At 53.7% G+C, this 102,772-nt stretch carries 71 protein-coding genes and 2 tRNA genes (1 of these 73 only partly in view); 39 read left to right on the top strand and 34 right to left on the bottom strand.

Going from position 1 to position 102,772, the window contains the following annotated elements; translation table 11 throughout:
• Positions 1-514: 514 nt before the first annotated feature.
• The 3 genes from SH287x_RS03165 to SH287x_RS03155 form a co-directional block, all read right to left on the bottom strand.
• Positions 515-587, bottom strand: a tRNA-Ala gene (locus SH287x_RS03165).
• Between the two features lie 144 nt (positions 588-731).
• Positions 732-805 (bottom strand) — tRNA-Ile (locus SH287x_RS03160).
• Positions 806-1,188: 383 nt separating this feature from the next.
• Positions 1,189-2,274 (bottom strand): Gfo/Idh/MocA family protein, encoded by a 1,086-nt coding sequence (locus tag SH287x_RS03155; RefSeq protein WP_479516994.1) that lies wholly within the window; start codon positions 2,272-2,274, stop codon positions 1,189-1,191.
• Positions 2,275-2,706: 432 nt separating this feature from the next.
• Here SH287x_RS03155 and SH287x_RS03150 point away from each other — a divergent pair, with 432 nt between their 5' ends.
• The 4 genes from SH287x_RS03150 to xerC all read left to right on the top strand — a co-directional run bounded on the left by SH287x_RS03150 (position 2,707) and on the right by xerC (position 6,559).
• On the top strand, positions 2,707-3,867 hold the full coding sequence (locus tag SH287x_RS03150) for a cache domain-containing protein (RefSeq protein ID WP_479516993.1): 1,161 nt from the start codon (positions 2,707-2,709) through the stop codon (positions 3,865-3,867).
• A 253-nt stretch (positions 3,868-4,120) separates the two neighbouring features.
• Positions 4,121-5,155, top strand: coding sequence for a hypothetical protein (locus SH287x_RS03145; protein WP_479516992.1), 1,035 nt, complete (start codon positions 4,121-4,123; stop codon positions 5,153-5,155).
• A 219-nt stretch (positions 5,156-5,374) separates the two neighbouring features.
• Positions 5,375-5,614, top strand: coding sequence for a hypothetical protein (locus SH287x_RS03140; protein WP_479516991.1), 240 nt, complete (start codon positions 5,375-5,377; stop codon positions 5,612-5,614).
• A 36-nt stretch (positions 5,615-5,650) separates the two neighbouring features.
• On the top strand, positions 5,651-6,559 hold the full coding sequence (gene xerC, locus SH287x_RS03135) for a tyrosine recombinase XerC (protein ID WP_479516990.1): 909 nt from the start codon (positions 5,651-5,653) through the stop codon (positions 6,557-6,559).
• Between the two features lie 217 nt (positions 6,560-6,776).
• Here the strand turns inward: xerC and SH287x_RS03130 are convergent, their stop codons facing one another.
• Positions 6,777-7,976, bottom strand: coding sequence for a Gfo/Idh/MocA family protein (locus tag SH287x_RS03130; protein WP_479516989.1), 1,200 nt, complete (start codon positions 7,974-7,976; stop codon positions 6,777-6,779).
• A gap of 296 nt (positions 7,977-8,272) precedes the next feature.
• On the opposite strand from SH287x_RS03130, the gene SH287x_RS03125 reads away from it, so the two are divergent.
• On the top strand, positions 8,273-8,785 hold the full coding sequence (locus SH287x_RS03125) for a hypothetical protein (protein ID WP_479516988.1): 513 nt from the start codon (positions 8,273-8,275) through the stop codon (positions 8,783-8,785).
• A 128-nt stretch (positions 8,786-8,913) separates the two neighbouring features.
• On the opposite strand, the gene SH287x_RS03120 is transcribed toward SH287x_RS03125, so the two are convergent.
• Positions 8,914-10,137 carry a THUMP-like domain-containing protein gene (locus SH287x_RS03120; protein WP_479516987.1) on the bottom strand — a complete coding sequence of 408 codons (1,224 nt, stop codon included), beginning with the start codon at positions 10,135-10,137 and terminating at the stop codon, positions 8,914-8,916.
• Between the two features lie 283 nt (positions 10,138-10,420).
• Between SH287x_RS03120 and SH287x_RS03115 the strand changes: the two genes are divergently transcribed.
• From SH287x_RS03115 to SH287x_RS03095, 5 genes are all read left to right on the top strand, one after another.
• A complete protein-coding gene (locus tag SH287x_RS03115) occupies positions 10,421-11,407 on the top strand; it encodes an energy-coupling factor ABC transporter permease (RefSeq protein ID WP_479516986.1) in 987 nt (328 codons plus the stop codon).
• A 90-nt stretch (positions 11,408-11,497) separates the two neighbouring features.
• On the top strand, positions 11,498-13,897 hold the full coding sequence (locus SH287x_RS03110; protein ID WP_479516985.1) for a serine/threonine protein kinase: 2,400 nt from the start codon (positions 11,498-11,500) through the stop codon (positions 13,895-13,897).
• Between the two features lie 231 nt (positions 13,898-14,128).
• A protein-coding gene (gene prfB / locus SH287x_RS03105; protein ID WP_479516984.1) for a peptide chain release factor 2 occupies positions 14,129-15,239 on the top strand; the annotation gives its coding sequence in 2 pieces (ribosomal slippage) (positions 14,129-14,197 and positions 14,199-15,239; 1,110 coding nt in all).
• 173 nt (positions 15,240-15,412) lie between these two features.
• A complete protein-coding gene (locus SH287x_RS03100) occupies positions 15,413-15,904 on the top strand; it encodes a universal stress protein (protein ID WP_479516983.1) in 492 nt (163 codons plus the stop codon).
• An 83-nt stretch (positions 15,905-15,987) separates the two neighbouring features.
• The gene (locus SH287x_RS03095) at positions 15,988-17,289 is read left to right on the top strand and encodes a 3-keto-disaccharide hydrolase (protein ID WP_479516982.1); all 1,302 of its coding nucleotides are present in this window, start codon (positions 15,988-15,990) and stop codon (positions 17,287-17,289) included.
• A gap of 216 nt (positions 17,290-17,505) precedes the next feature.
• Here the strand turns inward: SH287x_RS03095 and SH287x_RS03090 are convergent, their stop codons facing one another.
• Both SH287x_RS03090 and lpxD read right to left on the bottom strand, forming a co-directional pair.
• Positions 17,506-18,384, bottom strand: a complete 879-nt coding sequence (locus SH287x_RS03090; RefSeq protein WP_479516981.1) for an LpxI family protein — start codon at positions 18,382-18,384, stop codon at positions 17,506-17,508.
• A gap of 78 nt (positions 18,385-18,462) precedes the next feature.
• Positions 18,463-19,563 (bottom strand): UDP-3-O-(3-hydroxymyristoyl)glucosamine N-acyltransferase, encoded by a 1,101-nt coding sequence (lpxD, locus tag SH287x_RS03085; protein WP_479516980.1) that lies wholly within the window; start codon positions 19,561-19,563, stop codon positions 18,463-18,465.
• Between the two features lie 251 nt (positions 19,564-19,814).
• Here lpxD and SH287x_RS03080 point away from each other — a divergent pair, with 251 nt between their 5' ends.
• From SH287x_RS03080 to SH287x_RS03070, 3 genes are all read left to right on the top strand, one after another.
• A complete protein-coding gene (locus SH287x_RS03080) occupies positions 19,815-23,195 on the top strand; it encodes a PD-(D/E)XK nuclease family protein (protein WP_479516979.1) in 3,381 nt (1,126 codons plus the stop codon).
• Positions 23,192-24,052, top strand: a complete 861-nt coding sequence (locus SH287x_RS03075; protein ID WP_479516978.1) for a hypothetical protein — start codon at positions 23,192-23,194, stop codon at positions 24,050-24,052. The genes SH287x_RS03080 and SH287x_RS03075 overlap by 4 nt, the downstream gene beginning before the upstream one ends.
• 356 nt (positions 24,053-24,408) lie before the next feature.
• Positions 24,409-25,455, top strand: coding sequence for a hypothetical protein (locus SH287x_RS03070; RefSeq protein WP_479516977.1), 1,047 nt, complete (start codon positions 24,409-24,411; stop codon positions 25,453-25,455).
• A gap of 30 nt (positions 25,456-25,485) precedes the next feature.
• Here SH287x_RS03070 and SH287x_RS03065 read toward each other — a convergent pair whose 3' ends face one another.
• Entirely contained in the window at positions 25,486-28,794 is a 3,309-nt protein-coding gene (locus SH287x_RS03065) for a BamA/OMP85 family outer membrane protein (protein WP_479516976.1), read from the bottom strand.
• A gap of 138 nt (positions 28,795-28,932) precedes the next feature.
• Positions 28,933-30,360 carry a 3-deoxy-D-manno-octulosonic acid transferase gene (locus SH287x_RS03060; protein WP_479516975.1) on the bottom strand — a complete coding sequence of 476 codons (1,428 nt, stop codon included), beginning with the start codon at positions 30,358-30,360 and terminating at the stop codon, positions 28,933-28,935.
• A 337-nt stretch (positions 30,361-30,697) separates the two neighbouring features.
• Between SH287x_RS03060 and SH287x_RS03055 the strand changes: the two genes are divergently transcribed.
• A complete protein-coding gene (locus SH287x_RS03055) occupies positions 30,698-31,690 on the top strand; it encodes an endonuclease/exonuclease/phosphatase family protein (RefSeq protein ID WP_479516974.1) in 993 nt (330 codons plus the stop codon).
• A gap of 14 nt (positions 31,691-31,704) precedes the next feature.
• Here the strand turns inward: SH287x_RS03055 and SH287x_RS03050 are convergent, their stop codons facing one another.
• From SH287x_RS03050 to SH287x_RS03040, 3 genes are all read right to left on the bottom strand, one after another.
• A complete protein-coding gene (locus tag SH287x_RS03050) occupies positions 31,705-32,637 on the bottom strand; it encodes an inositol monophosphatase family protein (RefSeq protein WP_479516973.1) in 933 nt (310 codons plus the stop codon).
• Between the two features lie 191 nt (positions 32,638-32,828).
• Positions 32,829-33,269: a hypothetical protein gene (locus SH287x_RS03045; protein ID WP_479516972.1), complete on the bottom strand. Its 441-nt coding sequence runs from the start codon at positions 33,267-33,269 to the stop codon at positions 32,829-32,831.
• Between the two features lie 372 nt (positions 33,270-33,641).
• Positions 33,642-34,700 (bottom strand): DUF1559 domain-containing protein, encoded by a 1,059-nt coding sequence (locus SH287x_RS03040; protein ID WP_479516971.1) that lies wholly within the window; start codon positions 34,698-34,700, stop codon positions 33,642-33,644.
• A 599-nt stretch (positions 34,701-35,299) separates the two neighbouring features.
• Here SH287x_RS03040 and SH287x_RS03035 point away from each other — a divergent pair.
• The 3 genes from SH287x_RS03035 to SH287x_RS03025 all read left to right on the top strand — a co-directional run bounded on the left by SH287x_RS03035 (position 35,300) and on the right by SH287x_RS03025 (position 38,092).
• Positions 35,300-36,082 (top strand): helix-turn-helix transcriptional regulator, encoded by a 783-nt coding sequence (locus SH287x_RS03035; protein ID WP_479516970.1) that lies wholly within the window; start codon positions 35,300-35,302, stop codon positions 36,080-36,082.
• A 105-nt stretch (positions 36,083-36,187) separates the two neighbouring features.
• Positions 36,188-37,300, top strand: a complete 1,113-nt coding sequence (locus SH287x_RS03030) for a hypothetical protein (protein WP_479516969.1) — start codon at positions 36,188-36,190, stop codon at positions 37,298-37,300.
• A 273-nt stretch (positions 37,301-37,573) separates the two neighbouring features.
• Complete coding sequence (locus SH287x_RS03025) at positions 37,574-38,092, top strand: hypothetical protein (protein WP_479516968.1); 519 nt, start codon at positions 37,574-37,576, stop codon at positions 38,090-38,092.
• A gap of 167 nt (positions 38,093-38,259) precedes the next feature.
• Here the strand turns inward: SH287x_RS03025 and SH287x_RS03020 are convergent, their stop codons facing one another.
• The 3 genes from SH287x_RS03020 to SH287x_RS03010 form a co-directional block, all read right to left on the bottom strand.
• Complete coding sequence (locus SH287x_RS03020; protein WP_479516967.1) at positions 38,260-39,189, bottom strand: ATP-grasp domain-containing protein; 930 nt, start codon at positions 39,187-39,189, stop codon at positions 38,260-38,262.
• A gap of 36 nt (positions 39,190-39,225) precedes the next feature.
• On the bottom strand, positions 39,226-40,182 hold the full coding sequence (mch, locus tag SH287x_RS03015) for a methenyltetrahydromethanopterin cyclohydrolase (protein WP_479516966.1): 957 nt from the start codon (positions 40,180-40,182) through the stop codon (positions 39,226-39,228).
• A gap of 291 nt (positions 40,183-40,473) precedes the next feature.
• Positions 40,474-41,226 (bottom strand): Bax inhibitor-1/YccA family protein, encoded by a 753-nt coding sequence (locus SH287x_RS03010; protein ID WP_479516965.1) that lies wholly within the window; start codon positions 41,224-41,226, stop codon positions 40,474-40,476.
• Positions 41,227-41,608: 382 nt separating this feature from the next.
• On the opposite strand from SH287x_RS03010, the gene SH287x_RS03005 reads away from it, so the two are divergent.
• On the top strand, positions 41,609-42,604 hold the full coding sequence (locus SH287x_RS03005) for an RluA family pseudouridine synthase (protein WP_479516964.1): 996 nt from the start codon (positions 41,609-41,611) through the stop codon (positions 42,602-42,604).
• A 9-nt stretch (positions 42,605-42,613) separates the two neighbouring features.
• On the opposite strand, the gene SH287x_RS03000 is transcribed toward SH287x_RS03005, so the two are convergent.
• The 3 genes from SH287x_RS03000 to SH287x_RS02990 all read right to left on the bottom strand — a co-directional run bounded on the left by SH287x_RS03000 (position 42,614) and on the right by SH287x_RS02990 (position 50,473).
• The gene (locus tag SH287x_RS03000; protein WP_479516963.1) at positions 42,614-45,820 is read right to left on the bottom strand and encodes a multidrug efflux RND transporter permease subunit; all 3,207 of its coding nucleotides are present in this window, start codon (positions 45,818-45,820) and stop codon (positions 42,614-42,616) included.
• Positions 45,817-48,957 (bottom strand): multidrug efflux RND transporter permease subunit, encoded by a 3,141-nt coding sequence (locus SH287x_RS02995; RefSeq protein WP_479516962.1) that lies wholly within the window; start codon positions 48,955-48,957, stop codon positions 45,817-45,819. The genes SH287x_RS03000 and SH287x_RS02995 overlap by 4 nt, the downstream gene beginning before the upstream one ends.
• A 172-nt stretch (positions 48,958-49,129) precedes the next feature.
• Positions 49,130-50,473, bottom strand: a complete 1,344-nt coding sequence (locus tag SH287x_RS02990) for an MdtA/MuxA family multidrug efflux RND transporter periplasmic adaptor subunit (protein WP_479516961.1) — start codon at positions 50,471-50,473, stop codon at positions 49,130-49,132.
• Positions 50,474-51,088: 615 nt separating this feature from the next.
• On the opposite strand from SH287x_RS02990, the gene SH287x_RS02985 reads away from it, so the two are divergent.
• On the top strand, positions 51,089-54,052 hold the full coding sequence (locus SH287x_RS02985; protein WP_479516960.1) for a sensor histidine kinase: 2,964 nt from the start codon (positions 51,089-51,091) through the stop codon (positions 54,050-54,052).
• Between the two features lie 279 nt (positions 54,053-54,331).
• Complete coding sequence (locus tag SH287x_RS02980) at positions 54,332-54,973, top strand: response regulator (protein ID WP_479516959.1); 642 nt, start codon at positions 54,332-54,334, stop codon at positions 54,971-54,973.
• A gap of 61 nt (positions 54,974-55,034) precedes the next feature.
• On the opposite strand, the gene SH287x_RS02975 is transcribed toward SH287x_RS02980, so the two are convergent.
• Positions 55,035-57,395, bottom strand: a complete 2,361-nt coding sequence (locus SH287x_RS02975) for a heavy metal translocating P-type ATPase (protein WP_479516958.1) — start codon at positions 57,393-57,395, stop codon at positions 55,035-55,037.
• Between the two features lie 459 nt (positions 57,396-57,854).
• On the opposite strand from SH287x_RS02975, the gene SH287x_RS02970 reads away from it, so the two are divergent.
• The gene (locus SH287x_RS02970) at positions 57,855-59,846 is read left to right on the top strand and encodes a c-type cytochrome domain-containing protein (RefSeq protein WP_479516957.1); all 1,992 of its coding nucleotides are present in this window, start codon (positions 57,855-57,857) and stop codon (positions 59,844-59,846) included.
• Between the two features lie 179 nt (positions 59,847-60,025).
• On the opposite strand, the gene ppk1 is transcribed toward SH287x_RS02970, so the two are convergent.
• The 5 genes from ppk1 to sucC form a co-directional block, all read right to left on the bottom strand.
• Positions 60,026-62,212: a polyphosphate kinase 1 gene (ppk1, locus tag SH287x_RS02965; RefSeq protein ID WP_479516956.1), complete on the bottom strand. Its 2,187-nt coding sequence runs from the start codon at positions 62,210-62,212 to the stop codon at positions 60,026-60,028.
• A gap of 140 nt (positions 62,213-62,352) precedes the next feature.
• Positions 62,353-63,954 (bottom strand): Ppx/GppA phosphatase family protein, encoded by a 1,602-nt coding sequence (locus SH287x_RS02960; RefSeq protein ID WP_479516955.1) that lies wholly within the window; start codon positions 63,952-63,954, stop codon positions 62,353-62,355.
• A gap of 176 nt (positions 63,955-64,130) precedes the next feature.
• Positions 64,131-65,135: an ROK family protein gene (locus tag SH287x_RS02955; RefSeq protein WP_479516954.1), complete on the bottom strand. Its 1,005-nt coding sequence runs from the start codon at positions 65,133-65,135 to the stop codon at positions 64,131-64,133.
• 113 nt (positions 65,136-65,248) lie between these two features.
• Positions 65,249-66,157: a succinate--CoA ligase subunit alpha gene (gene sucD / locus SH287x_RS02950; protein WP_479516953.1), complete on the bottom strand. Its 909-nt coding sequence runs from the start codon at positions 66,155-66,157 to the stop codon at positions 65,249-65,251.
• A 98-nt stretch (positions 66,158-66,255) separates the two neighbouring features.
• Positions 66,256-67,440 (bottom strand): ADP-forming succinate--CoA ligase subunit beta, encoded by a 1,185-nt coding sequence (sucC, locus tag SH287x_RS02945; RefSeq protein ID WP_479516952.1) that lies wholly within the window; start codon positions 67,438-67,440, stop codon positions 66,256-66,258.
• Between the two features lie 273 nt (positions 67,441-67,713).
• On the opposite strand from sucC, the gene SH287x_RS02940 reads away from it, so the two are divergent.
• From SH287x_RS02940 to SH287x_RS02930, 3 genes are all read left to right on the top strand, one after another.
• Positions 67,714-68,739 carry a triphosphoribosyl-dephospho-CoA synthase gene (locus SH287x_RS02940; RefSeq protein WP_479516951.1) on the top strand — a complete coding sequence of 342 codons (1,026 nt, stop codon included), beginning with the start codon at positions 67,714-67,716 and terminating at the stop codon, positions 68,737-68,739.
• Between the two features lie 42 nt (positions 68,740-68,781).
• Positions 68,782-69,267: a 6-pyruvoyl trahydropterin synthase family protein gene (locus SH287x_RS02935; protein WP_479516950.1), complete on the top strand. Its 486-nt coding sequence runs from the start codon at positions 68,782-68,784 to the stop codon at positions 69,265-69,267.
• A 235-nt stretch (positions 69,268-69,502) separates the two neighbouring features.
• Positions 69,503-70,723 (top strand): FAD-dependent oxidoreductase, encoded by a 1,221-nt coding sequence (locus SH287x_RS02930; RefSeq protein WP_479516949.1) that lies wholly within the window; start codon positions 69,503-69,505, stop codon positions 70,721-70,723.
• 1,063 nt (positions 70,724-71,786) lie between these two features.
• On the opposite strand, the gene SH287x_RS02925 is transcribed toward SH287x_RS02930, so the two are convergent.
• Positions 71,787-72,800 (bottom strand): hypothetical protein, encoded by a 1,014-nt coding sequence (locus SH287x_RS02925; RefSeq protein WP_479516948.1) that lies wholly within the window; start codon positions 72,798-72,800, stop codon positions 71,787-71,789.
• A 118-nt stretch (positions 72,801-72,918) separates the two neighbouring features.
• On the bottom strand, positions 72,919-74,442 hold the full coding sequence (locus tag SH287x_RS02920) for a serine/threonine-protein kinase (protein WP_479516947.1): 1,524 nt from the start codon (positions 74,440-74,442) through the stop codon (positions 72,919-72,921).
• Positions 74,443-74,760: 318 nt separating this feature from the next.
• On the opposite strand from SH287x_RS02920, the gene SH287x_RS02915 reads away from it, so the two are divergent.
• From SH287x_RS02915 to SH287x_RS02900, 4 genes are all read left to right on the top strand, one after another.
• A complete protein-coding gene (locus SH287x_RS02915) occupies positions 74,761-75,711 on the top strand; it encodes a 6-phosphogluconolactonase (RefSeq protein WP_479516946.1) in 951 nt (316 codons plus the stop codon).
• A gap of 42 nt (positions 75,712-75,753) precedes the next feature.
• Positions 75,754-77,667, top strand: a complete 1,914-nt coding sequence (locus tag SH287x_RS02910) for a serine hydrolase (RefSeq protein ID WP_479516945.1) — start codon at positions 75,754-75,756, stop codon at positions 77,665-77,667.
• 239 nt (positions 77,668-77,906) lie between these two features.
• Entirely contained in the window at positions 77,907-78,263 is a 357-nt protein-coding gene (locus tag SH287x_RS02905) for a co-chaperone GroES (protein WP_479516944.1), read from the top strand.
• 38 nt (positions 78,264-78,301) lie between these two features.
• Positions 78,302-79,933, top strand: a complete 1,632-nt coding sequence (locus SH287x_RS02900) for a PQQ-binding-like beta-propeller repeat protein (RefSeq protein WP_479516943.1) — start codon at positions 78,302-78,304, stop codon at positions 79,931-79,933.
• A gap of 232 nt (positions 79,934-80,165) precedes the next feature.
• On the opposite strand, the gene SH287x_RS02895 is transcribed toward SH287x_RS02900, so the two are convergent.
• Entirely contained in the window at positions 80,166-82,184 is a 2,019-nt protein-coding gene (locus SH287x_RS02895; RefSeq protein ID WP_479516942.1) for a hypothetical protein, read from the bottom strand.
• Positions 82,185-82,682: 498 nt separating this feature from the next.
• Here SH287x_RS02895 and SH287x_RS02890 point away from each other — a divergent pair, with 498 nt between their 5' ends.
• From SH287x_RS02890 to SH287x_RS02850, 9 genes are all read left to right on the top strand, one after another.
• Positions 82,683-83,453: a flagellar hook-basal body protein gene (locus SH287x_RS02890; protein ID WP_479516941.1), complete on the top strand. Its 771-nt coding sequence runs from the start codon at positions 82,683-82,685 to the stop codon at positions 83,451-83,453.
• 77 nt (positions 83,454-83,530) lie between these two features.
• A complete protein-coding gene (gene flgG / locus SH287x_RS02885; protein ID WP_479516940.1) occupies positions 83,531-84,331 on the top strand; it encodes a flagellar basal-body rod protein FlgG in 801 nt (266 codons plus the stop codon).
• Positions 84,332-84,510: 179 nt separating this feature from the next.
• Positions 84,511-85,794 carry a flagellar basal body P-ring formation chaperone FlgA gene (gene flgA / locus SH287x_RS02880; RefSeq protein ID WP_479516939.1) on the top strand — a complete coding sequence of 428 codons (1,284 nt, stop codon included), beginning with the start codon at positions 84,511-84,513 and terminating at the stop codon, positions 85,792-85,794.
• On the top strand, positions 85,791-86,474 hold the full coding sequence (locus tag SH287x_RS02875) for a flagellar basal body L-ring protein FlgH (RefSeq protein WP_479516938.1): 684 nt from the start codon (positions 85,791-85,793) through the stop codon (positions 86,472-86,474). The genes flgA and SH287x_RS02875 overlap by 4 nt, the downstream gene beginning before the upstream one ends.
• A gap of 86 nt (positions 86,475-86,560) precedes the next feature.
• Complete coding sequence (locus SH287x_RS02870; RefSeq protein ID WP_479516937.1) at positions 86,561-87,631, top strand: flagellar basal body P-ring protein FlgI; 1,071 nt, start codon at positions 86,561-86,563, stop codon at positions 87,629-87,631.
• Between the two features lie 29 nt (positions 87,632-87,660).
• Positions 87,661-88,233, top strand: coding sequence for a rod-binding protein (locus SH287x_RS02865; RefSeq protein ID WP_479516936.1), 573 nt, complete (start codon positions 87,661-87,663; stop codon positions 88,231-88,233).
• Positions 88,234-88,293: 60 nt separating this feature from the next.
• The gene (flgN, locus tag SH287x_RS02860; protein WP_479516935.1) at positions 88,294-88,785 is read left to right on the top strand and encodes a flagellar export chaperone FlgN; all 492 of its coding nucleotides are present in this window, start codon (positions 88,294-88,296) and stop codon (positions 88,783-88,785) included.
• 134 nt (positions 88,786-88,919) lie between these two features.
• Positions 88,920-90,620 carry a flagellar hook-associated protein FlgK gene (gene flgK / locus SH287x_RS02855; RefSeq protein ID WP_479516934.1) on the top strand — a complete coding sequence of 567 codons (1,701 nt, stop codon included), beginning with the start codon at positions 88,920-88,922 and terminating at the stop codon, positions 90,618-90,620.
• An 85-nt stretch (positions 90,621-90,705) separates the two neighbouring features.
• Complete coding sequence (locus tag SH287x_RS02850; RefSeq protein ID WP_479516933.1) at positions 90,706-92,622, top strand: flagellin N-terminal helical domain-containing protein; 1,917 nt, start codon at positions 90,706-90,708, stop codon at positions 92,620-92,622.
• A gap of 54 nt (positions 92,623-92,676) precedes the next feature.
• Here SH287x_RS02850 and SH287x_RS02845 read toward each other — a convergent pair whose 3' ends face one another.
• From SH287x_RS02845 to SH287x_RS02815, 7 genes are all read right to left on the bottom strand, one after another.
• The gene (locus SH287x_RS02845; protein ID WP_479518760.1) at positions 92,677-93,918 is read right to left on the bottom strand and encodes an NAD(P)/FAD-dependent oxidoreductase; all 1,242 of its coding nucleotides are present in this window, start codon (positions 93,916-93,918) and stop codon (positions 92,677-92,679) included.
• 233 nt (positions 93,919-94,151) lie between these two features.
• The gene (locus SH287x_RS02840) at positions 94,152-95,198 is read right to left on the bottom strand and encodes a proline racemase family protein (protein ID WP_479516932.1); all 1,047 of its coding nucleotides are present in this window, start codon (positions 95,196-95,198) and stop codon (positions 94,152-94,154) included.
• A gap of 23 nt (positions 95,199-95,221) precedes the next feature.
• Positions 95,222-96,136, bottom strand: coding sequence for a dihydrodipicolinate synthase family protein (locus tag SH287x_RS02835; RefSeq protein WP_479516931.1), 915 nt, complete (start codon positions 96,134-96,136; stop codon positions 95,222-95,224).
• Positions 96,137-96,299: 163 nt separating this feature from the next.
• Positions 96,300-97,475, bottom strand: a complete 1,176-nt coding sequence (locus SH287x_RS02830) for a mandelate racemase/muconate lactonizing enzyme family protein (RefSeq protein WP_479516930.1) — start codon at positions 97,473-97,475, stop codon at positions 96,300-96,302.
• A 111-nt stretch (positions 97,476-97,586) separates the two neighbouring features.
• Positions 97,587-98,480 carry a carbonic anhydrase gene (locus SH287x_RS02825; protein ID WP_479516929.1) on the bottom strand — a complete coding sequence of 298 codons (894 nt, stop codon included), beginning with the start codon at positions 98,478-98,480 and terminating at the stop codon, positions 97,587-97,589.
• A gap of 165 nt (positions 98,481-98,645) precedes the next feature.
• Positions 98,646-99,554, bottom strand: coding sequence for a bestrophin family protein (locus tag SH287x_RS02820; protein WP_479516928.1), 909 nt, complete (start codon positions 99,552-99,554; stop codon positions 98,646-98,648).
• Positions 99,555-99,825: 271 nt separating this feature from the next.
• Positions 99,826-100,992: a glycosyltransferase family protein gene (locus SH287x_RS02815; protein ID WP_479516927.1), complete on the bottom strand. Its 1,167-nt coding sequence runs from the start codon at positions 100,990-100,992 to the stop codon at positions 99,826-99,828.
• A gap of 254 nt (positions 100,993-101,246) precedes the next feature.
• On the opposite strand from SH287x_RS02815, the gene SH287x_RS02810 reads away from it, so the two are divergent.
• On the top strand, positions 101,247-102,596 hold the full coding sequence (locus tag SH287x_RS02810; RefSeq protein ID WP_479516926.1) for an SGNH/GDSL hydrolase family protein: 1,350 nt from the start codon (positions 101,247-101,249) through the stop codon (positions 102,594-102,596).
• Positions 102,597-102,649: 53 nt separating this feature from the next.
• A protein-coding gene (locus SH287x_RS02805; protein WP_479516925.1) for an RluA family pseudouridine synthase crosses the window boundary here: on the top strand, positions 102,650-102,772 show its 5' portion. The gene runs 606 nt beyond the window's last position; 123 of the gene's 729 nt are visible here — the first part of the coding sequence; the start codon lies at positions 102,650-102,652; its stop codon lies beyond the right edge, outside the window.

Below are 102,772 nucleotides of genomic sequence, written 5' to 3'. Positions count from 1 at the left end.
ACGTTAAGGTCAACATCGATCTCTTCGCAGAAATCAACGCCGATTAACGCAGATTTTTGAGATGTCGATTCACTACCGCCAAATTATCAAAGAACAAAGCCAGCAAATAGACCTCCTGAGAGATCTCACTGCTGGCCAACCCTGCTTTGGATTTCAATCAAAGCGGCATGATTAACAAGCCGCACTGATTGGAAGCCACTCAAGGCTGTGCACAACGCAAATTCAATTAACTTAAACAGACTCAGCAACACCGGTTTTCGCGTCAGTGTCACTTTCGCTGGCTGACGGACGCATTGTTGCGGCTTCCGTTTTAACTTTCAACCAACTTGGCAAGTTTTTGGTTTCGTTTTTTTAACCAATTCTTGTTCTGTTGCTTGCTGGTGAAAATCAAGCCCTGGGGACTTAATTTTTTGACTGCCAGAGACCTGAATTACTTCCGGCCCACTTGGCAGTCAACTTCACCTTAAGGCAGCACCAGCAGAAACACCTTGTGCTTGCTGACCCCACCCTCTATTGGAGACGACCGGGATCGAACCGGCAACCCCCGGCTTGCAAAGCCGGTGCTCTCCCAATTGAGCTACATCCCCTCGCTGCCGAGCCATCGCCTACAACTGAATGGCGACGATGACACCGACATTTTCTTCCGCTGCCTGTAGTAGGAACACCCACTAACAGTCAACGACTTTTCCGAAAAACAAACAAGTGCATTTCTGCACCATTGATTTCTGGATTGGGCGTGCGTGGATTCGAACCACGGACCTCAGCCTTATCAGGGCTGCGCTCTAACCAACTGAGCTACACGCCCGGGTAACTCTTTTCCTGATTGCATTCTCAGGTGGCCGCCGTTTCGTTTCCTCGTGGCGACGGACGCATTTTGCTAACTGAACCATCGGCTGTCCAGCCATCGGGCCTATTTTGAATTTTCTTGTTTACTTCACAATCCCACAAACCCATCATTCCGCACGATCCGCCCAGCCATAACCTCATCTAACACAACAGATTCCCCCGAAACAAATATTATCTGTAAAACCAAATGGTTAAATATTTTGCAACGATTTAGCTTTACTCATCCCGAAGTGATTCCCGTCGTAAAGTTAGACCCATTCGCTCCCACCTCCCCACGATTTAGAATCCAAAAAATTCTGAGCAGGATGGCAGGCGGCATGGGAAATTCTACCCTCACACCTGTCAGACCTCACGACGCAACCGCTGGAGCAACCGGCGGTATTTGAGAACATGATTGAGTTCGGGCACTGGAAGAAGCCCTCCGACAGTCCGTCGGATAAACTGGTCAAGCATCAAAACAATGGCCGTTCGCTCAGAAGAAAGTTGCTCGTGATGAGCCGTCAGATCTTCTCGCGACCATATCAATTCCGTGCTGGAAACGACCTGCGAGACCCCATTGGCAAACACGACGCGTGCAGCTGTGCCGGGACGAGAGTCAGACTGATGATCCGAGACGACAATATCACCACGTGACAGTGTGCAACTCACTGAAGCCATAGGCTTTGCAGCTGGTGTCCCCCCCCCGGTTCCGCTTCCTCCCTGACGATAATTCGCCTTCAGGGTTGCGCCAGGCTGATTCCAGATTTGTCGCCATAACTCGGACGATTCGTCCAGATCGACCTTATCTAACCAATCTTCAGCACCAGAAACACTGAGCGATTGTGGCGCCCGGCCGGTCAATACCGCAGCAACATCCATCCATTCAATCAGCTCCCTCTCTACTGAGACAGAGGTGTTATTGTTGGACGACAAATATTCATGTTGGGTTGTTCGATGTAAATCGGGGGCAGGAAACCGTATCTCCAATTGCTGAACGGCCCCTAAATCCGTTGCTGATAACTCTCGTAATCGACGATGAACAGGATCAAATCGCACCCGAAAATCGACCATCAACGTGGTTCCAACATCCTCCGCTAAAGTTGTCAGCCGCTCAATTTCGGAATCGCTTAGCTGCTCCCATTTTGAAATCAGACAAGGCTTTGCGTGAATTGTTAAGACTTCAATAATCGCAGATTTCATCCACCCCAACTGGCAAATTAAAAAGCCATCAATATCAGGGCGTTCCGCGAGAGCCAGCAAAGAATCAGAGGCCATCGCGTGAAACTCAGTCGCCACCGCCTGAGCACGACTCCGCACCTCGTCATAGACAGCCACAATTTTTGCGCGATCAGCGAATTCCGCCAAGGCCGGCTTCATGTGCTGTTCCCAATCGGTACCAGTACCTACGAGAGCGAGCGAAATCGATCCTCGTCGAGGGCGTACGGGCATGGGAAATGAGAGTCTCTGAAAAAAGAAAATTGGCCCAGAAAACAAGTGACAACGACTGCCAGCGGCCTGCCGGAACAGCGATTATGTCGCGGCGACTCATTGAACACCAGCTTTCGATGAGTTTCTAAACTCAGCAGAAAGCAGCGACCCCGGTGGTTCTCGCTCTGACAAACGTTAAACAATAAACAAAAGACCACATTCTGTGGTGCAAGAAAGTGAGATCCCCTCCTCTTTTCCATCGTTTTCAATCGTTAAGGGCAAATCAACTCTCACAAAGCGCTCTCAACGAATGGTGTTTGTCTGAGATTGAGACAGTCCCTCATCCACTGAAAACAATTCCGCCATTATTGCCGATATTTGTGAGAGTTCAGCGTTTCCCCTCAGCAGACCGTGCCTATTGGCACATCACTATTTCAACGTTTGAGAACACTCATGACGTCTTCCACGATGAGTTCGCCGCGACCATCTTCGGCGCCCCATCCAACGGAGGTTTCTCCCCCCATTACGATTAACGCCTCCCCAACCCGGATTGCCCAATTAGCTGAAGAAATTATGCGACACCTGGGAGATGCCTCTCAGGAAATTGCCACACTCAATGATGAAACTCGATTCCTCTCGATTAATGCGAGAATCGAGGCCGCCCGTGCTGGGGGGCAAATCGGAGCGGCTTTCGGCGTGGTTGCACAGGCGATCCAGGATCTCTCAGGAAAAACAACCGCTGTCGCCCGCACACTTTCTGCCCGCACAGGCACAGCCCTTCACGAGTTGGCAAGTATCAGTACCGTGCTTGCAAACCAGATGCAGGGATCAAAACTGGTCAATATTGCCGATCATATCATCGACATCATCGATCGTAATTTGTACGAGAGAACGTGTGACTGTCGCTGGTGGGCCACTGATGAAAGCCTGGTCACGGCTCTGACGACGACTCGAAGCGATACCCTTCGCCAGGCGGCTGACCGATTAGGCGTTATTCTCGACTCATATACCGTTTATACCGATCTCATTCTCTGTGATTTGACCGGCCGAATTGTCGCGCACGGCCGTCCGAGGCGATTTGATTCCGAAGGCATCAATTGTCGGCAGAGTCCCTGGTTCAAAGGAGCGATGGAGACACAAAGCGGAAGCGAGTTTGCTTTTGAATCAGCCCACGCATCGCACATTGTTCAGAACCGACGAGTTCTGGTCTATTCAGCGGCTGTTCGCGAAAATGGAGATACGAATGGAAGGGTCATCGGTGTCCTGGGGGCCTTGTTTGATTGGGAATCTCTGGGACAAAAACTGGTCGACGAGCTTCCTCTCGATAGTCAAGAACTTCTTAAAATTCGATGCCTGCTCATTGACGAGCAGTTCACAATTCTTGCCGACAGCGACCGACGCTCGATTGGTGAGAGATTTTTGTTTCCGATCAATCGCGACCTCTTGCTGGAAACGCGCGGACATCGACAGATCACATTAAACAATCGGAACTATCTGCTGGCGTTCTCATCCTCACGAGGTTTTGAAACCTATGCAACCGGCTGGAAATGTGTGCTGTTACATGACCTGGGAGAAAGACGCCCCAACGCGATGCCCATGGGCCATACGACATGAAACCGGTATCACGCCAGAGCTTTACCCGGTGCTTTCATCTGCGATAACACCCTCTGCTGAATAACTTTACAACGGAATCCCCCCCCCACTTCAGACATTCTCAAGCCGCTAACAACCTGCAATCATTGCCGGTCAGCCCTATTCTGATGCCTTCTCAAACGGGTTTGTTGATGTACCGCTCACCGAGGGACGAGTCAAACTGAAGCAATTGTAGCGATTGTGCCGATGTTCCGAAGGGAATGGAGGCCGACCCGTGAGTGCCGACGCATCAGTTTCGCGATCCCCTGACTTAACTTCTTTATCACCGCCCCGATCATGTCCCTCGGAAATGGGGCTGACCCGGCGGGAGATGATGCTGGCCCTATTCGCATTACCAGCCGCTGGCTGCGTCATGATTGAGGTGGGCGTGACCAATCCCATTGTGGGTTTGACCACAGTAGCCATCGCCCCGTTCTTTAATGTCAGCCAGGAACCCGTGGTTGATGGACGTCAGTTCGCGTTGGCTTATTTTGCTGAGCTTCAAAAAACTCCCGGCTTCCAGGTTGTCCCCGTAGGGATTACAGAGCAGGCGATTCGTCAAAATCGCCTGGAAATGGACAGCCCGGTTGATGTCCTGAAGCTGAGCCAAATCCTGGGCGTTGATGCCATCGTGGTTGGGGCTGTGACAGACTATTCACCCTACTACCCCCCGCGAGTCGGATTACAAGTCTCCTGGTATTCCCCGAAACCCTGGACATTTGAGCCTGGGCCGCCGGTGGATCCTGCGGCACGCAAAGCCGTCCTGGAAACTCAAAAAGCCGAACGCAAAGCGGCCAAACAAGCAGGGAAATCTTCTTTTTCACAATCTGTCTGGCCCTTTGGCAGCGAAGAAAAGTGTGACCCCGCCACACCCACTCCCTCTATGGTCACTCCACCTGCAGCCAGCACTTCACCCACAATTACTTCTCGAGGGCAATCGCCTGGTGAAATCGCAGGGACACTTGAGATACAGAAGTCTCTGGATTCGGGAATTTCCGCAGTCACCAGCTTTACCCCAGTCTTTGATCCCACACAGCCTCTTATGTCGTACACCCGTCTCTTTGATGGAGCCGACAGTCGCCTTGTTGCCCGATTACGGGACTATGTGGAACTCAGTGGTGATCTCCGGGCCGGGGGGTGGGAAGCCTACCTTCAGCGAAGCGATGATTTCATCCGTTTCACTTCGTATCTGATGATCGTCGAAATGTTGCAACTGCATGGCGGTGAAGCTCGTCGACGGCTCGTCATCAAAAAACGTAAATACAAATAGCAGCAATGAGTTGAGTAAAACCAGCCGCTTGTCGTCCCTCGCGATGGGTCTCTTGAATTCTGGCATGTCGGCAAGGCGAAAAAACTGACTGAGATGGCCCGGAATAGCCAATTCAGCACGACTGATTTCGCCGATACGACAGGAAGCACCGACTGCAAATCCCATGGGGGTTTCCAAGATTTCAGTGCTTGATCTTCACCTTCCGCGAAAGCTTCCGGAATGTCGAAATCGTTACATGTTCTGGCCATGGTCAAAGGTGAAGAACGGTTCGTCTTTCTGTACGACCCGCAAAGTATTGATCAACTGGTTGATCAACTCGGGAAGTACGCCAGTGATCCCGAACTCGACTTCACCTGGCATGATGCTGCCATTCTTGCAGAAAAAGCACGCGGGACAGCGGCTTCACTCAAAGGCCCGCATGGTAAACATCGCTGGTCAAAATATGCGGGCGACAAATGATGTCAATTGACGCCCGTTCTTCTGAGGTCGTTTGCCATGCACGCTGTGATTGACCGGTTCCTGCGATACCTGCAGATTGAGCGAAATTCATCGGAATTAACCTTAAAATCTTATGCCGAAGACTTTGGCAGCCTGCAGGAATACATTGCCGATCGCGTGGGTCATGTGACTGACCCTCAGCAACTGGGGATCTCAGAACTTCGTGGCTATGTCGCCTACCTGGGGGAATGTGGTTACGCCAAAACGACAATAGCCCGCCGGTTGGCATCTCTCCGCTCTTTTTTCCGTTATTGCCAACGAGAAAATCTGGTGGAGGGAAACCCGGCGAAAGCGCTGCGTACCCCCCGCGTGGGACGAAAACTCCCGCACTTTCTCACAACCGAACAGATTGTGAAGCTGCTCGAAACACCACCTGCCAATGAACCGGAAGGGCTGCGTGACCGGGCAATTCTCGAAACATTTTACTCAGCAGGTCTTCGCGTCGCCGAACTCGTAGGACTGAATCTTGACGATTGGGATCGCGATGCCCAGATTTTGCATGTCTTTGGTAAAGGCAAGAAAGAACGCATTGCTCCTGTTGGCAAATACGCGACAACGGCATTAAAAAACTGGGTTGCTGTTCGCCACCCCGAATCGGCTGCCCCCCCAGAATTGAAAAACGCTTTATTCCTTAATCGTTTCGGAACACGCCTGACCACACGGAGCGTGGGCCGTATGCTGGAAAAGCACTTAAAGCTCGCCGGGCTGGATCAGATCACGACGCCACACACGCTCCGACATACCTTCGCCACCCACCTTCTGGATGGCGGAGCCGATCTCAGAGCTGTGCAGGAAATGCTCGGCCACAAAAGCCTGACCACCACCCAGATCTATACACACGTCAGTACACAGCGCCTGCAAGAGACCTATAAAGGCTCACACCCTCACGCCCAGCCTTTGGAATGAGGGCCTGGTCGGGTTCATGCCAATGCACCCGTATTCCCGATCTCCCGCAAACTCTATCGATTGGTGCATTTCGTCAGAACTCCAATGCTCCCTCACTGGATTATCCTGATTGGAGAGGTGCGCTCACTCGAAAACTCTTGTGACGCACGTCACCCAGACGTCCCAAGCGACATCTGGGCCACCCCATCGCTCCCCAAGATAAAGCCGTGACACGGCATTACTTGCGAGCCAGCGGATGCTTCAAAGGAAGCCAGGCACCGTTCTCTTTGCTGCTAGCGACGCTTTGCTGGATGAAATACATCCCTTCAATGCCATCGTAAACATTCGGATAAATCGTGTTGCGTGTCTCGAATGCAGCACCACCAGCCTTTTGCACCATGGCATCAAACGCAGCCCGGTAGACGTTGGCAAACGCTTCAAAAAAGGCTTCGGGATGCCCGCTTGGCAACCGGCAGGACGCCTTCGCCAAAGGATGCGTATACGGTGCGTTGGGATCGCGCGTATAGATCTGATGAGCTGAACCGTTACGACGCACCATCAATTCGTTCGGGTTTTCCTGACGCCATTGAATGGCTCCTTTCGTCCCGTCAATTTCAATCGTGACGTCATTTTCACGCCCGTGGGTGATCTGGCTGGCCGTCACCGTCCCCAATGCTCCATTTTCAAACTGAATGACGGCATGGCCATAATCATCCAGTGCCCGGCCTTCCTCAAACGCCCGTAAGTGGCAGGAGATCTTTTCGGGAAGCAAACCCGAAATATAACGCCCCAGGTTGTAAGCATGAGTCCCGATGTCACCAAAGCAGCCAGCAGCACCTGACTTGGTCGGATCGGTTCGCCACGCGGCCTGCTTCTGATCCGAAGCTTCCAACCGGGTTCTCAACCACCCCTGAATATAGTTCGAGCGAATACACTGGATTTCGCCCAGCTCACCGTTCAGCACCATTTCCCGTGCCTGACGCACCAGAGGATAGCCGGTGTAATTGTGCGTCACGGCGAAAACAGCACCAGACTTCTCAACCGCTTTCTCCAATTCTTCCGCCTGTGCAAGATCGAACGTCATCGGTTTATCACAGATGACGTTGAAGCCAGCTTCCAAAGCCGCCTTGGCAACAGGAAAGTGCATGTGATTGGGCGTGGCAATCGTCAGAAAATCGATTCTCTCCGATTCCGGGAGAGCCAATTCACTGGAAATCAGCTCCTGATACGAACCATAGGCCCGATCCAAACTGATATCATACCCCCCTGCCGAGGACTTGGCACGCTGTGGATCTGATGACAACGCCCCAGCCACCAAAGCCGCCCGGTTATCCAGCACAGCGGCGGTCGCATGCACGCGGCCAATGAATGATCCCGAGCCGCCCCCCACCAAGGCCATCCGCAATTTTCGATTCAGGTTGCCGTTCGTCGTATCCATAGCTTCGGTCTTTCACTGCCAGTCGTTACGGAAACAGTTTGACTCAGAGGATTTGGCAATTTCGCCACCAAACATGTGTGATGGAGCATATCTTCCGGCTTCCGTCGTTACCACATGCACGCCCATTCTCATGGAAACCTCATTCAAACGCCCACACCGCTGTTTCCAGAGTTGGACAAAGCGGGATATACTCATTTTGCAGTCGTCTTCCCGCAAGAATGCGGCTGACACTGCCCCTTCGCCACAATTTTATCACCACAACATTTCAACATGGAATCACCTGGAGCATTGACATCATGGCTGTAACGAAAATCGCATCAGCAAACAAACTCCCCTGGCTGGTGACAGGCCTGTGCCTGGGGCTGGCACTCTCTTCATTCTGGCCCGCCGAGCAGGTTCAAGCCCGTGGCACAGATCGTAACGAGCGCTTCGCCATCACAACGGCCACAACCGGTTTTCAAAACCCGGACACCATCTTCGTGCTGGATTTCCTCACTGGCCGGCTTGTGGGCGGCCTGTTGAATCAGCAAACCGCCACGTTCACCAACTTTTACTTCCGAAGCATTGTGGCTGATTTCGGGCTGGATCCCACTGCCAAACCTCAATTCGTCATCATTGCAGGGGATGGCAACCTGGCAAACCGGGGCGGACTCCAGACGTCAACAGGCATCGTCTACATTGGCGAACTGACGACAGGGAAAGTCGTGGCCTACCGTTACCCATTCCGTATCGCGACCAAGCCCATGCCCGCCCTGACATTGGAACCGTTTGCATTCTTCAGCTTCCGCGACGTCGCCCCCACGGAATAACGCCGTAATAAGGCTATTAACAAGCAATAAGCAACAAGCGGCGTTTGACTCCCTCGCGAGACCAAACGCCGCTTGAATTGTTAGAAAAGCTTGCTGAATGAGATCGAACGCGATCAGTCGTTTTCGGGCTATCGGGTTCCGCTTCCCCCACGATAACTCAAGCGACGGCAAAGCAGGTGATGCTGGCGACCGACCAATTTTGCCACCACCAGCACTCCCGCCTCACCTTTTCCCATGGGAAGCTTCTTGCGTAACGTGGTCGCATCCACTCGAAGATGTCGGCACTTGATCTCCAGTTCGCGGTATCCCCGTTCGCGCAGTGCCGCTTTCAGTTCCCGATCGTTGCTCCCGACCACCTGATCGATTTCAAACGTCTGGACAAACGGACTGAAAACCGGCTCATTGCCACTGAGATATTCTTCCGCGTCATCCAGTCGCCACATGCCCAGTTGATCGGCCAGAACGTCGACCAACCCCGCACGGACCACGGCGGGATCAGGGTCAAAAAGAAATTTCCCCGGCGATTCAACGCGGGTCATGACGCTCAAAGGATGCCCCGAAATACTTTCACCCTCGGGCAGAACAGTGGCTCGAAAAAGGGCTTCACCAGCCAGTTCACCAAACCAGATGGTGGCTTCCTTGCACTCACCGTTCAGGCTGATCAGTTCAACTTCAGCCTCAGGAAACTTCCCGCCAAAATTACTGGCAGGCGACAACTTGATGGCTCCCCCCCGGGCACTGGCCATCAACTGTTGAAGAACTTCCAGAGGAGGGGAAATTTCTTCGATCCTCTGAACGCGCCCGCTCATCCCTTTGGAATTCAAATCGGGACGGCGGTCGGGATCGATATGAATCCAGGCTTGTGTGACATCCAGTGATTCGGCACTCGCCGACAAACAGGTTAGCTGATCCTCCACGCCGTAGAGTTCGGCATTCCATTGCAATCGCTGCAGTTGCAAAACATCCAGGTCAACAGCGGTCACCGGCCCGCGCTGTGCCAGAGCCAAAGCATCGCCGCCAACCCCGCTGCAAATGTCGATAACACGTTCACCCACAGGGAAACGCCTGGCTTTATGGCGTGCCACTGTTTCACTGGTGGCTTGCTCCAGTCCTTTCCGATCAAACCACAGAGATTTTGCCAGCGAAAACCGACTCGAAGCGCGATGACGCAGATCCGCGACCAGCAACCCTAACGTCACCAGTTCTGCGGGAAATTCACGCCGGAGCAACTCCTGGCGGCGAAATTCCGGGCCTTCGATCTGAGCCATCCGTTCAAATAAGGCAGGAGTGGCATGCAATGTCCGCCATCGCTCCATTTCGCGGGTCACTGATTCGCTGGCCTCTGACGTCACGACATTCACCTTTGTAAAACGCTCCTGCTAAAACCCTTGATCCCGCACGACATTCAATTAAAAGGGTCACTCTTAAACGATCATAAAGTCCAAGACGTGCTTCCGGCAATTTGAACGCTCTGGTATCCTTGGCGACACCATACTCGGTCAACAGGGAGACATTCTGCCTCGCGGCATAAATGAAGTGAAGAAGGCTCCATTTCTCGCCGCGGGCAGGATAATCTTCGGGATCGTCAAAGTTTTTGCCTGACTTTTCTTCTGATCTCTGCCCAGAAAGTCTTTCATGCACGTGCCAGATGGTGTTTTGTCTCCTTCAATGTGCGCAGTCACCAGCATTCTTGCCACATCGGCCGTTGGCGTCAGTCTCTGGAAGTGGCGAGAAGAGACTCTTCGCGCGCCTGAGAAATCCCCCACCCTTCTGGAAACGACGGCTGTCGGCGGATTGGTCTTTGCCTTGCAAATGTGCAACGTGGCAATTCCTGGACAGCATTTTTCAGGACATATCCTTGGCGGAGCCTTGGCAACGATCCTGCTCGGCCCCTGGGCGGCCTGCTGTGTCATGGCAATCATTCTTGCAGTGCAGGCAACGGTCTTCGCCGATGGCGGACTGACAACATTAGGGGCCAACATTCTCAACATGGGAGTGGTGGCCACTGCGGTCACCGCACTGATAATTCGCGCCACGAAAGGTACTTTCCTCGTTTCCTTGTCATCTGCTCAAGCTCCCGACCGCGCACCATCTCACGCGATCACGTCACTGGCTTTCCAGGGGATCGTCTGGTGGGGTGCCACGACATTAAGCGTCATGGCGGCTGTCGCTGCTCTGGTCGTTCAACTGAGCTGGGGCGCCACCTCCGAGATCGTGTTACCACAAACCGCCACTCTGCTTTTCCAGACACACTTGCCGATTGCGTTTGGTGAAGGATTTGCCACTGCGGGGCTAGCCATGACACTGCTCCTGATCCGTGGCAGGCGTACAGCCCCCCTCATGATGACGGCCTCAGTGCTGCTGATCATGGTTGCGGCTCCATTTGCTTCCGAACTCCCTGATGGTCTCGAAGCGTCAGGGGAAGTCGCCGGCTTTCTGAATTCTGTCTGGTCAATTGACACACTTCTTCCCGATTACACAGTCCCTGGTATGACGGCTCCTCTGGCTTCCACTATCATGGCGGGCATCGCCGGACTGACAGTGACTCTGACTTGTCTGTTGGCCCTGCATCAACTGCTCCGGCTGACACAACCCATCAAAACGGCTGCCGCTTCCCAGTAACCACGTCTCAATTTTGCTCCAGTTTTCATGTGCCGCATCAAGGATGATGTGCGGCGTTCACAACCATCGCCAGGGAAAGGAATCCACTTCGTGCGGGAACCCCCATCGTCACAACTGCTGGAACAGTTGGAGCAGCTGGGAATTCCCTCAGCGGTCGTGATACGTCATGCGCGACGCATCATTAACCGCATACCGGAAGACTTACCGACATTCGACGGCCTCTACATCGATGCGCTGGTTTCTCGAAAAGTCCTCACCCCCTGGCAGGCATCCCGGATCGAAGCCAGGCAGACTTCGTCACTGTTTATTGGCAATTACATTCTCCGGCAACCCTTGGGCCAGCAGCGTTCTCCCCATGTCTTTGAGGCGACCCATCGTCAGACAGGTGCACGAGTCTCACTGCGATTGATTCAGGCCACAGGCTCTGAACTGAGCCGGTTAGAACATGCCTTTCAGCGTCTGGTCGCAGCGGGAACCACGCACGACCTGGCATCTCCCCATATTTCCTATCCGCAGGAACTCTTTCGATTCGGGCATTGGCCCACCGCATCAGCAAACAACACAGAAACCCAGACCGATCCCAGCGGACTGGCAGTTGTCAGCCGATTGATCGAAGGCCGCCCACTGACGCAATTGCTGGTGAGACGGGGACGATTTCCGGCTGCGGTCGTTCAAGCGATTGGTTCGCAGTTGCTCCAGGCGCTCTCAGCCCTTGAGAGAGCCGGATTTTCTGAAGGTTCCCTTCGCGTCGAAAACCTACGGTTATTGCGGTCGGGACACATCGTGCTGGTCGAACCGGGATTTGGTGGCATTGTCACTCCCCTGCTCACTCTGCACGATCCGCCCCATCCGTCCGTCCTGGATCTTGCAGCCCCCGAACGCTTTTCGCATCAGGCTGTTCCTCATCCAACAAGTGATCTCTACGCGACAGGTTGCCTGTTATGGCAATTGCTGGCGGGACGTCCTCCGTTTCCGATGGGGGATCTTTTTGCGCGCGTCGCCGCTCACCGACAGAAACCATTTCCAGAAATTCAGCAACTGGCCCCCGAGACACCAAGGGGTATGGCAGATGCCATTCGCCAGTTCACCCTCCGCACGCCTGAAGAACGCCCTCAGTCGATCAGGCAAGCACAAGACTTATGGGGTCATGGTGAGACCCGGGCGCTCCGGCAGTTTGAAAGCTCTTTCAATGAAGTCGTACCTCACCTGAATCAAGGCCAACAAAGACGCTCGTGGCAACGAACCTTATGGACGTCGGCCGCCGTCCTTGTCAGCCTGGGCATTCTTCTGGCAACAACCCGCGAAAAGTGGCAAAATCAGGTGCTTCTGGCCATTGGGTCGCAGGCCCCCGCCTCTCAGGCAACTGCCTCACAGGCAGCAGTTGACAACGCCACTTTCACCAATCCCAGCCAATCCCATTCACGGCCTCCTGTCGATCTAAATCACATTGACTTGATGACGTCATCAATCACGATACCGACTCCTCCAGAATCACTGAACACTGGCGGCCCGCTTCATCCTCTCCCTGTCCCTTCACCGACAGGAAGCCTGCTGCTGACCGAATCGGTTCGCTATGAAGCCGCGGATATCGCCATTGTCGGCCCCTTAATTATTGAGGCAGCGGCGGGAGTTCACCCGCAAATTGTGGTGCGCGATCAGCCGCTTAAAGTCATTGCAGATTCACTCGTCTTGCGCGGCGTAACTCTTTGCCGCGAAGATCCCCCGGACAATGTTCCCGCGTCGCGGTTACTCTTGAGCCTTCGCGCACGAAACCTGACCGTTTCCGACTGTGGGCTGTTGCTACCGCCTGATGCCAACGATGGAGTACCTCTGGCTGCCATCGCCTGGAAACCTCCTGATCGCCAGGATGCGACGGGCGGCACCGCCCGGTTTGACCGGGTGGTTATGACAGGGGCTGGTTCCCTGCTGTTTGCAGCCATCCCCCCGCGATCGATCGCCATGTCACAAGTTCTGAAGGTCGGTGGAGAGGGCCTGGTTTCTCTCTCGCGATCCACAGATCGAGGCAACTTCCGACTGGAAATGCACCGCTGCACGCTCCGTGAGACCGCCTCCTGGATCGACTGCCATGGCGAACTGGCGACTCGACCGGGAAGTGCATCCCTGGAGATTGAAGCCGTTGACTCTGTCTGGCAGCCAACTGATGAAGGATCGGCCATTGTTCGCTGGAAGACAGGTGAGACGCTCCGATCGGACTGGCAAGAAGCAATTCGCATTTCTGGTGAAGGGACAGTTCTGGCCGGGCACCCCGCGATCAGTGTTCATAATGATCCCGCGCAATCCCTCCCCATCTCCCTGAATAGCGACCATCTGTCAGTCGAAGGGATCGTTTTTGGAGAGGTGACCTTTGCTGGCCCCACGTCTTTCATCCCGAAAGACGCGAAAGTAGTCGACTCGACCGCCCCCCGCTTCTCACCTGACCTGCCAGGGATCGAGCCAGAGAAATTGCCCTCTGCGATTCGCTTGCGCTGACGGTCATAGCGCTCAGGATCATGACTTAATCCTCCCCGACGAGTCACCATTCAGTCATAGAAAATGGGCGATTTTTAATTTTGTGAAACGGGAATGGCACTGGCAAGCAATGTTCCTGACCATGGTCTCGCTTTCGCGATCTGGCCCGGTCGACTAATCTTTGGTTGATAGACGGCCCCGTCATGCGGATGCGGCCTTGAGACTCATAGCCCTGAATCGACTCAATACGCCATGGACAACGAACTGATTTCCCGCTCAAAAGAGTTGACAGCTCGCATCCTTCAGCTCCGAGACTCTCTTTGACTACGCCAAGTGGCAAAGTCGCGTTGCTGAAATCAATCAGGCGATGACAGCGCCCGATTTCTGGGATCATCAGGAGAAAGCGCAAGCTCTGGTCACAGAAATGCGAACCATTAACGGTTCGCTGAAACCACTTCAGGAACTGATTGACGGGACAGAAGAACTCGCGGTCATGCGGGAATTTCTGGCAGAAGACCCCTCGGGCGAAACCGGTAAAGAAATGTCTGAACTGCTCACCCAGCTGGATGAGAAATTCCAGCAGGTCGAGCTGAAGGCCTTGATGAGTCGTCCGGAAGACCCCTGCGCAGCCTACCTTCAGGTACAGGCGGGTGAAGGGGGAACCGATTCGTCCGACTGGGCCTCGATGCTACTGCGAATGTACCAGCGATGGGCCGAAGACCGCGGCTTTGAGACAGAACTGATCGAAATCTCGGAAGCCGAAGAAGCGGGCATCCGGAATGCCACATTGGCCATTCGTGGTGAATACGTTTACGGCCTCCTTCGTGGCGAAACCGGGGTTCACCGTTTAATCCGCATCAGCCCCTTCGATGGAGCCGGGCGCCGACAGACATCGTTTGCAGCGGTGGATGTCATTCCCGAACCCGACGATACCATCGATATCGATATCGACTGGGAAGACCCCAAGGTCATTCGAGAGGATATTTTCCGGGCCAGCGGGGCGGGCGGCCAGCACGTCAACAAAACGTCATCGGCCATTCGCCTGACTCACCTGCCGTCGAACACCGTTGTTCAATGCCAGAACGAACGCAGCCAGCATAAAAATCGTTCATGGTGTCGGAAGATGCTCGTCGCCAAGCTGCTGCAACTGGAAACCGTCAAACGGGAAAACGAGTCTGCTGCCAAACGGGGTCAGAAATCCAAAATCGGCTTCGGCGGAGAAACCATTCGGAATTATGTTTTGAACCCCGAGCAGTTCGTCAAAGATACGCGAACCAACCTCAAAGTCGGCACCCCAATGCCGGTACTTGACGGACGGATTGACGATTTCCTGGAAGCCTATCTTCGCTGGGATATGACATAAACCGAGTCTTGGGATTCCCGTTGACTGGGATTCCCAATGATCAGCCAACATCAGCGACATCGGCAGTTTTGCCTGTGTCGCTTTTTTTTGCGGATTGAGCAACCAGCCCAAGCAGTCAAACGTCCATCAAGGTAGGATGCTGGCACGTCCTGACAATTTATGCGGAGGTTCCCATGATCCAGTTCCAGAAGCTTCTCTTCCCGACAGACTTCAGTGAATTTGCTGTACCGGCTCAAGCCTACGCGGTCAGTCTGGCCAAACAACTCGGTGCCGAACTGCACTTACTCACCGTGGTGCAGGATATTGAGATGATTTCTCCCGATCCCGCGTCGCCGTTCCTGCTCCCCACGGGCCAGCTTCCGGAATTGATTGCCGCTTCTCAGGAACATCTGGACGCCCTCCTGCAAGTTGAAGAAGCTGCGGGCCTCAAGGTCGTTCGCGCCGTTCGCTCAGGTGTTCCGTTCCTGGAAATCCTGCAATACGCAGAGGAGACCGGCATCGACCTGATTGTGCTGGGGACTCATGGACGCACCGGGTTGGCCCATGTTCTGTTGGGGAGCACTGCGGAGCGAATCACTCGCAAGTCCCCCTGCCCGGTGCTGACCGTCCGGCCTCACGCTCTCAAGACAGATCTCGCGACGTCGGCTGAGTCAAAACCTGAATGAAGTGATTGACCACATCAGTTTTTCGCCACGCCATTCGATCAACCGGCGGCTCTAACAATATCCCCTCTATGAAAATTTTCACCATGACGTTCCGCTCTCTGAGTTGCCTGCTATTGGCGATGAGTTTCCCGCTGACCGGTTGCGACGGAGGATCTCCTCCTGCTTCAGTGACTCCTCAAGCGAAAGAGTCCACGGCCAATGATTCTCCCAAAGCCTCGCCAACACCCCCTGCTCTCGCTGCGACTCCCGCACTGGAAGTTCCTTCAACGGATGGCAACAACCAGCTTTCATCAGAAGAAATCGAAGCTGGCTGGATCAAGCTTTTCGATGGCCACACGTTGTTTGGCTGGCAGGCCTCCTCGGCGGCCAAATGGTCTGTCGAAAATGGCGAGATTGTCGTTCTTGATGGCCCCAAGGGACAACTCTGCACCACGACGCGCTTTGCGAACTATGAATTGCGTTGCGATGCCTGGATCGACAAAGACACCAACAGCGGCCTCTTCCTTCGCACGCCACTCGACCCGAAAAACCCGGCTGTCGACTTCTACGAAGTGAATCTCAGTGATAAGCACCCGGAAGGCTATACCAACGGCAGCATCGTCTTTCGAGCCAAACCAGAAGAGACCATCACCACCGCCGGCGCATGGCACAGCTATGACATCACAGTGAATGGCCCTCAAGTGACGGTCAAACTCGACAATCAGGTCATCAGCACCTATACGGACAATACCGCCGCGCCACTTCAGACAGGCTTTATCGGACTGCAACAGAGAGAGGGGCCTGCTCGCTTCAAAAATATCTATCTAAAGCCCCTTGGAATGGAACCTCTCTGGAATGGGAAAGACCTTTCGGGTTGGCGGGTGGTTCCGGGTAGTTCGGGAACCTTTGAAGTGGCTGACAATTTTCTGCATGTTGCTGGCGGCCGGGGCTTTCTGGAGACCGAGACAACCGCAGGAAACTTTATCTTCCAGTTCACGGCCCGCTCACTGGCTGAAAACCTCAACGGCGGTATTTTCTTCCGTGCGATGGAAGGCACAGAAAAAGCCCCGTCCCACGGCTATGAATTCCAGATCCATAACGGCTTCAAAAATGGTGACCGAAACCAGCCGCTCGATCATGGAACAGGAGCCATCTTCCGGCGAGCGCCTGCCCGGCGTGTGGTCGCTGATGACAATGCCTGGCTCACTGGCACACTCATTGCCGACGGCCCGCATATTTCCACTTGGGTGAACGGCATTCAGATGGTCGACTGGGTCGATGAACGGGCACCTAACACCAATCCCCGGGAAGGAAAACGACTGGAACCAGGCCACTTCAGCCTGCAAGGCCACGACCCCGGCACCAAGTTCGACTTCAAAGCAATTTCTCTGGCACCGACACCGTAAAATCGTCGAAGTAACGAGACTCCGATTCCTTTCTTAACAACCGCGCTCTGGCGGCGCAAGACCCATTCGTGAACCAACGACTGACCCGCATACGCCGCCACAACCCCCGCAAGGGGACGCCACAAACCCCGCAAGGGGCAGAGGGGAAGCGGCCACAACGGGGCCGCGAATCTTTAGCACGCATCCCGGCCGATAGGCCCAAACCCCGCAAGGGGGTTAGGCGACAGCGTGGAGTTCCAGTTCATCGGCGTTCAGAGACACAATGGCGATGCCCAGTTTGTCGGCCAGTTCAATGGCTTCAGGCTCGTCAATAATAATGGTCTGGCCTGCTTCGACTGCCAGCACCCGGCCGCCGGCTTCGTGCATCGTTCGGATGGTCTGAATGCCGATGGTTGGCATATCAAAGCGGCGATCCTGTTGAGGCTTGGCGACCTTCACGATGGTGAAGCCTCCTCGTCGGCAAAGATCCGCCGCACGTCGAATGCAGCGGTCTGTCCCTTCAATGGCTTCCACTGCAATCACCGCCATGTCGTTGACGACCACGGACTGCCCGACATCCAATCGCCCCATCTCTTTGGCTAACGTCCAGCCAAATCGAATATCACGCCATTGAACTTCTGTGGGTTTACGTTTGGTGAGAAAGCCGTGTTTCACGAGAAGCTCCGGACAATAATCGAGTGCTGAATCGAAATGAAGTTGATCCCGCTCAAACTCACGAATGACAGCCAGCAGAATCGTGTCGTCTTTCCGGTTGGACGTCGCAAAACGATACCACATGCGTAACGTTCGGAAGTCAGGAAGCAAACGGAAGATTCGCCAGGGTTGGAAGAGAACGGTCTTCTCAATCTTTCCCGCCATCACAATGCGATCGACCCGATGCCGCTTGAATGTGCGGACGGCATAGCCAAAACGCGCCAGTGGGCCTTCATTGTACGAATAGCAATGCTGGGCCAAATCTGGCGAGGCCATACCCGCCACGCCGACACAAACGACTTTGATTCCCTGTCGTTTGGCAGCTTCTGCAAACATGATCGGGAACCGCCCGGCACCTGCCAGCAGACCGACCCGTTGGCCCTGAAATTGTTGAACATCCATGTTCATCGTTTTCTACGGAACGTTCCGTTCAATGAGTGTGGTTAAAGACCAACGCCAGGCTGGACACCACCACGAGGATTAACCGACGGCTTTCAATTCTGTCGAGGTTAACGCCGCCAGCTTGGCTTCTAATTCTGCCAGCTTTTTCGTCATGGCGCGCAAATCTTCACGCATTTCGGGAACCCGCTTCAGCGTGAAGACCAGGCGTTTCTGTTCCGCTTCAGGGCTGGCAGGATAGCCAATCCAGGTTTCGCCATCAGGAACACTGCGATGAACACCCGCCTTGGCACCCACCATACAACCCGTTCCCATGTGAACGTGGTCTTTCACACCCACCTGGCCACCCAGGCGGACATAATCCCCTGTGCTGCACGAACCGGCGAGGCCGACTTGAGCCGCAAACACGTTGTTGCGACCGATCCGGCAGTTATGCCCCACCATGACCATGTTGTCGATCTTGGTGCCAGCGCCAATCACGGTGGCGTCGACGGCACCCCGGTCAATCGTCGCGCCCGCGCCGATTTCCACATCACTTTCAATGATCACGCCACCCAGTTGCGGGACCTTGACAAAGCGGCCCTGCTCGAATCGATAGCCAAAGCCATCGGCTCCCAGCACCGCATTCGCGTGAATGATCACCCGGTCACCCAGAGAGACCTCGTGATAGAGCACCGCGTTGGAATAAATCTGACAATCGCGACCAAGCCGGCAACCCGCCCCCAGGCTGGCCCCGGGATGCACGTCACAATCATCACCCACGATGACATCGTCACCAATATAAGCCCCTGGCCCGATGGCACAGTTTTCGCCGATTTTTGCGGTCTGACTGATAAAGGCCGATGGCGAAATGCCACGCTTCATCCGACTGCGAATCGTGCGGAATAATGGCAGAATCTGAAGAAATGCCGCTTGGGGATCTTCCACCGTCAGTAGAGCCAGACGAGGATAATCACTCCCAATGCGAGCCGTTTGCGAAGGATGAATAACGACCACACTGGCCCGAGTCTCTTTCAACCGGCCGATATGCCGATCTTCGGAGAGAAACGTCACCTCTCCAGCGGCAGCCTGCTCAATCGCAGCCGCTCCGGTAACCGCTTCAGTCAGACGGACAGCGCTGCCATCTGCCGTAACAATTTGTGCCCCGATCAACGTGGCGAGTGACTCGATGGTATGAGCCATGCCGGCATCCTTTCCGGTGGTGATGTCCGGGTTTCCGGACTCAAAGGTAGAATTTACAAAATCCGTTGTAACGGAAAACATTCCAGAGCGACAAGGGCGATTCTTCTGAGAATCTGGCAAACTGAGGCGGTTTTGAGAAACACTGCACTGAATTGTCCGACAATTTCTGTATTAACTCCCATTTTCAAACGGCCTGATGAACATATTCTCTGCCGATCACTCACTTTTATCCCTGGCTCGATGAGGCTCCCATGCTCGAAATTTTTACAGGGACAGGCCAAGCCAGGCACCAAGCCGCCGTGGCACAATATGCCCGGCATCTGAAGACCGCACAGAATGAAGGACAATTAGGAACCGGCTTGTGGTTGTCTCCCTCTTCTCGAACTCACCAGGCGACGTTTCATTCATTACTGAGTGAGATGGGAGGCCAGCTGGCTTTCCCTAATCTTCATACGTTTGAATCCTTTTCCGAAGCCGTTCTTGTGGCGAGTGGTCAACCAGCCACCGCGATCACCCCGTCCATCCAGCGATTGTTACTCGCCCACACGATTGAAACGGTTCGCCAACGCGGGGAATGTCAGTGCTTTGCCCAAGTAATCCATACTCAAGGCTTCCAAAAGATCGTGGGAGACTGGATCTCTGAACTGAAACGAGAAGAAACCTGGCCAGAGGAGTTTCAGGAGGCATGTCAAAAACAGCCTGGGGGTGCGGGCGATAAAGATCGGGCATTGGGCGCGATTTATGAGGAGTATCAGAACCATCTGGCACAGCATCAGTGGTACGATCAGGAAGGGCGATCCTGGCTGGCAAGAGCCAGAATCGCTGAGGGCGCCCGACGCCCGTTTGAAACAATCCGTCTGATCGTGCTGGATGGCTTTACGGATTTCACCTGGATTCAGTATGAACTGATTGAACAATTTGCCCACTGGGGGGCAGACATTGTCGTCTCACTTCCCGATGAAGACGCCGCATTTCAAGGAACCGCTGCGGAACGATCTGAACTCTTCACCATCCCCAGACGTACCCGAAAATTTCTGATCGATCGCCTCTCGCGGATCACATCCACTCGCCTCTCGCCCGTTGATTCGACAACGACAGCCCAAGGAGTGGCCATCGTGCCACCGGGGTTGAGTCATGCCACGCAACAACTCTTCCGGAATCCCCGGCTGGTTGACATTTCCTCGCAAGGTGAGGGAGTCGATGTTGTTGCCGCTGGTGGGCCTCATCGGGAATTAGAAATCGTCAGTCACCAGATCAAAGTCTGGCGGCACGCTGGGATTCCTGCTGATCAGATTGTGGTCATCGTCCGTGCCCTGGCAACCGACGGGCCGCGCTGGCTGGATCACTTTGAACTGGCGGGGATCCCTGCCAGCACACAACAGCCCGTCTCTCTCGCCACGTTGCCCATGATCAAATGGTTTCGGCAACTGGTCGAACTGGAGCTGGAGAACTGGCCACTTGAACGCTTCCGTCAAGTGGTATCATCTTCGTTCTTTCGCCCGACCTTCTTGCCCGCCCCGATCCGCCACATCATCCTGAAGCAACTGGGGCGTTTCAATACCTCCGGGAAATTGGCCCTGGTTCGCCGATTTCACGACTCGGCTTTTGTTATTGAGGGAAATTCCCCAGACAGACAGCAACAACTGGCCCAGAAGGCGGCACAAGGCGTCGAGGCAATTCTCAGGCAAACCGAACGGCTTGCGACACTTCACACATTTACGGACTGGATCAATGTCTGGTCGGGATTGATCCAGGAATGGACACCTTTCGCCAACTCCGACAATAGCGACATGGATCGTGCTGATCGTGCCGACTGGGAACTGCTTCAACGTGTCCTCCGCACCGCCGCGAGGGGAAGAGAAGCATGGGCCGGCCAAAAAGACCTGCTCACCTTGAACGACTGGTGGGCGGAAGTCGAGATGTGCCTGAATGTCGAACGGAGCCTTCCTCCTCCCTATGATCCAGCCACGATCCGACTTGTGGATCCTGCCCAGGCACGTCTACTGGATTCCATCCGTTGCGTGGTCATAGTGGGTGCGACAGAGCAAGCTTATCCCGGTGGCGAAAGGTCGAACTGTCTTTACAGCCGACCCGAGCGACAACACCTCATTAACGCAGGGTTGCCACTGGCGAAAGAAGAAGACCGGACATCAGAGGAAATGCTGCTTTTCTGGCAATTAACCTCACTGGCCAGCGAGCAGCTTCTGGTGACATTTTCTGCCATGAATGCCAAAGGACAGGAACTGTTCGGCAGTCCGTTCGTGATGGCATTGTGCAGCCTCTATTCTCAAGCCTTGCACTTACCCCGCCATGCGGGTTCGCTGGATGTTTTACCTGAATCCGACCGACTTCACACCAGGCGGGATCTCCGCCTGATGGCCATCCAGGACGCAGCCACCGGGCGCGCGGGCTGGTGGAAAACCGGCCTGACCAATCCTGCCGATGCAGCGGTCTTTCGCAATATGGCGCGGGGACTGCCCATGCTTCAAAGCCGCTTTCGTGAGACAGGATTTACTGAGTACGAAGGAATGCTGACCGAACCAGCATTGCAGACTCATTTTCGTCAGGAGTTCGGCAACGATCATCAATTCAGTGTGACCCGGCTGGAAACTTATGCCAACTGCCCTTTTCGCTTCTGGATCGAAGAGGTTCTCGATCTGGCTCCGAGAGAACAGACGCCCTTAGGAACCAACTACCTTCTTCGTGGAACCGCCCTCCACAATGCCCTGGCCACATTGCTGGGAACAGGAAAGCTGGCTTTGGCTGACGAGCAGGAACTGGGACAGATTTTTGCCGCCAGCGTCGCCGAAGAACTGCACCGGCGCGCCTCAGGCTCCCAATTGGGAGAAGCGATGGCGCGGCTCGAAGCCCGCATTGTCGGTGAATGGAGTCAGCAATTTGCCTCGGCCCAGCGAAGCTATCTTGAAACGCTCATTCGTGACTGGGGAGGACTTCCCGACACATCCCTTCCTGAAGTCGCATTTGGCATGGTCTATGACGAAAATGGAGAATTGATCCGCGGCCCTTATCCCCCGCTGGAAATCCAATGGAATGACCATGTCGTTCGCCTGGGGGGAAAGATCGATCGCATCGACGCCCACCAGCTTCCCACGGGAGAACGCTACTTTTCGATCATTGACTATAAATCCGGAGGAGCCAGCCACTATCGTTTTGACGAAGGGGCGGTACAACAGGGATTGAGCCTGCAATTAGCGGTCTATTTACTGGCTGTAAAGCGGTTGCGTATTGCGGGCGATGAAGCCGATGCCTGGCAGGCCGGTTTCTGGGGGCTTCGTAAAGAAGGACTCGTGGCGGGTTTGAAAGCCGGCCGCAAATCAAAGGAGTGGACACAGTTGGATGAAGCCGCTGTGGCCAGCCTGGAAACGGCAGTTCAACAAAGTGTGATTGAACTGGCTGAAGGGATTCGTTCCGGGAACTTTATGGTCGATGGAGCGGCAAAACTTCGGACGCCTCCCTGCACCAGCCAATGTCCCGTCGCCACGGTTTGCCGGGTGAAACAACAAGTGGGCATCGCTCGAATCCTCCGGAAAATCCGCCCACAATTTGATGATTCACAAGCCAGGCCTTCCCACAGAGACACCAAGACTTCTTCGGAAAGCCAACCATCATGACGTTTGACCAGACTTTCTTGCCTGTCGTAGGTCTTTGGGTCAGTCAACCCCCTGCGGGATGTGGCTCACTTTCCGTTGTTGATCCACATGTAGCGTGGACAGATGACGTACAGGGAGAAGTTCCCCCTCTGAGTTTCACCCGAGTTGCGTCTCTGGCTGAGGCAATCCGATGCTGGAAACAGGGAGAGGTCAGTGAAGGATCTGGCGTTATCGAGCTGATTGTTGTTGAACAGGTAACGTCGGATCAGTTTTCGCCCGAAGAGGCCGACAACTTTCTTGCAGAAGTTCAAGGCTGTCAGGTGGTCGTGATCTATGGCCCTTGGTGTGAAGGGGATGGCCGCACACGGACAATCTGGCCGCCCGCGTTGCGTTGTCCCGAGACATGGAAAGAGCGATGGATCAAGCGGACGCTGGCTGCCTTGCGTGGCAGCAGTGACCCGCTTCCCTGGACAGCTTCGCGAGAAGAAATCTTCCGCTGGTTGATCATGGAACCAAGTTCTCGATGGCCCAATAATGGCCCTCCTCATGCCGAGTTTCTGGCAAACGACCCGCACTGGAAAGAGACCTGTTCACTGCAATGGAAGCTCTCGAATCAGCACCAAATTCCTTATGGGAAGGAGCCGGACTCTCCCACCCACTGGATGATCGATGCCGATGAGTGGCTTTGCCAAAATCAGTCCAGCGTCAGCACAGTTTCTGCACCAGGCACGTTGCTTCAATATGCCGAACATCTCGCGAAAAAGCCGTTTCCTTCATCGGTCACTCTGATTGCGATGACCTCCTGGACTGATGAGGCCACGACCCGGCGATTGCAGCAGAACGGTGCCGATCTGGTTTGGCCTAAACTGCTTCCTTAAAACGGTGATCAGTTGGAAGAACGCTTTGCCGAGTGGACAATTCTTCTGTGATCGTGTGATCTTACTTCACCAGTGCATTGTCAAAGTCTAAAATTTGGGTCTCGTCTGTTGTTATGTCCGACAACGGCGGACGCTGCGAGGGCATCAACCCGAAGACAAAGCCGTGACACGGCACCAGACTGGCCTTTTGCAAAATAAATTCACAAACTTGTGCATTGTCAAAGTTGAAAAGCAGGGTTGAATAGGTAGTCAAGTCCGACAACGGGGGACGTTGCGGCGACATCAACCCTAAGACAAAGCCGTGACACGGCACTTGGTGAAAGCCAACAGGGAATCCGAGTCGAAAGATCAGCCTCATGTCGCTCATTGATCATGCAGAACGATTAAAACGACTCTGGACGGATCAATACGTGCAGGTGGTCGCCGACACTCCCTCTCTCGCCCGTTTTCGCGGGATGTGCGGACGTGTCAAAACGGTCAACATGAATGGTCGGCTACTCATCGAGTTCCAGGACACCGTCGATATCACGTGGTACGACATCGACCCCAACTGTGTGGTGCGGACGGAGTATTTCGCTAAACCCACCGCTCCAATTGCATCTTCTGTAGCAGTTCCTGCGACTCCGCCGGCAACGGCCCCTGCACCAGTTGCCAATGTTGAACCAGCTCCTGCGAAAAAACTTTCACCCATCGAAATGATTCGTGCCCAGCAGGCCAAACAGGCTGCGGCAGCGACCGAACCATCTGTCCCTGCACCCGCTCAGACAGAACAAGTCTCTGCTCCCGCAGCAGCAGCCACACCGGCGAAGAAGCTCTCGCCCATCGAAATGATTCGCGCCCAGCAGGCCAAACAGGCTGCGGCAGCAACCGAACCATCTGTCCCAGCACCAGTTCAAGCAGAACAAGTCTCTGCTTCCGCAGCAGAACCCACACCGGCGAAGAAGCTTTCGCCCATCGAGATGATTCGTGCTCAGCAGGCCAAACAGGCAGGGGCAGCTTCCGAACCACCTGCCCCTGCCCCTGCACCAGTTCAAGCAGAACAAGTCTCTGCTCCCGCAGCAGCACCCACACCGGCCAAGAAGCTTTCACCCATCGAAATGATTCGTGCCCAGCAGGCCAAACAGGCAGCGGCAGCGACCGAACCATCAGTCCCTGCACCAGTTCAAGCAGAACAAGTCTCTGCTTCCGCAGCAGAACCCGCACCGGCGAAGAAGCTTTCACCCATCGAAATGATTCGTGCCCAGCAGGCTAAACAGGCTGCGGCAGCGACCGAACCATCAGCCCCTGCACCAGTTCAAGCAGAGCAAGTCACTGCTCCCACGGCAGAACCCGCACCGGTGAAAAAGCTCTCGCCTCTCGAGATGATTCGTGCTCAGCAAGCCAAAAAGCAGGCGGAAAAATAGTGCGAGGCAGGCGGGCATTTCAAACAGCAGTTATCGAGTAAACCCGATATAGAAGCTGAACAATTGCGTCCGATCAAACTCTTCTTTGAGGATCGGAATGGCCCAGTCCAGGGCAATGGGAGCTGGCCCCATCGCTGGCAATGTAATTCGCAAACCAGCACCGACAGACAAACGAAAACTGTCCAGGGTCACATCTTCCGTCACGGTACCAAAGTCCGTGAAAGCGACGGCATGCAGCATTTCATTCGCCGTCAGCGGAACCATATATTCGGCACCACCCAGCAGCATCCAGTTACCGCCAGTTCGCACACCGGTATTAACGGGACTCACGCCACGGAAACGGAACCCGCGGAACGACTGAAAGCCCCCGGCATAAAAGTTTTCAAAGATCGGCGTATCACTGCCTGTCCATCCCACATCTCCATGGAATGAAAGAATGTGCTTACCAAATCCATCAGGGCGGCGATAAGTCGTGAAGTATTGCCAGGCACTCAACTCCAGCTTGGGATAAGTGAAATCACCAAACGCCTGCTCATACGACAACTCGATAAAATGGCCTTCAGAAGGATTGAACGGCGCATCTCGCGTATCGTGCGCCAGCCCCAGGCGGGCCGTTGTCAGCAGGTTATTGCCAATAACATCTGTCAAACTTTGTGGCCGAGGCGTGACGGCGTTACTGACTTCCACATTTTCAAGACGCAAAGCGGCAGAGACCGACCATTCAGGAGTCAACTGACGACCGATACGAGGACGCATACCGACACGCTCTTCTTGCCAGTATTCCAGATAGCGGGTGTAGTAAAAGCCGCTCACACCAATGTTGTAGTCTGAATCCATAAAATAAGGATCAGACCAGTCAACGGTATAACGGCTCACTTCACTTCCGGGGGCTGCTTCCAGACGAAAACGCTGACCGGCTCCACGCCAGGCCGTTCCGTTCATAATATCTTCAAAGCTGGTGGGGGGGCGGAAGATATCGAAATTCGACTCACTCAAAACAATATTACCGACCACACCGGCATCACTGTTCACACCGACGCCAAACATTAACCGGCCTGTGCGGGCTTCTTTTAAGTAGGCGTCGATATCAATATATTCCGGGGGAACGGAGTTATCATACCAGTTCTGATCAAACCGCCGGGGGTTGCCGTAAGGATCGCCAAGAGGACTATTATCATATTCAAAGTTTTGCGGAGCTCGCATATCCCGTGTCTGACCACGAACGACGCTGACGTTGGGATCAGAAGCATCCACACCGTCTTTAGTAACGGGTTTCAACAATGAACCGGGCAGAAAGTATTGCCCCTCAATATCATCATCCGAGTTACTACTGTCCGAAACCGGCTTAGCGACAGAAGTCCTGGCTGGCTGAGGCTTTGAAAATCCAAAATCCCCGGTCAATGGCTGCGGAGATTGACTGGCAGCTCCACGAGATTGAGCATGATATCCAGGTGCTGCATTGGGTGTTTGAACAGCAGGACGTCCAGTCATTCGGGCCACGCCCGCAGGGGGTGAGGCTGTTTGATAGGAACTCGCAGGCGTTGCTGCCCGCATTCCTAGAAAATCGGACTGGCCAAGGACGGTCGCGTTTCCAGCAGGTGCAGTCTCAGAACGATCCTGGAGCCAGGCAACATCTGTCACCCGGGATATTTCAAGTTTCGGGCCTTCACCTGGGCCGCGTTCAAAATACTCCGAACCCGCCAATTGCCGTTCTGTCTTTTTGATCTGCTTCGGATCAGCGAGATCACCAGGGTGAATCCTGGAAATGTTACGAGGGAGATTGTGCCGGGTATGGGGATGATCCCCCTCAATATGCACCCGGAATTCACGAACGACATAAATCTTATCTTCGTTCACCTTGATAATCAGATCAAGCTCGCCAGGAGTCTCTAGAAACTGCGGCACGGCATCCACTGTGGCGAACAAACGTCCCTGTTCGCCATATTTGGTACGAACTTTGTCGACATCTGTGGCAATCTCACGAGCGCTATAAAAGTCCCCGGCTTTGAATTTGATAAATTCGCGAATTTCTTCCTCGGAAAGAACATTTTGTCCTTCGACCGAGACATTGCGGATTTTATAACGAGGGCCTTCATTGATCGTATAGACATAAGTCGCACTCGACTTGGTATCGTTGAATTCAACGCGATGATCGATTTCAACTTCAAAGAACCCGAGACTGTGGTAATACTGCCTCAGGCTTTCTTTATCATCCGGAATGGTGGCCTCATCGTACTTGCCACCAAAAAGACGCAGCACACGAGTCTTCGAGACTTTTTTCGTCCGTAAGATCTGGTCACTGAAGAACTCATTCCCTTCAAACCGGATCGAATCAACACCGACTTTAGGGCCTTCGTTAATCCGGAAAATGACTTCCCGGTCTTCGCGTGCCCCTCCTTTTTCCAAGGTGCATGTTGCGAAGGAATAGCCTTTATCCCGGTAATGAGATTCAATTTTTCTGGCACATTCCCGGTTGGCACTGATATCAAACGGGCTACCTGCTTTGAGATTTGTAATTCCCTCAAAGACTTTTGACTTATACTTTTTATTACCAATGTATTCGACACTGCGAACGATCGGCCGCTCCAACACACGATAAATCACGATCAACCCGTCATCGCCAATTTTGACGTAAGGTTCAACCGTCGTAAACCAGCGGGTTCGCACCAGTGCATCCACATCTTGTTTGATAAGACGTTCTGTCACACTTCGGCCCGGACGAACCTTGATATACTTTTCAATTTCGCGAACAGGAATCGTGTCGTTTCCTTCGACACGCACTTCAGCCACGTTCTCATCAAAATTGACCTCTGCGGGAGCTTGTTCTTCTGCAGAAGTTCGGAGAATCTGACCCGGCCTTTTCTTCAGTGGGTCAAAAGTCGGATAAGAGCCACCGTCTTTGCTGCGTTGGGCTTCATAGAGTTCATCCTCGGGATGAATCACCTGCGAAAGTGTTTTGCGCTGAGGGGTCGCCCCGCTTGTGGCTGGCGGTGATGATCCTGCTCCTGGAATCGGAGCATTTTCAAGCTTCGCGCGGCCTTCGGTGGCTTCACGACGCGAGCGATCTGATTCAGCCGCCCATTCTTCAAAACCATCACTCGACTGTCCTCTGATCTGAGAGGGGAGAGACGAATGATGATGCGGCTGAAAGAGCGGTGTTGAGAGCTGGCTTCGCGACTGCCCCATTCCGTTCGATGGTGACGTGTGTCCCCCTGGCAAAAGCTGCTGTTGCTGCTGAGCGAGCGCAAGATCGTGGGGCAGCACCAGCACAGCTGGCAGCAGCATGACTGCCAACAGGCTTGAAGCCCAACTTTTACTTGCGAATGGCTGCCGCATCATGCGGTTTGCTTTCATCCATGAGTCGCGCGACGTGATTAACGCCAGACAGGTCAAGAACGCGGGAAGCGAGGAATAATGAATTCACTGAAAGCGAACAAGGTGAGATCCTTAGCAACACTCGCTTCTAATACTGGCGGTTTATGCCGCTTGGGATTGTCCAGCCTTCATAGCCCCTTCCCCCAAGCCACCAATTCCACCCAGACCTCCAGCTGTTTTTGAAAATGCGATAGAAACAACTTGACTGACCATTAATTCCGTAGCGCCCGATTGTTGTAACACGAGTTGCTGTGCCCGATTGCCCAATGACTGCCGGAATGTTTCATCTTGCAACAGAGACCGCACGACGCCCTCTAACTCACTTCCAGAAGGGACAACTACCGCCGCATCAGCTTCCAATAATGCGGCGACCGTTTGCCGAAAGTTCTGTGTGTTAGGCCCAAACATGACCGCTGCGCCATATCCCGCAGGTTCTATCATGTTTTGCCCTCCCCGATTGGTCAGGCTTCCACCGACAAACGCCAAATCCGCCATCCCCCAAGCATCACCTAACTCCCCCAATGTATCGAGAAGTCGAACCAGCGGCTGTGAGTTTGAGACATCCAAGACATCAGAGCCTGTTGAACGTCGCCAGGCTTGGCATCCCTGTTCACGAATCAACTCGGCCACTTGCTCAAATCGTTCCCGATGTCGAGGGACAACCACAAGTTGCAACTTGGGAAATTCACCCCGGAGAGCCTTCCATGTTTCAATCGCCAGCGACTCTTCAGGATGCTGGGTGCTCCCGGCGATCCAGACCAAATCACCTTCCTTCAAGCCAAAAGAGTCCCTCAATGCGATGGTTCGAGGGTTTTTCCGATTCGTTTCAATGCGGTCGTACTTAATATTTCCCATCACCCTGACGCGATCCGCAGGAACACCCAGGCGAACAAACCGGTCGGCATACTCCTGAGTCTGAGCAGCCACAACTGCAATATCTCTCAGCAGCCACCGGAAAAACCACACGCCCCGGACATATCCCTGAAAACTTCGCTGGCTTAATCGTCCATTGGCAATCATGACAGGAACCTGCTTACGGCGAGCCGCCAGCAGGAGGTTTGGCCAGACTTCTAACTCGACCAGAACAATTAAGGAGGGTTGCAACTGACGGATGGCCCGCCCAACGCTCCAGGAGAAGTCCAGAGGAAAATACTTCACCTCAATCGATGAACTCTCCAACTGAGCGACCATCCGGGTCGCCACTGCATGACCTGTTTGAGTCGTCACGGTCATCACCAATCTCGCTTGCAGATGCCGATTCAACAACTCCAGCAAGACCTGTTTCAATGAAAGGACTTCACCCACGCTGACCGCATGGATCCAGATCACCTGTTGAGAACCAGACTTGAATGTCGCATCATTCGATGCCGACGATAATCGAAGATCGCCAAGAACTTTTTCCCGAAACCCCTCTCGATGCTTTCCATGAACGAGGCGATTCCAGAGAATCCAGGGGGTGGCGAACAGGAGCAGAAACAGATATCCGACATCCAGACATCGGCTCACCACGCGATCCATAACTCGCCCCATTGCGAAACCGCATCCTGCGATTCGCTATCCTTTCAGGCCAGGATACGCTTTATGCGGCATCATGGCCCAAATCACATGACCTGAGAAATTGACGGTCGGCTCACGACTGACCGATCAAGCTGGCCAGATGCCATCGCGGGATTGCAATCAATTTCACGCAGAGCGTCAATTGGAACTCTTCTGTTATCCTCTCCTCTTTCAATGAGAAGAGATACCTGGCTCCGTGTGCCAATCACCAGCCAGCATGACAGACACCATTCACAGCTAAAATCTCTCACTGCAAAAAGTTCTCGCAGCAAAAACTCATTTCGCAACAAATGCCCAAGGAGATTCTGGAATGAATACGCCTCATCATTGCCTCCAGCAGCGTGTTTTCCTGAGCGTGGCCATCTGGCTTGTGGCTTTCTCATGGGTCACTCCTCTGGTGGCAGAAGAACCAGCCACCCTCCGCGTGATGAGCTTTAATCTGTGGCATGGTGGAGATGCCGGGAAGCAACCCTTGGAGCAATCGGCGAAAGTGATCCGCGCGGCACAAGCCGATCTGGTGGGCTTGCAGGAAACCCGAGGCAACGCAGCGAACAAACAACCCCGTCCCGATCGGGCGGCGGAACTCGCCAAAATTCTTGGCTGGCATTACTTCGATCAAGGGGGCAGCACGGGCATTATCAGCCGCTATCCCATCAGCAAAACCTCAAAAGACCATTGGGGCGTCAAAATTGATCATCCCAGCGGCCAGCCGATCTATCTGTTCAACGCCCATTTCATGCACATCCCTTACCAGCCTTATCAACTGCTGAAGATCCCTTACGGAAAATATCCATTCATTAAGACGGAAGAAGAGGCCATCCAATTTGCCAGGCAGGCCCGTGGAGGGCAGGTTGAAAAGATGCTCAAAGATCTGCAAAGCACCATAGAAGAGAAGTCAAAAGAAGAAAACGCTCTCGTTTTTGTGACGGGGGACTTCAATGAGCCATCCCATCTTGACTGGACAGCTTCCGTCAAAGCTGCTGGTGGATGCCCGGTGGCTGTCGCCTGGCCAACGACCAAAACCATTATGAAGGCTGGCTTTGTCGACACCTTCCGTATCGCACACCCCGATCCCGTTAAAGCCCCCGGAATGACGTGGACACCGCTGACCAAGCCCAACGATCCCAAAGACCGCCACGATCGCATCGACTTCGTACTCATGAAACAGGGCCAGGGAAAAGTGCTCTCTGCTCAAGTCGTCGGGGAATCTCCCCAATTCGCTGATATCGTTGTCTCTCCCTACCCTTCGGATCATCGCGCCGTCGTCAGCACGATTGAACTCCCAGCAAATACCTCTCAATAGTGCGGTGCACTCAACTACAGGGCATCACCACTGCGATAGCGGGTGGGATTCCAGCCGGCGGCCAATTCGACCAGCGTCTTGAGCATGTTCGGATCGGTCGCGGTCGCCACCACACGCGGCAAGCGAATCATATCGGCCTGCTCATCCAGCCATGTTTCACCGAAGTGAACCCGTTCACTGGTATCTGTCCAGATAGAATCGCCACCCAACAAACGGGCAATCTGTAAGGAAACCGGGTAGTCATAAACATTAGGGGAATGGATCAGCGAACCGGCGAACTCCCCCGACGCCATCAGTTCATAGATACTTCCCGGCATCTCATCGGGAGCCACACCCTCTAGTCCTGCCTCAGTAATTGCCTGGGCAGCAGCGATATCCCGCTTTTGAAAGCCGATGACATAAACTTTCTTCGAGGTGGTTTCCCGGTGCAGGTCAGCCGGCGGCAGACTGCGGACAACATCCGTCGCTGGACGAGACCAGTCGTCGGCCCCGCTCACGACACGGTCAGGAGTCGCTTCCACCCACCACCCCTGATCCCCCTTTTCGGGGATATAAACCAGAGAATAAATCACCTCAGTACCTGTTCGCAGATGAAGCATGACGGCATAACCGTTCCCCGTCTGATCGCGATACTGTTTGGTTCCATCAATCGGGTCGAGCGAAATGACAAACTCGGATTCCGTGGCAAAAGCCGCCAGATCTCCTGTCGACTCTTCCGCTTCAATCCGGCAATGGCGAAAGATAGGGTCAATGTCCCGCAGCGCCGCCACCAGTAATTCCTGAATCGTCAGGTCAGCCAGCGTGAGCGCATCCGTCAAAGCACTTCCCGTGGTCTTGGTCGCGACCCCAATGTTGTGTGACCGCAAACGACGGGCGATGGCCCCCGCCCATCGCAACACGGGAGGAAGATGAACCGATAACGCATTCACCAGAAACTCAGGCGGCATAAAACTCGTTCCTTTGAACTCAACCATGACATCCAGAAAGCATTCCGATTCAATAACGGACTGCCTGGAATGTCCTTCGGCCGAGAATCTTGGGGGCGTTTTATACTGTCTGCGGCCACCAAATCTTTGCTTTTCCTGATCATGCCCCGAGGAGAAATGTATCATACATGACCATGTTTGGCATCACCGCCTCAACCACCACGGCGTTTTGCTTTTTCAAGCTGGAGGTTGATACTGTTAGAACCACTTTCGATTTGAATCCCCTCCTGGAACTGGTAGGTTGCCGCAGGTAACGACTCTGAGGCGGGAGATTCCGAACCAGTGGCCGACGGAGCGTTCGATCCGGGCTGACCTGACACTTGTACTCTGACCTGATGTGTGCCGATCACCGCTCCAGTCTGGCCGCCGTTCAATGCCAGTGAAAACATTCCGTCGGCTGATGTGTTGCCGAAGGAACTTGGGCCGCTGGCTGGGTTAAAGAGAATTCTTGCCCCGGCAACCACCTCACCATTGAGCGTCACCCGACCATCTACCGGGGCCAAAGGAGGTAGGGACTCCGAACTACCGCATCCCACAAAGCAGAAAAGTACGGGCAACGGGATTGTCAGAAAGAAGCGACTTGAAGCCATCATGACACGAGGTTCCGTGAGCTAAGAAAATGCGAAAGTGTTTCGTCAAACCTAAAAGGCGGGATTGAACAGGCTGTTAAGTCCGACAACGAAGGACGTTGCGGCGACATCAACCTGAAGTCAAAGCCGAGACAAAACACTAAATCCAAAAGAAATTAGAAGACCGAAAACAAGGCCGCTCGCCTCGATATAGAGAAGAGGCCGGGATTTGATGAGGAGATATTATCGCCAGTGCGACACGACTCCGCGGGGGAACCGTGGCCACACATCAGGAAGCCACTGTCTTCACTCATTTTTTGCCCACTCGCAGTAGGGATCTACTGTGAGGATTCGCGGTAAAAATCCACTGTGGACTAAAGCAGTCGAGCCAAACTTCTAAAACTCGCCCACGGGAACGCCGTCAGCTTTGGAATTAATGTTCTGCCAGAGTGCGTAATTGATGTTTTCCGAGAGAAAGCGTACAGAACCATCCGCGAATGCGACATGCGCACCACCAGTGTGGGATGATATCACTTTGGTGTTTCGCCCGTAAGGTGCGACACTCCCATAAACATTAATAGGATCACGACTATTAATGCTCCATCGAGAGGTTGTAATGCTATGCGACCAATCGCCAGGAATACCGGTACCACCGTTCCAGAGCCCCCCCATATATCCAAATGCGCGACAATCTTTGTTCGTCGCAGTGCAAGTCGGGTCGGCATTTGACTGCTCGACAACCATGATGGTATTGGACGTCCCGTCGGTGATCTTCGCGATGTCCACTGGGGGCACAGATTCCATGGTAAATGATGTCGAACTGGCGCCATTGAAAGCTGTAGACAAAATAATCACACCCGTCCAGTTGTGCCGCCCCCCATGTTCAAAGCCACGCCAGTGAGAGGGGAAAGGAACGTCTCCCGTGGAAGGGTCTTCGTAGGAGCCTGAATTCCCTGCATAATCCGCAATTTGAATCGAACCCCCTGTTCCTGCGGCAATACCAAGAGCCGTTGCGGTAGGACTATTGATCGTCTGCGGTCGAGTGGTGGACAGAGGATTTGACGGACAATTCACACCAGGAACCCGTGTGGAAGTCATTGTGGTCCAGTTTCTGGCGACTCCATCCTGAGCACTGAAATCATTGCCATTAAAATCCAGAGTGTTGAATGCGGGAGCCTGATCCATCATCGGGAGAATCCGAACCATCCAGGACGCCGACCTGACACGAGTCGCCACTGCTCCCGTTTGAGGAAAAGCCGCAAAAGGAAACTGGCGGCTCGTGTCGTGATAGTTATGCAGCGCCAACCCAATCTGCTTGAGATTATTGCGGCATTGGGTTCGCCGGGCCGCTTCTCGTGCCTGCTGCACGGCGGGCAGCAGCAGCGCAATCAGAATCGCGATAATCGCAATCACCACCAGCAGTTCAATCAGCGTGAAACCGTGTCGTCTACTCATTCTGTGCAATTCCTGAGCAAAAAAAAGTTAGCAAAACAAACAATAACCATTTCCTCACATCGACTTGCGAGGAGTTCATCAATCACTGCAAATGAAATACCAGCGAGTAACCAGAAGTTTCACTGACTGATTAAATGCACGAAAGTGGGTCTGGATGACACGATGGTCACACAAGACTCGGGGAGAATTACTTGAAATCGCTCATCGAATTGATTATACGCACAACACACTCCTCTCTCCAAACTCCTTCCGACTGACAAAGGAACTATGATTTGCCCATAAAATAGTCAGCCTGAGAGCGAAAATCATACAACACGCCCCACAGATTGCAATAGTGACTCCTTATATGAATTCATCTTAATTGTGATTGCAGACCGATTAATCAACGCGTCAGAACGCAACTTTTAATCAATCGAAATGACTATAAACACAAACCAAAAACGCTCACATTGTGCTGGGATACTGTTTTGATGGCGGGGTGGCTCAATAAATCTGGGTGACGGATGTCAAGGAAAACATCACACTACAGCACAAACGTCGATGTCCTCCGAGCCTCTCGGCACTCAAACCCATCTTCCCCTCTATCGAAGTCTTGCCCGATGCCCAACTTGAATCTTCAAACAATTGCCAAATTGGTTCAGATCCTGGCAGATGTGGGAGACCCTTCCTCCGAAGAGTCTCTCAAGGAACGTAAAGAACGGCTTGTTTCGGAGCTTGGTCGATTAATCGGAGCCGATGTCTGGATTTCGGTCACCGGGGAAATTAATCCCGATGTTCCAGGCGACGCCATGTACACCAGCCTTGTCGACTACGGCTTTCACGACGAATGCGAACGCACCGAATTCCTGGGAATCACAATCCATCCCAAGCTGGCATCGATCGTCAACAAACCCCTCTATGACGTGATGATGACCCGTAAACCTCTGACACAGAGCCGCAACCAACTGGTTTCTCCTCAAATCTGGAAAGATTCTGGACTGGAGCAGATTTGGACGAATGTGGGATTTGATGATTTCATCATCTCGGTTTATCCCCTGGGATCGTCTGGACACAGTGGTGTCGGCTACCACAAAAGATTGGGGACATCCCCGTTTACTCCCGATGATCTGGCCCTTGTTCAACTGGTCTTTGAGAACGTGCTGTGGCTCCATCACAGAAAAGGTGAACCGGCTGCCGCGAAAGACGTTGTTCGTCTTTCGCATCGGGAACGGCAGGTGATGATCTTCTTGATGGAAGGAGATTCCAAAAAACAGGTGGCTCAGAAAATCGGGATTAGTGAGCATACCGTTGGTGACCATCTGAAAGAGATCTACCGCAAGTTTAATGTCAACAGCCGTGGCGAGCTACTTGCAAAGTTCATTACAGGTGAGGAAGCGATCTAACCCCCGCGTTCACGGGGGTTCCCTTCCCTCCATGAAACTTTATGATCTCGCCCATGCCCCAGGACACTGGCGCTGACCACAGGACACTGGCGTTGAATTAGCCAGATGCCGCTAACCAAGCCAGGCTTCGTTGCATCAAGAGTGACGAAAGTCGTCTGGCGATTTACTGATTCGAAATCGGGGAAATTAGCCAAGGCTGAGATCGCCCCGTCTTCTATCTTTGAAGGAACCACACCTATGTACTATGTACCGCCAATTTCTATTGTCGGACGAGTTCTTGTTTTCACGGTCACTGCCATGATCACGGTTCATCACTGCGACAAGGCCAGTGCGCAGAACGAGAGTAATTCCTCGGGATCAACAATCACTCTCTATATCCCGCAAGTTTCCTCACCATCCGGCAACCCAAATCAATGGGACTATCTTGGGCCAGCAATGACTCTTGCTGAGGCGCAAGAGAAAACCGCCAAGTGGCACCAGATGAATCCGAATTCGTCGCGACTGACTCGCGAAAAAAGTGTCATCCAGCGAATCATTCCAACCATCCGCCCCAAACCTAAAGAAGACAACCCGCTAGAAATCAAGCCCGTCTTGCCGGGGTATATTGAAACGCCAAAATCGATCTGGTCAGAGAAAAAAAACCGCGTCTGGAAGATGTGGCCGGAATGGCAACAACCTGATGGTACCTGGAAGGAAATCCCAGGAAAAAGCCAAACCTATTCCGAAGCCAACGGCACCGCCGAGGTCAATTTTAAAGAAAAGTTGGCGATGTATGAGAAGGCCATCGAATCAGAAAACAATAAGAAGGAGCGAGAAGCCGCTGAACAGCGCAAGCAAGGAATACCGGCAACATCTATAAAACTGAGAGTAAGATACTCCGAAGCACGCAACGAGCTAACAACGCAAAAACAACCATCATCGGCTACAGCATCACCAGAAATCACTTATCGTATTGAGACGAGAGAATATACCGACCAAACTAATCAGAAATGGCAACCCTGGGGTGACTACGGGCTTTACCTTTGGCATACTGCCACTCCTGACAAAGGAAGAGATTTCAAAGCACTTGGCACAACAAACCTGAGCCTAGCCACAGCACGAAACACGATCATAATGCTCAAGGCAGACAATACAGAAGGGGCAAGGCAATTTCCAAACGCCTACCATCCAATGACTCAATATCGAATTGTTGCCAGTGACGGAAGAGTTGTTGAGTAGGAGTACAAAATGAATAGATTGACCCTTACTCGGTTGACCATGACTGCTTGACTCCCTGCGGATAAACACCTCATTAGAAGTGAATACTGACAAGTAGCCTTGGCTCGAAAAAACACGATTATTTAGTGGCGTAAACAAGCCATAGAACCACGGGTTGCCATGCGTGCTTCCTCACCCCCTGACTCCTCTGAGCTGATAAATGTTTTAAGATATAACAACACTCCACATTCAACCATAGTAAACCCTTACATTGCAACATAACGGAGACCATACATGCCCATCTTGGCATTCGACAATTCGACAACAACACCAGTAAAAATGTACAACATGTTGCGTTTTTTGTTCGCCATGCCCCTCATACTCCTTGGAAGCGTCAACGGTTTTTTGTATGCGGCAGCAGATGACACTCCCCGTCTGGCTGTTGTCACGGTTTACTGCAAAATCCACACAGACAATAAAGAGGAACCTGGGTCTTATCATGTAGTCGTGAAGAAATCCGGTAAAACCGTGCTTGAAAAGAAAGCGTGGGGTTACCGGGAGAACTGGGACAATGGCACGGAGAAGTCTGGCACGGGTGAGAATGTCGCAGATCTGAAATTGCCTACCAAAGGGCCTTACACCATCGAAGTCAGTATCGACAATGGTTCAAATATCGATGTAGACCACGAGTGGTGGGTCGAAATTGAAGACTCCGAAGGCAACGAACTCAAATCAACTCATGGGCCACGTGAGCACTGGAAGAGCGGTGTCAAGCAAGGTAGTTATAAAGTCAGTGTCAAACCTGAGACCTAGAGCAATTCTAAAATTGATTTGCTATCACTTCTCCGTCGCTGTTTTGACAGTCATTAGATAAGACTGCCACTTCAAGTTGCCGGGCCTTACTGGACACCGCTGCGTGTTTATTGAGAAGTTCAGGGTGAAAAATCGATCAGACTCAAAAACCGAAACCTGATGAAGAGTCAGGCGTGTTCAAAGTGCTCGATGAGACGGCTTGCTACGGGGATACCGGTGGTTTGCTCGAAGGCTTTCCAGCCGGGGACGCCGTTGACTTCCAGTATCAGCCATTCGCCGTCAGGGCGTTGAATCAAATCGACGCCAGCGAAGACTGTTCCCACCGCCTGAGCCGCCCGCACGGCCAGCGCGGCCGTCACGTTGTTCAGCTCAGCCTTGGTTGCTTTGCCACCTAAAGAGACATTGGTGCGAAAGTCGTTGGTCGACCGCCGCTCCATCGCGCCCAGCGGCTCACCATTGAGCACCAGCACCCGCAGATCTTTTCCACCATGGTCGATCCACTCCTGTAGATAGAGAACGGCTCCGGTACGCCCCAAGGTCTGCGATACCCGCCACAGCAATTCTGGATCACTCAGCCTGAAGATTCCTCGCCCCTCTGAGCCAAAGAGCGGCTTGAGCACCACATCGCCCTTCAACAGATGAAAGGCCCCGACGGCTTCACCGGCGGTTTCACAAACGCACGTGGCGGGTGTGGGTAGCCCGGCTTCAACCAAGCGGGATGTCGTCAGATATTTGTCGATGGCACATTCCAGCGAGCGAGGCGAATTCACGACCTTGAGGCCGGCCCGTTCCGCCAGTCCCAGCAGGTTCATACGCGTCACGACCTGTTCCAGCGATCCGCCAGGCATCGAACGCACCACCAGTGCGTCGAGGTCTGTCAGTGTGAGCCGCCCGGCTCGTGACTGCTCAGCACTTGGGTCACCAGCAGCATCCGGCTGTCCAGCCACTGAAACGCAATTCCCCTTCACTGTTCCCAGACTCAGGCCGGAAAGCTGCGAAAATTCCAGAGGAATGACTTCATGTCCACGCCGGGCCGCTGCCAGTGATAGCTGCTCCAGTGACCAGTTCCCCGGCTGAGCAAGGACTCCGAACCGCATATTGAATGCCTTACTCAGACAACCTGTGGGCAGAAGTCAGTTCGACAAGCCGAACGATTGAAGAACCAGTGCCTCGTTCAGTTCGCCCGCCACATGCACCCGCCCTGTGTCCAGATTATGAACAATGATCTGAGCCGGGCTGAAGAGCAGCTTGTCAATCTGATAAAAGTCGCGACCGGCGGCTTCATAAATCTCAAGAAACGTCTTGCCATAAACTGCCGCCGACGACGACGGCACCCGAGGAAGAATCGCCGCGATCGATTCATCATCGCCCGTCATCATCAACGTGACTGTGGCCCCGTAAAGAATCGCATCGTTGGTACGGCCAATCCCCTGCAAATCATTGGCAGCCACTGGCGGGAGAGGCGTTGAGCCAAATCCACTGCGAACCCGGTGAACATCAAAGCCCAACTCCAGCAGCTTATGCAGAGCCGTTTCTACCGACCGGGCTGCCACCTGAAAATTACCGGCCACCGACGAAGTGGGGGCCACCAGCAACGTGATCTCTGAGGGTTCAACCCCTGTTTTGGCAGCAATTTCTTCAAAAATCGTCTCGGGAGGAAGCTTCGCCGTCTCCAGCACTCCCACCACGCGTTCGGACTCTTCTTTGTACCAAAGCTTATCAAATAGCGGCTCAATCCCGGCCACAGCCCGCATCGGCCCACTTCCCATGGCCTGAAACTTGCCACTCGAAAGCTGCCAACCGGCATATTGGCTGTAAAGGCAAGCCGCAACAGGATAATCCGTTTCAACAATCACGTACGGCCACTGGAACTTTCCCAGCAGCATCGACTGAATATTGACGCTTGCCAGCCCCGCCATGCAGACTGTCGATAAAACCTGGCCCGCTTCTAACGAACCTTCGGCCTCGATGCCAAAATCCAGCAGCAAACCCGTCCCGGCACTTTCGTGAGCAATAATCCGGAAGTGGTCGGGCGATTCGACCACATCTTCAATAATCGACATCGCCAACTCATTGAGTTCCAGATTCATACCAGACTGCTTATTTCAAGGAGCAAGTGTCCACCAGCCCCGTCAAAAAACGGTCTGGCATATCGACAGAGAAGGATCCTGACAAAGTGTAATCGCTGAGCGACGTCTCTGCGAGAATGCCGCCTCTTTCCTGCCTGAGTTTGAAGCCGGCTTCTTCTAAAAAGTCGAACGCGACCGCCTTAGGCCATCATCAACCGCTGCCACAAAAAAGCTCAGGCTATCGGCAGTCCGCACGATAACCTGAGCTTTTTAAAGAAACAGACACGAGACCTTATCGGTCATCATCTCTGATCAATCACGACTTTGAATCTTACTCAGCAGACGCAGAATTTCGAGATACAGCCACACCAGCGTGACATTCAAACCATGGGCCGCTAACCACTCATAACTTTTGGGAAGCTGGTGCGTTGCGGCTGAGTCGATAAAGTCAAAATCCAGCACCAGATTCAAGGCGGCGATGATCACGCAGAACGCTGTAAAAGCAATCCCCAGCATTGAGGAATCCTGGACGAACGACATCCCCTGAAATCCGAACATCCCCAGCACGATTGAAGCCAGATAAACCAGCCCGATCCCACCAGTCGCTGCAATCACACCCGTACGAAAACTGGCAGTCGCACGAATCAGACCCAGCTTGTAGGCCATCAGCATGGACGCTGCGACACCCACAGTTGCAGCAATCGCCTGCACGCCAATTCCGGGATAGTTGGCATCAAACAAGGCCGTGGCTGTCCCCAGAAAAGCTCCCTGGCACAGAGCATAGACCGGAGCCAGAATCGGGGCTGACCGATTCCAGAATTGCAGAACCAAACTGCTGACCAACCCGCCAATGGCCCCACCGACCAGAAGCAGCATCATTGTCCCCTGAGGGGCATCTTTCGCGTAACCGAACGTCACCAATCCCAGACCAGCCGTCAGACCAACCAGCAGAATGGCCTTGTTCACGGTGCCAGAAACGGTCATGACCGAAGAGGACGACAGGCCACCCTCTTGTCCCCAACGCTCAAACGTATTTTCGTTCAGAACTGGATTACTTGTCCGCATGTTTGGCATTTTCCGTAAAGTGACAAAGAAGCCCACGACATCACGTCGCATTGCCGCAATACTGAAATCTTACGACAGGGAACTCTCATCTGACTGCCTCAGCATCATTTTCCCGAGGCGAATTTTGAAAGTCCCAACTTTAGCATGTCGAAAACCAGCACGTTTGAACAGATGCTTCCTGCGAGAATTTCGCCTGTCGCTTGGCTTTCCCGATGAAACCGCGATGCTTTGTGCCATCGGAATTGTCGCCGGAGGATCTTGTCGCGTCATGCTGGGATATCATCTGGCGTCGCCCGATCTCTCCTGCTGATAGTCCAATGTCCCCCCCCGTTCCTCAAAACGGCCAGATTCATCAGTCTTTTCGTTGAAGAAATTCCCCGGCATGCCGATCCTTGAAAAAACGTATACTGTCGAAAAATATCTGGCGGGTGTGCGTGTCGATAGCTTTCTGATCAAGCACCTTCGCAGCTACACCAGTTGGCGAATTCTGCGAATGGTGGCAGCTGGGCAGGTGCAGATAAACGGTCAAATGGCCACAACGACTCAACGCGTTCACCCCGGCCAAAGTGTCTCGATCCGCTTGATTGAGCCACCTGATCTGATAATTCCTGCTGAAGCCACACCGCTTGAGATCCTGTTTGAAGATGACTGTCTCCTGGTTGTCAACAAGCCGGCGGGGTTGATTGCTCATCCCACGGGCGAGATTCCTGATGGCACTCTCATTAATGCCGTTCAGCACTACCTGGACTTGAAGTCACCCTATCCGGGCCTGGATCGCCCCGGCGTGGTTCATCGGCTCGATCGTGACACCAGTGGCGCCATTGCTCTCTGCAAGGAACACTTATCGCACCGGCTACTTTCGATTCAGTTTCAACGCAGCCGGGTTTCCAAGATCTACACAGCTCTGGTGGAAGGGGTGCTCACTGATGACGAGATGGTTATTGATCTCCCCATTGGCCGGGCTTCAGGCTGTTCGAGTGCGTTGATGTCCTGCAAAGCCGACTCACTGGAGCGACAAGCCTCAAAGACATCCATCAAAGTGCTTGAACGATATCCAGGCCACACACTGGTCGAGGCTCGACCACGCACAGGACGCATGCACCAGATCCGTATTCATCTCGCGACCATCGGACACCCGATCACAGGCGACGAATTCTACACCTTCGGCGGAGAGATCATCCCACTCCGTTGGCCGGAAGAAAAACGTCAGCCAATTTCATCACTCATCGGCCGACAGGCGCTACATGCGTCAACGCTCTCTTTTGCCCATCCCATTTCAGAGATCTGGCAGGACTTTCACGCGCCGCTTCCCGCTGATTTATCTCAAGCGATTCAATCCGCTTTGCGACCAACGATCACAGCAACCATTCGCTCCTAAGCCAAAGTCTTATCGCTGAAATTTGGCGGAGTTCTCAAGAAGATGCTCAATCGTCGTTCCCGTTGCTGGAGGGCGGTCGCTGAACTCACGCCTTAAATGATCAGAATCAACATAAATTTTGCTATCTGGAACAACCAGTCGCTGGGCTGGTACTCCAGCCATCCATAATCTGAAGCGGTCAAGATAGAGATAGACAACAGGCGTTGTATAGAGGGTCAGCATCTGGCTGAAAATCAGCCCTCCCACGATCGCAATCCCCAGCGGTTGGCGAAGTTCAGCACCATTTCCGGTTCCGACAGCAAGTGGCAAACCTGCGAAGAGAGCCGCCATCGTTGTCATCGTAATAGGCCGGAATCGCATCAGGCAGGCTTCAAAGATCGCCTCCTCTGGTGATTTGCCATGTCGGCGTTCTGCTTCAAGGGCAAAGTCGATCATCATGATCGCGTTTTTCTTGACAATTCCGATCAATAGTAAGATCCCGATCAATGCCATCACATTGAGTTCAAACCCACAGATCATGAGAGCTAACAGTGCCCCCACGCCAGCAGAGGGAAGCGTGGACAAAATCGTTAAGGGATGGATATAGCTTTCGTAGAGAATCCCCAGAACAATATAGACAGACGCCAGGGCCGCCAGGATCAACAAAGGTTGCGTACTGAGCGAAGACTGGAAGGCCTCAGCGGTTCCGGAAAACTTTCCCTGAATATTCTGAGGAATGCCCAGACGAAGGGAGATCTTCTCAATCTCGGGAACTATCTGACTCAGCGACACGCCGGGTGCGAGGTTAAATGAAATTGTCGCCGAGGGAAACTGCCCGGAATGATTGGCAGACAGCGGGGAGTTTGCCGAAGTGATCCGACACAGGTTGCTCAAAGGAATCTGAGCACCGCCCGGCCCTTTGACATAAACATATTTAAGAGAGTCTGGATCTTCAGCAAACTCCTGATCAACCTCCATCACGACGCGGTATTGATTGAGCGATTTATACATCGTCGAGACCTGACGCTGCCCGAAGGCGTCATAGAGAGTATTATCGATCTGCGAAAGTGTAACTCCTAAACGGGCGGCCGTCTGGCGGTCAATTTCCAGTCGGGTTTGCAAACCGCCATTCTGTTGATCCGTATTAATATCAACGATCCCAGAAATTTTTCGCATCTCAGCCAGGAGCTTTGGAGTCCAGGTATTGAGTTCCCCCAAGCTATCACCACGCAAGCTATACTGGAACTGGGCGCTACTAATTCGACCGCCAATACGAAGATCCTGCACCGATTGGAGCATCAGCATCGCCCCTGGAATTTTGGACGTTTTGGCCCGGATACGGCCAATGACCTGATCGGGTGTGCCTCCGCGTTCATGCAAAGGCTTGAGGGTGATAAACATTCGCGCAGAGTTTGTAGCCCCTCCAAAACTTCCGCCAATAGAAGCCTGTACGCCAGCAATGGCAGGATCTTCCTGAATGACTGCCGCAAATTTATCAAGCAAGCCAGTCATGGAGCGAAAAGAAGTATCCTGATCTGCCATCAGGCTCCCCATCAACCTCCCGGTATCCTGCTGTGGGAAAAATCCTTTCGGAATAATCACATAGAGATAAACCGTCAGGCCAACGGTTCCTAATGTCACGAGCATTGTCAGCCACTGATGCCGCAGAACCACGCGTAGAGATGATTCGTACCAGCGGAGTAACCAGTTGAAAACATGCTCGGTTGCCCGATAGAAGCGACTACGCTTCTCTTCTTGATGGGGCTTTAACATGTAAGCGCACATCATGGGTGTTGTTGTCAGTGAGACCACCATCGACACGCCGATCGCAACCGAAAGAACGACAGCAAACTCACGAAACAGACGTCCGACAATCCCCCCCATCAGGAGGATGGGAATAAATACGGCGACCAGCGAAATACTGATCGAGAGGACGGTAAAGCCAATCTCGCGGGCACCCTTGATCGAGGCCTCCATCGGAGACAAGCCTTCTTCAAGATGACGAGAGATGTTTTCAATAACGACAATCGCATCGTCAACCACGAATCCTGTCGCGATAGTCAGCGCCATTAATGACAGATTGTCGAGGCTATAATTCAAGAGATACATCGCCCCGAATGTCCCGACTAGCGAGACAGGAACAGCAACGGAGGGTATCAATGTGGCCCGAAAATCACGAAGAAAAAGAAAGACGACAAGAATGACCAAGCCCACTGAGAGCATTAATGTAAACTGAACGTCCTCCAGCGATGCGCGGATGGTTGACGTGCGATCCATGGTGACTCGAAGATCCATTTCCGCAGGGATCTGGGCATCGAGTTGTGGCAACATGCTGCGAATCTTGTCGACAATCTCGATGATGTTCGCACCCGGTTGCCGGAAGATCAGGAGAGTCACTGACGGGCTGCCATTACTAATTCCATATGACCGGCTATTCTCGACAGAATCTGTCACTTTAGCGACATCCTGAAGTCGTACGGCGGCTCCATTAAGATGACGGATAATCAGTGGCGCATACTCTTTCGCGGTATAGAGCTGATCACTGGCGGCTAACGACCAGCTTCGATTGTCATCACCAATAACCCCTTTAGGACGATTGGCATTGGCATTCGAGAGCGTATTCCGAACGTCTTCCAGGTTCAGTCCCAAATGATTAAGCAACGTGGGATTGACATCCACACGAACCGCAGGGGCTGCGCCACCGCCAATAATGATCTGGCCTACCCCATGAACCTGTGCAAGCTTTTGCTGAAGGATGGTGGCTGCGACATCATACATCTGCGACTGTGTATATATCTCAGAAACAATGCTGATTCCCATGATAGGAGCATCGGCGGGATTAATTTTTCGATATGAAGGATTATTGGGGAGGTTTGTGGGTAACTGTCCCCGAGCCGCATTGATCGCAGCCTGAACATCGCGGGAAGCGGCATTGATGTCCCGATCGAGATCAAACTGCAATGTAATGGATGTCGTTCCCAGAGAGCTTGATGAAGTCATCTCTGTGACACCAGCGATGCGACCGAACTGGCGTTCTAAAGGGGTGGCTACTGCTGATGCCATCGTCTGTGGGCTGGCACCGGGCAGGTTCGCACTCACGGAAATTGTCGGGAACTCAATTTGCGGTAACGGCGAAACTGGCAATAGAGCATAACTGATCGCTCCTGCCAGCATGATCGCTAATGTCAGCAACGTGGTTCCGACTGGGCGAAGGATAAAGGGAGTCGACAGGTTCATACCGTCTCTCCGCTTGGTTGAGGCACATTCAATAAGGGAAGATCAGACGAAAATTCCGGCGAGAGGGTCGTCATTCCGAAATACTCACTGATCCGTTCAAACCACAGGAAGATGACTGGAGTGGTATAGAGTGTCAGCAGCTGGCTAAAAATCAAACCGCCAATAATCGTGATACCTAGCGGACTGCGCAGTTCCGAACCGGAACCGTGTCCCATCGCGAGTGGGACAGCCCCCAACAGAGCGGCCATCGTCGTCATCATGATTGGCCGAAAGCGGAGGAGGCACGCCTCAAAAATCGCTTCTTCGGCAGGCTTTTTATCTGTTCGCTGCGCATCAATGGCGAAATCGATCATCATGATCGCATTCTTCTTGACAATCCCGATCAGGAGAATAATCCCGATCAGGCCAATCACACTCAAATCAATCCCAAACATGAGCATCGCCACCAGCGCCCCGACACCGGCTGAGGGTAATGTCGAAAGAATCGTGATGGGGTGAATATAACTTTCATATAAGACCCCCAGAACAATATAGACCGTCACCAAAGCGGCCAGAATCAATAAAGGAGTGCTTTTAAGGGATGCGGTAAATGCTTCCGCAGTCCCGAGAAATCCACCAATGATCGCTGGTGGCATATCCAGTTCCTCATGCGCTTTATTGATCGCTTCAACAGCAGCGCCCAGCGAGACATGCGGAGCGAGATTAAATGAAACGGTCACAACAGGAAATTGCCCCTGATGATTGATCGTCAGTGGTGCGTTCGACTCCTGAAGAGTTGTAAACGTATTCAGAGGGACAGGCTTGCCATCAGGTGGCTGAATATAGATTTCGCTCAGGTCACGGGGGGAATTCCGAAACTCGGGCTTCACTTCGAGAATGACCCGATACTGATTCAACTCTGTAAACATGATGGAAATCTGGCGCTGACCAAACGCATTATAAAGTGCCTCATCCACCATTAAAGGAGTGATCCCCAGTCGTGAAGCCATATCGCGATCAATCATGACCTTCATCTGCAAGCCGTGATTCAGTTGATCACTCGTCACGTCCCGTAGCTCAGGAAGTTCCTGCAGCTTAGAGACAAATTGAGGAGCCCATTCGTCCAATTCGGCTGAACTCGGACATTCAAGACTGTATTGGTATTGAGTGCGGCTGATTCGCGTTTCAACAGTGAGATCCTGCACCGGCTGCATATAGAGACGAATCCCTGGAATCTCCTCAAGGTGCGTATTCAATCGCCTGATAATCTCAAGGGAGCTTTCGTGCCTCTGTGCAAGAGGCTTGAGATTAATTTGAATCCGGCCACTGTTAACCGTCGTGTTCGTCCCATCAATCCCGATAAAGCTGGAAAGACTTTCAACGGCAGGATCTTCCAGAATCTTCCGGTTGAGTTCCTGTTGACGCTTGGACATCGCATCGAAGGAAATCGTCTGCGGCGCTTCTGAAATCCCGAGAATCACCCCCGTGTCCTGAACCGGGAAAAATCCTTTCGGCACAATGACATAGAGATAAACCGTCGCAATGAGTGTCAAGACGGAGACAACCATGGTCGCGGTCTGGTGCCGCAAGACGATTTTTAGCGTCCAACCGTAAAAAACGATAATCGACTCGAAAATTGCTTCCGACCAGAGATAGAGCCGACCGTGCTTTTTTGGGTCGACGTGTTTAAGCATCTTCGCGCACATCATCGGTGTCAGAGTCAGCGACACAACAGCCGAAACCAGGATCGTCACACTGAGAGTCACCGCAAACTCCCGGAACAATCGCCCCACCACATCGCCCATAAACAACAAGGGAATCAGCACTGCGATGAGCGAAATACTGAGTGACACGATCGTAAAACCAATTTCCGCCGAGCCTTTCAGCGACGCCTCTAATGGCGAGTCACCTTCTTCGATATAGCGAATGATATTCTCAATCATCACAATTGCGTCATCGACGACGAAGCCGGTTGAGATCGTCAACGCCATGAGTGTCAGGTTATTAAGGCTATATCCGAGTAGATACATCACTCCAAAGGTGCCGACCAAAGATAAAGGGACAGCGACGCTGGGAATGATGGTGGCTCTGACATTCCTGAGGAAAATAAAAATCACAAACACGACCAGGCCGATCGTCAACATCAACTCAAATTGAACATCTTCGACAGAGGCGCGAATCGTCTGAGAACGGTCGGTGAGAACCTGAATATCAACAGCGGCTGGCAATGAATCGCGAAGTTGAGGCAGCAACGCTTTAATACTGTCAACCACTTGAATCGTATTCGCCCCTGGCTGGCGCTGGATATTGACAATCACTGCGGGTGTGTCGTTCATCCAGGCGGCTTGTCGAATATTTTCCACGTCGTCGACAATTTCGGCGATATCAAAAAGATGTACCGGAGCACCGTTACGATAAGCGACAATTAATTGTCCGTATTGCTCGCTGGTAAAGATCTGATCATTGGCACCAATGGTAAATGCCTGTCGCAAGCCATCGAAACTTCCTTTCGCCTGATTAACGTTGGCTCCTGCAATAACAGTTCGTACGTCATCAAGACTCAGGCCCAGGTTGGATAATGCCGTGGGGTTGACTTGAATCCGGATTGCAGGCTTTTGCCCACCACTCAGGCTCACCATCCCCACGCCGCTTAGTTGAGAAATTTTTTGTGCCAGCCTGGTATCAGCGAGATCTTCCACCTTGGATAAGGGCAATGTTTTTGATGAGAGTGCCAGCGTCAATACCGGAGCATCCGCCGGATTTGTTTTGGTATAGATGGGGGGGTTTGGCAGATCGTTGGGAAGAAGTGAGGATGCGACGTTAATCGACGACTGAATCTGTTGTGCCGCGATATCGATATCTAGCGCCAGGTCGAACTGCATCGTAATGACTGAGCAGCCTTCGGAACTGGTCGAGGTCATCTGTGTCAGGCCGGGGACTTGCCCGAATTGCCGTTCCAGCGGGGCCGTGACCGAGGAGGCCATGACATCCGCGCCAGCCCCGGGATAAAAGGTTACGACTTGAATCGTTGGGTAATCGACTTGTGGTAGTGCCGAGACAGGTAGCAAACGATAGGCAATAGCCCCTGTCAGCAGAATTGCTGTCATGAACAGGACGGTTGCGACTGGCCGCAGAATAAATAGCCGCGAGATGTTCATAGGGGTCTCAGTTCGGCTTTCGCTTTTTTCGAGCGAGGAGCCACGATCAATACTTTTTGATACCGAAGAGCAAGAGATCTTTATCTTGCTCTTAACAGAATTTTCTCAATAATCAGGGCTTGCAGCTGACTTGAGGCTGGTGCCCTGGCGTGCCTTTGGGCGCTATGGTGGGCTAGCCGGCTTTGTGTGGCGTCCCCGTCTCGACCCCGCTTTTCGCGTGACTATCGCGGGTTGAAACCTGGGCTTTTGGCTGGAGTTTATCGAGTCCTTCGGTCACGACAATCTCGCCGGCATTCAAGCCTTGACTAATAATCGTATCAGAGCCTTCATTCGGGCCGACTTCTACGAGTCGGACATCGACCCGGCTATCTGCGTCGACAACATAGACGTAAGTCCCTTGAGCGCCTCGCTGAACAGCGGATGTCGGGACAGTGATCGCCCCTGGCAATTCATCAATCAGCAACCGGGTATTGACGAACTGATTAGGAAACAGGTAGTCGGCGTCTTCTTCGACAATCGCTTTTAATCGCAGAGTGCCTGTGGCGGGGTCGACCTGATTGTCACTTGCCAGCAGCTTTCCTGTCGCTAACCTGTTCGTCAATTCGCGATCGTAGGCATAGACTGTCAGATCTTTTCCTTCACGAACTCGTTTCTGAATCCTGGGGATTTCGTCCTGTGAAATTGTAAAGACAATCGTGATCGGTCGAACCTGGTTAATAACTGCTAACCCATTGGAATCATTGGCCCGTACGATGTTTCCGATATCGACTAGCCGCAGACCGATCCTACCGGAAACAGGAGCCGTGATCCGACAATAGGCCAGTTGCAGTTCGGCGTTGGCGATCATCGCTTTGTCAGTTTTGATCGTTCCTTCCGTCTGCTGGGCCAACGCCCGCTGTTCCTGAACCTGTTGAATCGGCATGATTTTTTCTTTGAGCAGTTGCTCGTATCGATCCAGGGTATACCTGGCTGAGGCCAGGATCGCTTCATCTCTGGCCAACTGGCCCATCGCCTCGTCGCGTTGCAATTCAAATGGTCGCTTGTCGATCTCTGCGAGCAGGTCTCCTTCTTTGACCATCTGACCTTCGGTAAAAGCGACGTTGATCAGTTCCCCTTCGACCCGGGCACGGACTGTCACGGTTTTGAAGGGGGTCACTGTCCCTAAACCATTCAGGTAGAGATTCATGTCCTGCGCACGCACGACTGCTGTGACGACGGGAACAATGCGAGCTGGTGGCTTGCCTGCTGGTGGCTTTGCTCCCAGCATGGCAGCGGTTTGTGACCACCAATGTTCCTGATAATACCAGCCGGCTCCCGCGATGACGGCGGTGATGACCATGGCCACCATCCAACCACGCCCCGCGGCTGGTTTTGCGGGGAGATCGGCAGATTCACGCCCCAGAGTATCGATGGGCGCTGTATAGGGCTTTTCGCCAGTGCCTCGATCTTCGGCGGGCGAAGTCCGAGGCCGGACGGGAGGAACGGTCGAGGGTGACGTGGTGAGATCAGTGAGCATGGGTCAGAGTCCCGGCGCGGGAAAATCAGGGGCGTCAAATTCTGTGATGTCAAGTCGCAAACGGTCTACGTGCAAAAGGCTTGTGCGTTTCAGGGAAATCTTCTGGGGTTCGATGTGGTGTCATGTCCCGTTGTCGGACTTAACCATCTGCTTAACCCCACTTTTCCGGTTTGACAAAACACGAAAGTTTCATTGCTGTTGACTTCTATACTACGAATATCCAACCCCGTTCCACGAGATGCGATTGACTGCCATTCGGCATATGTGTGCAAAAATTGCGATCTTACCCACGAAATCTCACGGTTTTTCACGTTAAATCTGAAGAGAGCCTGAAGAGGAATGTTGCCGAACATCTCTTGTGCCAAATCCTGCAACATGTGCGTCGTCTCATGATAGAATCGACAGTAGCCCGGCGATTGCTGCTTTTCTGGCCTTTGCAGACGGCATTCAATGACAGAAGACGTTTGGCAGTTTCTGTCGACCGCCTTTTTCAGGGCAGTTTCTCATTTCAAAGGTGTTGCCTCCATGGGCACTTCATGTCCAGATGGTCGTGACGAGATAATCGCTCGGCGAAACCCTCCCATCCCGCTTTTTCGAGTGTTGATCGCAACGCTCATGTTTTTTGTTCTGACAGCCCAACCTGTTGTTGCGCTTGATTCTCTGCGCCCACTTTCGCAGGCACTCCTGAGGATCTGGCAAAGTCATCAAGGGCTTCCTAGAGGGGTGATCTTTGCGATCTGCCAGTCGAGTGAAGGTTATTTATGGTTAGGGACACAGGCGGGGCTTTATCGATTCGATGGCAACCGCTTTGTGCCGTGGGCAAACGCTTCTCTCCCGCTTCCTGCCAACCCGCCATTATGGATTGAAGATCTGTGCGAGGATCAGGCTGGCTATCTCTGGGCGGCCACTAATGGTTCGGGAGTCATTCGGATTCGCGGGGAATCGGCGACGCACTTCGGTACGGCTCAAGGTCTTCCGTCTGATCATGTCCAATGTCTCCTTGCCGACCGCCAGGGGGATGTCTGGATTGGGACGCAACGTGGCCTGGCACGGATTCATGAGGGACGTGTTCTAGCCGATAAAATCGGATTGGAAACTCAATCGATCCAGGCATTGGCCATCTCACCAGACGGGAAAATGTGGATTGCGACTGAAGGCCCGCAATTGTATTGCTGGGATGGCTCCGCTCTCGTGACGATCAAACATTCGCTGACTCCACGAACCGCCATTCAAAGCCTCTGCTTTACGAATGATGGTGTGCTCTGGGTAGGAACATCTGAGGGGTTGCTGTCTCAAAAAGGAAAATCCGAGCGTCTGTTCACAACGGCTGATGGCTTGGGTAGCAACCTGATTCATGCACTGGCTCCTGCTGGCTCTGACGATCTGTGGGTGGGGACAAAAGAAGGGTTGTGCCGCATCCAGAAAGGCCAGGTGGAACGATTTCAGACGCGTGAAGGATTGTCGCAGAGCACTGTGCATGCCCTCTGCGAAGACCACGAAGGGAACCTCTGGGTCGGGACGAAAAATGGACTGAATCAGTTCATCGACCGGCGCACCTTGTTTCCTTTCACGACGGCCGAGGGACTTCCAAGTAACGACACAGGCCCGCTGTTGCAGGATTCACAGGGAACCATCTGGGTGGGAACTCTCAGTGCGGGGCTGGCACGTTTTGACGGCCGGCGTTTTCATAGTGTGGCCAGCCAGGCCCATGGACTTCCCAGTGATCGGATTTTGTCATTAACGGAAGGACGTCAACGACAACTCTGGATTGGAACAGATCAGGGACTCTGCCGCTGGAACGGGCAAACGATCGACAAAGTCTGGACGACCGCCGATGGCCTTCCCTCACAGGTTATCACCTGTTCGGCCCATGATCAGAAGGGGCGACTGTGGGTTGGAACGCCCGAAGGACTTGTGGAATTCCAGGATGATAAATTTACACCACCAGAGGGTGCTGCTTCTGGCCTGCCTGTCCGTGCGATGATCAAAGGATTTCACAACGAATTGCTCATTTCCATGGGAACAACTCTCTATCGTCTGGAGGATCGGAGGCTTGTTCCTTTCCCCGAGTCATTGCAATTTTTCACCGAGGTCGATGCCCTGCACTATGACTCTCAGCAGCGTCTCTGGCTATCACTGCAAGGTCGGGGTTTAGGATTGATCGACCATCACCAGCGGTATGAGTTCACAATCAGGGACGGACTCTTCGACGACGATATTTTTGGCATGACCAGTGACGACAAAGGCCAACTGTGGATGGGATGCAGTCGGGGGATGTTCGCCGTCAATAAAGACGAAATCCTTAAGTTCACTCAGGGGAAAATTGAACGGCTGACTTCAACACCTTTCAGCCCCACAGATGCGTTACGCACCATTGAATCCCAAAGTGGCGTGGAACCCTCCATCTGGAAAATGAACGATGGCTGGGTCTGGCTTTCGACAGTCCGGGGAATCCTTGTGGTGGCCCCGGAACCCGTCAGTGCACCGCTTCCTGCGCCCAGGTTGTTGATCGATGGAGTGTTCGTCAATGGGCAGGAGTTCCAGCGCCAGCAACTCCATTCCATTCCCCCTGGTCGCAATAATCTCAGCATCCATTATACGGCACTGAGCTTTGCCTGGCCGACAAGACTGAGCTTTCGATACAAGCTTGAAGGATTTGATCAGGAGTGGGTGGAAGCTGGCTTGCGCCGTGAGGCATTCTATACGAATCTGCCGCCGGGCGATTACCGCTTCCTTGTCCAGGTGACCACGGTCGACGGGTTATCGACGTTGGTGGCCAGTCCGCTGGAATTCACGCTGGCTCCGTACTTTTATCAATCGCGATGGTTCCTGCCGACGCTGGTTGTGGCACTGGCTGCGGGAGTATGGATGGCCTATCAGCTCAGAATTCGCCAGATCAAAATTCGCTGGCAAGCGGTGCTATCAGAACGCAGCCGCATTGCCCGCGAACTGCATGACACCTTGATCCAGGGATTTTCCGGCGTCACGATGCAGTTGCAAGCGGTGGCTGCCCGGTTGCGGCAGTCTTCCGAGTATGAAAACCTCACGGGCATTATTCGCGACGCGGGGCTTAGCCTGAGTGAAGCTCGACGTTCCGTGGCAGGTCTGAGAAACCCGCAACAAGGGGAATCCAGCCTCGCAATCGCGATTGCCGAGGTGGCCCGTCAGCTGACCGATGCGGGCGATGTCCGTTTGCAGTTGAACCTCGCGCCGATCATGGCTGCACTCTCTCCTGACACGGAATACCAGGTGGTGAGAATCATTCAGGAGGCGATTGCCAATGCCGTCAAACATGCTCAGACCGATCTGGTCATCGTGACGATGGGCATGGTTGAGAAAACCCTGAAAGTCTCCGTTCGCGACAATGGCTCCGGCTTCGATGTTCCTGCTCACTTGAAATATCCGCAACCGGGGCATTATGGACTCATTGGGATGCGTGAGCGAGCGGCTCAGATTCATGCCACGATCACCTGGAGCAGCGAACCCCATCAGGGAACAACCGTCACTTTGATCAAACCCTTCGTGACCGTCTCATCCATGAGAGAGCGACCAGATCTGGTCGCCGGCACATCCCGCTAACAGTCAGGTGTCATGTTGCACCTGTTGACTCAAGGAGTGACAAACTGAGAACGCCTGACAAAACCGGTTGTGCCTGTTGAAAAAAGTCGAATGCTTCGCCCATTCCCGCGGCATCAGAGGTTTTGTGAGAGCTTATTAAAAAGCGAAACTGAACCGATAGATAACCCCGATAACGGAGCATATAGCAACAGAGAATATGGCAGCGGAGAACATGGCAACATATCGCCCCGAGATAAATATGCAGTGAAATGGCTTTCAGACTCTGCTAACAGAGAGAACATGACCACAGACCCAACGACAGCACCGATTCGCATTCTCTGCGTGGACGACCATCCGCTCGTTCGTAAAGGGATCATTGCGATTCTTGCCAATGAAGCCGACATTGAACTGGTCGCAGAAGGTTCGACCGGACAAGAGGCGATTGATCTCTATCGGCAGCACCAACCCGACGTGACATTAATGGATTTGCGCATGTCGGAAATGGATGGCATTGCAGCCACGCGCGAGATCCGCAAAGAATTTCCCAACGCGCGGATCATCGCCTTAACGAGCTACGACGGCGACCATGATATTCTCCGCGCGTTGGAAGCGGGCGTGCGAGGTTACCTGCTCAAGGAAGTCGTCCACACCGAGATCCTTAGCGCCATCCGTATCGTTCATGCGGGAAAGAAGCTGATGTCCGACGATGTCTCCGACCGGATGAATACCTATTTTCCTTTACCTCAACTCACTCCGCGTGAGGTTGAAGTGCTGGAACTTGTCGCTCAGGGATTAGCGAACAAAGAGATTGCCGCCCGTTTGGGAACCGCAGCGGGGACAGTGAAAATTCAGGTACAAAACATTCTGGCAAAGCTGAACGCTTCCGACCGTACGCATGCTGTCACCATTGCTATTCAACGGCAGATCATTCAACTGGGCTGATGCTCCGGTTGTTGAATCAGTTGAATCAAAAGCCAAGGCAACCCATGGTCATGTTTGCGAATCATGGGGTTGACAAAGGGATTTTCCTCAATCTCAGCGCGTTCCCTACGACCGATAACGAACTGAGAGTCATGGCGATGCTGGCCCAGACAGGCGAGATCATCAAGCCCATCACTGGATAAAGGAGACCGGCAGCCACAGGCACACTGGCCACGTTATAAACAAAGGCCAGTACCAGATTTTGCCGAATGTTCTGCATGGTGATTCGACTGAGGCGACGGGCACGAACCACAGCACGCAAATCTCCCTGCACCAGCGTGATGCCGGCGCTCTCCATGGCCACATCCGTTCCAGCTCCCATCGCGATACCGACTTGAGCCTGTGCCAGAGCGGGAGCGTCGTTGACTCCATCACCCGCCATTGCCACCACATGTCCCTGAGATTGAAGCTGCCTGACAAAATCAAGCTTCTGTTCAGGCAAAACTTCGGCCACCACTTCATCAATCCCCAGCGTCTTTGCCACGGCTTGTGCCGTCCGGTCGTTATCTCCTGTCAGCATGATGATCCGTAAACCCTCGGCGTGCAGTTGACGGATGGCTTCGGGAGTGCTGGGTTTGATTTGATCCGCCACGCCTAAAAAGCCAATGAGTGTTTGTCCCTTAGCGAGATACATCACGGTCTGACCAACATCGCGCAGTTCTTCGGCCGCACTCTCCACACTTGTCAGGTCGACCTTCCAATCGGCCATTAAACGGGCATTCCCCAAAGCAACGGGTTGGCCATCCACAATCCCCGTGACCCCCTTGCCTGTTACGGACTGAAAATTATGGACTGAAAGCGATTCAAGTCCTTCCGCTCCCTTCATAATAGCCATTGCCAACGGATGCTCACTTCCCCGTTCCAGCGCAGCGGCCAGTTGCAGCACCTGTTTTTCCGACTGATTACCCAAGGCCTGGCCATCGAACGACCGCGTGGTCACGAGATGTGGCTTTCCTTCGGTTAATGTCCCGGTCTTATCGACCACGAGCGTATCCGCTCGATGAAGCGTCTCGAGGGCTGCGGCATCCTTGATCAGTACCCCCTGCTCGGCTCCGCGTCCGACTCCCACCATGATTGACATCGGCGTTGCTAACCCCAGAGCACAGGGACAGGCAATGATCAGTACAGAAACCGAATTGACCAGCGCATAAGCCAATCGCGGTTCGATCCCCCAAATGCTCCAGACAACGAATGTCAGTATGGCGATCAGCACCACAGTGGGCACAAAGTAACGCGAGACCTGATCCACCACGCGTTCAATAGGAGCACGACTGCGTTGGGCTTCCCCCACAAGCCGGACGATCTGGGCAATCAGGGTGTCACTCCCCACTTTCTCGGCACGCACAATTAGCCCACCGGCTCCATTCACCGTACCTGCAACGACCGTGTCCCCCTGGGTCTTATCGACGGGAAGTGACTCACCGGTCATCATCGATTCATCAACAGTACTCTGGCCTTCGACAACCAGACCGTCGACAGGGATTTTCTCGCCGGGACGAATGCGCAGCAGATCTTCCCGCTGAATCTGTTCTAAAGGAATCTCTTCTTCGGACTGATCGGGACGAACACGCCGGGCGACTTTGGGAGTGAGACCCAGCAATCGCCTGATGGCGCCACTTGTCTGGCTCCGGGCCTTGATCTCAAGCAACTGCCCCAGCAGGATCAGGATCGTGACGACCACCGCGGTATCGAAATAGGTCATGACGGCCCCCTCAGCCGTCCGAAATCCCGCGGGAAAGAGATTGGGGGCCAGCGTGGCCACAGCGCTATATAAATAAGACGAGCCAACCCCCAGCGCGATCAAAGTAAACATATTCACACTGGCTTGTCTTAACGACATCCACGCGCGTTCAAAAAAAGGCCAGCCGCACCAGAAGACAATTGGTGTCGCCAGCAGGAACTGCCCCCAGTTCACCAGGTTCATCCAGTCATGCAAGGGATGACTGGGCAGCATGTCTGCCATCGCGGTGAAGAAGACGGGGAAGCCAAGAATCAGCCCGATCACGAATCGACGCCGCATGTCGATGAATTCAGGATTGGGGCCGTCATCGGCAGTCACGATCATCGGTTCGAGTGCCATCCCACACCTGGGACACGGCCCCGGCCGATCACTGCTCACATCGGGATCCATCGGGCAAATATATTTGGTTCCCGCCGGTGGTGTGACAGTCTCTTGCGGCTTCTTTTCGGGATTCAGATAGCGATCAGGGTCGGCGACAAACTTCTTAACACAATGCCCACAGCAGAAAAAATAGGTCGTTCCCTGATGGAGATGCGACAATGTCCCCGGCGTCGCAGCGACCGTCATCCCGCAGACCGGATCAATCGCCGTTGGCCCAAGATGTTCTGGTTCGTCAGTTAATTGGGGAAGTTCATACTTCATGTGGCTTATCCGGCATTTCAGTTCTTCATCCTGTCAGGCCATTCCTCTGCGAATCCGTTAGTCAGAAAATCGATGACCGGCTTCAGGCTGGAGGAATATCACAACAGGATGACCTTCGTTTCAATGTTCTGATATAGATGAGAGCAGAGACTATTCAAGCATACCTCTTGTGAAGCCCCCCTCTTGCAAAGGGGATCACACGAAACCACGTTTTTGATCACCTTGAGGATGCTCATCATGTGAACAAAAGGATCTCTCGCCATGCCAACAGGCCATATACAGATCCTGTCGCACCATTTCAGAGGGTGTTCGGAAGGACTCTTCAATCGCAAAATTGGTGCGGCCCCTCGCGGTTGCCTCTGATCAACTGTAACATCAGCAGAACTCATCGCTGTTTACTGATGAGTGCGATTTTCCCTCCGATTTGTCCCACCACGAATTCCTGCGGGAGACCTTCCCATGCGTTCCCACTTCTTCTTACGGGAAAATGCCTGGCCATTCTCTCCAGTCAGACCTTTTTTTCTATTGGCTCTGGTGATCTCGACAATCCCAGCTTTAGCCAATGAGCCGACCGCCCCACAGACGCTGACACAATTGAATGACGCAGTATCAGCCGCACAGTCTCGCTGGAATGAAATGACCGTTCATCGTGCGGAACTGGAGAACCAGCTTCTGGCGGCACAAAACCTTGTGCGGCGGGCTGATAAACCTCTGGATGACGTCCGCGATCAAATTGGCGAATTGAAAAAGGAAATCGACGCCAGCAATAAAGAGATTCAAGCGATTGTCGCAGCCTTCTCCAAAGAGAAATCGGAAGGTGACAGCCTCCCTCCGGCCAAGTATCCCTCTGAAAAAGAAGCTGAATTCCGCAAGAAACTGGCAACAGCTCTGGAAGCTCAGCAGCCGCTGATGGCTCAACTCAAGACAGCCGAGGATGCGATCACCCCCTTGCGGCAAGCGGCCGACCAAGCCCGCCAACTGGTGGAAGAAGCCCGTATCAAAGAGGAATCACAGCGGTTTCTTTACAAGCAGGCTGCGACTCGAAAAATGAAATATGTACAGGCTGAGGAAGATCAACTGATTGCCTCCGGGAAACGGCTCACCTTCGCCCGTCATATTGCGCCGCTGCTGGTTGAGCATTGCCATGCGTGCCATAACAGCCGGGTTGCGGGGGGAAACCTTAATGTCGAAACATGGGCCAGCCTGCAACGAGGTGGCGACTCGGGGCCGGCCCTTGTCGATCGCACGCCAGACGAATCTCCGCTGTTTACCGAATGCCAGAACGAATCGATGCCCAAGGATGAGCCGCCGCTCACAACAGTCCAATTGCAGCTTCTTCGTCACTGGATTGAACAGGGATCTCCCTTGGGTGTCGGTGTGGATGAGAAGACTTCAATTGTCACGCTCACGTCACTGGCAGCGTTCCCTGCGGCCCCAGCCAAGTATCCACGTCCTCTTGCAGTCACTGCTATCGCGGCTGATGACGCGCGCGGTCAATTGTTGACTTCCGGCTATCGGGAAGTGTTGGGATGGAATGACAGCGGAGCACCAACTCAACTGAAAGCCAGATTCAGTGGAGCAGGTGAACGAGTTCATGCCATTGATCTGGCACCACATCTTCCGTTATTTGCTGTGGCTTCGGGACAGCCTGGTCATACCGGCTTGATCAGCTTGTTTGAATGGGATCCCTCAAAGAAAAACAGCGATCCCACTCCTCTGGAAATTACGGCCGATGAAGCGTTCGCCGTTCGATTTTCTCCCGATGGGCAGCAGTTGGCTGCGGGAGGAGCTGACCGGGTGATCCGCTGGTACGATGTGGCCTCGCGACTGGAATATCGCACGTCAGAAGATCATTCCGACTGGATTACCTCACTGAACTGGACGCCTGGTGGTCAATACCTGCTCTCAAGCAGTCGTGACAAAACGGTGAAAGTGACCGAGACCCGAACGGGCAATATCTCACTGACATTCACTGGCCACACAGCCCCTGTGCTGGAGGCATTGGCGTTATCCAACACACAAGCCGCCAGTATTGGGACGGAACCCCGGCTGCTGATCTGGAATCTGTCGGATGGCAAAGTGGTGGAGCGAATCAAACTGGCGGCAGACCCCACCCGACTGGCTCATCGCCCTGCCCGAAAAGAGCCTGCCATGGAAGAATGCCTGGCTTTGAGCCTGGCCAATCGGACAATTGCGATCTATGCCAACGGGGAAAAACAGAAAACACTGTTCAAAACACTGCGTCTGGCGTCAGTTGCCACGTCATTGGCATTCGAGCCAACGACTGGCGATCTACTGGCTGGGCTTCAGAACGGAAAAGTGGTGCGGTTCACCGCTGCCTCACTCAAGGAAAAATCTCCAGAAGCGGTGAAAAAGTCAGAACCATCCCCTTCACCGGACAAACAGGCAGCCAACGATGGCCGCAGCGAATGGCTGGCGCAGCCCCGGTAAAAATTGGTTGTTCATCAGACCCTCACCCCGGCCCTCTCCCGCGAGCGGGAGGGAGTTTTCCAGACAGGCTCTTGTACAAATCGCAACTTGAAATGGCGCGTTGATGATCTCAAAAACATGCTTGCTCAAAGCCGCCGCAAGCATGGCACACAGATCGCTATTTCAAATTGGAATGCGTATTAAAGTTTATCCACATCGGGTGGCAGGTGAGGCTCCAGCATCGTGGGACGCATCTGCTCGGCTTCCTGCACTTCTTCAGCCACTCGGGCATACAGCGCCGCCTGACTGCGAAACGGTTCAGTTCCCGACGCGATGGGCGGGCGGACATAGCGGCCATCCGGCAATAATTTCTTCGCTTTGGCCGTATCCTGGAAGTGTGTCCTTAACAGGCTGATCATTCGTGATTTCGTGGCTGAGGAACTGACGGGTACCAATAATTCCACTCGCCGATCCAGATTGCGCGGCATCCAATCAGCACTGGAAATGAAGACCAGTTCATCCCCGCCATGATGGAAGTGCAAAATACGGCTGTGTTCCAGAAAACGATCCACAATACTGGTGACGGTGATGTTTTCGCTCAGACCTTCAATGCCCGGCCTCAAGCAGCATATCCCGCGAATATTGAGTCGAATTTTTACGCCGGCCTGTGATGCCTGGTACAAAGCTTCAATCATCTGCGTATCGACCAGCGCATTGAGCTTGGCATGAATCATGGCTCTCTGACCATGTTTTTTGCGGTCGATCTCGGCATCGATCAATTCCAGCAGGCGTTCCCGCAATCCCAGAGGGGCGGCTTCTAACCGCCGGAACCTTTGCGGCTGACTGTACCCGGTGACCGCATTGAACAACGCGGTCGCATCGGCCCCCAGGTCTTCGTCACACGTAAACAGGCTGGTGTCGACATAAAGGCGTGATGTGATTTCGTTGTAGTTTCCTGTCCCAAAGTGCATGTACCGCTGAATTCCCTGAGGTTCGCGGCGCACGACCAGGCAAATTTTCGCGTGTGTTTTCAGGCCTTTGACGCCATAAATCACCTGGACATCAGCACGCTCCAGATCGCGTGCCCACTCGATATTGCGCGCTTCGTCAAAGCGGGCTTTGAGTTCCAGAACGGCAGTCACATACTTCCCATTCTGAGCAGCCCGTTTTAATGCCGACACAATGGGGCTGTTTCGGCTCGTGCGATAGAGCGTCTGTTTGATCGCCAGAACATCGGGATCAACAGCCGCTTCTTCAATGAACCGGACAACGGGGTCGAAACTTTCATAGGGGTGGTAAAGAAGAATATCTCCCCTGGCAATTTCATGAAACATGCTCTGGGTCGCATCGACCCTGGGCGAATTTTTGGGAGGCCAAGGCTTATCGCGATGTGCGTCGAAGCCCTGTGTTTCATAGATCCTCATCATCACGGTGAGATCGAGCGGGCCATCCAGCCGATAGACATCCTGTTCGGAAACCTCAGTCACTCCCATGAGGAATTCCAGCATTTCGCTGGAAGCCGAAGTCGTTAATTCCAGCCTGACACAATCGCCTTCCCGCCGGGCGTCGAGTGCCTCGACCATCTCTCTCAACAAATCGCTCGCGGCATCCTCACGCAATTCCATATCGGCATTGCGAGTAATCCGGAAAGGGATGCACTCAACAACATCTTCCCCGACAAAGAAACTCCCGACAAATTGTTCCAGCACATTTTCCAGCAGCGTATAGCTGTATCCCGCATCATGAGGCAACGTGATAATGCGTTCTCGTCCACGGCCAAAGGGAATAACAGCGAACTTTGATGTGCCTGGTTCGTCGCCTTGAAGACGGACACACACATTCATGGTCTGATTGACCAGTTGAGGAAACTCATCCTTTGACGGAACGCGGATGGGTGTGAGAATGGGATAGATCTTTTGATCAAAGACCTGCCGGATGACTTTATGCTGCCGGTCAGTCAGTTCAGCCCCACTGAGCCGTCGCAGTTGACTTGCCTGCAAGGTGGGTTCAATCACTTCCAGCAGGCACTGGTATTGATCACGCACCATCTGATGAGTTCGCGCACTGACCGCTTCCAATTGTTCAGACGGTGTCATGCCAGCGGGATCGCGCGAGGGATTCTGCTGCCTTCTGAGCATCTGCAGACTGCCGACGCGTACCATGAAAAATTCATCGAGATTCGATGCGGTAATGGCGAGAAACTTCAGTCGTTCCAACAACGGAATGGTTGGATCCAGCGCCTCGTCCAGAACGCGCTGGTTGAATTCCAGCCAGCTTAATTCCCGATTAAAAAAACGGCTGTCGGCCGGTAATTGCGGCAACATCGAATTCTGTTCCGTATTGCCCGCCACTGAATTTCCAACCACAGGATTCGCAGCCGATGTCATGGCTATTTTTTCTTTGCTCACGGCCCAGATCCTTCTCAACGCCCGAATTCACTGACCCACGTCTTCATATTCACAAGCAACAATTCACCTACATCAACTCGCGACTGTCATTCTGGATGACCTGCTGTCTGACTTGCCGGCTAATGTCTCAGCTTGCGCAAAAGTACCGACATTCCGTATGTCTCTTCAAACAGAGAACCCGTCTGCTTGAGTGCCAGTTGCTCCAAAGCCAGATCTTCGACCTGAGGAAGACTGATGACCAGACGGGAACCTTCCCTGGCAAACCAAAGCTCGTGCAGGCGCTGGCTGTGCGAAGCATCCAGAGCATCTGCCAACCGCAATAACGCGGCCATCTTGACGACGGCAATTCGCTGGTCACGATCCAACTGGGTAAACCCGATATGGGCCGGCTTGGGAGACGTCTTTCGATGGTAACGGGCCGTCAGTCCGATCAGCATCACATCTGTCCGACTCAACCCAAACAGCTCACTATTGAGGATGAGGTACATCGAATGCTTGTGATAGCCACTGGGGCCAACATAGAGACCAATCTCATGCAGGAGAGCCGCTATTGTCAGCAGAAGCTCAAATCGCGGTTCCAGATGATGTTCTTCCCGTAACCCCTGGAACAGAATTTTACAGAGCTTGGCGACGTGGCGAGCGTGGGCTTCGGCAAAATCGAACTTGCGGCCCAGTTCAACGGCAGAACGAACAACCTGATTACGGAAGTCTTCGTTCAGCGCTCCCCGGGCCGCCATTTCGGTCAGCATGCCGTCCCGAAGATTGATATTCGCCACATGAATTTCGTCGAGATGAAAAGCCTTGGCCATCTGCACATAAGCCAGCAGAGCCGGCCCCAGCGTCGCAGCGTCAGGGAACGAAATGTGATACCGATGGACAATCTTGTCTTCATTCAGATCAAGAATCGCGTTTGTCAGTTGCTCCAGTTCATGCACTTTGAGACGCACCATACCATCATTGCTGACTTCGCCAGCCAGCTGGTGAGCGGCAAAACGCATATCACCACCCAGAGCCACCAGATGCTTGATTTCGGCTTTATTAATGTGCTGAACGACCTGTTCAATCACACGCCGCATCTGGGTTTCCATAATATGGCGCACTGTCGTGCGTGAAGTCTGGTAGGCTTCGATGGTCTCGCGCAGGCGGAGTGATCCCAAACGATAAGTCTGCGAAAATTGCACATCGCACTTCTGCAGAACCAGCACTTCGGTACTGCCTCCTCCCACTTCAACGACCATCGTTCCCCATTCCGAGAACTGAGGGTCACTTTTCAAAAGGGGCTGAGTACCGAGGTAGGTAATCCGGCTGACTTCAGCTTCGTCGATGACTTCGATCTGGAAGCCGGTCGCTGTGTAGATGCGGTCTTGAAACGCGAGTTTGTTTATCGACTCGCGAACGGCACTCGTGGCCACGACGCGGATCTGATCAGGGCGTGTCAATTCATATTCTGCCAGAACTCGCTTATAGCTCCTGAGAACACGTACGCATTCTTCAATTGTCCCCTTATCGATTACGCCTTTGGAAAAGACGTCCCGGCCCAAACTGACAGCCTGCGCCAGGGTACTCAGCAGGTGTACGCGGCCGCTCTCATGCAGCTCTGCAATGGCCATGCGAATTGACGTGGCCCCGATATCAATGACCGCGACAGGTCGAACCTGGGCAACGGGGCGGTGACCTGCTCCCGCGTCGGCAATATCCAGACCTCGTAGCCCTGTCGACATCGTCCTTGCTCCAACCGGGTTCTCTTGTAAAAACTGACGACGGCAAAACCTGGCGACAAGAAAGATGCCTTCAGAAATTCCGGGGGACATCTTCCTGTTAATTCAAACTCAAAAACACTTCCAGTAGCGATCCTTGCGGAAAACGCCAAGAATGGTGAATCCATTTCCGGCCAGAATTATGTCGGAATATCAGCTTTCTCCTCCACAAGCTGACGAATCCACGCGGCTGCTCCTAACGCACCAGCGTCATCGCCCAGCTTGGCGATTTTCACTTCACTGACACCGACATAAGCTGGCATCACATGTTTTGCCAGGGCCGCCTCAACCTGTTCAACAAACAGCTTTGGCAACGCCTCGACCAGTCCGCCCCCCAGGACAATGATATCCGGCAGCAGGAGATTCACCGTTCCGGCGATGGCTACCCCCAGATAATGGGCGCCATCTTTGACAATCTTTTCCACGATGGCGTCACCCGCTTTGATCGCTTCGGCCAGTGTCCCACTGCGGATATTCGCCAAATCCGTCCCCGCAACACGCATCAACTGCGGGGCTTGTCCACGGTAGGCCGCCTTGGCGATCTCTGCTGACATGGAAAGCCGACTGGCAACCGTTTCAAGGCATCCCTGACGACCACAACCGCACATGGCTCCATTGGGAACAACAGGAATATGGCCTAATTCCAGACAGGAAGATTTTCTGCCCCGAAAAATGCGGCCCTCATAGACCAGCCCTGCCCCAATACCAGTTCCCGGAAAGACTCCCAAGGTTGTTCGAGCGCCAATGGCCGCTCCCAGACGGGCTTCAGCAAACACACCGGCATCGACATCATTGAGAATTGTCGCAGGACAGCCAAATCGCTTTTCCAGTTGTTCCTTAAGAGCCACATTTTTCCAACCGAGGTTGGGAGCTTCAATGATGACACCTTTGTCCAGATCGAGTGGCCCTGGACAACCGACGCCAATTCCACGTAACTGAGTCACAGGAACATCCAGTTCTGTCAGCAGCTTTTCGATGCTGTTGCAGATCCTTTCAACGCCGGCTTCTGCTCCTTCGTGCCCGCGAGTCTTCTTCCGCCGATGCCCCACCGCCTGAAGTTTTCGATCATACAGACCTGCGTGCATCTTGGTGCCACCCAGATCGAAACCCAGCCAGTATCCGTCATTCTGCGAAGCGGCGATCATGCGTGGGTTCCTGAGAAGCAGTTTCGACAAGGTGTTCTGTATGACATCAGCGTTCGCAAAAAAGGACGAGAACAAACTGACGCTCTCGCCCTTCTTTGCGTTGACTGAAAAGATTACGAATTCTTCCGATTCGCAATCGCTTTCTGGAGTGCGACTCCCATTTCACCGGGGCTGCGGGCCACCACCACGCCAGCCGCTTCCAAAGCAGCCATCTTCTCTTCGGCTGTCCCTGCGCCACCGGAAATGATCGCGCCGGCATGGCCCATTCGCTTCCCTTCGGGAGCCGTCTGGCCAGCAATAAAGGCCGCGACCGGCTTGGTCACATGGGCCTTGATGTACTCGGCGGCCTTGATTTCGGCGTTACCACCGATTTCACCAATCATCATGATAGCTTCGGTGCCGGGATCGTTCTGGAAGAGTTCCAGCAGGTCGATGTAAGGCGTCCCGATGATGGGATCCCCACCGATGCCAACGGCTGTCGATTGTCCCAACCCCAGATTTCCTAACTGCCAGGTCGCTTCGTAGGTCAGCGTTCCGCTCTTGCTGATCAGTCCCACGGTGCCAGCCTTGTGGATATAGCCAGGCATGATGCCGATCTTGGCAATGCCTGGAGTAATCACGCCGGGACAGTTCGGGCCGATCAGGCGGCTCTTGGGATAATGAGCCAGAGCCTTCTTCACGCGGGCCATATCCAGAACTGGAATCCCTTCGGTGATGCAGACGATCAGTTCGATCCCGGCATCAGCGGCTTCTAGAATGGAGTCCGCGGCAAACGGAGGTGGCACGAAAATCAGCGAGCAGTTCGCCCCTGTCTTAGCACGGGCTTCTGCGACTGTGTTGAAGACGGGGAAGTCATCAACTGTGGTGCCCCCTTTGCCGGGAGTCACACCACCCACGAATACCTCTTCACCGGGGCGATGCTCTTTGGCATAAGCCCGGCATTGCTGGCTATGAAACAGACCCGCCTTACCAGTGATCCCCTGGCAAATAATCTTGGTGTTCTTATCAACAAGAATCGACATTTCCGGAATTCTTTCTATGGCAATAATGCGTGATAAAAGCGAAGGAGGGAGTCTGAAGTCCGCAGTTCTGAGAGTCCGCAGAGACATTCAACATTAACTTATTGAATTGACGCGACAGCTTTCTTGGCAGCGTCGGTCAGATCCAGACCCGTGGTGATTTTTTTGCCACTTTCCGCCAGCATCTTACGGGCGAGTTCCACATTGGTGCCTTCAAGTCGCACCACCAGCGGAACCTGAATTCCAATCTTGTCGTAGGCTGTCAGCAGTGCCGTCACGATAGTGTCGCACTTCATGATGCCGCCGAAAATGTTGACCAGCACGCCCTTGACGCTCTTGTCAGCCAGAATAATACGGAAGGCTTCTGTTACCTGATCAACATTGGCACCACCACCCACGTCGAGGAAGTTGGCAGGCTCACCGCCATGCAGCTTGATCAAGTCCATGGTCGACATGGCCAGACCAGCACCATTGACGAGACAGCCAAGGTTCCCATCGAGCTTCACGTAGCTCAGACCCCATTTCTGGGCTTCGATTTCCGAAGGTTCTTCTTCGGCCAGATCGCGGTAGGCCAGCACGTTCTGATGACGGAACAGAGCATTGTCATCGAAAGTGACCTTGGCATCGAGAGCCAGCAGATCCCCTTCTTCGGTCACAACCAGCGGATTGATTTCCGCCATGCTGCAATCATTGTCGAGAAAGAACTTCGACAACTGACGGAAGAACTTTTCCGCGTTCTTGAGAGCAGGCCCTTCGAGTCCCAGTGCGAACGCCAACTTGCGCGCCTGGTAGGATTCCAGTCCATAAACAGGATCAAAGGCTTCGGTCAGAATTTTTTCGGGATGATGAGCGGCCACCTCTTCAATATCCATCCCCCCTTCCGAGGAGACGATCAAAACGGGGCCGGCGACTTCGCGATCAACGACACAAGCGGCATAAAGTTCGCGAGCGATTTTCAGACCCTGCTCAACCAGCAGCGTCTGAACTTTCTTGCCTTCTTCACCCGTCTGAATGGTGACGAGAGTGTTCCCCAGCATGCGTTTGGCGTTGGCAGCCGCATCATCGGCGGACTTCACCAGCACCACACCCGGCTGAGCGGACTCTTCTTTGAAACGGCCTTTGCCTCGGCCGCCGGCATGGATCTGTGACTTCACCACAACCACCGGGGTGCCGAGCTGACCGAAGGCAGCGCTGGCCTCTTCGGGACTCTTGGCAATAATTCCTTTGGGAACTGCCACGCCAGCTTGAGCGAGAAGTTCTTTTGCCTGAAACTCGTGAATCTTCATTCGTTCTTCCGTTTGTTCGGAGGGAACCCGCTCCGGAAAAAACCGGCAACAGGCCGACGACCAGGTGATGTGAATGGGTTGGACTATTCAGTCCTTGCAGCGCGTGAGATGATATCCTGCGCACACGAACGCTTCCAACAGACTCCCCCGAATTAGCAATTTTCTTTGAGATGAGACGTAATTTTGTCTTCGTGTCATAATCGTCATGTTCGTCAGCGTTTTGCCTGACAGGTCTCTTTGGTGCCTGGAACCTTCACCTTTCCGTCAGAATCCATGACTGAATTCCACAAAATCACGCAAAGTCTCGGTCGTTTTCCAAATCAGCCGGTTGAAGAGCGATTTTCCAAGGGCGTCGAACTTGCCTGCTGGATCGAGGCCACGAGCCGGAAGCCGGGAAATGTTCACCCTTATGCTCACTTCGTCGACTTGACTCACAAAGATTTCACACAGGCCGGAACCTTACTCAGTCAATTTTGTGAAGCCACAGTTAAGCCGCGAACCAGTCAAATCACTGAAAATGGCCTTTCATTGAGTCAATGGGCGCGACCTGACGCCAGACTCGGCCACTGGATCGAGAACGCGGTACGACAAACACAAGGCGATGCGTCATCCAATGTCAACCTGGGAATTATTTTGCTGTTCGGGCCACTGGTGTTGTCGTGGCAGCCCGGGATTTCTTTGGAGAGGTGGAAGAATGCGACCAATCGACTGATCGAATGCACGACCGTGGACGATGCGGCGGCTATGTATCGCGGGATCGTTGCTTCAAAACCTGGGGGCATGGGGCAATCGAGCGAGCAGGATTTATCGTCATGCCCGACCGTCACGCTCTTGCAGACCATGAAACTTGCTCAAGACCGCGATCAAATTGCAGCCTGTTACGTGGAAGGCTTTGCCTCACTCTTTGATGTATGGCTCCCTTGCCTGAAAAAATGGATCGATACAGCAAAGTCTCATCAGGCAAAGTCTCATCAGGCAAAGTCTCACGAGGAAACAGAACACAGACTTCCCGGCGAAGTGGCATCATTCTGGTGGGAACTGGCCACAATCGGCCTACAAATGGAAATGCTGGCCAGGCACGGCGATTCTCTCATCACACGAAAAAACGGCCTGCTCGTGAGTCAGCAGGCGCAAGGATTCGCACAGAGTATTTTGAATGCCCAATGGCCTCACACTTTAGTCAGTTGGAACCTTCTTCACGAATTCGACGCCTGGCTCAGAACTGACGGCCACCAACGAAACCCCGGAACAACGGCTGACTTAATAGCAACCACCTGGTTCATCGGCCTACTGAGTTAGCCTTACTAACCATCAACTATCAACCACCAAGAAACACACACCATGCCTGAATTCCGCGTTCGTGTTACTAAAGACCATCTCGTTTTCAGTGCCGCTCACTTCATTACCTTTAATGGCAATATTTGTGAGCGACTCCACGGACACAACTGGCGGGTGGCGGTAGAAGTCGCAGGGCCACTTGATGAAAATAGCTACGTCTTCGATTTTATCGCACTCCGGGATGCGGCTCAAAAGCTTGTTAATGAACTCGACCATCAAGTGCTGCTCCCGCTGAACCACCCGACAATCAAGGTGAAAGTTGACGGCAAGGAGGTCGAAGCCACGTTTGAAGATCGCCGGTGGGTTTTTCCGTTAGAAGACTGTGCGCTCCTGCCGATTGCCAATACGACGGCAGAACTTCTTGCAGATCACTTCGCCCGCAATCTGAGCGAAATCATCCGCGCCTGGCCGGGCCAGCAAGTCAAATTCGTTCAGGCGGAAGTTGAAGAAAACTTTGGCCAATGGGGCATCTGCAAACTGGAGATTTAAGTCCAGACTAAGAAAACGCTATTTGCATCTGTTGTGCCACAAATCGACCTCATAAAGAAACTACAATCGTTAAACTGATTGACTCGGTATTGAATAGGTATTTTTTGTAACCGTTTTCCTCAAGAACGTCCTTTTAATGAGCGACCATCTGTCTTGTGTCTTTATCGCGATTGATCACGACCGTTGCCGACTCTCTGAAAATCCGATAAGAGACCATTCGTTTTAAGGGCGATTCATGCTTCAGACTCGATGCTGTGTCGTGGGTGGCGGGCCGGCGGGCCTGATGCTGGGGTGCCTGCTGGCCAGAGCGGGTGTGGAAGTCATTGTGCTGGAAAAGCACGCTGACTTCTTCCGGGACTTCCGAGGAGACACGATCCATCCTTCGACGCTGGAACTGCTCCATGAACTCGGGCAGTTAGACGCCTTCCTGAAAATTCCGCATCAGGAATACTCGCAACTGGAAGTCATTCTGAATGGCGTGCTGGTGCATGGGCCTGACTTTTCAACCCTCCCGACAACGTGCAAATTTCTGGCCATTGCCCCTCAATGGGACTTCCTGAATTTCATTGCCGACTTCGCAAAACGCTACCCCACGTTTCATCTGATGATGAGCACTGAAGGGAAAGAACTGATCCGTGATGGCGAACAAATCACGGGCGTGGTTGCCTATCAGGGCGAAGAACGGATTGAAATTCAGGCTGATCTGGTGGTTCTGGCCGATGGCCGGGCATCAATACTGCGAGATCAGACGGGCCTCAAAGTGAACGAAATCGGCGTGCCGATTGATGTCCTCTGGTTCCGACTTCCCAAAACCATGGAAGATCCGCAGGGGCATGTGCTGGGGCGTGTCGGGCACGGTCAGATGATGGTCACCATTGATCGCGGAGAATACTTCCAATGCGGCAACGTTATCGCCAAAGGTGGCTTTGAAAAGATTCAAAGCCAGGGGCTGCAAACATTCCGTGAACGAGTGACCGATCTCGCCCCCTTCCTGAAAGACGCCACTGAAAGCCTGCAGGACTGGAACCAGGTGAAGTTGCTTACGGTACAGATCAATCGCCTGCCGCAATGGGCGATTCCCGGCTTGCTGTGTATTGGAGACGCGGCGCATGCGATGTCGCCCGCGGGCGGAGTTGGTGTCAATTTCGCCATTCAAGACGCTGTGGCTACGGCCAACCTGCTGGCCGAAAAGCTCCATGCCGGCCCGGTCTCGCTGGACGATTTGAATACTGTCCAGCATCGCCGGGAATGGCCGGTGAAAGTCATCCAGCGTCTGCAATCGTTTGCCCATCAGCATTTGTTCAATCCGGAACAAGGCTTCCAAAGCCGGGGGATCGGCATGTACGCCTTCCGGTCGATGGTCTCACTGCTGGGGCCCATCGTCCGCCGCCGCATGGCCAGACTCATCGGCCTTGGAGTACGCCCCGAACACATCCAGACCAAAGAAGCCCCCTGACGGTGCCCTCGCGGGCTTCGTGGCCCCCTTGCGGGGTTTGGGGCGGCGTATGAGGGTCAGTTGTTTGTTCACGAATGGGTCTTACTCTGCCAGCCCCTTGCGGGGTTTGGGGCGGCGTATGAGGGTCGGTTGTTGATCCACGTTTGGGGCTTACGCCGCCAGGGCACCAGCCTTAATACTGTTTCGCGCAACAAAGGGCCTTAGGGTAGAGAGGCTTCGTTTTGGGTGCACCTCGCAGGTTGAGGTCTTTTTCGCCTGTGATTCCGGACAGAAGGCTCTCCATCGGCTCGGTCAGGGCCACCCTTTGCCAATGGGGAGTCATTCCCATTGGCGGAAGCGCCGATTGTGGACGCTTCCCTCGAATTCGAGACTGACAAACAGTTCATCAAAGGTGAGTTGCTCACGCAAAACACTTCTGATCAAAACTGAATGTTTTTTATTGGCACTTATTCATTCGCCACTTCTTGTGACGGGGGAATGCCAAGACAATCACGTCTGATTCAGCCCAACACTCTGAATCAGACAGGCCGACGGAATGTTTTTCAGCGAGGGTGACTTCGTGGAAGGATGTTTCGTGGATTGGCCCTGATCGATGCTGGAATTTTCACGGCCCCCGATTACTCGCCAGAATAGTCGGGGGCCACTTTCGTCCCCTTGCGGGGTTTGGGCCTATCGGCCGGGACGTCGGCTAAAGATCCGCGGCCCCGTTGTGGCCGCTCTTTCCTTGCGCCTTGCGGGGTTTGTGGGGCGGTGTTAGTTTGTAAGGTTGTAGGGAGCTGGTGGGTTGCGCAATGCCTTAACCCACCCTACTGTTTAATAACGGTCTCTGGCTACTTGAACGTTGGGAGTTGGTGCATTACTTAGATACATAAAATCTACTTTTCGATAGATAGTCGATGGTAGTGATTATGAGGACGGATTGAGGGATGTTGAAAGTTCGACTCACCCTCACCCCGGCCCTCTCCCAGCGGAATGGGCGAGGGGGAAATGCCCTCACGGGGTTTGGAAGGCGTATGGGGGCGGTTGTTCATTTACGCTCGAGTCTTGCGCCGCCAGAATGAGATTACAGACACGCCTGGAGAGATGCTTGGCAGTTTATCCCGTCCCATGCCAGGCGGCCCATTGTCCAGCGGGCGTTAATATCCTGTAGAGGACGGACGGCAGTCTCGCGACTCCCTGTTTGTCGACTCCGGAACTGCATCGCATCGATTCCCACTGGCCCGATATAGCCAAGGTCGGACATTTTCTGGATGACTGGCCGCTGAAATTCAATTGTCGGGCGCCAGCGTTCGATTTCAAATGCTGACCTCAACGGCCGGCTGTGCGTGTATTGTCCTTGCGGCGTACAAATCAATTCCGTCACACCCACACATTGAGGGGCTTGATTCCAACCAATCTGCCACTGCACTCCCACTTCAGCCACACGATCTAGCCAACGCTCGCCAATGAGCACTTCGCCCGCATTCAAAATTCGCTCACACCATTGAAGCTGATTAGCCTGAGGCGCTTTTTGTCCCAGAATCCGTTGGCGTCCTGACATACCGAATTCCGCTTTTATCACCCAGGCCGCTTCGCTCTCAACATGAGACTTCAGCCAGTCTTTGACTTCAGAGAGGCTGCTCAGGCATTGGGAGATCCCGTCATCAGTCGGGCCATCCAAGGTTAGCACTTCGCCGTATTCCCGTTCCTGTTGCCACGAAAATTGACGAGAGTTCAATCGTTTGACCACATCAAGTGGCGGAATGTCGGTGTGGATTCCCTCACGTTGAATTTGGATCTGTGCCAATGCGTCGTAAGCGGGCTGCGACCAGCCCCAGGGTTCAAAACGAAACTCATCTTTCACTCGTGAAAATTCAGCCAGAACGTCCTGGATTCCCAGAGCGATCAAGACGCCCGGGGGAACGGCGAGTGGTGGCGGTGTTCCTTCCGGTAACCAGATCACATCACCAGCCTGAGCCACCCTCAACCAATGAGACGACAAACCACTGAATAACCCCAATAACGAACGCGAGGGCCGGAATTTTGCATCGACTAACTCATGCTCAAAGCCAAAATTGCAATAAATGATCCGGCGCATTTCGACCTGCTGTTTACTGAGCACTACTCATACGAATCGCAACTTGAAATAGCGCGTCGACGATCGCAAAAACATGCTTGCCCAAAGCTGCTGCAAGCATGGCACACAGAGCGCTCGATTAACCAACACGAAAATCGCCGGTCGGCATCCGAGTCGTGGGAGCAGCCGGTCCATCCTTTGAGGGATTAAGACCACTCCGCAAGTTGCGGCCAATCGCTTCTTGCAGCAATCGCCCCAGTTCTACCGAGATTTCCTTGCGCAGCGCCTGATACTGTTGAACATAGGACTGTGACTGCGAGACGTTCCCTTTGAGGCTTTCAATGACAGCCAGGCCCGCCAAACCATGAGCACGCAAGGCGGGATCCTGTTCGCCTTCACGCAGGAATTGATGACAGATTTGCTCGGCTTGCGGCAAACGATCCGACTTCAAATAGATGATCGCCAACTGTTCCCGCGCCCGGCGCGTTTCTAATTGAGCATCCGGGAAATAGTCGATCACACTTCGCCAGGCGGCTTCGTCATAGCCACGGGTCAGAGCATAGTAATACTGAGCTTGTGCGGTCTCCTGCTTGGGAAGCCGGGCTGTTTGCGGGACAGGTTCTAAAAAGGGATTGGGCGTCCGCATCAGCCATCCCACACCGGCAGAAGCTGACCCGACGATCAGCATGGCTCCGCAGGTGAGCAACGCATGTCGCAGCAGCTTTTGGCGTTGGCTGCGGTGCATGGATGGGGTCTTCGTGGGAAGATTCAGCGGCTTATTGTCTGGCACCTCGTCGCGACTGGCAAATTGACGGCTGATTTGCTTCAACTCAGCCAGAATGGCACCTGCATCGGCCGGACGATCTTCCTTCTTTTTTGCCATCATCCGTTCGATCAACTGAATGAGTGGCTTCGGAAGATCAGGCCGAAACTCACTGATCAGCGGCGGCGACACATTCAAATGCTGAACTGCGATCGACAAGGCCGTCTCTCCCTGAAACGGCGGACGCCCACAAAGCATGTGAAAGCACAGAACTCCAAACGAATAGAGATCGCTACGAACATCGAGCGGCTTGCCATTCACCTGCTCGGGACTCATGTAAAGGGGCGTGCCCATGGTGACACCAACCTGGGTGAGTTCGACTTTCTCGCCGGGACGTGTCAGTTGGGCCAGACCGAAGTCGGCGACTTTGGCTTCCCCCTTACGGGTCAGCAGAATGTTCTCGGGCTTGATATCGCGATGGATGATTCCTGCCGCACCGGCCACTTGCAGGGCTGAGGCAATCTGACGCATGATTTGCAGCGCGGCCCCCGCTTCCAGGGCACCGCGACGAACCAGATACTCCTTCAGGTTGCGGCCCTGCACGTATTCCTGGGCGATGAACTGAACACCATCCGCTTCCCCAATGGTATAGACCTGAACAATGCTGGCGTGATTCAAGCCTGCTGCCGCTTTGGCCTCCTGCTGGAAGCGCTTGAGGTACGTCTGATCCTGCACGAACTCAGGTCGCAAGACTTTCACAGCTACAGAGCGTTTCAAAGAAATCTGTTCGGCCAGGTAAACCTCGGCCATGCCACCGCGGCCCAGGCGTCGGATCAACTGAAAATCGCCCAGCTTACGTTGAGAAAGATCGAAAGAGGGAGCTTCGGCAGCGTCTGACATTGCAGGAAATCTTTTATCGAGCGAACTCAGTTCTGGCAGAGAATGTGGCATCAGCCACTGTGTCTTCGTCAGCCACAGTGTCTTCGTTATCGCATACTCGCCTACCTTGCCGCCAGTGCTACTGTTCCGCCTTCAGAGTTTGTCGATGAATCGGCCCGATGGGAGTTTGCGACCAGCCAGTGCGCATCGCTGTCACATCGCAGGGTCTGCTGAAAGAACGATTCCGGTCAGGTTACCGGTTTCTTCAGCAAGAGCAATCTGGTAAGGAGTGATATGGCGCCGCATTGGCCTGAGATCACTCCTCATGAAAGAGACTCCATGGATCTGTTGACAACGATTGCCGGGTCGATGATGGAAGGATTCTTCCCCGCGGGATGGGATCTGGCCCGGATTGACCGCTGTGTTGACCCTGACCCGACGACGCTTGCTGATCGTCAAACGTGGTGGCACAAATCTTTTCGACCGGTCGAGTGCACTTCGTTAAGTGATTTCGACACCTATATGGGACACGAGATTGCACTGACGATCAGAAACGCCAAAGCCGCTGGCCGGCAAATTGCGATGATCCTTCCTGTTGGGCCGATGGGGATGTATCGCTGGGCGGTCTACTTTCTCAAGGAATGGCAAATTTCGTGCGATCACGTCCATGGATTTAACATGGATGAATGGAGCGATGCCCAGGGCAACACCCTTCCCGCCACTCATCCGGGAGCATTCCAGTTCGCCATGGAACAGGCGTTTTACGGGCCGCTCGGCAAGCTGACCGTTCCCAAGAAGCAGCGGAACTTTGCGACAAAAAAGAATCTTCCCACCTATCAGGAAAAGTTCTCAGACCTGAAAGCCAAAGGGGCGATGCATGTGGTGGTTTTTGGTGTGGGGCGGGTCTGTCACATTGCCTTCTGGGAGCCTCACTTCGCGGCGGAATTCAACAGTGATCAAGAGTGGAAAACCCAGTCTCATCGGCTGGGAGCCAAGCTCCATCCGTTGACAATCGAGCAGAATGCGCTGACCAGTTTCAAAAGCCGGACAACGCTGGTGCCGGCTTATGCCAACACGATCGGCCCGGCGTTGTTTCTTGGGGCAGACCATATTATTGGCGGAGCCGACGGAGCATTTTCGCGAGGCATGCAGTGGCAAGGGCTTTCTCTCTGGATGACCTTTCGGCATGAACCGACACCCTGGATTCCTTCGACCTATATGACCACTCAGCCTGGGAAGTTTTTCTACTTGCAGGAACTGGCCGGCCCTCTGACTGCCGATTGCCAATAAACTCATCTGATCTCTATCACAAACCCACCAGTGAGCGACTCCATGACCACCCTGCTTCGGTTCACCTTTGCCGGCTTATTTGCCTTATTTCCGTTAATTCTCCGGGCTGAAGGCCTGCCTCGCGCAACGCCAGAATCGCAAGGCGTTTCTTCGGCTCAGATCCGCAAGTTCATTGAAACCGCTGACAAATCGATCAACACGTTGCACAGTTTCATGCTGATCCGGCATGGAAAAGTCGTGGCAGAATGCTGGTGGCAACCGCAAACACCCAGTACGCCACATGTGCTGCATTCGCTGAGCAAAAGCTTCACCTCGACAGCGATTGGCTTTGCGGCCAGTGAAGGAAAACTGAGTGTGGATGATCCGGTGATCAAGTTCTTTCCGGAACAGTTACCTGCGGAAATTCCGGACAACCTGAAAGCCATGCGTGTGCGTGATCTGCTCACTATGTCAACGGGACATGAAACCGAGCCAAAGCTGATCGGTGGGCCAGACGATTCGGGGGTCAGAATGTTCCTGGCTCATCCGGTTCCCCATAAGCCGGGGACTCACTTCAAGTACAATACCCCCGCGACTTACATGCAGTCGGCTATCATTCAGAAGGTGACGGGTGAGAAACTGATTGACTACCTGCGGCCTCGCCTGTTCGATCCCCTGGGTATTGAGAACCCGTCATGGGCCAGTAGTGCCGAAGGCATCAATTACGGCGGTTTTGGCTTGATGCTCACGACAGAAGACATCGCTCGCTTTGGCCTCTTTACGCTCAATCAAGGGCGTTGGAATGGTCAGCAACTCTTGCCGGCCAGTTGGGTCAAAGAAGCGACCTCAAAGCATGTCTCTAACGGCAGCGATCCTCAAAGTGACTGGCAGCAGGGGTATGGTTATCAATTCTGGCGGTGTCGGCATGGAGCCGTTCGTGGTGATGGCAAAGATGGCCAATTCTGCATCATGCTGCCTGAGCAGGATGCCGTGATCGCGATTACGGCGCACACGGGCAATATGCAGGCGGAATTGAATGTCGTCTGGGATCAGTTGCTTCCCGCTTTCCATGAAGCGGCCCTGCCCGAGAATCCCGAAGAGGTCGCTCGTCTCAAGGAAGTCAGTTCTCAATTGGTTGCGGGGCAACCGGCAGGTGCCAGCAAGCTGCGGCTCAGTGAGACGATCCCCAGCAAGATCCTCAAGAAAGAGATGAAATACTCCGTCTATTTGCCCGCTGGTTACGAAGGTTCCACTGAGAAATATCCCGTGCTTTACCTGCTGCATGGTTTTGGTGATGACGAAACCAGCTGGCAGAAAAAGGGGAACATGCAATCGATTGCAGATGCCACCATCGCAGCCCGGCGGGCGATCCCGATGATCATTGTCATGCCTGACGCCGAGAAGAAATATTACCTCAATAGCGTGATGGGTGATTATCAATACGAAGACTACTTCGTCAAAGAATTGATGCCCCATATCGAGAAAAGCTATCGCACAAAAAATGATCGAATCGACCGGGCTGTATCAGGGCTTTCCATGGGTGGGTATGGCAGCCTGCTTTATTCACTCCACCATCCCGAATTGTTTTCTTCCTGTTACGCCATGAGCGCCGGTGTTCGTTCGGATGAAGAAATGCGAGCCATTCCGTTTGAAGAGTTCAAAAAACGATATGTGCCGGCTGTCGGTGATCTCAAAGAAGGTGACGAACGCATTACCGAATTTTATAATCGTAACAGCGTTCTCTATCTGTTCCCCAAGACACCGCTGGAACAACTCAAAAACACTCGCTGGTTCATTGATTGCGGCGACGATGATTTTCTCTACAAAGGGAACTCGCTCCTGCATATCACGCTGGGCGACCTGAAGGTCAAGCATGAATACCGGGTTCGCGATGGGGGCCACAATTGGACTTACTGGCAACGGTCTCTCCCTGATGCAATGGAGTTTGTTTCGCAAGGCTTTCAAGGAAAAAAGTAATCTTTGTGCCGGAGAGAAACGCTGGTCATCATGAAGATGCCTGTCATCCGGAACGGGCATCTCCATGGGGCGTCTTTTTTGATGTTCCGTGCGAGAGAAGTGCGAAAGGTTGAGTGAGAATCTTCCCGAGTCTGGGCCAAACCCGATTCTCTCCCTTTTCCAAGTTGGAAAACTGGCATAGAATCCCCGTTAGTGACAATTCAGGCCGCGCAGTACCTTCGCAACGTGGGAACATTGATTTGAGCGAGTTCGTTGAACCATTGGGAAAGCGAATTCTGATCCGTAAGGACGAGAGCAAGCAGAAGACGCGCGGGGGGATTGTTCTGCCCGATCAGGCGGAAATCCCGACGATTACAGGTCGTGTGGTTGAAATCAGCGTTCTGATCGAGCGGGATCTCGACTTTCCGGTGAAAAAGTACGACAAGGTTTTGTTCCATCCCAAGAACGCGATCCCTGTTGATTTTGAGCCGGATAATTTGCTTTACGTCGTGCCGATCGAAGATGTTGTCGCCGTATTCCGGCGGTCGGAACCCGTTCGCCCGACGAAAAAGTCGAAGGGGAAAAAAGACGTCGACCCGGATGATCTTAGCGAATAACGCACCGGTTCAGTGACTAGCCGGTTCAGGAGCCATGGATGTCGACGCACGAATCTCCCGCGAACGCAGCCGGATTAAAGTCTCCTCGTTTGACCGCTTGGCGATGGGTCTGGCCGCTGGCCACGATTGGCTTGGCCGCAGTGATCCAGGCTCTTCCTGCGCTTGTCATGGGGGAAGACCGCACTGTCTTTATGATGACGCTCGTCTTTCTCCTGCCGACGGTGTCGCTGTCGCTGATCCTCTGGTGGCTGATTGGTTCCGGGTTCAGCTGGCGAACGCGAAATCTCGGCATCGCTGGGCTTCTGGTCATGGCCTTCACGATGGTTGCGGTCTTCAGAATCGAGGGATTCACAGGCGAGATGTTGCCAAGGATTGTCTGGCGATGGACACCTTCCGCCGAGTCGGTGGCACGCAGTCAACAGGCAGCGTTTGTTCCCAAGGCAGCAACAGCACCGATCAGCGAGACCCCATTGATCGCTCATGAAGGTGACTGGACGCAGTTTCGCGGGCCAGATCGCTCGGGCATTCTGCATGGTGTGAGCATTCCGCTTTCATGGAGTGAAGACCATCCTCCCAAAAAACTGTGGGGGAAATCAATTGGGCTGGGGTGGTCGAGTTTTTCAGTCGTGGGTGATCATCTCTTTACGCAGGCGCAACTCGATCAGGAAGAACAGGTCATTTGTCTTGATCTTCAAACATCCGACGTGATCTGGAAGCACACGGATGGAACCCGTTTTTCTGAAGCCATGGGTGGCGATGGCCCGCGAGCAACGCCTACCTTCCATGAAGGCCGACTCTATACCTTGGGAGCAACCGGTGTTCTCAATTGCCTTGATGCCGCCACAGGGAAACGATTCTGGACAACCAACATCCTCAGTGATGCCAAGGCCACGAACATCCCCTGGGCCATGGCCGGTTCACCCCTGGTGGAAAATGGGTTGGTGATTGTGAATCCGGGGGGAAGCGAAGGTCGCTCGATCGCCGCCTATCGGATCACTGATGGGAAGCCTGTCTGGACGACGGGGGACTACGAAGCAAGTTATACCGCTCCTCGCGCAGAAACCATTCATGGCGTGCGACAGATTCTGGTCTTCCATGCAGCGGGTCTCTCGGGGATTGTGCCCGAAACTGGGCAGGAACTCTGGATGTTTCCCTGGGAGAACCAGCCCAAGGTCAACGCCTGCCAGCCGATTGTGCTTCCCGATCAATCGCTCTTTCTTTCGTGTGGTTACACCGTGGGGAGCGCCCGAATTCAGTTGACTCCCGCCAAGCCTCAATGGCAGATCAAAACGGTCTGGAAAACGAACAAATTCCGTTTGAAGTTCAATGATGCGGTACTCAAAGACGGCTTTCTCTATGGGCTGGATGAAAACCGGATCGCCTGTCTGGACATTGAAACGGGGAAAATCAAATGGAAGGGGCCGCCCTACGGCTATGGCCAGGTATTGCTGACAGACAACGCTCTGGTTGTCAGTTGTGAAAATGGCGAACTGGCCCTGGTCGAGCCAACACCCGAGAAATTCCATGAGATCGGCAAGTTCCGCGCGCTTCCCGATGCAACCACCTGGGCGCACCCGGTGATTGCTCACGGCAAGCTTCTGGTTCGCAATAACCTGGAATTGGCCTGCTATGAAGTCACGCCAACTACATCAAAATCGCAAGCCCCCTAAACGCAATGACACGAAACGCAACTTGAAATAGTGCGTTGACGATCACAAAAGCATGCTTGCTCAAAGCCGCCGCAAGCCTGGCATGAAGAGCGCAATTTCAAATTGGAATGCGTATGACACGAAACGTGACCACCCGAAATCATCACACGAAAATGTGCGTTCTGGCGGCGTAAGACCCATTCATGGATGAACGACTGACGTACATACGCCGCCACAAACCCCGCAAGGGGGGCTATTCGACGAGCAGGATGGGTTCGATGTTTCCTGTTGGTGCGTCGACTCGGCCGATGAGGGTTTCTTTCCCGGTATGGTGCCCCAGAACGGCTCGGGGGTATTCGGTCGATTTCAAACTTCGGTAGATCAGAATCTGGAAGTCGCCCAGTTTCAGACGGTAGCCGGCGGCTTCGTCAGTTCGGACAATTCGCGAGTCTTCTGTCACGGTCAATTGACGCCAGACGGCAGGCCGTTTGAGCAGCTTTGAGTCCCACACCACAACGATTGGTGCGTAAATCGCCTTCCCTTGAGCGACATAACGGCAAACGAGTTGACCATCGATGGCCTCAATCTGGTGTGGCGTGGAGTAGAGTTTCTCCTGTGGCAAACCGAGCGGGAAAATGCGGGCGACCAGTTTGCCTTGCTGCTTGAGCAACCATTCACGGGTGAAACGATCAGGCTCAATGACCAGATCCTGCCCGAGCGGAAGTGCCGCTTTCAGGATGTACTCTCCTGCTGTGGAGCCTCGCAGCGTCTCACCGAACAAGGCAAATCCCTGCTGACGGGATAAAAAGACTTGCCGCTCGAGTGATAGCTTTTTCGGCCCCAACATCTGCAATTCGAGATAGTCGCCGTCTTCATCCGTATTCCAGCAGACACACGACCAGCTTTCGGCCAAATCGAGCACCCCCTCGGGGGTGATGGCTTCAATCCCGCTGGCTCCCCGCAGGAGTGTTACCGCCCCGGCTGACAGATCGATGTCCGGCCAGGGACGATGATAGGTCACAGCGCAAGCGGCAGCAGCCACATCCCAACTGGCTCGCATGGCGGCAGTGTGTGCCCAGTCCGACTGACTGGAAGGCCACTCTTCGCTTGCGACCTGAGCACGGCTGCCAGGCCCGCTTTTTGAAACGGAGGATGCTCCATTGGCAATCGTCTGTGCTGCTCCTCCCGGCGGAAAACTCAGGCATTTCGCAGCAACCTGGTAAAGATGTGCGATCGCGATGGATTCTCGATCAGCATGAGCCAGTCGGCCATCTTTGCGAATTAAACGTGCCGCTTCCTCCAGCACCAGCACCAATAATTCACGGTGGTTTGTGGAAAGAAGACTCTTTGCTCGGCTGAGTGTTTTACTGAAACCAGGGGAGACCAGCGTCACATAAGACATAGCGCGAACATGCACCGCCAGCCATGATGGCAGAATGGGCAGCAATTCCGCATGCGGTGTGCCGTCGGTATCGACATGAGCCGCCAGATCTTTGGCCAGCGCTTTTGCAGCCGCTTCCAGTAAAGGTTCGCAATCGACGAAGTCCCGATAGATCAATCCGCGAAGCAACTGGGCTTCATAGAATGCCGCCACAAGATCCGGGCGATCTTGATCCGCAGGGAGCGTAGAGGCTTCATAGCCGCGACTCAACAGGATCGGAAAGTCGCCGGATGGAATCTGTTGAGGGAAGCGGTAAAGCAGTTCGAGCGCGACAAGTTCTTCAGCCAGAGTGAATGGTCGATTTTTGCCGTGAGTCGCCAGCAAGCGGGCAGGCTCATGGATCGTCCCCATTTTCACCCCCGACCGTCCGGGCTTGTTTGCCGTTCGGGTGGTTGGCCCGCGCTTTGTTACCGGCCGGAAGACCTGTGAAAGCGCGCTTTCCGCAGCGTCTTCCGCCAGGGCCTCCCACGACCATCCCGCCAGTGGTTCAATCGTCCTAGTGACACCGGCCTTGAAAGATCCCCTTGTGACAGCCTTTGACTTGGAAGTGGCGGTCTTGCGAGACAACTGTTCTTGCAGTTCGTCAAACCAGACCGAGAGGCGATTCGACACGACCGCATGGCTGTAAGCTGCCCGCAGTGCCGGCAACCAGGGAATTCCTGCCCCCATCAACTCCAGCAGGGTGTCCTTCGCCGAGTCATTGAGAGCAACAGCCTCACCGATGGTCGGAACGGCTGACTGGCGGGCAGACGCTTCGCCGCGAGAGGATTTGTTACCCGTTGAGATTGACCGGGCAGAAGCAGATCGCGTTTTACGGACAGGCAAATTCATGAGTTTCCGTCGTTGCCGCATGGGTATCAGAAGGGAAACAGTTTTGAGAACAGGCGGTTTCTGCCAGCTTTCAAAAACAGCATTGTGTCAATGAAACCTTACCCGACGAACAGGCCCCTGGCGCGAGGTGAGTTGCCGCGTGCCTGGGATGACCGGTCTGTCGGAGGAATCGGAAATCATTCCACGCCAGGCATCTGAGGCCGGGCCTTGGGTAATGTGGGCAGCTTTCCTTGCCTCAGTTGAGTTTGCAGACGATTGGTTTGCAAGTGGTGGCTGCTGGATTTCGTCAGAGACAGAGAGTGAACAGTAGAAATCACCTGTCTTTCCCTGGCTCGTTCGTGCTGATCTGGTGGTAAAGTTTCTTAAGCAGTTCCCTCAAATGTCAAACTGTAACGGTTGTACTCAAGTTAACGCAGGCTTTCCGTCGATCCTTGCTGATGAGTGTCGTTCCCTTGTCGAGGAACGTCGTGAAAACCGGCAAAACCTGCGGATGATGTCATGCTGTACGGCCTCTATCTTTCTGCTCAGGGAGCAGAATCGCAGGCCATGCGACAAGGTGTTTTGGCTAACAATCTGGCGAACGCGGGAACTAACGCGTTCAAGGCCGATACCGCTGTTTTCCGTGCTTACTTTCCCTATGACGTGGCTCATGACGAACCACCGCGTGCTCCTGATTCCATCAATCTGGAAACGGGCGGAGTGGCGGTCGACGGAACCATTACCAACTTTTTGCAGGGTTCTTTGAAGGCTACGGGAAAGTCGACCGACGCAGCTTTGATGGGCGACGGCTTTTATCAAATACAAATGGGGAATGAAACGCTGCTCTCACGTGACGGCTCATTTGAATTGAACTCGGAAGGAATTCTGGTTCATGCGGGAACGGGTGCTCCCATGCTGGATCCTAACGGCGGGGAAATCACCATTCCTCCCGAAATGGTTGATCTGCAAATCAACGAAGCCGGCGGTATCTCTGGTGTTGGGCCTAACGGGATCACCGTCCCTTTAAGCCAGCTGGCTGTGGTGGTGCCGACTCGTCTGAATGAACTCATGAAGCGCGGCGATGGGATGTATTCCACCCGGTTGCCGGTTGCTCCGGCTCCTTTAGAAACACGGGTTCGCCAGGGGTTTGTGGAAGCGTCTAATGCCGACCCGATGCAAGGCACGATGGAACTGATCGAAGTGTCTCGTGGCTTTGAATCAAACGTCAATATGATGCGAATGCAGGATGAAATGCTGGGGCGACTCCTGCAGGCAATCCCCCGGCGATAACATGAACAGCAAGCATAAATAACGGATTTTCGCGGCAGTCAGTTTTTTATTGAACCATCTTTTCAAGGACGATGCCCATGCTGTACCGCGCGATGTATACGGCGGCCTCAGGCATGCAGGCCTATATGTTCAACCTCGATACGATTGCCAACAACCTGGCAAACGCGGGGACGAACGGCTTCAAACGCTCCCGCACCGACTTTGAAGACCTCTATTACCAGTATTATAAATTGCCTGGCACACAGGATTCTTTAGGAAACTATACACCGATCGGGACAGCAGCTGGTCTGGGTGTGCGTGTTGCAGGAACTCAGATTGATTTCTCTCAAGGCTCATTGCTGGAAACTGGTCGTCAGCTTGACATGGCCCTCACTGGCGATGGTTTCTTTCAGGTTCGCGGCAACAACCAGACTTTCTATACCCGTCGCGGTGAATTCGCCTTAAATCCTAACGGGGATATGGTACTGGCTTCGGCAGATAAAGGCCGTCTCCTCGACCCGCCCATCAACATCCCTCCCGACACGGTAGAAATTGGCATCTCGGCTGAAGGGATCGTCACGGTCATTCAAGCTGGCTCTACTATTCAGAACCAGGTGGGGCAGATCCAGACAGCCCGATTTATTAATCCGGAAGGTCTCTATCAAATGGGAGAGAGCCTTTACGCGATCACGGATGCGTCGGGCCAACCACTCATCAGCAATCCGGGCGATCAGGGACTGGGGTTGATTCGGCAAGGCTTTCTGGAAATTTCTAACGTTGAACCGGCGAACGAACTGGTCGATCTCATCAAAACACAACGCAATGTGGAACTCAATAGTCAAGTCGTTCAAGCATCGGATCAGTTATTGCAACTCATCGCGAATTTAAGACGGTATTAATGACTGAAGAATAAAGAAAGCACAAACTTAAAAGGGCAACTGCGTAGGGTGCATGGAGTTCTGACGGAATGCACCAGCCTTTGCAATTCACACCGAATTGGTGCATTGGCATGCACCCTGCGAATGGATTGAGTAGGCATCGCGAGAGTTATTCGAGCAGCATCGCCAGGAGATCAAGGATGGCTCCCCCACAACACCTCATTCGCCCCCTTGTGTCATCACTGATGGCGTTCTGTCGGTACGTCCTGTTGATCGTCTTTACTGTCGTGACTTCTCTCGTGGGAAATGCGGCAGAGCCTCAAGTGAATTCTGAAGCTGTGATCTCGAAAAGAGTGATCCCGAAAGCCGTGATCAGCCTCAATGAACGAGCGGTGACCAGTCGAGCGCTTATTCAATTGGGTGACGTGGCGGAAATTCATGCCAGTCATCCTGAATTTCAAAGCCAACTCCAGGCGATCTCCCTAGGCCCTGGCCCTGTCGCTAACCGACCGATCATGATCGATCACGTGCAGGTTCATCAAAGGCTGGTGGCGGTGGGGATCAACCTGTCGCAGATTGAATTTTCAGGAGCCAGTCGCACGATCCTTTCAAATGCAGCCGTCATCGAAGAACGGCCTGCGACTGTGACTGCCAGTCCGATTGTGCAGGTTTCTGCGACTGTGGCTGAACCTCCCAAGCCCCGGATTGACCGCGAAAAGATCAAAATCATGCTCGCGGAATCGTTTAAGAAAGAATACCGCTGGGCCGATCAATCAGCGATGCCCACTGTGAAGCTGACTCCCCATGAAGAGACGCCGACAGAGACCTGGGCCGCGCTGGCAACCGCTGCAACGGTTCATTTTCTGGATGACAAATTGCAGGATCTGCCCGAGCAATGGGTGATGGCGACGGTGCAGGATTCAGCGAATGGCACTCCTCTGCCAGTCAAAATCCGGATTCAATTGATCCCTCAGGTCAAGCAAGTTGCTTTCCGCCGGGCGATGCAAAAAGGCGAAATCATTCAACAAGCCGATCTCATGTGGCAGGTTTCCTCAGCTCAGACTGAGCGATACACGGATCCTGGGCAGGTGATTGGCATGGAATGCCGCAAAGCGATTCGAGCAGGTGAATTCGTCCTGTCGTCGGATCTGGCGTCGGCTCCGCTGGTTCGCAATGGCGATATTGTCACGGCTTCACTTCGCGTGAAAGGGATCGTCATTCGCGGCCAATACAAGAGCCTTTCGACGGCAGCCCGCGGAGAGAGCGTCACGCTGGTCTCCCTCGATGATGTTCGCGAGCGTGTGTCGGCGGTTGTCACCGGATGGCATGAAGCGGCCATCACAGCAACTGGCCCAGGGAACGCGATGGCAGGAGACGGGAAGGCTTCGCGCGGAGTTCAACTGGTCAATTCGAGTCGGATAAATGAATCAGGATCAGCATCATCCGAAGCTTTGCCCCATGATCGAACAGGGGGTGGGAAATGACTCACTGTAAATGCCCGACCGGGGCGTGGACATGCTGGGGTTTAGTGACGTTCGCCGGCTTGACGATCAGCTGGCCCGAAGCGGCTATGGCACAAGGCCCGCCGATCATCACCCCGCTCTCCGACACACGCGTTGAAGACTATTCGCTGATCTATGTCGAGCCTCCGCCCCTGCCCCCGGAGATCAAGGTTCACGACATCATTACGATTCAGGTGGACGAGAAAGCGGAAGTCATCGTCAACAGCCGCTTCAATCGGCAACGCAACGGAGCTTACGTGGCTCAGCTCAACGAGTTCGTGAAATTCGGAAACAACTTCAATCTGCTCCCTGCTGCTCTCAACGAGCCAGCCATTGAAGGCAATCTGACCAACCGACTGCAAACCATTGGCCAGCTGACTGACCAGGAAGGGATCAGCTACAACATCGCCGCCACTGTGGTGGATGTGCTCCCCAATGGAACGATTGTTCTGGAAGCGCGAAAGTCGATTCGTACGAATCAGGATTTTTTTGAATACCGGCTGGCTGGCCGGATCGATCGATTGGCCATCCTTCCCAACCGTACGGCACGCTCGGAAGACATTGCAGAACTCAAGATCGAACGTACTCAGAAGGGAAAGGTTTACAACAGTACCAAGACCAACTGGGGCACCAATATCCTCGACATTATTTCCCCGTTTTGAAAGGGGAGTTGCTGGTGGGGAGTTGCTAATTGTTTTCCAACTTCCCGTGAATCGCTTCCAACGAACAAATCAACATCGGCATCGCCATGTCACGTCTCTTCATCGTTCTTCCGCTGCTTTTGGCTTGGGTTTGTGCGCCCGGTGAAGCCCAGGCGCGTGTGCGGCTGGAATACTTCTGCACGGTTCAAGGACAGCAGGAAGTGCGGCTGACCGGGTTAGGAATGGTCGTTGGTTTACCGGGGACGGGTGATGGAGCCAAAAACGCTCCGACTGTTCGAGCCTTACGGGCAGCGATGGCGCGGTTAAACCAGCCTGTGCTGGATGCGGAAATTCGCAATGCCGATGGCGTGGCGATTGTCATGGTCGAAGCGATCATTCCCCGAACAGGTCTTAAACGAGGACAAAAGATCGATTGCTTCGTCAATGCGGTGATGGGTGCCAAAAGTCTCCGAGGTGGCCGACTGCTCAGCACACCGCTGACAACCGCCGATGCTCGTAATCAACTGGTGATCGGCGTAGCCGGCGGGGCGATTGTCGTCGATGACCCCGCACGCCCCACCAGCGCACGAATCACACAAGGTGTCGATCTTGTTCAGGATGTCACAGCCCTGTTCCTGAGCAAGCAACAGGATCTGGTCACACTGCTGATTGATCCCGCTCATGCCAGTTTCTGGACAGCCAGCGAAGTGGCCCGTGTGGTCAACAGTGAATTCACTTTTGAAGCGGCCGGCAAGTCCATTGCGAAGCCGACCGGGCCGGGTTCTGTCGAAATTATGGTGCCTCAGCAGTATCGCCAGAATCCGGTGGAGTTCATCGCACAAGTGCTGGAGGCTGGCATTGATACCCCGAACACCCAGGCGCGCGTGGTGCTGAATCCCAGGACGGGCACGATCGTGGTCACGGGCGAAGTAGAGATCAGCCCCGTGATCATTTCTCACAAAAGCTTTGTCGTAGAGATTGGTGCTGATGATCCTCTGCTGACAGGGCCGGATCCGTTTATTGGACTGATTGAAAACCCTGGGCGTCAGTCGCCACAGCACCTTAAAGATCTGGTGGAAGCTCTCAATAAGCTCCGTGTCCCGACAGCCGATGTGATTGACATCATTCGCGAACTGCACTCGACAGGCAAACTCCACGCCGAGTTCATCGAGAAGTAACGCTCAAGTCATTTCAGGAATCCCCAGCCGTGAACGTGGATGCCCCCACAACACTGAAGCCTTTCCAGATGACGCCAACGGCGAAGCTCTCGCCTTTGAATGAAACCACGGGCAAAAAGAACATCAGTAACGAGGAACTCAAGACCCAATTCGAGGAAACCGTTGGGACGATTTTCTATACCCAGATGATGAAAGCCATGCGGTCGACCGGAGGGCAGACCAAGTATCTCAACGGCGGTCAGGCGGAAAAGATGTTCCAGTCACAACTGGATGAGGTGGTGGTGGACGCTCTGGCCAAGCGGGGCGAAAATCATTTCGCGGATGGAATGTTCAATGCGTTTGATGCAGGCCTGCATGGCGGCGTCACACAGGGCAGCATCACTCAAGGCGGGGCGTTAAAGTCTGCCAATTCCGCAAGCTTTACCGGGTCGGTATCGATTAACGACCTGACAATGCCTTCCCGCCCTGCAAAATCGATGGGATCGCACCAACAGGAATTTTCAGAACAACTGACAGAACTCGCACGGCAGACACAAACCCTGCGAGAAGCGTCTCAGGCACCATCCGGAACCACAGAGTTCCTTCCCATGATCCGAAAGTAACGATGGAACCATCTGCGCCTGACATGAGGCGCAGCCATCGCCCTTTGCCAGGATCACGCCATGTCGACCACGGACGGTCGCCGGCTGATGAACGAACTCATCGAGTCGTTTCACAGCTTACAACAGCAGCTCCATTCACTGCTTGAAGCCAAGTGGGCCGCACTGGTCAGCAATCGCGTGGATGATGCGGAAAAACTTCTGCCTCGGGAACAGTTACTGATCCAGCAACTCCAGTCCAAAGCGGCTGAGCGGGAGTCACTTCTGCTTTCACTCCGTCAACAGGGGCACGCGGTTGAATCGCTGCTCGATCTCGCACGCTCGGCAGGCGATCAACTGCTGGTGGCCCGCGCTCAGGAAGTCCGGGAACAAGCCACCCGCTTACAGCAGTATTCATGGCAAATGTGGATTCTCACCCAGCAGGGGATCCGGCATCTCTCCCTGATTGTGGAAACGATTGCCTGTGGGGGAAGCCAGAAAGCGACCTATACCGGCCCCGCAGGCTATGAAACTCCCGAACGGACGCACAGCGCGCTTCTTGATGTGAGTCTTTAATGCCGTCTGGTGGCCTATTGCCGCCTGATGGTTTCGTGTGCTGTTTCAGGCTCAGTCATGTCCTCCGCGTGCGGATTTGACGACTGGTTCGACAGAAATTCCTTCTTAGTGACGGTACACCAGGAGTCCTCTGAATGTCACTTAATGGAGCATTGGCTGTCGCTTCACGTTCGCTGGATGTTTTCACAGCCGGCGTGCAGGTGGCCAGCAACAATATCGCCAATGCGAACGTTCCGGGCTATGTCCGCGATACGATGTCTCTGACCCCGGCCGGGTCATACGGCAAGGGGGCATTGCTGCTTGGCAGTGGTGTTTCTGCGATCGGGATCAAGCAGCAGCTGGATAGTTATCTTGAGAGCCGGATTCATTCGGCCAATACGGAAGCGGGGACAACGTCTGTCAAAAGTTCGGTCTGGACGCAATTAGAAACGGCACTGAATGCCTTGGGTGATGATGACTTGTCCTCGGCTCTCAACCAGTTTGTGACACAGTTACAAACGCTTTCCGGAAGTCCTGATTCGACCGGTCAACGACAGATCGCGCTACAGTCCACGCAGGGAATGGTTGACCAGATCACCTTCCTGCGACGCACTGTCGACGGTATGCGTACGACGCTCAATGATCAGATTGTGTCGCAGGTGGACGAAGCCAACCGGTTGATCAATCAAATTGCCGAATTGAATCCGAAGATCAGTGCACTTGAGGCGAACGGCTTAAATCAGAGCGATGCCGGTGCCATGCGAATTGAGCGACTGAATGCCATTAATCGGCTTTCGGAACTGATGCCTGTCAAAGCGATTGAACGCCAGTCAGGCCAGGTCGACCTCTATTCCGGAAGTGAATATATCATTCTGGATGGGCATACCCAGAACTTGCAGGTGGTGCCCGGTACGGATGGTAATTTCGGTGTTCTCAATGTTCAAACCACCATCACTCGCTCTGCAGTCGGAACAGCTGGCGGAGCGATTAACGGCTCTATAGCAGCTCGTGACGAAATTCTGGGCGGATTCACCAAGCAACTCGATCAGATGGCATCGGGTTTGATTTACGAAGTCAATCGCATTCATAGTCAGGGAGAAGGTCTGACAGGATATTCCCGCGTCACGGGAACTTATGCTGTCAACGATGCCAGTGCGGCTCTCAATTCCCCGGCAGCGGGGCTGTTTTTCTCGCCCCAGCATGGGAGCTTCACACTCAAAGTTCAGAACACGGCCAGTGGTGAAGTCACTGAAAGCGTCATCAATATTGACCTGGATGGGATTGGTGCGGAAACATCACTCAATGATCTGGTGGCTAGCCTTAATGCCGTGGGACAGGTCTCGGCACTGGTCACGGCTGATGGCAAACTTCAAATCAGCGCCACCCCCGGCTATGAGCTTCGCTTCGGAAACGACTCCAGTGGCGTTCTGGCCAGCTTAGGAGTGAATACGCTATTTACGGGTACTAACTCCGGGGATATTGCCTTAAATCAAACCGTGGCCGGCAATCAGAACCTGCTGGCCACAGGACAGGGAGGTGGTGCTGGCGATTCCAGCAATGCGGCCCTGCTGGCAAAAGTGTTGACCGTTGGCTCAGACAGGCTTAACGGCTTGTCGATTACACAGTTTCAAGACAACCTGATCGGCGGCGTTGCTCAGTCATCAGCGGCCGAACAGGCACTTGACAAAGGTTTCTCGGGCTTTCGCGATTCGCTGCTTACCCGGCGCGAGCAGATCTCGGGGGTCAGCCTCGATGAAGAGACACTCAATATTATGAACCTGCAACATACCTATCAGGCAACGGCCCGCATTATCAGTGTGGTCGATGAACTGTTTAATGTCCTGCTAAATATCTGAGGAAGCTTCTCCAGAAATGGTAGCAGGAATCGGGAACATGCCTTTACGGGAGAACCGTCAGGGTCGCAAGAATTGAGGGATGAAGATGTCGTTCGGACAAATCGGTGTCGGTCGTATTCCGAACAGCTTGCTCTATGGCAAAGCCGGATCTGATATTCAGTCTGGCACCTATCTGATGTCCAAGCTTCAGGAGCAGATCAACTCACAGAAGCTTTACACGCTGATGTCAGAGAACCCGACGGCCACCCGCCAGGCGACATCGCTTCAATCACTGTTGGAGCGTGTTCAAGGCGTCCGTAGCCAGCATACATTCAATCAGGGGTATCTCAGTGCAGCAGACAATGCGCTGGGCACGGTTAATGATGCCGTCATCAAGGCCAAAGGACTGTTGCAAACCGGGATTGGATCAACCACGACTCCCGAAGAAAAAGTGGGGCTGGCTGATGAAGTCGCATCACTGATTCAAAGCGCACTTAATGCGGCTAACACGCAATATCAGGATCGCTATCTCTTCAGTGGAACCGCCACACAGACCCAGCCATTTGAGCGAATCGGTACAACAGTAGCCTATCATGGTAACGATGGAACGGTGAAGGCTTTTGCTGATCTCGATCAATCAATTTCAACGACCGTTTCGGGAGTGAAAGCCTTTGGCGGAGTTTCACAATCTCCCGTGTCGTCCCTTTCACCAGCCCTGGAAATGTCGACGCCGCTCACCTCGTTGAAGCAGGGAGCGGGAGTTCATTTCACCTCGATCAATATCACGGTTGATAATGGCACACCGATCAATCAAACGATCGATCTGAGCACGGCCCGCACCGTTGGTGATTTGAAACTACGAATTGAGCAAGCGTTTGCGGGCGAAGCGGAAACGGTGACGGTCGAGATTGACCCGCTCAGCCCCACTGGTCTGCGGATCACGCCATCCAACGGCACCATCGCGATTTCTAACACTGGAAGTGGAACGACGGCGACTGACTTGCGACTTGCCAGCGGCCCTGTGGCCGCGATCCATGGAGGAAACCTCGCACCGGCCATCACGTTGCAGACCAGTGTGGCCAGTTTGAATGGGGGAGCAGGGATTGGTGCCACGCCGGGAACGGGCCTGCGGATTGTGAACGGTGACAAAGTGAGCGTTGTCGATCTCGACGGAGCCGCAACGGTTCAGGATGTGCTTCAAAGAATTCGTGCCGCTGATCCTCATCTTTCCGCAGAGATTGACCCCAGTGGTTTAGGAATCACCGTTGGCACACGACTGAGTGGTGCCAATTTTTCGATTGGAGAAAACGGCGGCACCATTGCGGCTTCGTTAGGAATCCGCACCTTCTCGGGTGAAACTCCGCTGGCTCAACTCAATCTGGGAAAAGGTGTCCCTTTTACGGTTGGCTCACCAATCAGCATCACCCGCAGGGATGGAACCACGACTGAAGTCGATCTGTCATCAGCCCGAACCGTGCAGGATGTGCTGAATCTCTTCAACGCGGCTGACCCTGGTGTGCTTACGGCATCACTCAATGCCACTGGAAACGGGATCTCTCTGACTGATTCTTCGGGGGCTGGCCCACTCACCGTGGCAAGCAGTGAATCGGCGATTGCCCTGGGAATTGATGGCAGCGATAACAATGGAGCGACAGGAACGCTCGCTGGTCGCGAAGTGAATCCTCAACGTACAGAAGGGGTCTTTGACCTGCTGGCGTCGCTGGAAAAGGCGTTGCGTTCAGGTGACAACGCTGAACTTGCCCGCCTTTCCCCCCTGCTTGATCAAGCTTCCGGCCACGTCACGATCATGCGAACCGAAGTGGGGACTCGCCAGCAACTCATGGATCAGATTGGCGGGCGCCTCGATGATCAGAATCTGCTGACGCAAGAGACGCTCTCGATGATCTTTGATACGAACCTGCCGGAAACAACAACCAAGCTGTTGCAACTCCGGCAAGTTTATGATGCCAGCCTGCAACTGACGGCCCAAACACTGCAAATGAGTCTGTTGCAGTATCTGTAGCCGCTATCGACGTGGGATCTGGTCACTTTTCCGCCATCCGGCTGCAACGGCAAGTTAAAACCGGGTGAGTGCATAAGGCTTGGGATCAACGTGCGGCTTCTCGTCGTTGATCATTTCAGAAATCAGTCGCCCGGTTCCTGTTGCCAGCGAAATGCCCAGCATGCTGTGCCCCGTGGCAATCCAGGCCCCTTGAACGGCAGGAGCTGGCCCGATGATGGGCAAGCTGTCATAAGTCATGGGACGCCAGCCGAACCAGGGGTCTTCCATCGCTTCGCCGATGGGGTCATGCAGATACAGTTTGGCCCCTTCGGTCAGTAAGGAAAGTCGCCGGGGGTTGATCGACTTGTCGTAGCCAGCAAATTCCATGGTCGAACCAATGCGGTATCCCGACTGAAACGGCGTGATGGCAACCCGGTGATCGTGGAAGATCATCGGAATTTTCGGGCAAATGGCCGGCCGCTTCATGGTGACCGACAACCCCTTCCCCGGCTGCACAGGAATCTTACAACGGAGTGCTTTTTGAAAGATCGGGGACATGGCACCAGCGGCCAGCACGACATGTTTGGCTTCAATCTCTCCTGCTGACGTCTTGACGGCTTTGAAACGCCCGCCCTCGGTCACGATGTCATTGACAGCGGTTCCTTCAAGCAAGGTGACACCCTGTGCCATCAGCGAAGTCCGCAATTGCTCCATCAGTTTGTCGGGACGGAGATGGGCGTCGCAGTCATAGAGGAATGCCCCCGTATTTCCCGGCTTTAGAGCAGGTTCAAAGGCGATGAGTGCGTCATCTCCCACAATACGACGTGCCGGACGATCAAACTTCTGAGCCAGCATGTCATCCGTTTTGCAGAAGGCATCGAACTCGGAAGCTTTGCGATAAACGAACAGAATCCCTTCATGCTGCCATTCACAATCAAGATTGTCTTCGGCAATGACCTTGGTGTATTCATCAAACGAGGTTCGCAGGATCGCATTGAGAGCAGTCCCCGCGGCCATCATATCCCGTTCGTTGCATCGACGGGCAAAGCTGGTCAACCACCCCATCAGCGCCAGATCAAAGCGGGGACGGATGTGAAAGGGAGAGTTCGGCGTAGTCATCGACTTAAGAGTCTTGAGCATGACGCCCGGTTCAGCCAGAGGCAGCACATGGCTGGGGCTGATATAGCCGCAATTTCCTTTGGAACATTCCCCGCCCAGCGTCCCCTGCTCTACGAGCGTGACCGTTCGGCCCGATTTCGCGAGATAGCGCGCACACATGGCCCCGACAACACCACCGCCGATAATGACTACATCCATCGCCACGAAAGTTTCTCCATTCTCATAAAAGCGATGCTGCCGAAATTTTAACGGATCGAAGGGACGCCGCGCGCATGTCGCCCATTCATTTGCCACGTTCTCTGGTGAAACTCGGCTTTGAACCAGCACATCGTGCTGTCAGGCACAGACATTTGCCAGTCCAAGAAGCTCGCAAATTCACGAAATAGCACTGACTGGCTATATAAGGCTCCATTCGTTTCCGAACCGAGGCATTAGCGGATGCCGTGACGAAACGGATCGCGCGGATTGATTAACAACGTTGAGCGCGCCGTCACGAAAGCTTCCCCAGTCAATTGAGGCAGCACTTCCAGACCGTTGGCGGTTTCTCGCGTCGATAACGCTTTGGCGACGAACTGGCTGCCAACAATACTTTCCTGTCGCCAGCTTCCTCCAGAAAGAACATGCCCGTCGGCCACCAGACAGGCCAACTTGGCACTGGTTCCTGTGCCACAAGGAGACCGGTCATAAGCCCCGCCCGGACAGAGCACAAAGTTCTGACTGTCAGCGTCAGCAGCTTTCGGCGAACCAAAGAGTTCAATGTGATCGATCTCGGCCCCGTGTGCGCCGGTGATTCCCTGAGCGGCAAGCTGTTGGCGAATCCGGCCGGTGTAATCCAGCAACCGCGGTGTGTCAGACAACTCCAGCGATTGCTGATGAACCTCTTCAGGCACCAGAAAAAACCAGTTCCCGCCCCAGGCGATATCACCGACCACTGTACCAATCTCGGGAACTTCGACGGCGACCTCTTTCCGGTAACGATAGCTCCAGACGTTGGTCAAAGTGACCGACGAACCACCACTCCAGTCGACTTCAATAGAACCGACCGGCGTATCAATCACCACCTGACCGGGAGCCAGCAGTCCCATCTCTCCCAGAGAAACGACGACGCCAATCATCCCGTGGCCACACATCCCCAGATAGCCCGTGTTATTGCAGAAGACGACCCCTGCAACAGATGTGGCCAATTCCGGTGGTGTCAGCACCGCCCCTACGATGACATCGGAACCGCGAGGCTCCAGCAGGCTCGCAGTTCGCAACCAATCCCCGCGCTGTCGCAGATCATCACGACGTTCTGACAACGTTCGCTGTGTGGCTTTCCCACGAGATAACGAATCCCGCAGGGACGAGAGATCATCACCAAACGGGGAATGACCTGCGGGGAGTTCTTCTGGCCAGATCCATGGACTAGCGGCATAGATCAAGCGGGTGGGTTCACCCCCCGTATGACTATCAACAACCTGCACCCATTCCGGAGTCATGTCCATATCAGGAGGAACCCATTTCAATTGGCAGAGAGCGAAAGGACAGCATCGAGATTCGGGCGTGTGGCGATGGCGTGACGGATGATCTGGGTGATCTTTGTTCGCTCCTCACCCACCAATGGAAGGCGTGGCGGACGAGTCAGTTCGCTCCCCACGCCGGTTTCCACCATGCAGAGCTTAATATACTGAACCAGTTTGGGATGAGTATCGAGATGCAACAGCGGTGTGTACCAACGGTAAATCTCTAACGCCTCTTGCCAACGGCCAGCCAGAGCCAGATCCCAGAGAGCACGGTTTTCTGCAGGAAACGCATTCACCAAGCCGGAAACCCAACCTTCAGCCCCCAGTAGAATACTTTCCAGAGCCAGGTCATCCACGCCAGAAAGCAGCGTATACCGGTTCCCCAGCAGATTGCGAATATCGGTGATCCGGCGAATGTTATCTGAAGATTCTTTGACGGCCACAAACTTGGGTTCGTCGGCCAGCTCAGCCAGCATGTCGGGCGTCACATCCACAGTGTAAGCCACCGGGTTGTTGTAGATCATGATTGGAAGCGGGGACGCATCGGCAACCGTGCGGAAGTGAGCCATCGCTTCACGAGCATCGGCTTTATAAACCATGCAAGGCAGAACCATCAGACCGTTCGCACCCAAATCAGCAGCATCAGCGGCATAACGGCAAGCCATCGCCGTGGTGTATTCCGCAACGCCGCTTAGTACAGGCATCCGTCCACCAACGTGGTTAATGACCTGTTTCAGGACTTCCCGCTTTTCCTGTGGCTCTAACGTGGTGTTCTCTCCCACGCTTCCCAGCATGATCAAGCCATGCACGCCTTCATTCATCAGCAACTCGACATGGTTTAAGGTGGCCTCCATGTCAACTGAGAAATCCGACTTAAACTGAGTTGTTACCGCAGGATAAACACCGTGCCACATAGCGTTGCTTTCACCTATTTTGATGTTGCGTGCAAAAAGACACTTGTGAGAATACGGACATTGGACGCAGATGTCAAATAGAGAATTCTCCGGGAGGCACAATTTCTTCCAGAGTTCAAAGACAAATGAGGAAGCGGGTCAAAAAGCTTGTCCCGTTGATCTTTCAGAGGACGCGTTTTTGATCGACTGCGACGCGTTCCACCATCGCCGGGTTGACCGGTATGCCCAGTCCTGGCTCGGTCAATGCCGAAGCCCAGCCACCACGACCAAACGTCAGGTCTTCTGGCGTCAGAGGCTCCCGCACCAGAAAACGATCAAAGCTTCCTTCGAGATAGCGGATCTCGGCCACAGACGTGGCAAAGTGACGGCCAGCAGCCGAGAGGATGCCGGTTTCTCCCACCTGGCATCCCAGCTGATAACCTAACCCATGCCGTTTAGCCATCGCGGCCAACTCGAGCGAAGGGAGGAAGCCGCCGCACTTCGACAGCCGCAAGTTAAAGAGGTCACACGTCCCATCATCGACAGCACGTTGAGCATCGACCATGCTGCAAAGAGATTCATCGAGCATCAGCGGGACATTCACCCGTTTCCGGACAGCGGCGAGTTCTTTGACAAGTTCATGCCGCACGGGTTGCTCGCAGGAAGTGATATTAAATGGCATCAACCGTTCAAGATGCGGTGCCACTTCTTCCGGTGCCCAGGCTTCATTGGCGTCGATTCGCAGGTTGAATTCCTGTCCGAGAAACCGCCGAATCCAGCGGGCCTGCATGACATCATCTCGACCGGCCACACCCACTTTCAGTTTGGCAGCAGCGAAGTCATAACACTTTAATTTGGCACAGCGAATCATCAGCTTAAGCCAGTTCATTGACGTAAAAGCCGCGCTATAGCGAACGCGATCTACGGAATGACGCGGCAATTCGGGCCATGGCGCAAGGGTCGTCACATGCGACAACGGTACGCCTTCACGGCGGCAGGCGGCATCGAGAATCGATAGCTCAATAGCGCAGCGGATGGAATTTCCAAAACACTGGCGGTCATCGTCCAATGAGGGCTTTAGCCGGAACTTCTGACAAAGTGAAATCGCTTCCGACAAGTGTTTCCATGAGCCAGTCAACTGTGAGGGAATATTCGATTGATCGATGATATCCCAGGCATCGTCGATGGTTTCTCCCGTCACATACTTGCGAGGCAGCCCTTCTCCCCACCCCACTTCCCCGGTCTCGAGTGTGCAACGCACAACCAGCGACATGGTGTTCGTACGAGAATGAGACGCATGTGTCACACGCCGCTTGAGAGGAATCAAAACTTTCCACGCATGGAGTTGGGCTATCGTCATATCACAAGAATTCGCAGAGAGAGGAGAAGATCACCTCAGTGGAAGGTTAATAACAACACTCCCACGGAGGGATAGGCAGTGAACAGGATGTGATATACGTTTAATAGTGATTTACAGTTTAATAGTGAGCCGGCAGCTATCGCGTTCTTCATCGGGAAGATTAAATAACGCTTCGACCACTTCCGCTGAATACAACGAGAGTTCTTCGGGAGACTCAGGGGCGTTTCTCAATTCTGGCGGAGCGGATGATTCCAACGGAAGCGCCTGGACTCGCAGGCTATCGAAGTCGTAAACCCCGAATTTGACTTGCGGAGGATTCTTCACACGGAGCTTCAATTCCCGCTGAAGTTCCAGTGCCGAAATAGCGCTGTTGATATATGAAGTCACAGCGACCAGGAACGAACGATACAGATCAGGGTTGTGCTCAAAAATCGGGGCATAAGACTTCAAGCTGCGCGAAGCCCCACGAACGGCGATCTGGATTTGATCGACCAGAGAACGCAGCGGGAAAGTATAGGCGATATCGGCATAGGCTTCGGGAGAGAGATAAGTATCGACGGCCGCAGTCACCGCGCCGCATTTGGAATGTCCCAGCACAACCACGACTTTCAAACTTTCACCAAGCGCTTTAACCGCATAGTGAAGAGAGCCAAGGCATTCTGACCCGAGTACGTTGCCGGCAATTCGCAGTACAAACAGATCGTTAAAAGACTGGTCAAAGATTTGTTCGGTCGGCACGCGAGCGTCCGAGCATCCCAGCACCACAGCGAACGGCGCCTGCGTCAGAACGGCCCCTTCATAGAGCGGCAGCCCCATGGCCACAGGACTGATCGGAACGACGATGGGTTCCTGATTCGATTGATCGAGTGTATGCCGCTGCATCCGGCGAACAAGTTCTATGAACCGGGCGTTCCCTTGCAGCAGGTTATCCACGGCTGCATCGGTCGTGGGAATATGTCGCGGGGTGATCGGTGCAAAGGGGTCGTAGCGATAGATCAAATCCATGAACAGTCGGCCTTAAATACCAGTAAAGAACAGAGGGAGGGATTGAGACGGCCACCCTGCATCTCATCATGCCGGATCGGCGGGGATTTCCGAATGGGAAAATCTCACGATTTCGAGATGTTGGCTTCCCAAAATCTCAATGGGAATGAACTGACAGCGTTGAGATCAGACCATGTCGTCTTCGACAAACTTGGGCTGGAAGGTCGCCAGTTGCCCCGTATCACGGGCAATGGTCAGCGTAATCGCATCAAGATCAAGGCAGTTCTGGTCGAGACCAAAGGGATCTTCGATTTCAACGCTGGCCTCTTCCATCCCCAGAAGTGCCAAAGCAACAACCGCCACCAGCACCGGTGACCACCAACCACAGCGTTCGCAGAGTACCAGCGGTAACGTGAGCAGGTATGCCAGAATCAATTGCTTGATCATCGTGACATAGATAAACGGCAGCGGCGTCTTTTGAATTTTCTCACAACCGCCCTGAGAATCAACCATTTTGGAAAGCTGATCTTCCATATGCCTGACCTGGATCGAATCCAGTTTCCCTTGCCGGTAAAGCTCTCCGATCCAGTGAGAAATGCTGGCCGCGACTCCAGTCGGGATATTCCCAAACCGGCTCACTTGTTCGCACAGTTTTTCGGGAAGATAAAGGTCGGCTTCAACAGTATCCCGTTGCCCATGGAGTGAGCGTTTCAACGTGATCACGTAACCGGAAACTAAACGGGCAAGGACTTTGCCACCGTCGGAGTATTCACATCCAAACCGGACAAGATTGCGAGAGCTGTTGATTAACTGCCCCCAGTGAGACCGTCCTTCCCAGTAGCGATTATTCGACGAATTCATGCGGAAGACGATCAGGAAGCCCAAAAGCGAACCCACCACCGCGTGACCAACGGGATCAATGCCGAGAAAATGCTCTTCAATGAACCAGTGCTGTTCACTTCCGAGTTCAAAGACCGCCTGCACAGCCAGAGTGTAGATCACACAGAGCAGAATCCGCTTTCCGGCTCGCGGGAGGGATGTTCCCCGAAAGGAAAACGCCGTTTTCCACCAACTGTAGCGATTGTATTCAATCATCGTATTGACCAGCGAACAGTGTCGAACCTTACGAGGGTAATGAAACGAAACGGTCGGGGACAGACCGGCGATCAATCACCAGTCATTCCGCCGGCGATGCTCACCCTCATCCGGAGCCTGCGGCCACCTTCTCCCTCAAGAGAGAAAAATTTATGGCAATTGAGGGGAGAGATGTACCCCAGATTGAAAACGCTGGATAGATCGACTCGCGATCCTTCGGCCAACCAGCAGAAAGGACAATGAAGGATCTTTTGATCGACCTGACAGGTGTCTACGAGGAATGCTTCTGCGTGACCAGACCACGGGAGGTTGCCAGAGTTCCACGCGACGAGGGCGTTTCCGGATTTCGCATGGCGGGAGCATGCTTTCGCAGCATCTGCTCGATCTGCTCAAGCACAATGGGTGTCCCATCGTTTTTTCCACGATAGGCAGCGGCCTGCTTTTCTAAATCAGGAAGCCGCTTCCAGAAGCTCAGCAGCTTTTCTGAGGTGAATTCTTCCAATTCACAGAAATCCCCCGCCCCCATGTCCTTCAGGAACCAGGCATTGATCCGCTGTTCAAAATGCTGATTCTCTGGTAAAGCGAGAAGCGGTTTTCCCAGATAAACCGCTTCTCCACAAAGCTGATTACCCGCCGCACTGATGACCGCCCGGCACGAAGAGAGATCATCCAGAAAGGTGGTTTCATGAATCGCGTGGAAGGTGAGGTTTTCCCGCGGAGGCCGCTCACCCAATCCATAGACCTTGATCGGGTTAGGAAGAGTGGTCAGCACCTGAAGCGTGGCGTCGGAAGTCTGTGGCCGAAGATAAGAAAGCACATGCCCTTCACAACTTGTCGAGTGGCGGGTGACTTCGCTACGCAGCAGCGGGCCGACCTGCATCACCGACTGAAATTGAGGCTTCAAAGGGGGCGTATAAAAAGAAGAAACCAGTGTCCGCTCGGCCGAGGCATAAAAGGCCCAGACAGCCCAACTCATGGACGCCGCATGGCGGGCCAGATCGGTCGGCAACATCGAGAAATCACAGGCCCGCAAAACATGCTGATGATCCAGAATCATCGCTGGCAAACCACATTTTGCCGCAGCACGCGAAAGAGCCGGTTCAAAGTCAATAATCGCCAGATCGGGCTGTTCGCGTTCGATAAACTTTCGCAGCTTGCGAACGACAATCGGCAACGTCACGGCTGCGTACTTCACCCCTTCCCAAATCGAACGGGAAACGTCCATTCGCGAGTTGGTGTAATGAAACCGCAGGCCAGGAATCTGCTCGATCTGCACCCGATCGCGGGAAGAGACATACAGTGGCGAGAGGAACTCGTACGCCTGATCCGGTGCGAAGACGGTGATCCGATGCGTCCCCTTCAACCGCTCGATCAACGTGTGGACACGGACAGCATGACCACGACCTTCTCCCGCGAGACTAAAAACAAGGTGAGCCATGATAAGCCTCATTGTTTTTGCACAACTGCCGACGACTCGATCATCAATCACAATGCTATTCGCTACTGATGAAGATTCGTAGAAAATCCTGTGCGACTCTGATGAGTTTCAAAGTCGGGTCGTTGACGGAAATCTCCCAGAGAAAAAGCTGTCAATCAGACGGCAATTTCTGCAAAAATCTCTCGACCGATACAAGAACCGGTCTGCCCGGTATGCTCTTCTCATCCCATGAGTTCACCTTTTGAGGAAACACCATGCCCGGCCCTGCTGAAACCCACACAACAACCTGCACCAGCCCGATCCTCCGGCGAATTCCGACACCACAGACCAGCCACAGTTGGTGGGGACGTCTCCTCTTGAGCGCGGCCACTTCGGCCCTGTTAACCCTGTCGGGCGCCGCCACGGCTCTGGCACAAATTGATGTCCAGAACGACGACGTCATCGTCTTTTACGGCGACAGTATCACCCAGGGAGGCGCCTATGTTGATCTGGTCGAAGCCTGGTTATCAGCTTCTCGTCCCGATTGGAAAGGCCGGATCTATAATCGCGGGATCAGCAGCGAAACCCTGTCGGGCTTGACCGAAGCCGACCACAACCCGCCCCGTCCTTGCGCCCTGGATCGCTTGACCCGCGACCTGCCACCTTTGAAGCCAGCCATTCTTGTCAGCTGCTTTGGCATGAACGACGGCATCTATCATCCCTTTGAATGGAACCGCTTTTTTGCCTATCGGGATGGTGTGCAGGAAATGCTCAAACGGGGTTTTGAAGAAGCCAAAGCCCGTGACATTCTGATCCTGACACCCCCGCCATTCGACCCTTACCAGCGAAAAGCGAGCAACGCCAAAGCACGTCACTATGGCTACCAATTTCCGTTTTTGAACTATGACGACACGCTGGGAACCTATTCCGAATGGCTGATGACCCTCGCCGATGGAGAACATGTTCACGTGGGTGATGTCCATAGCTATCTGAACGACTGGCTGGCACGCCGTCGCGAAGAAGAGGTCTCGTTTCATCTGGCTCCTGACGCTGTGCATCCCAACACGACCGGGCACTGGCTCATGGCCATGGCAGCCGCTTCCATGCTACAAATGGAACAACCGACCGTTGAACGGACTTTCAAGCCCGGCGCCAAAGAGGGAACATTCTCGGCCACAACGACAGAGACGCTTCCCTGGTTCATTCCCAAGGTCGATGAAAAACTTCTGGAATGGCACCGTGAAGAAGGATGGTTAGGTGATCCCGCGTGGAACGCTGATCTTTCGGCACTGGAAGACCTGCCCGGCGAGAAAACGCTGCGTATCACAGCAAATGGCGAAGAAGTTCGCGCGACAACCGCAGAAGAACTGCTGGCTGGCATCGCCATGCTTCCCACAGACGTTCCTGCTCTCAAGACCCGTGCCGAAAAACTCCATCAAGCCGTCGCGGCCCGGCGGCAGATCGAATACCAGGCCTGGCGGCGTTCCTTTGGTGCCGCCAAAGACAAAACACCCAAGCCGGAAGAAACACCGGAAGCCGTGGAAGCCAAGTTGGCCGAACTGACCAAAACGATTGACGAACTGCGTCAACCGGTGACCGTGGAATGGGTGATTGAACCTCGCTAACGCGGTCGATTTCTTTCTGAAAACGCCACAAGTTTCTATAAGCCGGGTTGTGTATGTCCCTTCTGGACGTTCTGTTTGAAGACAACCACTGTCTGGTGGTCAATAAACCAGCGGGGGTGCTGTCGATGGGAGATGACACGGGCGATGAAAGCATGGTCGCCCGTGCGATAGACGAT

It is taken from the genome of Planctopirus sp. SH287 (assembly GCF_056500625.1).
The sequence above is the reverse complement of the archived record's forward strand: the minus strand, read 5'-3'. Positions and strand labels throughout refer to the sequence as shown.

Coding starts and splice junctions, on each gene's coding strand:
- SH287x_RS02990 (WP_479516961.1), bottom strand. CDS start 50,473: ATGCTCACTGATCTCACCACGTCACCCTCGACCGTTCCTCCCGTCCGG.
- SH287x_RS02955 (WP_479516954.1), bottom strand. CDS start 65,135: ATGATCGCCGCTTCGCAGAATGACGGATACTGGCTGGGTTTCGATCTG.
- SH287x_RS03070 (WP_479516977.1), top strand. CDS start 24,409: ATGTCGCTCATTGATCATGCAGAACGATTAAAACGACTCTGGACGGAT.
- SH287x_RS02910 (WP_479516945.1), top strand. CDS start 75,754: ATGACCACCCTGCTTCGGTTCACCTTTGCCGGCTTATTTGCCTTATTT.
- SH287x_RS03025 (WP_479516968.1), top strand. CDS start 37,574: ATGCCCATCTTGGCATTCGACAATTCGACAACAACACCAGTAAAAATG.
- SH287x_RS02970 (WP_479516957.1), top strand. CDS start 57,855: ATGCGTTCCCACTTCTTCTTACGGGAAAATGCCTGGCCATTCTCTCCA.
- SH287x_RS03020 (WP_479516967.1), bottom strand. CDS start 39,189: ATGCGGTTCGGAGTCCTTGCTCAGCCGGGGAACTGGTCACTGGAGCAG.
- SH287x_RS03050 (WP_479516973.1), bottom strand. CDS start 32,637: ATGCCGCCTGAGTTTCTGGTGAATGCGTTATCGGTTCATCTTCCTCCC.
- sucD (WP_479516953.1), bottom strand. CDS start 66,157: ATGTCGATTCTTGTTGATAAGAACACCAAGATTATTTGCCAGGGGATC.
- SH287x_RS03155 (WP_479516994.1), bottom strand. CDS start 2,274: ATGCCCGTACGCCCTCGACGAGGATCGATTTCGCTCGCTCTCGTAGGT.
- SH287x_RS02815 (WP_479516927.1), bottom strand. CDS start 100,992: ATGGCTCACCTTGTTTTTAGTCTCGCGGGAGAAGGTCGTGGTCATGCT.
- SH287x_RS03130 (WP_479516989.1), bottom strand. CDS start 7,976: ATGGATACGACGAACGGCAACCTGAATCGAAAATTGCGGATGGCCTTG.
- SH287x_RS03065 (WP_479516976.1), bottom strand. CDS start 28,794: ATGATGCGGCAGCCATTCGCAAGTAAAAGTTGGGCTTCAAGCCTGTTG.
- SH287x_RS02940 (WP_479516951.1), top strand. CDS start 67,714: ATGACTGAATTCCACAAAATCACGCAAAGTCTCGGTCGTTTTCCAAAT.
- SH287x_RS03100 (WP_479516983.1), top strand. CDS start 15,413: ATGATCCAGTTCCAGAAGCTTCTCTTCCCGACAGACTTCAGTGAATTT.
- SH287x_RS02895 (WP_479516942.1), bottom strand. CDS start 82,184: ATGAATTTGCCTGTCCGTAAAACGCGATCTGCTTCTGCCCGGTCAATC.
- SH287x_RS03115 (WP_479516986.1), top strand. CDS start 10,421: ATGCACGTGCCAGATGGTGTTTTGTCTCCTTCAATGTGCGCAGTCACC.
- SH287x_RS02925 (WP_479516948.1), bottom strand. CDS start 72,800: ATGCGCCGGATCATTTATTGCAATTTTGGCTTTGAGCATGAGTTAGTC.
- SH287x_RS03090 (WP_479516981.1), bottom strand. CDS start 18,384: ATGGATGTTCAACAATTTCAGGGCCAACGGGTCGGTCTGCTGGCAGGT.
- SH287x_RS03040 (WP_479516971.1), bottom strand. CDS start 34,700: ATGAGTAGACGACACGGTTTCACGCTGATTGAACTGCTGGTGGTGATT.
- SH287x_RS02875 (WP_479516938.1), top strand. CDS start 85,791: ATGACTCACTGTAAATGCCCGACCGGGGCGTGGACATGCTGGGGTTTA.
- SH287x_RS03080 (WP_479516979.1), top strand. CDS start 19,815: ATGCTCGAAATTTTTACAGGGACAGGCCAAGCCAGGCACCAAGCCGCC.
- SH287x_RS02850 (WP_479516933.1), top strand. CDS start 90,706: ATGTCGTTCGGACAAATCGGTGTCGGTCGTATTCCGAACAGCTTGCTC.
- SH287x_RS02900 (WP_479516943.1), top strand. CDS start 78,302: ATGTCGACGCACGAATCTCCCGCGAACGCAGCCGGATTAAAGTCTCCT.
- SH287x_RS02890 (WP_479516941.1), top strand. CDS start 82,683: ATGCTGTACGGCCTCTATCTTTCTGCTCAGGGAGCAGAATCGCAGGCC.
- flgG (WP_479516940.1), top strand. CDS start 83,531: ATGCTGTACCGCGCGATGTATACGGCGGCCTCAGGCATGCAGGCCTAT.
- SH287x_RS02845 (WP_479518760.1), bottom strand. CDS start 93,918: ATGGATGTAGTCATTATCGGCGGTGGTGTTGTCGGGGCCATGTGTGCG.
- SH287x_RS03060 (WP_479516975.1), bottom strand. CDS start 30,360: ATGGGGCGAGTTATGGATCGCGTGGTGAGCCGATGTCTGGATGTCGGA.
- SH287x_RS03005 (WP_479516964.1), top strand. CDS start 41,609: ATGCCGATCCTTGAAAAAACGTATACTGTCGAAAAATATCTGGCGGGT.
- flgK (WP_479516934.1), top strand. CDS start 88,920: ATGTCACTTAATGGAGCATTGGCTGTCGCTTCACGTTCGCTGGATGTT.
- SH287x_RS03095 (WP_479516982.1), top strand. CDS start 15,988: ATGACGTTCCGCTCTCTGAGTTGCCTGCTATTGGCGATGAGTTTCCCG.
- SH287x_RS03010 (WP_479516965.1), bottom strand. CDS start 41,226: ATGCGGACAAGTAATCCAGTTCTGAACGAAAATACGTTTGAGCGTTGG.
- SH287x_RS02930 (WP_479516949.1), top strand. CDS start 69,503: ATGCTTCAGACTCGATGCTGTGTCGTGGGTGGCGGGCCGGCGGGCCTG.
- SH287x_RS03035 (WP_479516970.1), top strand. CDS start 35,300: ATGCCCAACTTGAATCTTCAAACAATTGCCAAATTGGTTCAGATCCTG.
- SH287x_RS02870 (WP_479516937.1), top strand. CDS start 86,561: ATGTCACGTCTCTTCATCGTTCTTCCGCTGCTTTTGGCTTGGGTTTGT.
- lpxD (WP_479516980.1), bottom strand. CDS start 19,563: ATGGCTCATACCATCGAGTCACTCGCCACGTTGATCGGGGCACAAATT.
- SH287x_RS02840 (WP_479516932.1), bottom strand. CDS start 95,198: ATGACTCCGGAATGGGTGCAGGTTGTTGATAGTCATACGGGGGGTGAA.
- sucC (WP_479516952.1), bottom strand. CDS start 67,440: ATGAAGATTCACGAGTTTCAGGCAAAAGAACTTCTCGCTCAAGCTGGC.
- mch (WP_479516966.1), bottom strand. CDS start 40,182: ATGAATCTGGAACTCAATGAGTTGGCGATGTCGATTATTGAAGATGTG.
- SH287x_RS02835 (WP_479516931.1), bottom strand. CDS start 96,136: ATGTGGCACGGTGTTTATCCTGCGGTAACAACTCAGTTTAAGTCGGAT.
- SH287x_RS03045 (WP_479516972.1), bottom strand. CDS start 33,269: ATGATGGCTTCAAGTCGCTTCTTTCTGACAATCCCGTTGCCCGTACTT.
- SH287x_RS02985 (WP_479516960.1), top strand. CDS start 51,089: ATGTTTTTTGTTCTGACAGCCCAACCTGTTGTTGCGCTTGATTCTCTG.
- flgA (WP_479516939.1), top strand. CDS start 84,511: ATGGCTCCCCCACAACACCTCATTCGCCCCCTTGTGTCATCACTGATG.
- SH287x_RS02920 (WP_479516947.1), bottom strand. CDS start 74,442: ATGTCAGACGCTGCCGAAGCTCCCTCTTTCGATCTTTCTCAACGTAAG.
- SH287x_RS03055 (WP_479516974.1), top strand. CDS start 30,698: ATGAATACGCCTCATCATTGCCTCCAGCAGCGTGTTTTCCTGAGCGTG.
- xerC (WP_479516990.1), top strand. CDS start 5,651: ATGCACGCTGTGATTGACCGGTTCCTGCGATACCTGCAGATTGAGCGA.
- SH287x_RS03140 (WP_479516991.1), top strand. CDS start 5,375: ATGTCGAAATCGTTACATGTTCTGGCCATGGTCAAAGGTGAAGAACGG.
- SH287x_RS02830 (WP_479516930.1), bottom strand. CDS start 97,475: ATGACGATAGCCCAACTCCATGCGTGGAAAGTTTTGATTCCTCTCAAG.
- SH287x_RS02915 (WP_479516946.1), top strand. CDS start 74,761: ATGGATCTGTTGACAACGATTGCCGGGTCGATGATGGAAGGATTCTTC.
- SH287x_RS03000 (WP_479516963.1), bottom strand. CDS start 45,820: ATGAACCTGTCGACTCCCTTTATCCTTCGCCCAGTCGGAACCACGTTG.
- SH287x_RS02975 (WP_479516958.1), bottom strand. CDS start 57,395: ATGAAGTATGAACTTCCCCAATTAACTGACGAACCAGAACATCTTGGG.
- SH287x_RS03075 (WP_479516978.1), top strand. CDS start 23,192: ATGACGTTTGACCAGACTTTCTTGCCTGTCGTAGGTCTTTGGGTCAGT.
- SH287x_RS02960 (WP_479516955.1), bottom strand. CDS start 63,954: ATGTCGACAGGGCTACGAGGTCTGGATATTGCCGACGCGGGAGCAGGT.
- SH287x_RS02820 (WP_479516928.1), bottom strand. CDS start 99,554: ATGATTGAATACAATCGCTACAGTTGGTGGAAAACGGCGTTTTCCTTT.
- SH287x_RS02825 (WP_479516929.1), bottom strand. CDS start 98,480: ATGGATTTGATCTATCGCTACGACCCCTTTGCACCGATCACCCCGCGA.
- flgN (WP_479516935.1), top strand. CDS start 88,294: ATGTCGACCACGGACGGTCGCCGGCTGATGAACGAACTCATCGAGTCG.
- ppk1 (WP_479516956.1), bottom strand. CDS start 62,212: ATGACATCGGCTGCGAATCCTGTGGTTGGAAATTCAGTGGCGGGCAAT.
- SH287x_RS02995 (WP_479516962.1), bottom strand. CDS start 48,957: ATGAACATCTCGCGGCTATTTATTCTGCGGCCAGTCGCAACCGTCCTG.
- SH287x_RS03125 (WP_479516988.1), top strand. CDS start 8,273: ATGGCTGTAACGAAAATCGCATCAGCAAACAAACTCCCCTGGCTGGTG.
- SH287x_RS03030 (WP_479516969.1), top strand. CDS start 36,188: ATGCCGCTAACCAAGCCAGGCTTCGTTGCATCAAGAGTGACGAAAGTC.
- SH287x_RS03150 (WP_479516993.1), top strand. CDS start 2,707: ATGACGTCTTCCACGATGAGTTCGCCGCGACCATCTTCGGCGCCCCAT.
- SH287x_RS02980 (WP_479516959.1), top strand. CDS start 54,332: ATGACCACAGACCCAACGACAGCACCGATTCGCATTCTCTGCGTGGAC.
- SH287x_RS02935 (WP_479516950.1), top strand. CDS start 68,782: ATGCCTGAATTCCGCGTTCGTGTTACTAAAGACCATCTCGTTTTCAGT.
- SH287x_RS02810 (WP_479516926.1), top strand. CDS start 101,247: ATGCCCGGCCCTGCTGAAACCCACACAACAACCTGCACCAGCCCGATC.